The organism is Thermovenabulum sp., from assembly GCF_049701175.1.
Classification (GTDB): Bacteria; Bacillota; Thermosediminibacteria; order Thermosediminibacterales; family Thermosediminibacteraceae; genus Thermovenabulum.
Window position 1 is genome coordinate 1 of the sequence record NZ_JBNATW010000001.1, and the last position, 115,343, is coordinate 115,343.

103 protein-coding genes, 1 tRNA gene, 1 other RNA gene, 3 pseudogenes and 3 riboswitches (1 of these 111 running past the window's edge) are annotated in these 115,343 nt (G+C 37.7%); of the genes and pseudogenes, 20 read left to right on the plus strand and 88 right to left on the minus strand.

What is annotated here, in order from left to right; translation table 11 throughout:
• The first annotated feature begins 282 nt into the window (after positions 1-282).
• Genes ACPLVF_RS00005 through panD form a run of 4 tightly spaced genes read left to right on the plus strand, consistent with a single transcriptional unit; the run spans position 283 to position 3,157 of the window.
• Positions 283-1,125, plus strand: a complete 843-nt coding sequence (locus ACPLVF_RS00005; RefSeq protein WP_424905769.1) for a Rossmann-like and DUF2520 domain-containing protein — start codon at positions 283-285, stop codon at positions 1,123-1,125.
• Positions 1,126-1,920: a 3-methyl-2-oxobutanoate hydroxymethyltransferase gene (gene panB, locus ACPLVF_RS00010; RefSeq protein WP_424905770.1), complete on the plus strand. Its 795-nt coding sequence runs from the start codon at positions 1,126-1,128 to the stop codon at positions 1,918-1,920.
• Positions 1,920-2,765 (plus strand): pantoate--beta-alanine ligase, encoded by an 846-nt coding sequence (panC, locus tag ACPLVF_RS00015; RefSeq protein WP_424905771.1) that lies wholly within the window; start codon positions 1,920-1,922, stop codon positions 2,763-2,765. Before panB ends, panC begins: the two co-directional genes overlap by 1 nt.
• A gap of 5 nt (positions 2,766-2,770) precedes the next feature.
• Positions 2,771-3,157: an aspartate 1-decarboxylase gene (gene panD / locus ACPLVF_RS00020; protein ID WP_424905772.1), complete on the plus strand. Its 387-nt coding sequence runs from the start codon at positions 2,771-2,773 to the stop codon at positions 3,155-3,157.
• 812 nt (positions 3,158-3,969) lie between these two features.
• Here panD and ssrA read toward each other — a convergent pair.
• Positions 3,970-4,319, minus strand: a transfer-messenger RNA (tmRNA) gene (ssrA, locus tag ACPLVF_RS00025).
• Between the two features lie 105 nt (positions 4,320-4,424).
• Between ssrA and ACPLVF_RS00030 the strand changes: the two genes are divergently transcribed.
• Positions 4,425-5,243 (plus strand): sugar phosphate isomerase/epimerase family protein, encoded by an 819-nt coding sequence (locus ACPLVF_RS00030; protein ID WP_424905773.1) that lies wholly within the window; start codon positions 4,425-4,427, stop codon positions 5,241-5,243.
• A 12-nt stretch (positions 5,244-5,255) separates the two neighbouring features.
• Here the strand turns inward: ACPLVF_RS00030 and gltX are convergent, their stop codons facing one another.
• The 21 genes and pseudogenes from gltX to ACPLVF_RS00135 all read right to left on the minus strand — a co-directional run bounded on the left by gltX (position 5,256) and on the right by ACPLVF_RS00135 (position 27,550).
• Positions 5,256-6,731, minus strand: a complete 1,476-nt coding sequence (gene gltX, locus ACPLVF_RS00035; RefSeq protein WP_424905774.1) for a glutamate--tRNA ligase — start codon at positions 6,729-6,731, stop codon at positions 5,256-5,258.
• An 83-nt stretch (positions 6,732-6,814) separates the two neighbouring features.
• Positions 6,815-7,984, minus strand: a complete 1,170-nt coding sequence (larC, locus tag ACPLVF_RS00040; RefSeq protein ID WP_424905775.1) for a nickel pincer cofactor biosynthesis protein LarC — start codon at positions 7,982-7,984, stop codon at positions 6,815-6,817.
• Positions 7,965-8,735 (minus strand): nickel pincer cofactor biosynthesis protein LarB, encoded by a 771-nt coding sequence (gene larB, locus ACPLVF_RS00045; RefSeq protein ID WP_424905890.1) that lies wholly within the window; start codon positions 8,733-8,735, stop codon positions 7,965-7,967. Before larB ends, larC begins: the two co-directional genes overlap by 20 nt.
• Before the next feature lie 16 nt (positions 8,736-8,751).
• Complete coding sequence (gene larE / locus ACPLVF_RS00050) at positions 8,752-9,543, minus strand: ATP-dependent sacrificial sulfur transferase LarE (protein WP_424905776.1); 792 nt, start codon at positions 9,541-9,543, stop codon at positions 8,752-8,754.
• 12 nt (positions 9,544-9,555) lie between these two features.
• Positions 9,556-10,089, minus strand: coding sequence for an ATP-binding domain-containing protein (locus tag ACPLVF_RS00055; protein WP_424905891.1), 534 nt, complete (start codon positions 10,087-10,089; stop codon positions 9,556-9,558).
• A gap of 155 nt (positions 10,090-10,244) precedes the next feature.
• Positions 10,245-11,633: pseudogene (locus tag ACPLVF_RS00060) on the minus strand (AAA family ATPase); the annotation flags it as partial.
• A 114-nt stretch (positions 11,634-11,747) separates the two neighbouring features.
• Complete coding sequence (locus ACPLVF_RS00065; protein WP_424905777.1) at positions 11,748-12,218, minus strand: hypothetical protein; 471 nt, start codon at positions 12,216-12,218, stop codon at positions 11,748-11,750.
• Between the two features lie 83 nt (positions 12,219-12,301).
• Positions 12,302-13,495: a methionine adenosyltransferase gene (metK, locus tag ACPLVF_RS00070; protein WP_424905778.1), complete on the minus strand. Its 1,194-nt coding sequence runs from the start codon at positions 13,493-13,495 to the stop codon at positions 12,302-12,304.
• Positions 13,496-13,550: 55 nt separating this feature from the next.
• Positions 13,551-15,140 (minus strand): HEAT repeat domain-containing protein, encoded by a 1,590-nt coding sequence (locus ACPLVF_RS00075; RefSeq protein ID WP_424905779.1) that lies wholly within the window; start codon positions 15,138-15,140, stop codon positions 13,551-13,553.
• 61 nt (positions 15,141-15,201) lie between these two features.
• Positions 15,202-15,849, minus strand: a complete 648-nt coding sequence (locus ACPLVF_RS00080) for a class II aldolase/adducin family protein (RefSeq protein ID WP_424905780.1) — start codon at positions 15,847-15,849, stop codon at positions 15,202-15,204.
• 33 nt (positions 15,850-15,882) lie between these two features.
• On the minus strand, positions 15,883-16,686 hold the full coding sequence (locus tag ACPLVF_RS00085) for an S-methyl-5'-thioadenosine phosphorylase (protein WP_424905781.1): 804 nt from the start codon (positions 16,684-16,686) through the stop codon (positions 15,883-15,885).
• 43 nt (positions 16,687-16,729) lie between these two features.
• The gene (locus tag ACPLVF_RS00090) at positions 16,730-17,479 is read right to left on the minus strand and encodes an arginase family protein (protein ID WP_424905782.1); all 750 of its coding nucleotides are present in this window, start codon (positions 17,477-17,479) and stop codon (positions 16,730-16,732) included.
• Between the two features lie 244 nt (positions 17,480-17,723).
• Positions 17,724-19,226: a sodium-dependent transporter gene (locus ACPLVF_RS00095; protein WP_424905783.1), complete on the minus strand. Its 1,503-nt coding sequence runs from the start codon at positions 19,224-19,226 to the stop codon at positions 17,724-17,726.
• Positions 19,227-19,651: 425 nt separating this feature from the next.
• Positions 19,652-20,740, minus strand: a complete 1,089-nt coding sequence (fbp, locus tag ACPLVF_RS00100) for a fructose-1,6-bisphosphate aldolase/phosphatase (RefSeq protein ID WP_424905784.1) — start codon at positions 20,738-20,740, stop codon at positions 19,652-19,654.
• A 252-nt stretch (positions 20,741-20,992) separates the two neighbouring features.
• Positions 20,993-21,853, minus strand: coding sequence for a phosphate ABC transporter permease PstA (gene pstA, locus ACPLVF_RS00105; protein WP_424905785.1), 861 nt, complete (start codon positions 21,851-21,853; stop codon positions 20,993-20,995).
• Positions 21,850-22,725 (minus strand): phosphate ABC transporter permease subunit PstC, encoded by an 876-nt coding sequence (gene pstC / locus ACPLVF_RS00110; protein ID WP_424905786.1) that lies wholly within the window; start codon positions 22,723-22,725, stop codon positions 21,850-21,852. Before pstC ends, pstA begins: the two co-directional genes overlap by 4 nt.
• A gap of 149 nt (positions 22,726-22,874) precedes the next feature.
• Positions 22,875-23,765 carry a phosphate ABC transporter substrate-binding protein gene (locus ACPLVF_RS00115; RefSeq protein ID WP_424905787.1) on the minus strand — a complete coding sequence of 297 codons (891 nt, stop codon included), beginning with the start codon at positions 23,763-23,765 and terminating at the stop codon, positions 22,875-22,877.
• 118 nt (positions 23,766-23,883) lie between these two features.
• A complete protein-coding gene (gene guaA / locus ACPLVF_RS00120; RefSeq protein WP_424905788.1) occupies positions 23,884-25,416 on the minus strand; it encodes a glutamine-hydrolyzing GMP synthase in 1,533 nt (510 codons plus the stop codon).
• Between the two features lie 28 nt (positions 25,417-25,444).
• The gene (locus tag ACPLVF_RS00125; protein WP_424905789.1) at positions 25,445-26,005 is read right to left on the minus strand and encodes a 5-formyltetrahydrofolate cyclo-ligase; all 561 of its coding nucleotides are present in this window, start codon (positions 26,003-26,005) and stop codon (positions 25,445-25,447) included.
• A 70-nt stretch (positions 26,006-26,075) separates the two neighbouring features.
• Positions 26,076-26,819: a glucosamine-6-phosphate deaminase gene (gene nagB / locus ACPLVF_RS00130; RefSeq protein ID WP_424905790.1), complete on the minus strand. Its 744-nt coding sequence runs from the start codon at positions 26,817-26,819 to the stop codon at positions 26,076-26,078.
• A 17-nt stretch (positions 26,820-26,836) separates the two neighbouring features.
• Positions 26,837-27,550, minus strand: coding sequence for a GntR family transcriptional regulator (locus ACPLVF_RS00135; protein ID WP_424905792.1), 714 nt, complete (start codon positions 27,548-27,550; stop codon positions 26,837-26,839).
• Positions 27,551-27,777: 227 nt separating this feature from the next.
• Here ACPLVF_RS00135 and ACPLVF_RS00140 point away from each other — a divergent pair, with 227 nt between their 5' ends.
• Positions 27,778-28,122 carry an ArsR/SmtB family transcription factor gene (locus ACPLVF_RS00140; RefSeq protein ID WP_424905793.1) on the plus strand — a complete coding sequence of 115 codons (345 nt, stop codon included), beginning with the start codon at positions 27,778-27,780 and terminating at the stop codon, positions 28,120-28,122.
• Between the two features lie 52 nt (positions 28,123-28,174).
• Here ACPLVF_RS00140 and ACPLVF_RS00145 read toward each other — a convergent pair whose 3' ends face one another.
• The 9 genes from ACPLVF_RS00145 to glp form a co-directional block, all read right to left on the minus strand.
• Positions 28,175-28,657 carry a hypothetical protein gene (locus tag ACPLVF_RS00145; protein ID WP_424905794.1) on the minus strand — a complete coding sequence of 161 codons (483 nt, stop codon included), beginning with the start codon at positions 28,655-28,657 and terminating at the stop codon, positions 28,175-28,177.
• Positions 28,658-28,787: 130 nt separating this feature from the next.
• The gene (groL, locus tag ACPLVF_RS00150) at positions 28,788-30,398 is read right to left on the minus strand and encodes a chaperonin GroEL (protein WP_424905795.1); all 1,611 of its coding nucleotides are present in this window, start codon (positions 30,396-30,398) and stop codon (positions 28,788-28,790) included.
• A 21-nt stretch (positions 30,399-30,419) separates the two neighbouring features.
• Positions 30,420-30,704 (minus strand): co-chaperone GroES, encoded by a 285-nt coding sequence (gene groES / locus ACPLVF_RS00155; protein WP_424905796.1) that lies wholly within the window; start codon positions 30,702-30,704, stop codon positions 30,420-30,422.
• Between the two features lie 261 nt (positions 30,705-30,965).
• On the minus strand, positions 30,966-31,451 hold the full coding sequence (locus tag ACPLVF_RS00160; RefSeq protein ID WP_424905892.1) for a MogA/MoaB family molybdenum cofactor biosynthesis protein: 486 nt from the start codon (positions 31,449-31,451) through the stop codon (positions 30,966-30,968).
• Entirely contained in the window at positions 31,444-31,881 is a 438-nt protein-coding gene (locus ACPLVF_RS00165; protein WP_424905797.1) for an MOSC domain-containing protein, read from the minus strand. The genes ACPLVF_RS00160 and ACPLVF_RS00165 overlap by 8 nt, the downstream gene beginning before the upstream one ends.
• Positions 31,869-32,363 (minus strand): cyclic pyranopterin monophosphate synthase MoaC, encoded by a 495-nt coding sequence (gene moaC / locus ACPLVF_RS00170; protein WP_424905798.1) that lies wholly within the window; start codon positions 32,361-32,363, stop codon positions 31,869-31,871. Before moaC ends, ACPLVF_RS00165 begins: the two co-directional genes overlap by 13 nt.
• A 3-nt stretch (positions 32,364-32,366) precedes the next feature.
• On the minus strand, positions 32,367-33,347 hold the full coding sequence (moaA, locus tag ACPLVF_RS00175) for a GTP 3',8-cyclase MoaA (protein WP_424905799.1): 981 nt from the start codon (positions 33,345-33,347) through the stop codon (positions 32,367-32,369).
• Positions 33,348-35,270 carry a molybdopterin biosynthesis protein gene (locus tag ACPLVF_RS00180; protein ID WP_424905800.1) on the minus strand — a complete coding sequence of 641 codons (1,923 nt, stop codon included), beginning with the start codon at positions 35,268-35,270 and terminating at the stop codon, positions 33,348-33,350.
• Positions 35,271-35,318: 48 nt separating this feature from the next.
• Positions 35,319-36,551 (minus strand): gephyrin-like molybdotransferase Glp, encoded by a 1,233-nt coding sequence (gene glp / locus ACPLVF_RS00185; RefSeq protein WP_424905801.1) that lies wholly within the window; start codon positions 36,549-36,551, stop codon positions 35,319-35,321.
• A gap of 160 nt (positions 36,552-36,711) precedes the next feature.
• Here glp and ACPLVF_RS00190 point away from each other — a divergent pair, with 160 nt between their 5' ends.
• Positions 36,712-37,989 carry an MFS transporter gene (locus tag ACPLVF_RS00190; protein WP_424905803.1) on the plus strand — a complete coding sequence of 426 codons (1,278 nt, stop codon included), beginning with the start codon at positions 36,712-36,714 and terminating at the stop codon, positions 37,987-37,989.
• Here the strand turns inward: ACPLVF_RS00190 and ACPLVF_RS00195 are convergent.
• From ACPLVF_RS00195 to ACPLVF_RS00260, 14 genes are all read right to left on the minus strand, one after another.
• Positions 37,986-38,867 (minus strand): DMT family transporter, encoded by an 882-nt coding sequence (locus ACPLVF_RS00195; RefSeq protein ID WP_424905804.1) that lies wholly within the window; start codon positions 38,865-38,867, stop codon positions 37,986-37,988. The two genes, ACPLVF_RS00190 and ACPLVF_RS00195, sit on opposite strands and share 4 nt — an antisense overlap.
• Positions 38,868-38,887: 20 nt before the next feature.
• Positions 38,888-40,123 carry a peptidoglycan D,D-transpeptidase FtsI family protein gene (locus tag ACPLVF_RS00200; protein WP_424905805.1) on the minus strand — a complete coding sequence of 412 codons (1,236 nt, stop codon included), beginning with the start codon at positions 40,121-40,123 and terminating at the stop codon, positions 38,888-38,890.
• A gap of 176 nt (positions 40,124-40,299) precedes the next feature.
• Positions 40,300-41,526 carry an FtsW/RodA/SpoVE family cell cycle protein gene (locus tag ACPLVF_RS00205; protein WP_424905806.1) on the minus strand — a complete coding sequence of 409 codons (1,227 nt, stop codon included), beginning with the start codon at positions 41,524-41,526 and terminating at the stop codon, positions 40,300-40,302.
• Positions 41,510-41,926: an FHA domain-containing protein gene (locus ACPLVF_RS00210; RefSeq protein WP_424905807.1), complete on the minus strand. Its 417-nt coding sequence runs from the start codon at positions 41,924-41,926 to the stop codon at positions 41,510-41,512. Before ACPLVF_RS00210 ends, ACPLVF_RS00205 begins: the two co-directional genes overlap by 17 nt.
• 249 nt (positions 41,927-42,175) lie before the next feature.
• Entirely contained in the window at positions 42,176-43,138 is a 963-nt protein-coding gene (locus tag ACPLVF_RS00215; RefSeq protein WP_424905808.1) for an acyl-CoA dehydratase activase, read from the minus strand.
• A complete protein-coding gene (locus ACPLVF_RS00220; RefSeq protein ID WP_424905809.1) occupies positions 43,116-44,243 on the minus strand; it encodes a 2-hydroxyacyl-CoA dehydratase in 1,128 nt (375 codons plus the stop codon). The genes ACPLVF_RS00215 and ACPLVF_RS00220 overlap by 23 nt, the downstream gene beginning before the upstream one ends.
• Positions 44,240-45,199: an acyl-CoA dehydratase activase-related protein gene (locus ACPLVF_RS00225; protein ID WP_424905810.1), complete on the minus strand. Its 960-nt coding sequence runs from the start codon at positions 45,197-45,199 to the stop codon at positions 44,240-44,242. The genes ACPLVF_RS00220 and ACPLVF_RS00225 overlap by 4 nt, the downstream gene beginning before the upstream one ends.
• A gap of 154 nt (positions 45,200-45,353) precedes the next feature.
• Entirely contained in the window at positions 45,354-48,926 is a 3,573-nt protein-coding gene (locus ACPLVF_RS00230; RefSeq protein WP_424905811.1) for an NAD(P)-binding protein, read from the minus strand.
• Positions 48,927-48,942: 16 nt separating this feature from the next.
• Entirely contained in the window at positions 48,943-50,694 is a 1,752-nt protein-coding gene (nuoF, locus tag ACPLVF_RS00235; protein ID WP_424905812.1) for an NADH-quinone oxidoreductase subunit NuoF, read from the minus strand.
• A 21-nt stretch (positions 50,695-50,715) separates the two neighbouring features.
• Positions 50,716-51,240: an NADH-quinone oxidoreductase subunit NuoE gene (nuoE, locus tag ACPLVF_RS00240; RefSeq protein WP_424905813.1), complete on the minus strand. Its 525-nt coding sequence runs from the start codon at positions 51,238-51,240 to the stop codon at positions 50,716-50,718.
• Between the two features lie 138 nt (positions 51,241-51,378).
• A complete protein-coding gene (locus tag ACPLVF_RS00245) occupies positions 51,379-52,185 on the minus strand; it encodes an Asp23/Gls24 family envelope stress response protein (RefSeq protein ID WP_424905814.1) in 807 nt (268 codons plus the stop codon).
• A gap of 82 nt (positions 52,186-52,267) precedes the next feature.
• On the minus strand, positions 52,268-53,689 hold the full coding sequence (locus ACPLVF_RS00250) for a stalk domain-containing protein (RefSeq protein WP_424905815.1): 1,422 nt from the start codon (positions 53,687-53,689) through the stop codon (positions 52,268-52,270).
• A gap of 41 nt (positions 53,690-53,730) precedes the next feature.
• Positions 53,731-54,954: an S-layer homology domain-containing protein gene (locus ACPLVF_RS00255; RefSeq protein ID WP_424905816.1), complete on the minus strand. Its 1,224-nt coding sequence runs from the start codon at positions 54,952-54,954 to the stop codon at positions 53,731-53,733.
• 26 nt (positions 54,955-54,980) lie between these two features.
• Positions 54,981-55,057, minus strand: a tRNA-Arg gene (locus tag ACPLVF_RS00260).
• Positions 55,058-55,351: 294 nt separating this feature from the next.
• Between ACPLVF_RS00260 and ACPLVF_RS00265 the strand changes: the two are divergent.
• Positions 55,352-56,410: pseudogene (locus ACPLVF_RS00265) on the plus strand (NADP-dependent isopropanol dehydrogenase).
• 10 nt (positions 56,411-56,420) lie between these two features.
• On the opposite strand, the gene ACPLVF_RS00270 reads toward ACPLVF_RS00265, so the two are convergent.
• From ACPLVF_RS00270 to ACPLVF_RS00315, 10 genes are all read right to left on the minus strand, one after another.
• A complete protein-coding gene (locus tag ACPLVF_RS00270) occupies positions 56,421-57,185 on the minus strand; it encodes a prolipoprotein diacylglyceryl transferase (RefSeq protein ID WP_424905893.1) in 765 nt (254 codons plus the stop codon).
• Positions 57,186-57,204: 19 nt separating this feature from the next.
• Positions 57,205-57,627, minus strand: a complete 423-nt coding sequence (locus ACPLVF_RS00275; RefSeq protein WP_424905817.1) for a PaaI family thioesterase — start codon at positions 57,625-57,627, stop codon at positions 57,205-57,207.
• Between the two features lie 142 nt (positions 57,628-57,769).
• Complete coding sequence (locus ACPLVF_RS00280; RefSeq protein ID WP_424905818.1) at positions 57,770-59,401, minus strand: cobalamin B12-binding domain-containing protein; 1,632 nt, start codon at positions 59,399-59,401, stop codon at positions 57,770-57,772.
• Positions 59,401-60,528 carry an NAD/NADP octopine/nopaline dehydrogenase family protein gene (locus ACPLVF_RS00285; protein ID WP_424905819.1) on the minus strand — a complete coding sequence of 376 codons (1,128 nt, stop codon included), beginning with the start codon at positions 60,526-60,528 and terminating at the stop codon, positions 59,401-59,403. Before ACPLVF_RS00285 ends, ACPLVF_RS00280 begins: the two co-directional genes overlap by 1 nt.
• 93 nt (positions 60,529-60,621) lie before the next feature.
• A riboswitch (cyclic di-AMP (ydaO/yuaA leader) is annotated at positions 60,622-60,787 on the minus strand.
• A gap of 157 nt (positions 60,788-60,944) precedes the next feature.
• Positions 60,945-61,439 (minus strand): methylated-DNA--[protein]-cysteine S-methyltransferase, encoded by a 495-nt coding sequence (locus ACPLVF_RS00290; protein WP_424905820.1) that lies wholly within the window; start codon positions 61,437-61,439, stop codon positions 60,945-60,947.
• 46 nt (positions 61,440-61,485) lie between these two features.
• Positions 61,486-62,634, minus strand: a complete 1,149-nt coding sequence (locus ACPLVF_RS00295; protein WP_424905821.1) for an iron-containing alcohol dehydrogenase — start codon at positions 62,632-62,634, stop codon at positions 61,486-61,488.
• 3 nt (positions 62,635-62,637) lie between these two features.
• Complete coding sequence (locus tag ACPLVF_RS00300; protein WP_424905822.1) at positions 62,638-63,867, minus strand: MFS transporter; 1,230 nt, start codon at positions 63,865-63,867, stop codon at positions 62,638-62,640.
• Between the two features lie 102 nt (positions 63,868-63,969).
• Positions 63,970-64,695 carry an amino acid ABC transporter ATP-binding protein gene (locus ACPLVF_RS00305; protein ID WP_424905894.1) on the minus strand — a complete coding sequence of 242 codons (726 nt, stop codon included), beginning with the start codon at positions 64,693-64,695 and terminating at the stop codon, positions 63,970-63,972.
• Between the two features lie 4 nt (positions 64,696-64,699).
• Positions 64,700-65,350: an amino acid ABC transporter permease gene (locus ACPLVF_RS00310; protein WP_424905823.1), complete on the minus strand. Its 651-nt coding sequence runs from the start codon at positions 65,348-65,350 to the stop codon at positions 64,700-64,702.
• 49 nt (positions 65,351-65,399) lie between these two features.
• Positions 65,400-66,266 carry an amino acid ABC transporter substrate-binding protein gene (locus tag ACPLVF_RS00315; RefSeq protein ID WP_424905824.1) on the minus strand — a complete coding sequence of 289 codons (867 nt, stop codon included), beginning with the start codon at positions 66,264-66,266 and terminating at the stop codon, positions 65,400-65,402.
• 223 nt (positions 66,267-66,489) lie between these two features.
• Between ACPLVF_RS00315 and ACPLVF_RS00320 the strand changes: the two genes are divergently transcribed.
• Positions 66,490-67,581 (plus strand): D-alanine--D-alanine ligase family protein, encoded by a 1,092-nt coding sequence (locus tag ACPLVF_RS00320; RefSeq protein WP_424905825.1) that lies wholly within the window; start codon positions 66,490-66,492, stop codon positions 67,579-67,581.
• A 155-nt stretch (positions 67,582-67,736) separates the two neighbouring features.
• Here the strand turns inward: ACPLVF_RS00320 and ACPLVF_RS00325 are convergent, their stop codons facing one another.
• Positions 67,737-67,925 carry a ferredoxin gene (locus ACPLVF_RS00325; RefSeq protein ID WP_424905826.1) on the minus strand — a complete coding sequence of 63 codons (189 nt, stop codon included), beginning with the start codon at positions 67,923-67,925 and terminating at the stop codon, positions 67,737-67,739.
• A 162-nt stretch (positions 67,926-68,087) separates the two neighbouring features.
• Between ACPLVF_RS00325 and ACPLVF_RS00330 the strand changes: the two genes are divergently transcribed.
• From ACPLVF_RS00330 to ACPLVF_RS00340, 3 genes are read left to right on the plus strand one after another with little or no spacing between them, the layout of a single operon-like run.
• Positions 68,088-68,528 (plus strand): nucleoside recognition domain-containing protein, encoded by a 441-nt coding sequence (locus ACPLVF_RS00330; protein WP_424905827.1) that lies wholly within the window; start codon positions 68,088-68,090, stop codon positions 68,526-68,528.
• Between the two features lie 43 nt (positions 68,529-68,571).
• Positions 68,572-69,039, plus strand: coding sequence for a nucleoside recognition domain-containing protein (locus ACPLVF_RS00335; protein ID WP_424905828.1), 468 nt, complete (start codon positions 68,572-68,574; stop codon positions 69,037-69,039).
• On the plus strand, positions 69,036-69,362 hold the full coding sequence (locus tag ACPLVF_RS00340) for a MazG-like family protein (RefSeq protein WP_424905829.1): 327 nt from the start codon (positions 69,036-69,038) through the stop codon (positions 69,360-69,362). Before ACPLVF_RS00335 ends, ACPLVF_RS00340 begins: the two co-directional genes overlap by 4 nt.
• 8 nt (positions 69,363-69,370) lie before the next feature.
• Here ACPLVF_RS00340 and rho read toward each other — a convergent pair whose 3' ends face one another.
• The 7 genes from rho to ACPLVF_RS00375 form a co-directional block, all read right to left on the minus strand.
• Complete coding sequence (rho, locus tag ACPLVF_RS00345; RefSeq protein ID WP_424905830.1) at positions 69,371-70,696, minus strand: transcription termination factor Rho; 1,326 nt, start codon at positions 70,694-70,696, stop codon at positions 69,371-69,373.
• A gap of 146 nt (positions 70,697-70,842) precedes the next feature.
• Positions 70,843-71,646 carry a two-component system sensor histidine kinase NtrB gene (locus ACPLVF_RS00350; RefSeq protein WP_424905831.1) on the minus strand — a complete coding sequence of 268 codons (804 nt, stop codon included), beginning with the start codon at positions 71,644-71,646 and terminating at the stop codon, positions 70,843-70,845.
• A 24-nt stretch (positions 71,647-71,670) separates the two neighbouring features.
• A complete protein-coding gene (locus ACPLVF_RS00355; protein WP_424905832.1) occupies positions 71,671-72,054 on the minus strand; it encodes a response regulator in 384 nt (127 codons plus the stop codon).
• Positions 72,055-72,194: 140 nt separating this feature from the next.
• Positions 72,195-73,355: a TolC family protein gene (locus ACPLVF_RS00360; RefSeq protein WP_424905833.1), complete on the minus strand. Its 1,161-nt coding sequence runs from the start codon at positions 73,353-73,355 to the stop codon at positions 72,195-72,197.
• A 23-nt stretch (positions 73,356-73,378) separates the two neighbouring features.
• The gene (locus ACPLVF_RS00365; protein WP_424905834.1) at positions 73,379-76,468 is read right to left on the minus strand and encodes an efflux RND transporter permease subunit; all 3,090 of its coding nucleotides are present in this window, start codon (positions 76,466-76,468) and stop codon (positions 73,379-73,381) included.
• Entirely contained in the window at positions 76,465-77,730 is a 1,266-nt protein-coding gene (locus ACPLVF_RS00370; RefSeq protein WP_424905835.1) for an efflux RND transporter periplasmic adaptor subunit, read from the minus strand. The genes ACPLVF_RS00365 and ACPLVF_RS00370 overlap by 4 nt, the downstream gene beginning before the upstream one ends.
• A 3-nt stretch (positions 77,731-77,733) precedes the next feature.
• A complete protein-coding gene (locus ACPLVF_RS00375; RefSeq protein WP_424905836.1) occupies positions 77,734-79,008 on the minus strand; it encodes a VTT domain-containing protein in 1,275 nt (424 codons plus the stop codon).
• A gap of 306 nt (positions 79,009-79,314) precedes the next feature.
• On the opposite strand from ACPLVF_RS00375, the gene ACPLVF_RS00380 reads away from it, so the two are divergent.
• From ACPLVF_RS00380 to ACPLVF_RS00395, 4 genes are all read left to right on the plus strand, one after another.
• Positions 79,315-80,727, plus strand: coding sequence for a glycosyltransferase (locus ACPLVF_RS00380; protein WP_424905837.1), 1,413 nt, complete (start codon positions 79,315-79,317; stop codon positions 80,725-80,727).
• 213 nt (positions 80,728-80,940) lie between these two features.
• Positions 80,941-82,773, plus strand: a complete 1,833-nt coding sequence (locus ACPLVF_RS00385) for a phosphoenolpyruvate hydrolase family protein (protein ID WP_424905838.1) — start codon at positions 80,941-80,943, stop codon at positions 82,771-82,773.
• Between the two features lie 144 nt (positions 82,774-82,917).
• Positions 82,918-84,141, plus strand: a complete 1,224-nt coding sequence (locus tag ACPLVF_RS00390; protein WP_068747536.1) for a Tm-1-like ATP-binding domain-containing protein — start codon at positions 82,918-82,920, stop codon at positions 84,139-84,141.
• Positions 84,141-84,968 (plus strand): phosphoenolpyruvate hydrolase family protein, encoded by an 828-nt coding sequence (locus tag ACPLVF_RS00395; RefSeq protein WP_424905839.1) that lies wholly within the window; start codon positions 84,141-84,143, stop codon positions 84,966-84,968. The genes ACPLVF_RS00390 and ACPLVF_RS00395 overlap by 1 nt, the downstream gene beginning before the upstream one ends.
• Before the next feature lie 110 nt (positions 84,969-85,078).
• Here the strand turns inward: ACPLVF_RS00395 and argH are convergent, their stop codons facing one another.
• The 4 genes from argH to ACPLVF_RS00415 all read right to left on the minus strand — a co-directional run bounded on the left by argH (position 85,079) and on the right by ACPLVF_RS00415 (position 89,065).
• On the minus strand, positions 85,079-86,374 hold the full coding sequence (gene argH, locus ACPLVF_RS00400) for an argininosuccinate lyase (protein ID WP_424905840.1): 1,296 nt from the start codon (positions 86,372-86,374) through the stop codon (positions 85,079-85,081).
• 19 nt (positions 86,375-86,393) lie between these two features.
• On the minus strand, positions 86,394-87,587 hold the full coding sequence (locus ACPLVF_RS00405; protein WP_424905841.1) for an argininosuccinate synthase: 1,194 nt from the start codon (positions 87,585-87,587) through the stop codon (positions 86,394-86,396).
• A 35-nt stretch (positions 87,588-87,622) separates the two neighbouring features.
• The gene (gene argF / locus ACPLVF_RS00410; protein ID WP_424905842.1) at positions 87,623-88,588 is read right to left on the minus strand and encodes an ornithine carbamoyltransferase; all 966 of its coding nucleotides are present in this window, start codon (positions 88,586-88,588) and stop codon (positions 87,623-87,625) included.
• A gap of 201 nt (positions 88,589-88,789) precedes the next feature.
• Complete coding sequence (locus tag ACPLVF_RS00415) at positions 88,790-89,065, minus strand: hypothetical protein (RefSeq protein ID WP_424905843.1); 276 nt, start codon at positions 89,063-89,065, stop codon at positions 88,790-88,792.
• Between the two features lie 180 nt (positions 89,066-89,245).
• Positions 89,246-89,362, plus strand: a riboswitch (SAM riboswitch).
• Between the two features lie 73 nt (positions 89,363-89,435).
• On the opposite strand from ACPLVF_RS00415, the pseudogene ACPLVF_RS00420 reads away from it, so the two are divergent.
• The 4 genes and pseudogenes from ACPLVF_RS00420 to ACPLVF_RS00435 all read left to right on the plus strand — a co-directional run.
• A pseudogene (locus ACPLVF_RS00420) lies at positions 89,436-90,179 on the plus strand (methionine ABC transporter ATP-binding protein); the annotation flags it as partial.
• Between the two features lie 19 nt (positions 90,180-90,198).
• Positions 90,199-90,852 carry a methionine ABC transporter permease gene (locus ACPLVF_RS00425; protein ID WP_424905844.1) on the plus strand — a complete coding sequence of 218 codons (654 nt, stop codon included), beginning with the start codon at positions 90,199-90,201 and terminating at the stop codon, positions 90,850-90,852.
• A 29-nt stretch (positions 90,853-90,881) separates the two neighbouring features.
• On the plus strand, positions 90,882-91,718 hold the full coding sequence (locus tag ACPLVF_RS00430) for a MetQ/NlpA family ABC transporter substrate-binding protein (RefSeq protein WP_424905845.1): 837 nt from the start codon (positions 90,882-90,884) through the stop codon (positions 91,716-91,718).
• Between the two features lie 5 nt (positions 91,719-91,723).
• Entirely contained in the window at positions 91,724-92,377 is a 654-nt protein-coding gene (locus tag ACPLVF_RS00435; RefSeq protein WP_424905846.1) for an Asp/Glu racemase, read from the plus strand.
• Between the two features lie 38 nt (positions 92,378-92,415).
• On the opposite strand, the gene thiC is transcribed toward ACPLVF_RS00435, so the two are convergent.
• The 21 genes from thiC to ACPLVF_RS00540 all read right to left on the minus strand — a co-directional run.
• A complete protein-coding gene (gene thiC, locus ACPLVF_RS00440; protein ID WP_424905847.1) occupies positions 92,416-93,714 on the minus strand; it encodes a phosphomethylpyrimidine synthase ThiC in 1,299 nt (432 codons plus the stop codon).
• Between the two features lie 27 nt (positions 93,715-93,741).
• Entirely contained in the window at positions 93,742-94,371 is a 630-nt protein-coding gene (thiE, locus tag ACPLVF_RS00445) for a thiamine phosphate synthase (RefSeq protein WP_424905848.1), read from the minus strand.
• 23 nt (positions 94,372-94,394) lie between these two features.
• Positions 94,395-95,189, minus strand: coding sequence for a bifunctional hydroxymethylpyrimidine kinase/phosphomethylpyrimidine kinase (gene thiD, locus ACPLVF_RS00450; protein ID WP_424905849.1), 795 nt, complete (start codon positions 95,187-95,189; stop codon positions 94,395-94,397).
• 15 nt (positions 95,190-95,204) lie between these two features.
• On the minus strand, positions 95,205-95,990 hold the full coding sequence (locus ACPLVF_RS00455) for a sulfide-dependent adenosine diphosphate thiazole synthase (protein WP_424905850.1): 786 nt from the start codon (positions 95,988-95,990) through the stop codon (positions 95,205-95,207).
• Between the two features lie 75 nt (positions 95,991-96,065).
• Positions 96,066-96,170: riboswitch (TPP riboswitch) on the minus strand.
• Between the two features lie 102 nt (positions 96,171-96,272).
• On the minus strand, positions 96,273-97,352 hold the full coding sequence (gene leuB, locus ACPLVF_RS00460; protein WP_424905851.1) for a 3-isopropylmalate dehydrogenase: 1,080 nt from the start codon (positions 97,350-97,352) through the stop codon (positions 96,273-96,275).
• Positions 97,345-97,842, minus strand: a complete 498-nt coding sequence (gene leuD, locus ACPLVF_RS00465; RefSeq protein WP_424905852.1) for a 3-isopropylmalate dehydratase small subunit — start codon at positions 97,840-97,842, stop codon at positions 97,345-97,347. The genes leuB and leuD overlap by 8 nt, the downstream gene beginning before the upstream one ends.
• Positions 97,832-99,106 (minus strand): 3-isopropylmalate dehydratase large subunit, encoded by a 1,275-nt coding sequence (gene leuC / locus ACPLVF_RS00470; protein WP_424905853.1) that lies wholly within the window; start codon positions 99,104-99,106, stop codon positions 97,832-97,834. The genes leuD and leuC overlap by 11 nt, the downstream gene beginning before the upstream one ends.
• A gap of 54 nt (positions 99,107-99,160) precedes the next feature.
• Positions 99,161-100,702 (minus strand): 2-isopropylmalate synthase, encoded by a 1,542-nt coding sequence (locus tag ACPLVF_RS00475; RefSeq protein ID WP_424905854.1) that lies wholly within the window; start codon positions 100,700-100,702, stop codon positions 99,161-99,163.
• Positions 100,677-101,225: an acetolactate synthase small subunit gene (gene ilvN, locus ACPLVF_RS00480; RefSeq protein ID WP_424905855.1), complete on the minus strand. Its 549-nt coding sequence runs from the start codon at positions 101,223-101,225 to the stop codon at positions 100,677-100,679. The genes ACPLVF_RS00475 and ilvN overlap by 26 nt, the downstream gene beginning before the upstream one ends.
• A 4-nt stretch (positions 101,226-101,229) precedes the next feature.
• Complete coding sequence (gene ilvB, locus ACPLVF_RS00485) at positions 101,230-102,891, minus strand: biosynthetic-type acetolactate synthase large subunit (RefSeq protein WP_424905856.1); 1,662 nt, start codon at positions 102,889-102,891, stop codon at positions 101,230-101,232.
• A 410-nt stretch (positions 102,892-103,301) separates the two neighbouring features.
• Positions 103,302-105,395: a methyl-accepting chemotaxis protein gene (locus ACPLVF_RS00490; RefSeq protein ID WP_424905857.1), complete on the minus strand. Its 2,094-nt coding sequence runs from the start codon at positions 105,393-105,395 to the stop codon at positions 103,302-103,304.
• 161 nt (positions 105,396-105,556) lie between these two features.
• On the minus strand, positions 105,557-106,114 hold the full coding sequence (locus ACPLVF_RS00495) for a sugar phosphate isomerase/epimerase family protein (RefSeq protein ID WP_424905858.1): 558 nt from the start codon (positions 106,112-106,114) through the stop codon (positions 105,557-105,559).
• Positions 106,115-106,239: 125 nt separating this feature from the next.
• Entirely contained in the window at positions 106,240-106,869 is a 630-nt protein-coding gene (locus ACPLVF_RS00500) for a hypothetical protein (protein WP_424905859.1), read from the minus strand.
• 40 nt (positions 106,870-106,909) lie between these two features.
• Positions 106,910-107,581, minus strand: a complete 672-nt coding sequence (locus ACPLVF_RS00505; RefSeq protein ID WP_424905860.1) for an aspartate/glutamate racemase family protein — start codon at positions 107,579-107,581, stop codon at positions 106,910-106,912.
• Between the two features lie 40 nt (positions 107,582-107,621).
• A complete protein-coding gene (locus tag ACPLVF_RS00510; protein ID WP_424905861.1) occupies positions 107,622-108,701 on the minus strand; it encodes a Gfo/Idh/MocA family protein in 1,080 nt (359 codons plus the stop codon).
• Positions 108,702-108,734: 33 nt separating this feature from the next.
• The gene (locus ACPLVF_RS00515) at positions 108,735-109,925 is read right to left on the minus strand and encodes a Gfo/Idh/MocA family protein (RefSeq protein ID WP_424905862.1); all 1,191 of its coding nucleotides are present in this window, start codon (positions 109,923-109,925) and stop codon (positions 108,735-108,737) included.
• Between the two features lie 173 nt (positions 109,926-110,098).
• Positions 110,099-110,902, minus strand: a complete 804-nt coding sequence (locus tag ACPLVF_RS00520; protein WP_424905864.1) for a sugar phosphate isomerase/epimerase family protein — start codon at positions 110,900-110,902, stop codon at positions 110,099-110,101.
• Positions 110,903-110,947: 45 nt separating this feature from the next.
• Entirely contained in the window at positions 110,948-111,994 is a 1,047-nt protein-coding gene (locus tag ACPLVF_RS00525) for a zinc-dependent alcohol dehydrogenase (protein ID WP_424905865.1), read from the minus strand.
• An 85-nt stretch (positions 111,995-112,079) separates the two neighbouring features.
• Positions 112,080-113,042 (minus strand): 3-dehydro-scyllo-inosose hydrolase, encoded by a 963-nt coding sequence (iolN, locus tag ACPLVF_RS00530; protein WP_424905866.1) that lies wholly within the window; start codon positions 113,040-113,042, stop codon positions 112,080-112,082.
• A gap of 177 nt (positions 113,043-113,219) precedes the next feature.
• Positions 113,220-114,251 carry a zinc-dependent alcohol dehydrogenase gene (locus ACPLVF_RS00535; RefSeq protein WP_424905867.1) on the minus strand — a complete coding sequence of 344 codons (1,032 nt, stop codon included), beginning with the start codon at positions 114,249-114,251 and terminating at the stop codon, positions 113,220-113,222.
• 151 nt (positions 114,252-114,402) lie between these two features.
• A protein-coding gene (locus ACPLVF_RS00540; RefSeq protein ID WP_424905868.1) for a TRAP transporter substrate-binding protein crosses the window boundary here: on the minus strand, positions 114,403-115,343 show its 3' portion. 130 nt of this gene lie beyond the right edge of the window; 941 of the gene's 1,071 nt are visible here — the last part of the coding sequence; its start codon lies beyond the right edge, outside the window; its stop codon occupies positions 114,403-114,405.

Here is a 115,343-nt window from a genome sequence, read left to right on the forward strand (position 1 = left end):
ATCTTGTGGTGAGATGGTGAGTTTTAAAAAAACCTAAAAATACTTGACGCGATCCCAAAATTAAGGGGTTAAGTCATTTTTTAAAATATTGTGGTATAATTATTATAAGATGGCATCGATTTTGAGATCGAGCCATACTTAAGTGGATCTTTTTAAACAAACTAAAATTTCAAAAATACTGCCCTGATTGAAAAACAGGGACTGCCATAAGAATTTTAGAAAATTAGCAAATTAGGAAGGCAGACTCTGTTCTGCCTTTTTTAATTATGGGGGATATTTAAAATGAAAATAGGTTTTATTGGAGCATCTCGTGCGGGGATTTCACTGTCGTTATACTTTATCCAAAAAGGGCTAAATGTCGAAGGTTTTTTCAATAGAACATATGAAAATGCTTTAAAAGCAGCAAGACTTACAAATACCACGGCATATAAAACCCTTAGTGATATTATAAAAAATACTGATGTGATTATTCTAAGTGTAGCAGATTCAGCTATAGAAGAAGTTGCAAAGAACCTTCCACAAAATCTGATAAAAGAAAAGTGTATTGGCCATCTTTCAGGAGCTTTAAGTTCTGATGCAATAAAAACTAATTGTAAAGGTAAATTTTCATTACATCCAATTCAGACTCTAATTGGTCATCCAACTGATGTGGATAAACTGAATGCTGCAATCTTTTCTTACGAAGGCGATGAAGAGGGAGAAAAATGTGCTAAAAGAATACTTGATATAATGAAGAATAAATATATTAGACTAAAAAAAGAGGAAAAGGTGCAGTATCATCTTGCAGCTACATTAGCTTCAAATTATCTTATAGGCCTTCTTAATTTTTCATATAACTTGTATAAAAAGATTGGTTTTGAAGATGATGTGATATCTCAGATAATAAAATCCCTTTCTTTTGCATCCATAGAAAATTTTTTAAAAGATAGGTTAAACTCGCTTACAGGACCTGCATCAAGGGGTGATATTGAAACACTAAAAAAACACTACCAAGTTTTAGAAGGAGATAAAAAACAAGTTTTTTTGGAGCTTGTAAGGCTTGCGTCAGATATTATCTTTGAAAAAGGAGATTTTGACTTGCATGAAAAACTTAAAAAATTTATAGAGTCGAAAGGTGGGATTTAAATGAATAAAGTCACAACCAAAACCTTGCTTGAGAAAAAGCAAAAAGGCGAAAAGATTACAATGTTGACTGCCTATGATTACACCTTTGCAAAGATTTTTGACAGCTGTATGGTTGATATATTGTTAGTTGGCGATTCTTTAGGAATGGTTATTTTGGGTTATGATTCAACAATTCCTGTCACAATGGAGGATATGGTGCATCACATAAAGGCAGTAGCAAAAGCAACAAAATACTCAATGGTTGTTGGAGATATGCCATTTTTATCTTATCATACAACGCCTGAGGAGGCTGTCAAAAACGCAGGAAGACTTATAAGAGCAGGTGCTTATGCTGTGAAAATGGAAGGCTGTGATGATGTAATAGACAAGATTGAAGCAGTAATTAAAGCTCAAATTCCTGTAATGGGTCATTTAGGACTTACTCCACAGTCGGTGAATATCTTTGGTGGCTATGATTTAAGAGCAAAGGAGGAAAAACAGGCAAATAAACTTATTGAAGATGCAAAAAAGCTTGAGAGTATTGGTGTATTTGCGCTTGTTTTGGAAAAGGTACCTGCATGGGTAGCAAAAGAGGTGCGTAACAGTTTGAAAATTCCTGTAATAGGTATCGGGGCAGGGCCTTATTGTGATGGACAAGTATTAGTAAGCTATGATATGCTTGGGATGTATGAAGATTTCAAACCTAAATTTGTCAAGCGATTTGCTGAGGTGGGTAGTATAATAAAAGATGCGGTAAATAGATATATTGATGAGGTCAAAAAAGGAGAATTTCCAGGAAAGGAGCATAGCTACTGATGGTTGTAGTAGAGAAGATCTCAGAGATGAAAGAGATTGTGAATAATCTTAAAAAAGAAGGAAAGACTATTGGCTTTGTGCCAACAATGGGATATTTACATGAGGGACATTTGAGTTTGGTAAGGAAGGCAAAAAGTGAAAATGATATAACAGTAATGAGTATATTTGTAAATCCTATTCAGTTTGGGCCCAATGAAGATTTTGACAGATATCCTCGTGATTTTGAAAGAGACAAAAATTTGGCACAAAAAGAAGGGGTTGATTATATATTCTATCCTTCTGTAAAAGAGATGTATCCTGATGATTTCAACACAGTTGTATCTGTAAAAAAGATAACAGAAATTATGTGCGGAAAGTCACGCCCAGGACACTTTGATGGCGTTGCAACTGTTGTATTGAAATTTTTTAATATTGTAAAACCTGATAGGGCCTATTTTGGCCAAAAAGATGCTCAACAGCTTGCAGTGATAAAGCAAATGGTGAAGGACCTGAATCTTGATATTGAAATAGTACCTTGTGAGATTGTTCGTGAGAAAGATGGGCTTGCGATGAGTTCACGAAATACTTATTTAAGCCTTGAAGAGAGAAAGTCTGCAACAGTTTTATATAAGTCTTTGCTTTTAGCAAAAGAACTTATTGAGAAGGGCGAAAGAGATGTAGCCAAAATTAAGAAGTCTATGGAAGAGTTGATTTTGAGAGAAAAATCAGCAAGAATTGATTATATTGAGTTTGTTAATTCAGATAGTTTTGAAAGGATTGAAAAAATAGAGGGGAAAGTTTTAATAGCACTTGCTGTTTTTGTTGGAAACACAAGACTTATAGACAACGTAATCGTGGAGGTCTGATGAAGATGTTAATTGAGGTTCTTAAATCAAAGATTCATCGTGCTACTGTAACAGAAGCTAATTTAAACTATATTGGGAGCATCACTATTGATGAAGATTTGATGCAAGCATCGGGAATTTTGGAGAATGAAAAGGTCCAAGTCGTCAATCTAAACAATGGCGAGAGATTTGAGACTTATGTGATAAAAGGTGAAAAGGGAAGTGGAATAATATCATTAAATGGTGCTGCCGCTCGTTTGGTTCAGGTTGGAGACAAAGTCATAATAATGTCATATTGCTTACTTACAATGGATGAGTACAAAATTCAGACGCCAAAGATTATCTTTGTTGATGAGAAAAACAAAATAACAAAGTTTTCAGATAAAGAGGAACATTCAAAGTATATATGTTAAAAGGTGGGTTTGATAACACAATTATTTATTATCTTCCTTATCTTCTTATCTTTTACCCCCATTAACCCCTTTTGGCCTTGAACTCATCCTATCCGCCAATACAATGACTTACATGCTTTTTAATGACCCATATTTTGCGCCGTTTAGTTCAGCACTTACGGTTTTAGCGGTAAGATTAGCGGAAGCGTTTGTAATATAAGAATGACGTAAAAATATACATACATTTTAAATTAAATTAAATTCTAACAGCATTTCCCTCAATAAATCACATCAGTGAACTACCGACCACCTATAGATGTGGTGGCTTCGTGAGAAGTTTGGCAGCGTGTGAATGGTAAAATAAAAATACCCATTTATGGGAAAGAAAATTCCCCACCGGTGCCTGGGGAAAAATCTTTGCAATATTGGGGAATTTCCTCTTGCAAAAAACACTTGTAATTTATTGTTAATTGATTTTTATTTAATAGTAGATTCATTATTTCGTTTATATTCTCTAACCCATCTTGTAACTATATTGGAAGAAATATTATTTTTCTTCCAACAATTTTTTTACCTGGCATCAATTTAACCATTACCAAAAGTTATTAGAGGGCTAAATAGACATATTATAGTGAGTCTTTAAAAAAAGCCGACTATTATTCAAAACTTACATTAAATATTTAGATTTTTTTATTCACTTTTTGCTACTTCTTTCAATACCTAATATTTATGTTTATTTACTTTCCATATTTTTATTAAAATTTTCATAAAAAAGCAAAAAGCCTTGAAACTCTATGCTTCAAGGCTATTGTATCAAAATCATAGTATAGATTTGGTGGAGGCGAGGGGAATTGAACCCCTGTCCGAAGGCACATCGATAAAAGCCTCTACAGGTTTATCCCTTGTTTTGCTTCTCGCCGGTTTCACTCCCAAGGGCAGGATTGAAAACCGGCCAGCTTTGTTTTAGTTCTCCCTAAAGGCCAAAGCTAACCTTTAGAGAAAAGCCCGGTGTTTTGACACCCTTTTTTGAAAGCCGGGCACTTTCAAAAAGGGCGTGCTGCGTTAATTAAGCAGCAAGTGCTAATTCTTCGTTGGCACTTATTCAGTGCTTCCGGTTTAACGAGTCGGAAAGCTCGACCTGCAGCTTTTATCTCCGCTGCCCCCGTCGAAACCAAACGCCCCCGTATAAAATTTTTTATTTTATTGCATATATATTATATAATAATTACTGTCATTAAGCAATACAAAATACAAACACATGTGCGAACAATTTGAGAGGAGAATATTTTTGAGAAAGAATAATTTTTTAACGGGGATTTTCTCATGGTTTGGTTATATCATGCCCTTTAAAAAAAGGGTAGAACTTATAAAAAAAGCGGGATTTAATGCGATATCCTTATGGTGGGAAGATGAAGACGAAATTGGAAGAAGTGATATGCCTAAATTAACACGGGAAATGGGACTTATCATTGATAACATCCACTTTCCTTATGATGATTGTAACCTTTTATGGATTAACGAAAAAGAAGTCGAAAATGGCATAATTAGACAATATTTTTCATGGCTCGAGGAGTGTGCTGAAAATAATATTAATTTGGTAGTAATGCATGTAGAAAATAACCCTCCTTTTTCGCCAAACGAAAAGGGAATAAAAAACCTGTTAAAAATTGTTGATAAAGCTAAGGAGTTAAAAATAAAAATTGCTTTAGAAAATACAAGGAAAAATGAGTATTTAGATCATATATTTAAAAACATAAATCATGAGAATTTAGGGTTTTGCCATGATACATCCCACGATTGGCTTACCAGTAAGGGAAAATTCGCCGCATTGGAAAATTGGAAGGATAAACTTTTATGCACTCACATATCAGATAATAATGGGAAAGAAGATAATCATTTTATACCCTTGAAGGGAACTATAAATTGGGATAAATATATAGAATTATTCCCACAAAATTATAACGGTGCTTTATCTTTAGAAATATGCGCTACAAAAGATGATGTCAAATGCTTAAAACCCGAAGATTTTTTGAAAATTGCCAGGGAAAATCTGTCCATAGTTGAAGAAAAGTTAATAACGAAATTATACAAAAATAAGCAGGGGTAAAAACTCCCCCGCTTATTGTGCGCGATTTTTTATCCATAAAGCTGCTTTTCTAAGCCTTTCTACGGTTTTTTCCCTTCCTAAAAGGGCAAGGATTTCAAAAAGGCCGGGCCCTACGGTCCTTCCCGTTACGGCAAGTCTTGTGGGATGGATAATTTCTGCGGCTTTTATACCCATTTCTTCTGCCAATTCCCTGATTTTTGACTCAACATTTTCCTTTGTAAAGTCGTCTATTCCTTCTAATTTTTGCGCTGCTTTTTCCAAAAGCTGTGCAGTTTTTATATCTTCAAAATATTTTTTAACGCCTTTTTCCTCGTATTCATCAAAATCCTTTAGGAAAAATGCTATCATATCCGCAAGCTCATCCAAGGTTCTTGCCCTATCCCTTGAAAGCACTACCGTTTCTTTTATATATTCGTATTTTTGCTTTGCTTCCTTTTCATCTACTATTCCCTTTTTAATTAAAAAGGGTATTGTTTGATCGGTAATATAGCCGGCATCAAGTTCCCTCAGATAATGCCCGTTTATCCATGTAAGCTTTTTTACATCGTAAATGGCTGCGGTTTTATTTACCCTTTCCAATGTAAATTCTTTTATGGCTTTTTCCAAACCGAATATCTCCTCATTGCCTTCAGGAGACCAGCCAAGGAGTGCCAGGTAATTTACAATAGCTTCAGCAAGGTAACCTTGGTCGCGGAATTCTTCCACCGATGTTGCACCATGTCTCTTGCTCAATTTGCTTCTGTCAGGTGCCAGTATCATTGGCACATGGGCAAATTTAGGCATTTCATAACCCAAGGCTTCGTAAACCTTTATCTGCTTTGGCGTGTTAGAAAGATGCTCTTCTGCCCTGATTACATGAGTAATTTTCATAGCATGGTCGTCCACAACGCAGGCAAAATTGTAAGTCGGTATGCCGTTAGATTTCATTATGATGAAATCATCCAAAACAGAATTTTCAAAAACAACAGTTCCTCTAATTATATCTTCAACTACGGTCTGTCCCTCTTCTTCAATTTTTAATCTTATTACCGGCTTTCTCCCTTCCCTTTCAAAGGCCTCTATTTTTTCCCTCGTTAAATTCCTGCAGCAGCCATCGTATCTCGGGGCTTTCCCCATCTTTAGAGCTTTTTCCCTTTTAGCCTGAAGTTCTTCAGGGGTGCAGTAGCAGTAATAGGCTTTACCTTCATCAACAAGCCTTTGAGCTTCCCTTCTGTAAAGCTCAAGCCTCATGGATTGGAAGTACGGCCCATAATCCCCTCCCTTGTCCGGGCCTTCATCCCAATCAAGCCCCAGCCACTTAAGGGACCTTATAATTTGTTTCACGGATTCTTCTGTAGATCTTTCCGTATCCGTATCCTCTATACGAAGTATAAATGAACCGTTGTTATGCCTTGCAAACAATAGATTAAAGAGTGCAGTTCTTGCGCCGCCTATATGTAAACTACCCGTAGGACTTGGCGCAAATCTTACCCTAACCTTTCCCTCCATTTTACACACTCCCGCTTCTTTATTATCCTTGAAAATTATAACATACTTGATAGAACTATTGAACAAATATCGATCATTTTTCTTTAATTTCTATTTATTTCATAACAGATTTTTTCATATGCTAACCTAACAGGGATACCTTTTTCCTCAGCTATTTTTTTAACTTCTTCGTATTCGGGCATCTTTTTTGAAATATCTTTCCCGTTACCTGCAAACTTAACTGTTATTTCTCCCAGGGAGGTTTTAACTTTTTCAAAATGCCTTTTTAATTTTACCCTTCCAACCTTATAAAACCTTACACCAATGGTTGTTGTTTCATTAAATATAGTATTGATAATTTCATCTTTTTTATCCAAAGGTGAAAGGCATGAAAGTTTAACAGCAGGTCTTCCTTTTTTCATATTTATAGGTGTCAAGAAAACGTCCACCGCGCCTTTTTTAAAAATCTTTTCCATTACAGAATCGTAAAATTGGGGATTCATGTCATCTATATTGGTTTCTATAACATAAACTTCGTCCCTTTCTTCTTCGTCTTCATATTTTTCTTTTGTCTCTATTAACACAGCTCTGAGAGCATTTAAAGTTTCCCTTTCCTTTTTCCCAAAGCCGTATGCTGATTTTATTAAAATTCCTTGAGGTAATTCTGCATATCCTGAAGATAAAAAGCTTGCAAGCAGCGCACCGGTAGGGGTGGTCAATTCCCCGTCGCCTTTAGAATAAATGGGGACACCCTTTAAAAGTTCCAAAGTAGCAGGGGCAGGAACGGGCAAAATGCCATGAGCGCATTTTACGGTACCGCTTCCCACATTAATAGGTGAAAACAATATTTTATCAGGGCAAATCATATCCACCAAAACAAAGGCCCCGACTATGTCCACAATTGAATCAATAGCTCCTACTTCATGAAAGTGTATTTCGTCCTTTGAAACCCCGTGTATACTTGCTTCCACTTCAGCCAATTTTTCAAAGGCCTTTATCGCTTTTTCCTTTACATTTTCTTTAATTGCGCTTTCTTCTATTATCTCTACTACTTCCTTTAACCCTCGATGAGGATGGTGTTCATGGGTTCTGATATATACATCTTTACCCTTTATTCTATTTTTAAAAGAATTTTTTATCTCTATCTCAAACTCTAAAGGGATTTTTTTAATTTCTTTTAAAAACTCATCTTCATCTACCCCTAAATCAAGCAAGGCTCCTAAAAACATGTCCCCGCTAATCCCCGAAAAGCAATCAAGATAAAGTATCTTCATCTTCTATGCCTCCTAACCGATTTATTAAATGGGCAGCAAATCCGGCTCCGAACCCGTTATCAATGTTAACAACGGTTATACCTCCGGCACAGCTGTTGAGCATTGTAAGGAGGGCGGAAAGCCCGTTGAAATTTGCACCATAACCCACACTCGTTGGAACGGCTATCACGGGCTTATCAATAACTCCCGCTACCACGCTTGCTAAAGCCCCTTCCATACCGGCAACCACAATCACTACATTGGCTTCATTTAAAACATTCAAGTTCATAAAGAGCCTATGTATACCCGCAACACCCACATCGTAAAGCCTTTCAACCTTATTCCCGAAAATTTCTGCTGTAACCGCTGCTTCTTCAGCTACGGGAATATCTGACGTTCCTGCACATACTACTGCGATTTTCCCTTTATTTTTTAAAACTCTCTTATTTTCAATGTAAAATATCCTTGCCTCTTTAAAATACTGTACGTTTTCCGTAATAGTTTTTAACTCCAACACTACATCTTCAGAAGCCCTCGTGCCCATAATGTTTGATCCCTTTTTCATCATTGCATCAACTATTTTAACTATCTGCTCCTTTTTTTTGCCCTGGCAAAAGATTACCTCAGGCACACCCCTTCGCAAGCTTCTATGAAAATCAATTTTTGCAAAACCTAAATCCTCAAAGGGAAGATATTTTAAAATTTCTAAAGCCTCATCAATTTCTATTTGGCCCTTTCTGACCTTCAATAAAATATCCTTTAAATCCAAAATTCCCCCTCCTATGTTTTTAATTCATGCTTCCCATTCTGTAACCCTCTAAGTCAAGGGAAACATATTTAAAACCTATTTCTTTAAAAATTTTTACAACTTTTTCTCTTAACTCTTTGTCAAAAAATTTCTCTATATCCTTATCAAAAACTTCAATTCTTGCTAAATTATTATGCATTCTAACCCTGTATTGAGTAAAGCCTAAATCCTTTAAAAAATCCTCGGCCTTTTCAACCATTAAAAGCTTTTCTTTTGTTATCCTTTCTCCATAAGGAAACCTGGTAAAAAGGCAGGCAAAGGAAGGTTTTTCTGCAGTAGTAAGTCCCAATTTTTTCGAAAAAAATCTAATCTCTTCCTTTGTAAATTTTAATTCTCTTAAAGGACTTATTATCTTTAATTCTTGTAAGGCCTTCAGCCCCGGCCTATAGTCCTTTTCATCATCAGCATTGCTGGCATCCAAAACATTAAATATTCCTTTTGTCCTTCCCACTTCGATTAATTCCGAAAATAGATCCCTTTTGCATATATAACACCTATCGGGAGGATTTTCATAAATTTTTTCTTTGCTCGGCATTAAAGCATTAATCACCAAATGATTGGCTCCTAATACTTTCGCAATTTCCCGGGCTTCCTCCAATTCTCTACCTGGCACTGCAGGCATATTTACTGTTACCGCTAACACGTTTTCCCTTCCTAAGGTATCAATACAAACCTTTAATAAAAAACTGCTGTCAACTCCACCCGAAAAAGCAACTAAAACCTTTTTTAAGTTTTTTATATAGTTTTCTAACTCCTTAAATTTTCCTTCCATTAAAGTAACCCCCTATCTCATTTCTCCATATTCTTCTTTTAAAAAATCTCTTAGACCGGTATTTCTCTTTATTTTCTTTATGTTTTTTATGGCATAAAACAGAGCCTGCTTTGTCCCTACTAAAACCATTAGTTTTTTTGCCCTGGTTATAGCAGTATATAAAAGGTTTCTGTCAAGCATGGGATAGTGCGCAAAAGAAATGGGCATAACCACTACCGGATACTCGCTCCCCTGGCTTTTGTGCACCGAAAGGGCATAGGCCAAAGTAATTTCCTCTTTTTCCTCTTCCCTATACGTTACCTCTCTTAATCCATATACATCCTGATAGGCTACTACTATTTCGTTGTTATTTTTTATTTCCACAATCTTTCCTACATCTCCGTTAAAAACCTCTTTTTGATAATTATTTTTAATCTGCATCACTTTATCCTTTTCCCTGAAAACTACACCATTGTAAACCAATTCTTTTTTATCTTTAGTCCCTGGGTTTAATACCTCCTGAAGTTTTTTATTTAGGTTTTCGACACCTATTAAGGTTTTTTTCATAGGAGTTATTACCTGTATGTCTTCATTTGGGTCGAAATTTCCGTATTGGGGAATCCTAACCGTTACCAATTCTATTATTTTTTCTAAAATCTCTTCTGGAGTATCTGCCTGCAGCAGGAAAAAATCTTTATCTTTTTTATTCAAAAAGGGAATTAAACCCCTGTTTATTCTATGGGCATTAACAGTAATCAGGCTTTCTTTAGCTTGCCTGAAAATTTGGTCTAAAAATACCGTCTCAATTTTCTCGCTTGTTATAAGGTCTTTTAAAACACTTCCCGGACCTACAGGAGGAAGCTGGTCCTTATCTCCAACCAGGATTATCCTTGCTCCTTTTTTTAATGCGGAAAGTAAGTGATACATTAAACTTACATCGCCATCGATGTTTCATCAACAATTACTACATCTTCTTCAAGCGGATTTTCTTTACTTTTTCCGAAACCTTCAAAGGCCTCCGAATTATACTCTAACAACCGATGAATGGTCACGGCTTCAAAGGAAGTAGCTTCAGCCATTCTTTTTGAAGCCCTACCTGTAGGTGCGCAAAGTGCAACCTTCATTTTCTTGCTTTTAAAAAATTCGGTAAGGCATTTGATAAGGGTAGTTTTTCCTGTCCCCGGACCTCCGGTTATAATTAATATCTTGTTTTGAGCAGCTTTCACAAGGGCTTCTCTTTGCTTTTCTGCCAGCCTCACTCCTGCTTTTTTTTCAATGCTTTCAATATCCTGTGGGGATATTTCTATTGGATCTTTTTCTTGATTTAACTCGGATAGCATTTTTGCAATGCTTTTTTCCATAAAATAATAAGATTTCAAGTAAACCCTGCTTTCATCTCTTATTTTTACAAGTACTACATCTTCTATGAAGCCTTGATTTAACGCTTTATCCACTATGTAACATAACTTTTCTTTATCTACGGAAAGTAATCGGCTTAAAAGTAAAATAAGTTCATCCACGGGTAAAAAAACATGCCCTTCTTCTAAAGCCTTTCGCAAAATGTACTTTATACCAGCAGCAATTCTAATATCAGAATCAGCAGGAATCCCCATGTTTTTTGCAATCATGTCGGCAGTTATAAAATTAATGCCGGGTATATCTATTAATAAATAAGGATTATTTTTTATTAAGAGTACAGCATCATCTTTAAAAATATCGTAAATCCTTAGAATGCTTTCAATACTTATATCATATTTTTTTAAAAAAACGATAACCTTTATGGCCCCTTTATACTCGTCTAAGGATTTTTTAATAATTTCATATTTTTTCTTTTTTATACCATCAATCTCCATCAATTTTTCGGGTTTACTTTCTAAAACTTCCAAGGTTTTTTCTTTGAACCTGCCGATTATTTTTTTAGCTGTAGAGATTCCAATGCCTTTTATTAGTCCTGAAGAAAGAAATTTATAAATCGCCGTAAGCTCATCCTTGCTGTAAAAATCCATAGTATTTCTCCTTATAATCTCTTTTTCTTTTAATTTTTTATAACATTTTTTATGTTTTTTGGCAATAAAATCGAGATTTATCTTAAAAAAATAAAAAAGGCCCATAAATAAGACTTATTTTGGGCCTTTCTTCAGAAAGAAAGGGGGGCACTAAATTTTGGTTTAGGGTCCTCTTCTGGTTTCATATTTTAAAATAAAAATTTTGTAAAATAAACGCGACTAAGGTCCTAAAATTTCTGGGAAATTCGTCCTAATTTTACTTGTTTCCTTAAAATTTGATAAAAGACAACTCATAGCCTCACAAGGACTTAACCTTCTCAAATCAAGTATAATAATATAAGGGTAATTAAAAACTTCTGTTATAACCCCTTCTTTACTTAAGATTATATTTATACCGATTTCTTCGGACAAGCGATTTAATATTTCTACCGTTTCATCTTCAGACCCCAAGTCCATTACGTTAACCTCTTCCACCCTTTCTAACAAACCCATATTGACCAAATTTCTGATAATCCCTTCTATTTCATTCTGTGCATTTTTAACAAGTAATAATAATTTTGGTAAAATTTGAGCCTTATTTCTTTTCATCAAAAATAGACTCAGTAAATTAAAAATATACAGTATTCCTATGATAGCAAAAAAAATTATTACAAAAATTCCGTATTTATCTACAATCAACTCCATAGACATTTTTTATAGCCCCCCAAAATTTCTGTTTTATATATTATTTATATTCAACAATCATAAAAAAAGTGAAAAAAAATTGCAGCCCTTTACAGGCTGCTGGCTTCTTTTCTTAATATTTCAGCTTTATCGGTTTTCTCCCAAGGAACATCAAGATCTGTCCTGCCAAAATGACCGTATGCTGCAACTTGGCGATAAATCGGCCTTCTGAGGTCAAGATCCCTTATAATAGCACCGGGACGTAAATCAAAATGTTTTACTATTAGGTCTTTAATTTTTTCATCAGGAATAACTCCTGTTCCAAAGGTATCAACCATGATAGATACCGGATGGGCAACACCGATTGCATAGGCTACTTGAACCTCGCACTTTTTAGCAAGCCCTGCTGCAACCACATTCTTTGCAACATATCTTGCTGCATAAGACGCAGAACGGTCCACTTTTGTTGGATCCTTACCGGAGAATGCCCCTCCTCCATGTCTTGCATAACCTCCGTAAGTATCAACTATAATTTTTCTGCCAGTTAACCCGGAGTCTCCATGAGGTCCTCCTATTACAAACCTTCCCGTCGGGTTGATGTAAAACTTGGTATTCTTGTCCAAAAGTTCTTCAGGAATTACCTTTTTAATGACCTCTTCAATTATATCTTGCTTTAAAGTAGCAAGGTCTATTGTGGATTTATGCTGAGCAGAAACCACCACTTTATCCACTCTAATAGGCATTCCATCTTCATACTCTACAGTAACCTGGGTTTTGCCATCAGGCCTCAAATAGGGCAAAAGCTTTGTCTTTCTTACTTCTGCAAGCCTTCTTGCAAGCTTATGGGCAAGCATTATAGGCATCGGCATAAGCTCTGGAGTTTCATCGACAGCAAACCCGAACATCATTCCCTGGTCTCCTGCTCCGATTTTATCGAGTTCGTCTTGAAATTCTCCTTCCCTAATTTCTAAAGCTGTATTTACACCCATTGCTATATCGGGTGATTGTTCGTCAATAGCCGTTATCACAGCACAAGTATCACAGTCAAAACCATATTTTGCCCTGGTATAACCAATTTCCCTTATTGTTTCTCTTACTATTTTGGGAATATCCACATAGCATTCGCAGGTAATCTCACCCATTACCAAAACAAGACCGGTTGTAGCTGCGGTTTCACATGCAACCCTCGCCATAGGGTCTTTTTCCAATATGGCATCAAGTATTGCATCAGAAATCTGATCGCAAATTTTATCAGGATGCCCTTCTGTTACTGATTCTGATGTGAAAAGATATCTCTTTGACAAAATCCATACCTCCTTTTACTTCTTTCCCTAAAATATATTAGTAAATTGCTTAGAACTAATCAAAGACATCAGGGTTCGACCTCATATCGAATCCATTCTTCATATTAGTCAAAGCAACTTTTAGGCTCTCAATGATTATCCTCTGTACAAAAGGATGATAATAAAGGGGTTCCATATCAAGATTATACAGGGCTGAAAGCACTACTTTTACCAATTCTTTTTCATCCAAAAGCTTCAGAAAATCGGCTGAAAGCTCTAACATCCTTTTTAAAAGGTTTATCCTTGGAAGAACAACTTCTTCAGTAAATTTAGCAAATAATTTTTCTGTTTTATCCAATGTAAGCTTTTTTATAAAAAATCCCTTTTTAGATTTATACTCTTCAGCATAATCGTAAACTTGTGGTTCTGAAAAAAACCAGTCCTCGAAAATTGGGTAACTTAAAAGGTCAAAGGTCTTTATAAGATAATTGTGGTCGAATTTTATCTCATTTTTGTCATAATCGCTAAAGTCCGGCTCATAAGGAGTTGGTACAATCTCCGTTGATAAGCTTTCTTCTATAAGCCCTTGCCAAAAGTAAAACTGATAGGGTAAAGGATTATCCGATTTATAATTATTGTGCAAAGCATCTTGTAGAAGTTTTAAAGCGTATTCTCCAGAGGTCTCTACTATAACAGTTGTTTTTGCAAGATCCTTTACCGAATCTTTAAACTCTTTTAAACTTAGCCGAGAAACACTCCAACAATCTTTAATTCCCAAACCAGAATTCAATAAAAAACTGGCAGAACAGTATTTTCTTTTCATTAAGGGATGCTTCCAAACTATCCAGAGAGCTCTGCTCCCAAGACCGTCTATGGATGTTAGCAATATCTTAAACGGTTCTTTTATCTTGAAAGGGCGTTCGTAGGGTATCTCAGAAATACCGGAAAATTTTAACCTCAATATTTCCCTTTCAATTATTTTTTTTACCTTTTCATCCTTCACTTTTTTCAACAGCCTATTTAAAACAAATAAAGCCTTCCCTGACTTTATTTTGCTGATAGCTTTTACCGCCTCTTCTGCGACCAAAGTTTCATCTACTTTCGCAAGGACTTCTAAAATTGGAATAGCCTTTTCCATTCTATAACTGCCGATATCGTAAATATATGATAACCTCGCTTCTAACGGAAAATCCTGAAGGTCCTCAAGGACATAGGGAAGTAAAAAATAATCCTTGTTTATATCTTCAATCATCTCCATCATAGAGATTTTTGTGATCCTATTATAATCCCTTAAAATATATTCTAACGGCAATTCACTTGCATCAACCCCGTAATGAGCAAGCACCGATAATATCCTCGTCTTTACCCTATCAGAAACGTTGGGCATTATTAGTATGTCCATAAGGGGATTTATAAGTGAATAATCATTTGCATATTCAAGGGCATAACATACTATTGGTGCCAGTTCTTCATCGCTTTCTTTAAGTTTTGACAAACAAACTGGCACCACCATTTTCCCCCATTTAAACAACTTTTTCATCGAACGATTTAACTCTTTTATAGTGTAATCCTTCCCTTTTAATCCTTCAAGAAACTCTAAAATCTGTTTTTTTATTAAAAGGCTGTAGTCAACCTTGGGAGAAATTTCAAAGGTTTTTTTTGGCATTTCATACTCCTTCCTTAAAACCACTAAGGTAAATGCTTTTAAATTATTATATTATATTTTTCTATTTTTGCCCATAATATTTCAAATAAAATTCTCTTAAATACTTTACTTCCTCTTCATTTAAAGCTATGGGACCTCCAAGGATTTTGGATTTTAAGAATATTTCTGCCCCTTTTTCCACCAGCAAGCTTATTCTAAACGCCTCTTCTAAATTTCTGCCAACACTTACTACACCATGGTTTGCAAGAAGTACAGCATTTCTATCACCCAAAGCTTTGACAGCATTTTGAGCAAGCTCTTCAGTGCCAGTAAGGGCGTATTCTGCGACCTTGACAGGCCCTCCCACCATAGAAGCCAGGTCTTCCATTATACAAGGTATTTCAACTCGCGCTGCTGCACAAGCGCTTGCATTGGTGCTGTGAGTGTGGATAATTGCTCCCACATCAGGTCTTGCTCTATATATTGCGGCATGAAGAGGGGTCTCTACAGAAGGTTTTCTGCCCGGGCATACCTGGTTTCCATTAATATCTACGGTTACGATATCTTCCGGTTCCAGGGTCATGTAATTCATACCGGAGGGCGTAATCACAAAAATCTCTTCACCCTCTTCCCGTGCACTTATATTCCCCCACGTAGCTACAACCAATCCTTCCTTTACAATTTTTTCTCCGTATTCTACAACCATCTGTTTTATCTTTAAAAGCAGCATTTAAAGTTGCACCTACCTTAAATTTTATTTAATTTAGCCCATGCGGGCATGCTTTAATTCTTCCCCACATCTGCAGTTTCTTTCATCGGGAATCCTTTCTATTATTGAATAAATAAGGTCCTTAAGCTTTCCTATGTTTTCATTGAAAACTTTAAGCACCATCTCGTGGCTTACCGGTTCAATATCCGGATGGCCTTCAAGACCTACATCGTAATCTGTAACAAGGGTGATATTAGCATAACAAATTTCAAGTTCCCTTGCAAGCACTACTTCTGGATACTGCGTCATGTTTATTACTTCCCATCCATGGCTTGAAAACTCCCTGCTTTCAGCTTTAGTAGAAAACCGTGGGCCTTGAACAACTACCACAGTTCCCCTTTCGTGAACGGGAAGGCCCTTTTCTTTCGCCACTTCAATAGCAATTTTTCGAAGTTCTGGGCAATAAGGCTCCGCCCCACCTATATGGGTGGTAATTGGTCCATCGTAATATGTATCCTTTCTGCCCCATGTCCTGTTTACAAACTGGTCGCAAATCACAAAATCGCCTGGTTTTATATGGGGTTGAAGGCTTCCAGACGCGCAAGGCCCTAAAATCCTTTTAACACCGAGCTGCTTTAATGCATAGATATTAGCCCTATAATTTATCATATGAGGAGGAATCCTGTGGTCTTTTCCATGCCTCGGCAAAAAAGCAACGGTTTTATCTTTAATTTTGGCGATGGCAATCTTATCACTGGGAGGACCGTAAGGGGTTTCTACTGTAACTTCCTTTACATCATCCAAAAATGCATAAAACCCCGTTCCTCCAATAACAGCAACATCGGCGCGAATATCCATAAAACCTACCTCCTTGTTTATATTTTTCTTTATAATTATTTTTTTACCATACTTTTATAAGTTTGTCTAATATTCTTATATTGGTTTCTTCATTTTTTAGTGTTTTTTCTCTTTCCGCCCCATTCATTAGAGTGTATCCCGACCTCCACTCACCGCATACATCAACACCTATAAGCCTTTTTGTTTTTGCAACAACCTCCAAAATTTCCAAAAGCTCATCTAAAGTCATCGTGCCCTGGTCCCAATTTGTAACCGCATAATCTTTAGATAAAACATCCTTATCTATGCTTATATATATGGGTGCATTGTTTTTGGTCAATTCCTTCATCAAATAAAAAAGCCTTATTTCTTGGGGTAAGTCTTCAGGAATAAAAACTACATTCTTAAATTCATTAGTTTTTAAAAATTCAAAGTCCTTCCTGTTTAAACCTATAATAATGCACTTTTCTATATTTTTTTCCTTCAAAAGGTCTTTTACCCATGAACCGCAGGTTATTACTCCCTTTGGGCTTTCAAACATATCGGAGTGATGGTCTATTAAAACTAAAATAGGCTTTTGACGGGTCAATTCTATCATTAACTTGGTAAAATGGTGAAAATCACCGGGGCCCAAGTAGGTTATGCACGGCATCTTTATTTTTAACCTGTTTTTTATTTCTTCAATTTTGTATTTTTCCATTAGAAATCTTATACCTTCTAAATTCCCAAAGTCAAAAAGGTGCTGTGCCCTTTTTAGAAGCCTTTTTTGCCCATTTAACGTCTCATCAAAACATAAGACATTAACTTCGGGCAAGGCTTATTCCCCCTTTGGAAATTTAGTAAAAAATGCAAATTACTAATAAGCGTAATTTTATTATACAACAATATTCATTAATATTAAATAAAAGGGCCTTCCGTAAGGAAAGCCCTTTTTCTTGAGGATTCTTCAAAAATTATTTATTTCTTTCCGATTTTGAGGCGATATTTGCAAAATATGTGAAACCTCCGAAGTAAATAAGAAGCATTACAATCATCCAAAAGGCGGTTTGAGCGTTCATTTACTTCGCCTCCTTAGCAGCGGATTTTGTAACATCAACGGTTATATGCGGAGATTTTGCCTTGATCCAATCTGCGAGCCAGTTGTTGAGTGCAAACCAAATAATTGCCGAAATTACCCACTGCACCACCATGGTTCCTACGCTGAAGGTCTCAAAGGGGTTCCACCAGTTGTCGGGATACCAGCTGATTGCCTGGACAACCCACCAGCCGAAAAGTATTGCAAACATCACAGGGAAAAGGGCGATGCAGTAAGTCCACCAGCGGCCGATGTAAATATCGCTGGTCTTGTTGATGATTTCTGTCCTAATCCTCTCAATGCCGTATTTGTAAGCTGCAATTGCAAATAATAGACCGCTTATAAGGAGCCCTACGCCCCATACCCAGTCCTGATTGTCGCAGAAGTTTATACTGTATGCTGACGGTATACCAAGTATAAATCCTCCTATTGAAATAATCAATGTAGCTTTCTTCCTATCAAAACCTGCATCTATGAAGTTTTTAACACCTACTTCTATCATAGGAAGCAGAGAAGACAAAGCTGCAAGGGAAAGCGCAAGGAAGAATATAGCTGCAACAATCTGTCCTCCCGGCATCGTGGGGAAAAGTTTTGCAAGGTATATAAATGTAAGACCGGTATTGCCGGCTTTTAATGCATCCATAGCCGCCTGCGGTGTTGCCGAAAGTGCAAATACGGTAGGAAGCACCGCAAGAGCACCGAGCATCGCGCCGCAGGCATCTCCGAACACTATCATCAAGCTGTTAACACCTATATCGTCCTTTTCTTTCATGTAATTTGCATAAGTCAGCATCAGTGCCCAGCCTGCTCCTGTAGACCATGAGGATTGAGCGAAAGCATTAAGCCACACTTTTGGATTACCTAAAGCTGACCAATTAGGAACAAACAAATACTGAAGTCCTAAGCCTGAGCCCGGCTGCATTATAGCCCAAATTGCAGCAATCAAAAGAGAAACGAAAAGTGACGGAATCATTATTTTGTTAGCAAGTTCCAGTCCACCCTGTACCCCTCTGTATACTATAAAACCACCTATGAGCACAGCAATAAACTGGAATAAAATGGTTTGGGAAGGATTATGGATAAAACTATTCCATAAAGCCTCCGAATCCATCCCCACCTTAAAAGCACCCGTTAATGCATATACAAAATACCTTAATGCCCAACCCAAGACAACAGCATAATAAAACATTATTGCAAGACAGGTAAATCCTATCCATGCACCGATCCAGGTATTCTTTCTACCCATGAAGTCTCTGAAAGCACCAATAGTACCGAGCCTTGTAGTTTTACCAATAGATATTTCGAGCATAATTAAAGGTGCAGACCAGACAAGGTTTGCTATCAAATAGGCAATCAAAAAGGCTCCTCCGTCATTTGTACCTACCATTCGCGGGAAGCGCCAAATATTACCTGTGCCTACAGCCATACCTAATGAAGCCAATATAAATCCAATACGGCTTCCCCATTCTTCACGCTTTTCGGTCATTATTTTCCCTCCCTCTTAAAAATGATAATTTAGTAAATTAATATTAAATAAGATGAAGTGGTTGAAAAAACCTTCTCATCCCCCTTCTAATAATCTAATCAAACTGGACTACCCAGTTTATATTATTATATATTTTCTACACTTTATTGAATATTCCTGCTTATTTTTTATTATTTGATAAAATTTTTTATTTGATATTTTTGTAACAACTTGCATTTTCAGAATATTTTACTATTTATAATTCTATTTTTCAAATTTTATCATGTTAAATTTTTATTATTTTAATATCATATTTTATTATATTGTAATTATTTTACACTAAATTTCAATATTTTTTTATGTTATTTATAGAATTTTTAATTTATTCTTAATTGTTTCTTATAACATTGATTATACCGATATAAAAAAAGCCCCAAAGGGCTTTTTTATTTTTTTAGTTTACTTTTCATTTTTTCTATTACCAGCGGGAGGGTGGTGTATTCCATTTCATCAAGGGGGAGCCTATGCGGTTCAAAGGGGCCAAGGCTTCTTATATAGTCAGCAATTTCCAAAGCTTTCTGCCGTGCTCTGTCAAAACCTTTATCCTTAAATAAGTCTTGAGGACCTATCAATTTGCCGTTTGTAACCTGGAACCCTAAAGCTACTACTCGGGGCGGCCCGTCAAAACGTGTAGGTGTAGCATCCTCGCAGGATACAGGCATCAAAGGTCCAAAATGTGATCCCCTCATCCATCCTGCTACAAGGTGAGGATTAGCAAAGGGCTCTAACGCTTCACCTACAGCCGGGAAACCGTTTTGGCACCTAACTATTAATACAGGATCATCCTTACCCACATACCTTCCCGCCATTAAATTCATTCTCTGTGTTGAGGAAGCAGCTGCCTGCTCCCCTTTTTTATTGTAAACCGCCTTTACTGCATACCTGTTTGAAGCACCTAAGAAAACCAAAAGGTCATAAATTTCCTCCGGGCAGGAAAATACCATTTTTTTATTTTCAACGGTATCTAAAATTTCAAAAACAAAACCATCATGCATTTTAGGATCTATGATGAGTCCTATAGTATTAAAAGGATCTGCAAATATTTTATATAAGGGAAAATTCCACGCCCCGGGTTCCGTCTTATCCGCCATAAAAACGATAACCGGTTCGCTGGCACGCTCCTCAAATTCCATCTCAGCAACTCCCGGCCCCATTCCCTTTATATTACCGGAAAAAGAATCTGATAAAAGGTCTTGCCCAGCACCGTAAAGCTTATATTGCTTAGCTAATTGGGTACATGACAAAAATGTGTCCCATGCCAATTTATGTATTTCTTCGCAGTCAACACCCTTTTGGTGAGTCATTATAAGGTTTATATCATCACCCACATAAGCCACTTTAAAATCTACTAATACATCTCTTCCCTTTTCATCTAAAAAAGCTTCTGCGTGCTTTATAAGGTCGGGATGTACGCTGCTGTGCCCGATAAATCCACCTATATCAGCCTTTATGACGGTAAAAGTTATTCTCGACATTGAGATTTACCCCCTATTTTTTAATTAATATAAAATATTGCTCTAATATTTATATAGTATATAATATTTTTAATTATGGCAAATATGTTATAGCACTATTTTAAAATATAATATAGTATAATTGTTCAACTTTTGTAATAAATGCTTCATTTTTTATTATTTTAAGAAATTTATTGCTAAAATTAATATCTGTTAAAATAAAAATGACCCATTTCTTTGGGCCATTTTATATAAAATTAATTATTTTAATTATTAAGCTCCCGTCAACCTCTTGTACAACCTCTTTGTTATAAATCTTGCCAGAAAATTGAATACGATAACAATTAAAATTAATACAGCCGAAGAGCCGTCTGCAATTCGTCGAACATCAGGGGAGATGCCTTCAGAATTAACCTTCCAAATATGGACAGCCAAGGTTTCTGCAGGCCTGAAAATATTAAAGGCATTGCTAAAGCTAATTTTTGGAGAAGTCATACCCGCTGTAAAAATCAAAGCCGCAGCCTCTCCAAAAATCCTGCCAGAAGCGAGAATAATACCCGTAATAAGCCGCGGCACCGCTGCTACCAAGACCACGCGTGTAATAGTCTGCCATTTTGTAGCGCCTAAAGCAAAGCTTGCTTCCCTTAAATCCCTTTTCACATCCCTAAGTGCTTCTTCCGTAACCCTTGTCATAACAGGCAAATTTAAAACCGTCAGTGCCATAGCACCAGAAATCATTGAAAATCCCCAACCAAAGGTTGTTACAAATACCAATAGCCCAAACAATCCTATTATTATTGAAGGTAAGCTGGATAGGGTTTCGATACTTAACCTGATTACATTTGTAACAACATTTTCCCTCGTATATTCGGCAAGGTAAATACCTGCTCCGATTCCTAAAGGCACTGTCAAAATCAATGTCAAAAATAGTATTAAGAAGGAATTTATTATTTGAGGCCCTATTCCCCCACCGGCTTGAAAGGCTTTAGGAGAAGAAATTAAAAAATCCAAACTTATTGCTCTAAACCCTGAACCTATTATATAAAAAATAATAAAAGCTAAAAGCAATACCGCGAAAATTACAAAAAAATACAGCACATAGGTTACAATTTTATCTTCCAATTTTGGGTTCACCTAAAAACCCTCCTCTTGGCAAAAAGCCTAATAAATCCAATGAATATTAGAGAAATAATTAGAAGTAGCAAAGCTATGGACCATAAAGCGTCATTCCAAAGGGTCCCCGAAGTGGTGTTGCCCATTTCCATTGTCAAAACGCTCGTTAAAGTATGAATGGGATTTATCAGAGAATCGGGGATTCGCACGCTGTTTCCTATGACCATCTGTACTGCAAGGGCTTCTCCAAAAGCCCTTGCAAGCCCAAGGATAATCCCTGTTAGGATACCAGGAAGGGCTGCAGGCAATAAAACATATTTAATAGTCTGCCATCGGGTAGCCCCCAGAGCTAAGGAGGCTTCCCTTAAGTCCCGAGGTAGCGTTCTTAAGGAATCGGCAGAAATGCTCGCTATGGTAGGAAAAATCATTATACCAAGGACAATACCTCCCGTAAGCAAAGAAAATCCAGTTCCACCGAAAATTTTTCTAATCAAAGGCACAAGGACACTAAGGCCAACCCATCCGTATACTACTGACGGAATTCCGACAAATAATTCTATAACAGGTTGAAGAAAATTATCGCCAATTTTATTCGATATTTCAGACATAAAAATAGCAATACTTAGGCTCAACGGCAGGCTGAAAAGCAGTGCAAGCAAGGAAACAGAAATCGAACCGAGCAAAAAGGCAAGGGCTCCTACTTGTCCCTTCTGTTCCTCCATGTTCCAGTAAGCAGAAAAAAGAAAATTGCCAACAGGTACTTTGTCTATAACAAAGGTTTTACTGCCCTTATAAAAAATAAATACTATTATAAAAAGGGTTATCAAAACGGATATCAACGCACATAAAAAGGAAAAAATCCTGCCGAATTTGTCCATTACTTTAGGTTTCATATCGAAAAAATCTCCTTTTAAGGTGATAATTCCTTTGGGATTTACAATTTATATTTTTATTTTAACAGGCCTGCATTTATACTATGTTAAATCAATGTTAAGAAAATGTTAATAAAAAGCCGGGAACATTCTATTCCCGGCCTTTTTCGTTATCTTGAAACTTTCATTTCACTTATAGGTATATAACCTAATTTTTCTATTATATGCTTTACTTCATCGCTCTTCATATAATCGATAAAGGATTTTATTATTCCTGTGTGCTCACCTTTTGTGTACATATACTCATAGGACCATACGGGGTACTTGCCTTCTATGATGTTTTCTTTGGTAGGCTCTACACCGTCAAGTTTCATTACTTTAACCGAACCATCTAAATATGAAAGTGCAATGTAGCTTATGGCACCGGGGGTCTCCGAAACCGCTTTTTTGACAGTGCCTGAGGAATCCTGAGTCAAAGCTACTCCTTGGGTTTCTTCCTTTCCATCTAAGGCGTATTTTGTAAAAGTAGCTCTTGTCCCTGACCCTGCTGGCCTATTGATTACAACAATCTTTTGGTCATCCCCACCTACATCTTTCCAGTTGGTAATTTTGCCTGTAAAGATATCTATAAGCTGTGATTTTGTCAAATTGTCAACCTTCACATTGGGGTTTGCTATTACAGCAAATCCCACAACGCAGATTTTATGTGCCACAAGCTCATTAGCTTTTTCTTTATCCAACTTTTCCTCAGCAGGCACATCAGAATTTCCTATTTGCACTGTCCCATCGTATACCAATTTTAACCCTGTTCCGCTTCCTCCACCCTGGACCTGAACTTGAATACCCGGGTTTTTCGACATAAACTGGCTCGCTGCTTCTTCCACCAAGGGCTGCATTGCCGTTGAACCAGCTGCAATTATTGTACCCGTAGCTTTTTGCTGCTCTCCCTGTTGTCCCCTATTGGTGCAGGCAGTAAAAAGCAATGCAGCAATTAAAACTAATGATAAAATCGATAAAATTTTTCCTCTTAATAACACCTTTTCTTTTTTTCTTTTTAACACTTTACAATGCACCTCCAATTTTATTTTCCCACTTTCTTTTTTAAAATTACCCTACATTAAAAATTGTAAAGGTGCATTGTAAACTCTGTGCTATAAAAAAATTAATTTTATGTTAAATCTATTCCCATTCTATCGTTGCAGGGGGCTTTGACGTAATATCGTACACGACCCGGTTTACTCCCCAAACCTCGTTGACTATTCGGCTTGCAATCTTGTCAAGAACCTCATAAGGAATCCTTGCCCAATCCGCAGTCATTCCGTCCTCACTGCTTACAGCCCTTACAGCAACCGTATAGGAATATGTCCTCTCATCGCCCATAACTCCTACGCTTTTTATATCTGTCAAAACAGCAAAAGCCTGCCATAGCTGGTTATAAAGCCCGTTCTTTTTTGTTTCTTCTGTAACAATGGCATCCGCTTCCCTTAATATATTCAATTTTTCTTCTGTTACCTCACCAATTATCCTTATTGCAAGCCCCGGCCCAGGAAAAGGATGCCTAAATATAATCTCTTCAGGAAGCCCCAGCTTTAGTCCTACCTTTCTCACTTCATCTTTAAAAAGGTCCCTTAAAGGTTCAATAAGCTCAAACTTCAAATCCTTTGGAAGTCCCCCTACATTGTGGTGGCTTTTAATTACCGCTGCGGTTTCGGTACCGCTTTCTATCACATCGGGATAAAGGGTGCCCTGCACGAGAAAATCTATTTTGCCCAATTTTTTAGCCTCATCTTCAAATACTTTTATAAATTCCTCTCCAATTATCTTTCTTTTCTTTTCAGGATCCGTTACCCCTTTTAGCCTTTTTAAAAACCTTTCCTTTGCATCTACCGCAATTAGATTCATATTAAATTTTTCTTTAAAGGTTTTGACCACATTTTCAGCCTCATTTTTTCTTAACAGCCCGTGATCTACAAAAATACAAACTAGATTGTCGCCAATAGCCTTATGGGTAATTACAGCTGCAACAGAGGAGTCCACTCCCCCGCTTAAAGCACATATGGCTTTTTTATTCCCTACTTTTTCTCTAATTTTTTCTACCTGCTCATCTATGAAGGCCTTCATTGTCCATGTACCTTTACATCCAGCAATGCCGAACAAAAAATTATTTAAAATTTCTCTACCCCTTGTAGTATGTACCACTTCCGGATGAAACTGAACGCCAAAAAGATTTTTACCGTTGCTTATAGCTGCATGGGGGGTGTTTTTTGTACGGGCAAGGGTCTTAAACCCTGAAGGCAGTTCTTCTATGGAATCTCCGTGGCTCATCCATACATCAAAATTTTTTTCAAGGCCGTAAAAAATCCCATCTTCTTCCTCTACGAAAAGTTCTGCTCTTCCGTATTCCCTTACCCCTGCTCTTTTTACTCTACCTCCCAAAAGATGGCACATCAGCTGCATTCCATAGCAGATCCCTAAAATGGGTATACCCAGTTCAAATATCCTTTTATCACAAGTAGGAGCATTTTCCGAATATACACTGGCAGGACCGCCAGAAAAAATTATGGCTTTGGGGCTTTTCTTGATTATTTCTTCTATAGGAGTTTTATAGGGCAAAATTTCGCAGTATATTTGAGATTCCCTTACCCTTCTTGCAATTAGCTGACTGTACTGTCCACCAAAATCCAGGATAATAACATTTTCCCTTAAATCCATAAAAAACCTCCTTAAAGTATCAATATAATTATTTTATAAAATAAATCTGTTTTTCGCTTATTATAATATCCATAAGTATATCATGTTCTTCCTGAGGAAGGGTATCTAAAATTTGAAACTCAAAGGCAAAAGCAATTTTTACTGTCTTACTGCTCAATTTTTTCAAAAATCTATCGTAATAGCCCCCTCCATAACCAATCCTGTAACCCCTCCTATCAAAAGCAACCCCTGGCACGATGACTATATCTAAATCTTTGGGTTCTATTGCTTCATCCGAAATAGGTTCCAAAATGCCAAAATGCCCCTTTTGTAGTTCATTCAAACTCATTATTCTAACAGCAACCATTTCTCCTTTACTTACTATTTTGGGCACATATACATTCTTACCGAGGGAAATGCTTTTTAATATAGCTTCATCGGTTTTTACTTCATTCTTAGCATCAATATAAAACATTATATTTTGAGCATTTTTATAATGAGGTAACTCATAAAGCTTTGATTGGATAATCTTACTTAGGTTTTCTATAAGCTCCTTTTTTTGATTACATCTTAATTCTACCATTTGTTTCCTTATATCCCTTTTATCCATAAACTTACTCCTTAGTGGTTTATTTTCTTTATAAATTTTTATATCATTTTAATTAAAAAAGGGCAAGGACTTATTCGCCACGCCCTTTTATGAGACTGGCAGCTTCTTCATCAAAGATGCAAGTAACATCGGGATGTATCAGCAAAAAAGAGGCCGGCACTTTTGTTGATACAGATTCATCGCCCAATAACTCAGAAATAATTTTTGCCTTGCTTTTACCACTTGCAAGTAAAAGGATTTTTTTGGCTTTCATTATTGTCCCAAGCCCCATGGTGATGGCATATTGGGGAACCTTGTCTAAACTTTCGAAAAATCTTGCATTTGCTTTTCTGGTCTCTTCTGCAAGCTTTGTAACATGAGTGGTGGTGATTAATTCATCCCCCGGCTCATTAAAGCCAATATGACCGTTTGTACCAATTCCCAAAACCTGCATGTCTATCCTTTGGTGCTTCATAATTTTCTCATCGTACCTTCGACATTCTTCTTCTATGTTTTCAGCAGCACCATCAGGAATATGTATGTTTTGCTGGGGAATATTTATATGTTTAAAAAAATTTTCATACATATAATAATGGTAGCTATTTTTATCTGAAGGAGAAAGCCCCACGTATTCGTCCAAATTAAAGGTTATCACTTGAGAAAAATCTACTTCGCCTTTTTTATAAAGTTTTACAAGCTCCCTATACATTCCAAGAGGCGTGCTCCCCGTTGCAAGACCAAGAACAAGATTGGGCTTTTTCTTAATTTCATTGGCTACAATTTGTGCTGCCTTTTTGCTTAATTCATCATAATCCCTGACAATAATCACATTCATAATTTATTCCTCCGCATTTAAAAGTTTTTTATCAAATTAACGGTAACTTTAAAAAGATCCGATCTATAAAAAGATACTTCATAGTATATAGGTTCTTCCTGGTAATAGATGCTCTCAATTTTTAAAAGAGGGGTTTCTTCTCTTATTTCAAGTACCTTTATCAAATCCGGTGCAGGAAAAACGGCAGAAAAAGTAAGTTTTGATTTTATTATTCTAATTCCGTATTCCTCATTTAGCACCTTATGCAATGAGCCTGAGAGCTTTTGGATGTCGATACCGGGAACTATTTTTTCCCAAATATACACTGATTCAACAGCTACAGGCATATCACCGGCTATTCTTAGCCTAATGGCTTTTACAATACTATCATCCTCATTAATGTTTAAAAACTTCGCAATTTTCCCGGCTTTATCCTTTGAAAAGTCTAAAATTTTGGTTTTAGGCACCAGTCCCTCTTTTTCAGCCATCTCGGTAAAGCTCATTATTCCTACCTGTTCAATGGGATAAGCTGTAATAAAACTCCCCTTTCCCCTCTCCCTTTTTATTAACCCTTCTAATTCCAATTCCTTAAGTGCTTGTCTTACAGTCATCCTGCTTATATTGAATTTTTCACAATACTCCCTTTCGGAAGGCAAAAGATCCCCTGGTTTTAAATTGTTGTTTTTTATCTCTTCTTTAATGTAATTTTTTAATTGGTAATAAACAGGTATTGGGCTTTTTTTATCTATCATGTTACATCACCTGGAAATATTTTATCATTATGATGTATAGTTGTCTATACATTTTAATTATTTTTTTAAAATGACTTAATTCTGTCTTGTCCTCTGACTAAATAATATATATAATTATATTATGATTACAGTATAAAAATAATAATATATAAAAAATTATTCATTCTTAAGATTTTAAAAATATGCTATGCTAAAATTTTCATTACATTTAGTTGATGGAGGATATCATGGATAAGCAAGAATTTAAGAAAAAGATTGAAAAGACCGCTGAGATTTTTAAAGCCTTAGGACATCCTGCAAGATTATGCATTGTATGCAAATTAATGTGCAAAGACTGCAATGTTACCGAGCTTCAGGACTGTTTAGACCTACCTCAATCAACAGTTTCACAGCATTTATCCGCCTTAAAATCGAAGGGAATCATAAAGGGGAAAAGAGCTGGGGTAGAAGTGATTTACTCTGTAGTAAACGAAGACGTAAAAAAAATTGTAAAAATGCTTCTAAAATTAGATGAAAATCAACAGGTAATAAAATCCATTGACGAAATATTAAAAGAAAAAGTTGAAAATTAAAGCCTTTCGCTTTTACCGCTCCGGTAAAAGTTTTTTTATTTTTTTTTGCTATTTAATCTGCTATTATCTGAGATTTTAATATAACGTACTTGCATGTTTGCGGTATCATGTTTTGTATTTTATTACTTTCTTCTTTATTCCTTGAAAATGCTCTAACGCAAAGAACTTCCCTTCTGTTTCGATATCCTTTATATGTCATTACCGGAATATTTTTATCACGTAAGATATCTGCCAACTGCTTTCCTGTCTCGCTGTCAGGCGGCGTTATCTCAAATACAAATACCTTATCCTTTGAAGTTAAATCGAGCAGAAGACCGGGAATATATGTTCCAAAAAAGGATGCAATACAAATTGCAAAAATGGTGTATTTATTGTCAGACTTAACCATTTGTGAAATTGTAGAGAGGGCAAAAAATGTACTCCAAAAATTTAATAAACCTGATAAAAAGTACTTTCTATGGATCAAAAAGAGATTTTTTAAGGAAGCCATTATTGTGTCAAGCAATCTAAAGGTAAATACAATCATCAATTCCATATTGCCCCTCCTTTCTTTCGATAATCTTTTACTAAAAAATCATAAAACAGCATAAATTAAACCCTGCAGTATTTTAAAACTACAGGGTATTATAAACAATCGGAGCCCGCGTTTTGCGGGCTCTTTTTCATTAATACATATCAGGGTTTGGCATAGGTGGATTCTTTTCCTTCTCAGGAATTTCTGCAACAACAGCTTCAGTAGTGAGAACCATAGCAGCTACACTTGCTGCATTCTGGAGTGTCGAACGGGTTACCTTAGTTGGATCTACAATGCCTCTTTCAATCATGTTGCAGAATTCTTCACGGAGAGCATCAAAACCAATACCCTTTTCCATTGTCTTCAATTTTTCTACAATTACAGAACCGTCTTTACCGGCATTGTATGCTATTTGTCTTACAGGTGCTTCTAATGCTCTCCTTATAATATCTACACCAATCTTTTCATCGCCTTCAGCCTGAACTTTGTCAAGTGCAGGTAATGCATTTATAAACGCAGTTCCGCCACCGGGTACGATACCTTCTTCAACAGCTGCTTTTGTTGCGGAGAGTGCGTCTTCAATCCTGTGTTTCTTTTCCTTTAGTTCAGTTTCGGTTGCAGCACCAACTTTAATTACAGCTACGCCGCCAGCAAGTTTTGCAAGCCTTTCCTGCAATTTCTCTCTATCGAAGTCAGAGGTTGTCTCTTCAATCTGCGCTTTGATTGAATTGATCCTCTTCTTGATTTCTTCCTTATCGCCGTATCCGTCAACAATAATTGTGTTTTCCTTACCTACTTTAACCTGTCTTGCCCTTCCGAGCATATCAATTGTAGCGTTCTTTATGTCAAATCCGAGCTCTTCTGAAATTACCTGGCCACCGGTTAAAATTGCAATATCCTGCAGCATTGCCTTTCTCCTGTCGCCAAAGCCAGGAGCTTTGACAGCTACAGAAAGTAATGTTCCGCGGAGTTTATTGACAACTAAGGTTGCTAAAGCTTCACCTTCCACATCTTCAGCAATGATCAAAAGTTTTCCGCCGTTTTGGACAACCTTTTCTAAAATAGGTATCAAGTCCTGAACATTGGAAAGCTTTTTATCTGTTATTAAAATATAGGGTTCATCTAAAACGGCTTCCATTTTTTCTGTATCAGTTACCATATAGGGGGATATGTAACCCCTGTCGAATTCCATTCCTTCTACTACTTCCAAGGTGGTGCCCATCGTCTTGGACTCTTCTACGGTGATAACACCATCTTTTCCTACCTTTTCCATAGCTTCAGCAATGAGATTTCCGATTTCCTCATCTGCTGCGGAAATGGAAGCAACCTGAGCGATAGCTTCTTTTGTTTCTACGGGTTTGCTGAAGGTCTTCAACTCTTCTACAACAGCTTTTACTGCTTTTTCAATTCCCTTTTTGATAAGCATTGGATTTGCTCCAGCAACAACGTTTTTCATACCTTCATGAATGATTGCCTGAGCAAGCAGTGTTGCTGTTGTAGTACCGTCACCTGCTACATCCTGAGTCTTGGTAGCAACCTCTTTTATGAGCTGAGCTCCCATGTTTTCAAAGGGATCCTCTAATTCAATTTCTCTTGCAATGGTAACACCATCGTTAGTAATGGTGGGCGTTCCAAATTTCTTGTCAAGAACAACGTTGCGTCCTTTTGGTCCAAGAGTAACCTTAACGGTATTTGCTAATTTATCAATTCCTCTTAAAAGAGCCCTGCGAGCTTCTTCATCAAACAAAATCTGTTTTGCCATTTTTCATCCCCCCTGTAAAAATTATTCAATTACCGCAAGCACATCGCTTTGTCTTAAAATTAAGTACTCTTGATCGTCAATCTTTACTTCTGTACCTGCATATTTAGAGAAAATAACTTTGTCTCCAACCTTCACTTCCAAGGGCACCCTTTGCCCATCAATAATTTCACCAGTTCCTACAGCAATAACTTCACCCTTTTGAGGTTTTTCCTTAGCAGTATCGGGAAGAACGATGCCGCCCTTTGTTTTTTCCTCTTTGTCAATTACTTTAACAACTATTCTATCACCGAGAGGTCTTAATGCCATTTTAAACCCTCCTTTTTCTTGGTTTACTGTGATTTTATTAGCACTCAACATTAATGAGTGCTAATCACAATTCAAATAATAACCAAATTAGGTATAAAAATCAATCCCCCCTTCGAAATTTTTTTTACTTATTTTACCCTAATTACGCTTAAAATTTTCTTCTTTTACTTTTTTTCTTCTGTTATTTTTAATTTTCTTTTAAATTTTTTTCAAAAAAACTTTTCTGTATATATAATATCCATTTTTAGAAAAAAAATACAACTATTTTCCACAATCCTTTACTTCTCCCCTCAAAACCTCTACGGCATGAGGAATTGCAGGTAAAATTACCGACAAATTCTCCCTTACTCCCTTTGGACTCCCCGGAAGGTTTATTATGAGGGTCTTTCCCCTTATCCCCGCCACAGCTCTGGAAAGCATTGCATGGGGAGTCTTTGAAAGGCTTGCCATTCTCATAGCTTCCGGAATACCCGGGACGAGCTTTTCAACAACCGCAAGGGTAGCCTCAGGGGTATTATCTCTCGGGGATAAACCAGTTCCTCCTGTTGTCAATATTATATCAAGGCCCTTATCGGACATAAGAATAAGTTCTTTCTTTAATACCTCCAAATCATCGGGCAAAATTTTATAATCCTCTACTATTCCCCCTATTTTCCTGATCATTTCTTCTATTACTTTGCCGCTTAAATCTTCCCTTTCTCCTTTTGAACCCCTGTCGCTTGCCGTTATTATACCAACCCTAAGCATTTTCAATCACCTCAATGGAATCTCCCGGATAAACCATTCCTCCTTTTAGAACCTTTGCAAAAACCCCTTCTCTTGGCATAATACAATCACCGGTTTGGTAGTAAACAGCACACCTTTCATGGCAGACTTTGCCTTTTTGGCTTATTTCAAGGATGACTTCTCCCACTTTTATTTTAGTCCCAATATCAATTTTTGAAAAATCAATACCTTCTGTTGTGATATTCTCAGCAAAATCGCCGGGATTGACTCTAAGCCCCTTTTCCCTCATCTTGTTTATACTTTCAATAGCAAGAAGGCTTATTTGCCTGTGCCATCCACCTGCATGGGCATCTCCTTCAATACCATAATCCTCAAGGATTTTTACGAAATCCACATTACGCTTTTTTTCACCTTTTTTTTCACTTACTGAAACAGCCACTACTTTTCCCATGGTTTTTCTTCCTCCCTTATAAAATTTCCAGTTTTTCCTCCGCTTTTTTCCAAAAGCTGAATATTTTTTATAACCATACCTTTATCCACTGCTTTACACATATCATAAATTGTAAGGCACGCAATGGACACTGCTGTTAAAGCTTCCATTTCTGCACCGGTTCTCCCGATGCTTTTTGCCCTTGCCTCTACCCTAATGGCATTTTCTCTTTCAATTATTTCAAAATAAATATCTACCCCAGTGAGAGGAATATTGTGGCACATGGGTATCAACCTCGAAGTTTCTTTGGCACCCATAATACCTGCCACCTGTGCAACTGCAAGGACATCTCCTTTTTTCATTTTTCCCTCAACAACCATTTTCAAAGTTTCTTGCGACATATATACATAACCGCAGGCTTTTGCTTCCCTGAAACTTACATCCTTTTCGCTGACATCTACCATTTTAGCCCTACCCTGTTCGTTAAAATGGGTAAACTCCATTTCTTAACCTCCTATCTGCCACATTCTTCTTTTCGTTTCTTCATAATCAGTGCTCTCATCATATTTCATGTTGTGACTGTAAGGTTTTATGGACAGAGCTTCCCCAAAAGCCTTTTGAATTTGCTCCATATCAGCATTGTTTCTCAATACTTCCTTTACATCCAGCTCCTTTGAGGAAGCAAGGCAGGGTTTTAATTTACCATCTGCAGTCAGCCTTATCCTATTGCATTTTTCGCAAAAATGCCTGCTAATAGGTGTAATAAAACCAATAAACCCTTTCGCATTTTTTAATTTAAAGTATTCGGCAGGCCCGCTGCCTTCTATATTTTCCACCTTTATTAAATCACTTTTAATCTTAGATTTAATTTCCTGTGCAGAAATGAACCTTCCTTTTGCCCAGCCTCCTTCCCCTAAGGGCATCAATTCGATAAAACGTATAACAAGAGGATATTCAATGGTAAGTTTTGCAAAGTCGTCGATTTCATCATCGTTAAATCCTTTAGCAACGACCGTATTTATTTTTACAGGATTAAAACCCAAATTCAGTGCTTCTTTTATGCCCTCCAATACATCCCCTAATTTTCCCCTCCTTGTAATGTAAGAAAACTTTTCAGCTTTCAATGTATCCAAACTGAAATTAACCCTCTTTAGTCCGGCTTTTTTAAGTTCCTTTGACATTTCTTTAAACATCGAGCCATTTGTAGTCATTGAAATATCCTTAATCCCATTTATTTTTGAAAGGGCATTAATAAATTCTACAATGCCTTTCCTAACAAGAGGCTCCCCACCTGTAACCCTTACCCTTTCTATACCTAAAGGTGCTACGGCCTTTACAAATTGAAGGATCTCTTCAAAGCTCAAAATATCCTCATGTTTTAAAGCTCTTACCCCTTCTTCCGGCATGCAATATCTGCACCTAAAATTGCACCTGTCGGTTACAGAGATTCTAAGGTAATTTATTTTCCTCCCGTATTTATCAATCATCTAATCGCCCCCAATAATTTCACCTGTGAGTGAGGTATCATACCCCCCTAAGGCCTTTAATTTTTCCTTGAATTCTTCGCTTTTCATAACCTTCAATAATTTCTGCACAGCATCTAAATCAAAGTATTCGTATAAAATAACTAAATCAAACCTTTCAGGGGAAATAGGAATAAAATCAAGGTTCAGGGCCCTTGCCGCTGATAAAATACCAAGCCCACAGTCTGCTGTTCCGCCCACAACCTGTGCAGCAACCGCAAGGTGAGTAAACTCTTCCCTTTCATAACCCCTTACTTCTTCCGGTGAGATATTCAATTCCCTTAATTTCAGATCAAGCAACAGCCTCGTCCCCGCACCTTTCTGCCGATTTACAAAGGTTACATCCTTTCTTTTTAAATCCTCTATTCCTTTTATATTCTTGGGATTACCTTTTTTCACAATCAATCCCTGCTCTCTAAAAGCAAGGTTGACAAGTATTATTTTTTCTTCCCTTAGATAACGTTTTATATACGGAATATTATATTCCCCAGTATCAGGATCAAGAAGATGCATCCCTGCAGCATGAGCTTCTTTTCTTTTTAAAGCCATTATGCCACCCATACTCCCTACATTAGCAGAAGATAAATTAATATCAGGGTATTTCTTTTTCACTTCATTTGCGAGAATATCAATCGCTACATCATGACTTCCAATTATAACTATGGTATTTTCAATGTCCTCTTTTTTTCTTAATAGCTCCACTTCCACATATTCACCGGCTTCAATTCCCTCTTTATTTGCCGGAATTCTTATAATACCATCCGCCCTTACCAGAGATGTGATGGTGCCAGCTCCACGGTTTAAAGGAGATGCAACGAATTCGCTGCCGATTTTTCCTATTTTGACCCTTACAAATTCTTCACTTCCTATGTTTGAGACTATTCTCTTTGCACACCTTGCTTTTATTTTTTCTTTTCCATTTTCAGGCAATCCCTGCATTCTAAATATTAATGGCTTTGCAAAAAGTTCCATTGTTAAAAATGCCGAAACGGGATATCCAGGTATCCCTAACACTGGTTTATCCTCTATGATGCCTAAGATAACAGGTTTACCCGGTTTTATAGCAACCCCGTGAACTAAAAGCCTGCCCAACTCCCTTATTATACTTGCAGTAAAATCCTCCCTTCCAGCTGAAGAACCAGCGTTTATTATCACCCCATCAGCAACCTTTAAAGCTTTCTCTACTGTGTACTTTATTTTTTGGCAATCATCTGTTATTTTTTCAAATATTACCGCTTCCGCACCCCACTCTTTTAAAAGGCCCTCGAAAACCTTTGAATTATACTCTATTATATCCCCTGGTTTTAACTCATCTCCTGGATTTACAAGTTCAGTTCCGGTAGGAATAACCGCAAAAACCGGTTTTTTGTAAACCTTTATATTTACATGGCCACTCGCCAATATTGCCCCTATATCCTGAGGCCTAATGCGGTGGTTTTCGGGGACAATCAGTTCCGTTGCAACGATGTCTTCACCGATAAGCCTTACATTTTGCCATGGCAAAGCAGGAGAAATTAATTCAATTTTATCATCGGAAATAAAATTCACATCTTCCATCATTATTACACTGTCTGTATTGGGTGGAAGGGGATCACCGGTATCCACCACTATAAATTCATCTCTAAATAAAACCACCGGTGTTTTTTCCGATGCCCCGTAGGTTTTTTCCGATAACACAGCTACTCCATCAACTGCAGCGGCATTGTAATGGGGTGATGATATTTTCGCAAAAACCGGTTCAGCTGTAACCCTCCCTAAGGATTCTGAAACATTTATAACCTCAACCCTTTTATTTAAAAAAAACCCCGTTTTTTTTAACTCTCCAAAAAAAATGTTTACTGCTTCCTGCAAAGGAACTGTATCTAAGTATATATCTTTTCTTTTCATGGGAAATCACCTCTTTTAAAACTTTATAAAATTAAAGGCTATTTTTCGTTATCTATAAACAATTACTTCGGCAAGCTCCCCTCTTGAGAACCCAACCCTTTCGGCAGGAATTTTTAAAAGCCCATCGGACTGCGTCATTGTGCTTATCATACCTGACTTACCCAATATGGGTATCGCCCATAGTTCATTTTCCCTCTTTTCCAACTTAACCCTAATATAATCCTCCCTGCCTGCAGCAGAAGATATATCTTTATCACATCTCGCGTATAATTTAAATGCTCCGTAGTCCTCATCCCTGCCCATTAATAAATTCACCAAAGGCCTTGCTATGAGTTCAAAAATTATCATTGCAGAAACGGGATGCCCTGGAAGGCCAATTATAGGCACCTTTTCTACAACTGCAAAGATCGTAGGTTTGCCCGGTTTAACAGAAAGGCCGTGGAAAATAACACCGGGATTTCCTAAACTGTTTACAGCTTTTAACGTAAGATCCCTTGTGCCAACTGAACTTCCACCTGAAATAATTACAGCATCACAGGTTTTTAAAGCATCGCTTAAAGCCTTTTTAATAAGTTCGAAGTCGTCCTTTACTATTCCGAAAGGAACCCCAATGGCACCAAGGCTTTTCACTGCTGAAAATATGGTGTATGTGTTTATGTCCCTTATTTCTCCTTCCTTTGTCTCTTCTTCGGGTCTTTTAATTTCATCGCCTGAAGAAATAATCCCTATTCTGGGCCTTTTATAAACTTTTACTTTTGTAATTCCTAAAGCTGCCAAAGCTCCCACATCTTGTGCCCTTAAGGTATGGCCTCTTTTAAAAAGGGTTTCGCCTTTTGCTATGTCCTCGCCTTTTTTTATAACATTTTCAAAGGGTGCCACCGGTTTTTCTACAAGCAGGGTATTTTCATCAAGCGGTTGTGTATATTCAAGCATAACGACTGCATCAGAATTTTCCGGAAGCATTCCTCCCGTAGATATTTTTACCGCTTGCCCTGCAAATATTTTTACCTTTGCTTTTTCACCCATCCTTACCTCTCCTACAATTTCAAGAATGGATGGTATGGATTCGCTTGCTCCGAAAGTATCCTTAGCAATAACCGCATAGCCATCAACTGTAGAACGATTAAAAGCCGGTATATCCTCCATTGCAATCACATCTGAATAAATTACCCTGCCTAATGCATCGAATAAATCCACATCTTCAGAATCCCTTTGAAAATCCGAAATATTTTCCTTCACTATTTTAACCGCTTCCTCTACACTCTTTACTTCAAAAAGCATTTTATTCACCTCTATATGGGAAATCCTTAAGTTTATAATTCTACACAAAATCTTTTAATCCTTCAATAAAAAATAAAATTACTCACGATTTTGAAAAATTATTTACGATTTCGAAAAACCTTTTTTTATATGTTATACTAAGATTATGGGGGGATTAAAATTGGAACAGCAAAAAGAACACAACAATTATCAGGAAAAAAAGATAAAAAATAATTTCAACGCATTAAGCTATGATTCAATTTTTTTTAATATCTCGACATCCTTCATCGATGCGGGTACAATAATACCGTCCTTTGTCAGTATGCTTACCACTTCGCCGGTCTTGATCGGGCTTACAACTACTATTAGAAACTGCGGATGGTTTTTACCTCAATTGCTGGTAGCAAGAAAGGCGGAAAGCCTTCCTTATAAAAAACCCTTAGTATTAATAGGGGCAGTTATTTACAGAATTGCCCTTTTTTCAATAATCTTATCGGCTTTTTTGGCAGTTAAAAGTACAGCATTATCCCTTATTTTCTTTTATTTGTTTTTTACAATAATGTCCTTTGCTGACGGCATCACAGGTGTGCCATGGATTGACCTTTTTGCAAAATCTATCCCCGTTAATTTAAGGGGCAGGTATTATTCAAAAACACAGTTTCTAAGCGGTAGCCTTTCCTTTGTAACAGGGTTTATCATTAAAGGCATTTTAAACATTAAAACCTTAATTTTCCCTTACAATTATATATTAATTTTTTCACTGGCATTATTTTTTGCCTTCCTTTCTTTTCTTTCCTTTTTGCGGCTCATTGAAGATGAAAAAAGTAAAACAAATTCAGCTTTGAGCTTAATTGAGTATTTTAAAGGAATACCCTTAGTGTTTAAAAATGACAGAGATTTCTCTATGCTTATGATAGTTAACACCCTCTTCAGGTTTTTCTTTTTGCCGCTTCCCTTTTATATAACCTTTGCAAGAACAAAACTATCTCTTCCCGAAGATATAGTTGGGATTTTTGTATCTTCTCAGATGCTGGGCTTTATTTTTGCAGGGCTTATTTTTGGCAGAATTAATGATATTTACGGAAGCAAAAGAGTTATCAAAATAACCGGTTACCTTATTTCTTTACCCCCTGTATTAGCCTTATTATCTTTGTTGCTTTTTTCGAAAAATTTACCTTATGTTCCGATTTATATATTAATATTCATGCTAATAGGGGCTACTAACAGCGGAATTTGGGTTGGGATTTTTAACTATTTATTGAAAATCGCCCCTGAAGAAAAGAGACCTTTATATATAGGACTAATGAATACCCTTACAGCTCCAACTACCTTTCTTCCAATCCTCGGAGGTTTTATCGTGGAAAAGTTTTCATATATTCACATGTTTTTATTCGCAGAAATATTCTTAATATCAGGTCTTTTTGCTTCCTTTTCTTTAAGGCATATCGACGAGTGTTAACCAGACATGCTTGTTATTTTTGATAGATCTGAGGGTAATAGCTCGGTTATTAAAACACCGCTTAAAATCAAAGCAAACCCTAAAAGGGATTTTAAAGTAATGGGTTCATGCCAGAAAATAAAGGAAAAAAGACCGGCAAAAACGGATTCAAGGCACATAATAACAGCAGCATGAGTAGAAGTTGTATATTTTTGGGCTATGTTTTGCACCACAAAAGCTCCTGCTGTGCAAAAAATAGATGCATATAATATAGCCATCCAGCTATGAAGGTCGAGTTTAGCAGGCATTGGTTCATACAAAGCCCCCACAATTAGGGAGAGCATGCCGACTATACCCGTTTCCAATATTGCAAGATTAACCGAACCCGCTTTTTTTGCATAATATTCTATAGCTATAATCTGCATCGCAAAAAATACAGCGCAAAACACGGTTATTACATCCCCTCGGTTTATTTTAAAGTCGCCTTCTATCGAGATTACCGCAAGCCCAATAAACGCCAATAAAGCTCCTGCTATTTGAGACCACCCGGGAAATTTTTTTGTTAAAAAATAGGCAAAAAAAGGCACCATAACCACACTGCTGCCCGTTATAAATCCTGATTTTGCAGGGGTTGTATATAAAAGGCCTACTGCCTGGGTTGCAAAACCCAAAAATAAAAACAGCCCTGCCAAGCACCCTCCCTTTAACTCCTCCTTCGAAAAACTGCAAAGGTTATTATTGAAAATACCCGCAAGAATAAGGAAAGCAATTAAAAATCTCACTGCTAAATACATAAAAGGAGTTACTTTTGAAAACACATTTTTCATTACAACAAAATTTAACCCCCACCCCATTGTTATTAGTAAAAGAGCGCCATCTGCTAAAAGGCTTTTTTTCATTTTCCGACCACCTCTTAAATCTATTTTTTTCCCTTTAAATACTCTAATATTAGCTCCCTTGCCAAAGGAGCTGCGACCCTGCCTCCTGAACCACCATTCTCTACAATTACCGCAATGGCAATTTTGGGGGCTTCAACCGGAGCGAATCCTATAAACCATGCGTGTGGCTCCCCGTGAGGATTTTCAGCCGTCCCTGTTTTACCGGCAACTTTAATGCCTTTAATTTTTGCAGCCCTACCCGTGCCGCTTTCAACAACTTCAGTCATATACTCCTTTAATTTATATGCAGTATTTGGTGAAATTACCACTTTCCTTAAACCTCCAAAATTATTGGACTTTACTTCCCCAAAGGGCATTTCCACACTTTTTACAATATAAGGACTATAATAAACTCCGTCATTTGCAATAATCTGAGCAACGGAGGCCATCTGAAGAGGGGTTGCAAGGACTTTCCCCTGCCCTATGGAATCTTCCGCCAATTGAACGTCGCTGTCTAAAAAGGAAGGTGCAGGGAATTGACTTTTTTGAACATGTAATTCAAAAGGTATCTCAGAATTAAAACCAAAATTGTTAGCAACCTTTAAAAGTTTCTCTCTCCCTAACCGCAAACCCAATTCGGCAAATATGGCATTGCTGGAAACCGCAAAAGCTCTTTTAAGATCATACTGCCCCGGCTTTATAAAATCATCATCTTTGATAATCCTGCCCCCTATTTTTATATACCCCTTTGTTGTAAACCTTTCCTTCTCAATTCCGGCAAAATTCTCCAAAGCCCCGCATAAAGTCAGTACTTTAAAAGCAGAACCGGGAGGATAAAGCCCTTGTATAGCCCTATTTAATAATGGATGGTTGTCGTCGTTTTTAAGTTTTTCCCATTCCTCTTCAATTTTATTTGAATCAAAACCGGGTGAACTCACCATTGCAAGGACTGCACCCGTTTTCGGTTCTATGGCTACAATTGCGCCTTTTTTCCCCTGTAATAAGCTGTACGCCTTCTTTTGGAGCTCAGAATCTATAGTAAGGTATACATTGTTCCCCTGAGATAGCCCAAGTATTTTTTGCCTTAGAACCTTTAGCGGGTCCTGTTGGGAAATTCCCAAGAGTTCACCGTTTAAAGCACTTTCCAACCCTGAACGGCCTACCTTTGATGAAGAGTATCCTAAAAGAGGGCCAAAAGCTTCTCCGCTAATGTATATCCTCTTTTTTTCACTGCCTACTTCCACGGTTTCTGCAAGGGTTACACCGTTTCTATCCAAAATTGCCCCCCTTCTCATTTTTGCTTCCTGTTCCCAAAGCCTTTTGTTGAAGGAACTTTCTATAAGCCTTTGCCTTTCGTATAGCTGAAAAAATGTTAAATAGGACATTAAGGATAAAAACATTATACAAAATATAAAAAAAATTATCTTAATATTTTTTTGTAAATTGTTCATTTTTACCCTATCCCCTCCTCTTCCCTACTGCTTATCCAGACACCATTTAGTATACCGAGGGATGTAAAACTTATTATCATCGAACTCCCGCCATAACTCATGAAAGGAAGGGTAACTCCTGTTATAGGGATTAATTTAATAACCCCACCTATGATAGTAAACACCTGCAGGCCGAAAAATACCGTCAGCCCTATGGAAACCAAAGAAAGATATGAATCTATCGAACGAAGAGATATCCTTACACCTCTATAAACCAGTAAAAAATATAAAATAATCAGTGCTTGCCCCCCTAAAAAACCAAACTCCTCTGTAAAAGCAGAGAAAATAAAATCCGTTGCCACCGCCGGAATGTACTCCGGATGTCCCAGGCCAAGTCCCGTCCCGAAGAATCCACCTTGAGCAATGGCAAAAAGGGATTGAGCAATCTGATAACCCCTTCCGGGTACGTCCTGCCATGGGTCTAACCAAGCAAGCACCCTTGCTCTAATATACGGAAAGGAATGAAAACCTGCTAATCCTAAAAAGATCCCAAACAATATGCCCAAAAACGCATAGTCATACCTTGAGGTTGCTATGAATATTAACATCAACGCAGTGAGGTAAAATAGCATCGCACCGCCCAAATCCTTTGCTAATATTAATAAAACAATAATTAAAAATATTTCTAAAATAAATTTGGACATATTTTTTATTTTTCCTTCTTTTAAATTTGAAGATAGGTAAAAAACAAAAAATAACTTGGCAATTTCCGAAGGTTGGAAGGAAAAAAGACCTTTAATATATATCCAGTTTTTTGCTCCTCCCCTTTCTACCCCGAATAATATAGGTAAAAGCAAAAATACAAAAGTTATCAACCAAAAAAGCAGCGGATTTTTAACCCTTTTTATAAAGTAGTTTGTCATAATAGTAGAAAGTATAAAAAGAAATGCCCCTATGACGTAAAAAACAACCTGTTTTTTATAAAGCTCTGGATTTATCCTACATAACATAATAAGTCCCAATTCCACCAATAAGCTTGAGAGTAAAAAAAGATATACATCTGAATTTTCTATAAATTTATAGTTGATAATATAGCATAAAAAGAAGGTTGCTAAAAAAATCAGAGCACCGTAAAATATACCTATTCCTAAGGTTTTATTAAAATACGATAGCAATAAAAAGTTTATAATACCTATTAAAGCTAAAATACCTACAGATTTATTGTAAACATCTTCAATCTGAGGGTGCATCCGCTTCCCTCCTCTTTAAAACGTACTTTTTGCTTCCCAGGATCAGTTCATCGTTTTCCTTCAACTTTACCGGCCTTTTTATTCTAACGCCGTTTAAAAAAGTTCCGTTGGTGCTTTTCAAATCCTGAATATATAACGCATTCCCTTTTTTATAAATTATTGCATGCTTACTGGATAAATAAGGGTCATCAATCACTATGTCCGAGTCATTAGCCCTGCCGATAGTTGTAACCTTTAAAAGAGTATATACTTTTCCATCTTCGGTTTTTAAGACATATCCTAAATTTTCCTGCTTATCTTCTATTAAGTCCATCACCATTATTTTTAAAAAATTATACAAAAAATAATATAAAAGCCCAATAATTACATATTTTGCAATCTGGGCCAACAGTTCGTACACTAAAAACCACCTCTAATATTTCATATCAGCCAGTATTATTAGTATTTGACTCTTTTTTAGTATTTCCTTTTTTTAGCATATAATTTTTTTTATTAAATAAATAATTTACTCTTTTATCCCATTTTGATTAAAATTTTTCATTATAACTTCATATGATGCGTGGAAAAATATAAATGCCTGCTGATGATTAGCGAGGTACCGTAAATCAATGGGTATCGATAGTTAACCATCAGCAGGCTATAAACATTTTTATCCTTCTATCCCATTTTCCATTATCTTCCATTTGTTACACCTATCACCCCATCGAGCTATTATTTTTTCATCCATTTTAATGTTTACCACTTCACACCGGTTAGAACAACCTCTACATTCGAAACTGTCTGCCGTAAAATAGATTTCGCTTGCTCTAAAACCTCTAAATTTTGTTTTTTCTACCTTAGCATCTTTTGCAAGGAGCGCTGCCCCAATTGCGCCCATGACATGATGATATTTGGGCACATAAACCTCCATTTGAAGGGCCTCTTCGAAAGCTGCCTTCATTCCCGAATTCGCAGCTACACCTCCCTGAAATACTACTCTCGGAAGTATTTCCTTTCCTTTCCCCACATTGTTTAAATAATTCCTTACAAGAGCCTGACATAAACCCCTTATAATATCTTCGATCTTATGCCCGAGTTGCTGCTTATGTATCATATCGGACTCGGCAAAAACAGCACACCTTCCAGCAATCCTTACGGGGTTTTGGGATTTAAGGGCTAAGTTACCGAACTCTTCTATAGGGATGCCGAGCCTATTAGCCTGCTGGTCCAAAAAAGAACCTGTACCCGCAGCACATACGGTATTCATTGCAAAATCAGTAACAACTCCGTCCCTTAAAATTATTATTTTTGAATCCTGTCCGCCTATTTCTATAACGGTTTGAACATCGGGCACTTCCTTTTGGGCTGCAACTGCATGGGCTGTAATTTCATTTTTTATTACGTCTGCTCCAACTATTACCGCTGCAAGTTGTCTTCCGCTTCCGGTAGTGCCAACACCTCTTATATCGTATTTCCCTTCTTTATCTGCAAGCATTCTAAGGCCTTCCTGTACCGCTTTTATAGGCTGGCCTTGAGTTCTAATATATATAGCTTCCTTGACTTCACCATAATCATCAATTATCACGATGTTTGTGCTTACAGACCCTACATCAATCCCCAAAAAATGTGCCATTTTTCGCATCCCCTTTTATACAATTTTTCTTCCTTTTAGCTGCAAGAAGATCTACAAAGGCTTCTACTCTTGTTCGCAAGCCCTCTTTTCCCGTTTGCTCATCTAATGTAATGGGCAAAAAACCTATATTGTATTTACTGCATACCTTCGGCAAAATGCTCTTTGCAACAATTTCGGGTATGCAAGTAAAAGGTGAAAGTTGAATAACACCATCAAATCCCCTTTTTGCAAATATTATAGCATTCCCCACCGATTCTCTTCCATGCCCTCCGCACATTTCTTTAAAGTAGGGCATTGCCTCCTTTTTGACATCCCTTTCTCCCGGCCTGTGCAGTAAATCCATGATAGCATTATAAAAGGTATACCCAGCAAGGAACATAGACCTTTCTGCATAAACTCCTAAATCACCGAGCATTTCTTCTATTTCTAAATTTGCCGAAGGTTCTAAAAGCACATAGATTTCTCCCACAATTCCGATTTTAATAGGATCTACATCCTTTTTTTCTATTTTATCAAAGAGCTTTTCGATTTCCCTTTCCACTTCCAAAAGCTCTTTATAATCCCTTGCCTGTTTTACAAGCTCAATGGATTTTTTATAAGCCAAAGAAGCATCTCCCTTTTTTACCTCCACTGGTCTTACTTTATGGCTTAGCTTTTCAGCCTTATCAAGAAGCTGTAATTCCTTCCAAATGAATTTTGCTATATTAAAGTAATCTCTAAGCCTTAATTTCACGTTTATTAATTTTTTTATGTTTTGAATTAAATCCTTAAGATAACGACTCGGGGGTTCCAATGTGATCATTTCAAATTGATATCCGAGGCTTTTTAAAATTTTCTCCTGCAAAGTAGTGTAAAGCCCTGCTCTGCAAGGACCCACTCCCCCTGTTGAGACAAGGGTATCCGCACCTTTTTCCAAAACCTCTATATAAGTGCCGAGCACTATTTTAAAAGGAAGGCATGCAAACTCGGGTGCATATTTTGTCCCAAGGCTTAAGGTTTCCTTAGTAGGCCTTGTAGGTAAAATCACATCATTGCCCAAGGCCCTCATAAGATTTTCGAAAGGAATATTTGCCGTTCCGACAAAAGGAAAGGATACCTTTCTCATGATACCGCCGCCTCTTTTCTCGCCTTTTTTATTTTTATCATATCAACAAATGCTTCCAATCTGGTATTGACACCCTCCTGTCCGGTATGTTCATCCAAGGTAACCGTAAGAAAGGGGATATTTTTTTCTTTACATTCCAATTCCAGCAGCTTATCTACAATAAAATCCGGCCCACACCCGAATGCAGTAACATGAATTATTCCATCCACATTTCTATTGTTGATAAAATGGTAGGATGCCCTCAAAACATTATTGCTAAAAGTCCAAAAGAGCAACTTTTTTATATTTAAACTTTCTTCTTTTTTTACTCTCTCCGGAAGCATTTCCGGCGTTATTACATAGCATCCCAGAGAAATCAACTTTTTTATAATATCCAAACTAAGATAAGAATCATATAAGATATAAGGGTAACCCACTACACCAAGTTTAATATCTTTATTTTTATCCTGAGATTCAATGCCAAGAGGCAATAAAGCACCTTCCTGCATCCTTTGGCAGTATTCCTCATAGCTTTTAAGGGCTATATTGCACGCTTTCCATGCCTTTAAAAAACCCTTCCCCAGAATTTTTGCGGTTTTTAAACAGATTTTAAAAAGCTCCCTTTTTTTTCCTTTTGTATCAACCCTTATCTCCAACATATTGTTAAAATCAGGTATGGAATTTTCGAGCATATCGGGCAGACCTAAAAATTTAGGGCAAAAAGTAGCTTCTTTATTTACGCTGACAAGCCTCGGAACCAAAATCAGGTCAGCTTTTTTAAACAAATTTTTTACATGCCCGTGAAATAATTTTATTGGAACGCATGCGTCGGAAACCGCATCCTCCACTCCTTCATCTATTATCTCTTTAGAAGTTTGTTCTGAAACAACTACTTCAACCCCAAGTTCTTCTAAAAAGCTTAGAATAAACGGCGAATAGGCGTAATAAAAAAGCGTCCTCGGTATTCCAACTTTCATTTAAAGCATCCCTTCCTAATCTCTCGATTCGTAACATATTATTATTCAACGGCTTTTAGATAATTCCTTTTTTTTTATAAAAAATTAACAATAGGGCCCGTATTTTAAAGGAAAAATACGAGCCCTTTTACTATAACATTTTCTTTTAATTATACTATTTTAGAATTCCGCTTTCAATTAATTTATTCATAAATTTTCTCTCAACGGCATCAACCAATATTCTATCTTTGAACATCTCTGCTTTTTCTGTCGCCGAAAGCCTCAAGCCTTTTTTCATCTCTTCCCAATCATGCCTGCTAATAATACCACCTTTTTTATCCATAGCTAATTTTATATACCTGTAAGCCGGCACTTTATAAGAAATTTCATAAGTAATATCTTCTACATCGGCGTAATCTTTTTCGTAACCAAAAGATTTTAATAAGTTAAGTATGACTTTCCAATCTTTTAACTCTTTATTGTTTTCTACTCCTTCATACCACTGAATTCTTCCCTCAAAGCTGGTAAATGTTCCCTTTTTGGAAAGTATCGACTGAGCAGGCAGTACAATTTCAGCAAGTTTTGCAGTTTCCGTCAAAACCATATCCTGCACCATCAAAAATTCGAGTTTACTAAAAATATCCTTCAAAGAATTATTATCTGACACAGGGTCTTCGCCAAATACCAGTGCAGCTTTTATCTTGCCCTCTTCAATTAGTCTGAGTATATCCTTATAATCTTCACATAATCCTAAATCTGAAAGCCCTTGGGAATTATTTTTGCTCCTCAGCATCAATATTCCGTTTCTCGGCCTTCCTATATGTCCTGAAACAACTGCCATATGAGCGATAAGCCTTTCAGCTTCTTTTGTAAGCCTATCGTGGTCGAAAATTACCACAGCATTTTTTGCCTTGCCGTATAATTTTGCTATTTCTTTTACTTCATCGGAAACAACAACATTTTCAATGGATTTTCTCAAATCCTCAAAACCTTCGAGGGAAGAAATGCCGGGATTTACTCCTTCTTCTAACAAAGCCTTAATTATTGCTTTAATAAAATCAGTATCGTTTTCGGGCCTTATTACTACATCTGCCCAATCATCAGCTATGGTCTTTTTATTATTTACTACAATAAGTTTTGCACCGCGCCCTAAAGCTTGCCTTACTTTAACTCCAACTACCGCATAATCTTCCATCAAATGGCATCCCAATAACAATATTACATCCGCAGCAGAAACTTCTTCAAGGGTTACTGTTGAACCATCAAAACCCAAAACATCCTTTATTCCGCTGGGTAAACTACTGAAAGACGCCAAATACGGTGTGTCTATCTTTTTTGCAAGCTCTTTTACCAAATATAATTCTTCATTTGTCAACTTAGGAGATGCAAAGAGCGCAATGCTATCTCCTCCATACTGTGCTTTTATCCCCTGAATCTTTCTGTTGACGTAATTTATAGCATCATCATAAGAAATTTCTTTATAGGATTCCCCACTATTTATTAATGGTTTTTCAATTAATTCCTGTTTTAGCAATGTGCCCAAACCGAAACGCCCTTTGACACAGAGATGTCCGCCGTCTACTTTGCTTTCTTTATTTGGCAGTACCCTTATTACTTTGTCCCCCGACATATCCAAGACTACATTGCATCCTACTCCGCAGAAGGAACAGACTGTATCCCTTTTCTCCGTTTTAACAGGGACAGGTTTTTTAACGAAGAATCTTTCCTGAAGTGCTCCCGTCGGGCATACAGCAACGCACTGTCCGCAGGAAATACAGGATGTATCCTTTAAGGCCAGCTCAAATTCCGGTTTAATTACCGTCTCAAATCCCCTGTTTACAAATCCGAGGGCCGTAACTCCCATTACTTCTTCGCAAACTCTGACGCAAAGTCCACAAAGTATACACTTTTGAGGGTCTCTTATGATAAAAGGATGCTCGTCTTTATAAGCATGTTTCTTGGCCTCACCGCTAAATCTCTCCGGTTCGACTTGGTATTCATTGGCGTATTTAATTAATTTGCACTCAAAGTAATCCTTGCAGCCGCACTCCAAGCAGCGCATAGCTTCTTTTTGGGCTTCTTCTTCGGTATAACCTTTTACTATTTCAAAGAAGTTATGTTTTCTTTCCTCTGGTGACAAATGGGGCATTTCAACTCTATTTACAACTTCCCTGTCAGCAAAGTCTTCTCTTGTCAAACCTTCTCTTTTAACTACGTAGCTTTCTTTTATAGGGACTATCTCTCCTTCAAGATAGGTTTTTATCACTTCCGCTGCGTTTTTGCCGTCTGCAATGGCTTCAATGGCAATGCCGGGACCTTCGTTTACAGCATCTCCGCCAGCAAAAACACCCGGTATATTGGTGGCATAGGTTTTTTCATCTACACTTATGGTCTTTTTCCTTGTAATTGCAAGCCCTTCAAAACCTTCTATGTTTACTTCCTGCCCAATTGCCGCAATAACCGTTTCCACTTCAAGCGTCATTTCTTCACCAGGAATAGGTTCGGGTCTCCTTCTTCCGGACGCATCCGGTTCTCCCAACCTCATCTTTTGCAGCTTAATAGCAGAAACCTTACCGTTTTCACCTATTATTTCCTTGGGTGCAACCAAAAATACGAATTTAACCCCTTCTTCTTCAGCCTCAATAACCTCAATTTCATTTGCCGGCATTTCCTCTTTTGTACGCCTGTAAAGGACATAAACCTCTTTTGCCCCTAAACGCACAGCGGTTCTTGCAGCATCCATAGCTGTATTTCCGCCGCCTACTACTGCAACTTTGCTGCCCATTTCAATTTTTTCACCTTTTGTTACAGCCCTTAAAAATTCTATACCGCCAACCACACCTTTGAGTTCTTCTCCAGGGCAGCCGAGTTTTGAACTTTTCCAGGCACCTATGGCAATAAAAACAGCATCATAGTTTTTTCTTAAATAATCTAAAGAAATATCTTTCCCTACTCTACAGTTTGTAACAAACTCCACTCCCATGCGGGCGATGAGTTCAATTTCTTTGTCAAGAACCTCTTTGGGAAGCCTATACTGAGGAATGCCGTACCTCAACATACCTCCCAATTTTTCCATTGCCTCGTAAATCACAACTTTATGACCAGCTTTTGCAAGGTAATAAGCTGCACTAAGGCCTGCTGGGCCTCCTCCAACTACAGCAACTTTTTTGCCGGTGGGTGCATCCATTTCGGGCATATAGGGAGTATCTAAGGACAGGTCTATATCCGCTACAAACCGCTTTAGCCAGGCTATCGCAATAGGCTCTTCCACCAACTGTCTCCTGCAAGCATCCTCACAAGGGTGAGGGCAAACCCTGCCGATGCTCGCCGGTAAGGGCAGCTGTTCTTTTATTAGTTTTACAGCTTCCTTATATTGGCCGTTTGCAATCAACCCTACATAACCCTGACAGTCCGTATGAGCGGGACATGCCTGCTGGCAGGGAGGGCGGCAATCCCCTATATGGTTTGACAAAAGGAGTTCAAAGGCCACCTTTCTTGCCTTTCTTACCTTTTCTGTATTTGTCCTCACTACCATACCTTCAGTTATTTCAGTCGCACATGCCCTCAATAATTTTGGTGCTCCTTCGACCTCTACCAAACACACACCGCAGGAACCGTATATTTTTACCCTCTCATCGTAGCACATGGTGGGAATATCAATACCATTTTCCCTTGCTACTTCAACAATAGTTTGGCCTTTTCTACCCCTTACTTCCAATCCGTTTATATTAAGCCTTATTTCTTCCATTTTTCCCCCTCCAAACCTATTCAACTCTTATGGCGTTGAAACGGCAAACTTGTACGCAGGTGCCGCATTTTACGCATTTATCGGGAATTATGCTATAAGGTTTGCCCTTTTCTCCCTCTATAGCATTCGCAGGGCATTTGCGGGCACATAATCCGCACGACTTGCATTTCTCTTCATCAATCATGAAACTAATAAGGGCTTTACACTGCTTTGCAGGACATTTTTTGTCGTATATATGGGCCTCATACTCATCCCTAAAATATTTCAAGGTTGTAAGCACCGGGTTGGGAGCCGTCTGGCCCAATCCGCAAAGAGAACCTTCTTTAACATTTAAGGCTAACTCCTCTAATTTTTCAATATCTCCCTCTTTACCATTGCCGCTTGTTATTCTTTCAAGTATTTCCAGCATCCGTTTTGTACCTATACGGCAGTGAGTGCACTTTCCACAGGATTCCTTCTGGGTAAAAGCAAGGAAGTACCTTGCCATGTCCACCATACAGGTGGTTTCATCCATAACAATCATACCGCCGGAACCCATAATTGCACCTGTTTTTACTATGGACTCATAGTCAACAGGAGTATCCAAGAGAGATTCCGGTATGCATCCTCCTGAAGGGCCTCCTAACTGAACGGCTTTTATCTTTTTGTCTCCCTTTATTCCTCCGCCAATATTAAAAATTACTTCTCTTAAGGAAATTCCCATAGGAACTTCCACAAGTCCGCCCTTTTTAATTTTACCCGCAAGGGCAAATACCTTTGTACCTTTACTTTTTTCGGTACCGATTTGCGCGAAAGTGCTGCCGCCGTTTAAGATTATCCACGGTACATTAGCAAAAGTCTCCACGTTGTTTATGTTTGTGGGTTTTCCCAAATAACCCTTTTGAGCAGGGAAAGGCGGTTTTAACCTGGGCATTCCCCTTTCTCCTTCTAATGATGCTATAAGGGCAGTTTCTTCGCCGCATACAAAAGCTCCAGCTCCAGCTTTTATTTTTATATCAAAGGAGAAATTTGTACCAAATAGATTTTTACCTAAATAACCCTTTTCCTTAGCCTGTTTTAGTGCTATCTGCAGCCTTTTAATAGCAAGCGGGTATTCTGCCCTTACGTAAATAAAACCCTGTTCTGCCCCAATAGCGAAGCCAGCAATTGCCATACCTTCTATTACAGAATGGGGGTCACCCTCAAGAATGCTCCTGTCCATAAAGGCTCCAGGATCTCCCTCATCCGCATTACACACAATATATTTTGGGGATCCTGCTGCCTGCCTTGCAGCATTCCACTTAAACCATGTAGGGAAGCCCGCCCCTCCGCGTCCTCTTAAACCTGAAATTTTTATTTCGTCAATCACCCTTTCGGGAGTCATTTCTTTAAGGACTTTTTCTAAAGCCCTATAACCCCCATTTTTTATATATTCTTCAATAGATTCAGGGTTAATAACTCCACAGTTTCTTAAAGCTATTCTTTTTTGACCCCTTAAATACTCTACATCCTCTTTTGAAATTACATTTTTCTCGATCACATTGCCTTTTAATATATGTTCCTCGAAGATGTTTCTCATTATTTCCGGAGTCACCTTGACGTAAGTGGTTTTGTTACCGCTGTCATCTATAACATCAACAATGGGTTCCAAATAGCAAAGACCGATGCATCCAACTTTTTCAATTTCTAAATTAATTCCGCTTTTATTTACTTCCTCTTCGATTACCTGTAAAACTTTATTTCCCCCTGCAGCTATTCCGCAGCTGCCAAGGCCTACTAATACTTTCACCCCGCACACCTCCAAAATTTCTCAAACCTTCTCTTTATTGTAAATTTCCCTTATTATTTCCCTCGCCCTGTCCGGTGTCAATTTCCCGTAAGCCTCACCATCTATCATCATTACGGGTGCCAAACTGCAGCACCCAAGGCAGGCCACATTCTGGAGTGTAAACAACCCATCCTCGGTTGTTTCCCCTTCTTCAATCTTTAATTCATCGCATATAGCATTTTTAATCAGTTCCGAACCATTTACATGGCAAGCAGTTCCCTGACAGAGCATTATTAAGTGCTTTCCAATTGGCTTTAACCTGAATTGGGTATAAAAAGTTGCAACCCCAAATACCTTTGCAGGCTTAACCTTCATCTCCTCGGCTATATAGTAAAGTGCTTTTCTTGGTAGATAACCGTAAATTTCTTGTGCTATTTGAAGGGCAGTGATCAAATTGTTTTTTGATTCCTTATAATCCTTCAAAGCTTCCTGCAAAACCGTAAGATCGATGTCCGTATCTTTAAAATTTTTCTCCAGTCCCTGTTCTTCACAGTGATTGCATTTCATCCCTTTCACCCTTTCGTAAACAATAATAAATACTTTATACAAAATACAAAAAAATATTCTACATTTAAATTAAAGATTCCTTCTTAATTAATACTAAAAAATAATACTAAAAAATTCAATTTACCTTTATAGTATCAGCTATAATATCAGTTTTTTAGCAGTTACATTAACCCTTAGAACATTTAAAGCTGTATGGTATTCCACAATTTTCTTCACCTCCTCCTGAACCTTTGAAAGAAGTTCATCGATTTTAAAACCGTATTCGACGTTTAATTCTAAATTGATGACAATACCGCTCTCATAATTTTCTAATATGGCCCTTCCTCCTTTTGCCACACCTTTTACGCTGTTTGCTGCAAAAAGTGCAAGCTGCTCTAAGGCCACGTTGGAAATGGTGTACCTGCCAAGATAACTGTAAGTTGGCCTTACCACTGTGCTCTCCTTTTCAAACTCTATCTTCCCTCTTCTGAAAAATATTTTCATGGGGTCAAGCAAATAGCCGGAAAAATACTTTTTAACTTCAAGGGTAGGTGCAGGTATGGCGTGCTTTCCTTCCTTACTTCTATAATATTTAGCAATTTCAATTTCTTTATCCGAAGAAATTTCTTCAATATATACTATTTTATCGGGTAAACTCAAGGAAAGGGTATTGCATATTTCCTTTACCATATTAACGGAAGTACCGATTATGAGGATGTTTTTGTCATAACCTATTTCTGACAATTTTTCCCTTACCTCTTTTGCATGAGAGGGGTCTTTAAATAAAGCCCTTTTTATTGCCGCTATTTTCGTCTTTTCCTTCTTTGCCGAAATACCCGCCACTACGCTGTTATTATAAATTAAAAGGCCATCATCGATTATTATTTCAGCATTATTTAATGCCGCTATCATCAAAGCTTTATGACTTTTACCCGTTCCACTTTTCCCAATAAGAGCAATCACCATATGAATCACCCTTAATAAGTTAATAATATCACAAATAGACTATTATATAAAGAAAAAAATCCCGCAAGTTTGCGGGATTTTTTTATTTTTTCAAAGGCACTATTTTTTCCCCAACAGCATTCCAAAAACCTTCAGTAGTATATCCCAGCCTCCACACAGCAATACCCTTTAGACCTTTTGAAACTGCATAAATTACCTTGTTTTTTACAGCTAAATCGCTTTCCATCCAAATCTGATAAGTGACATTATTTTCATCGGTGAAAATTCCATTAGCCATCAGGGATTTCTCATCGATTTTGAATTTTAATCCGTACTTTTCCTGCAATTCATCTACATAAAGAATTCCAGTGTAATTAAAACCCGCTCTTGAAGGAAGCACCGTATATTTTTTGCCGTTTGCCCATGCATATCCGTAATATCCAATACCCAAAACCACTTTTTCAGGAGGAATTCTTTTTAGCGTATAATCCAGTATTTTCTCCACCCAATCCACCCCGGCCTGAGGCTCGGGATTTGCAGGGTTTTTATCGTAGGCCATGAGAACCACAAAATCAGAGTATTTTCCTAAGGTTTCATAATCATAACCCGGCCACCAATCCCTTTCTTCAGTTTTAACAGGTAGAGAAAGATTTAAGGTTTTATTTTTTTCTTTCAGAGCAAAATAAAGGGATTTTACAAATTCATTGAAATTATCCTTATCCGAAGGACTCAAATACTCAAAATCAAGATTTACCCCATCGTAGCCTTCTTTTTGCACCTCATAGACGATACTTTCAACAATTTCTTTTCTTTTATCGGGTGTTGCAAGAGCTTTTGTCAATTTTTGCCTATCGCTCTCAAACACAAGGGCATATACGTATATTCCCTTCTCCCTTGCTATCCTAAATACCTCTTTGTAGTCCTGAGGAGTCATTATAAACCTTTTTTTATCATAATTGGTGAGATTAACATTGTCATCTAAGGTATACCATTTAACAGCAACAGAAGTTAATTTGTCAGCATTGCTTACAAAATCCTGAAAGGAATACGAGTAGTAATACCCTAATACATGTTTTAAAACCTTTTGCTTGGAAATTATATTAACAGTTCTATTTTTTTCATCCCAATTTACCATAGCCCCAAAGGCCTCAGCATAAAACCTCAAAGGTACAAGCACCCTCCCTTGATATAATATGGGAGAAACATCCAGGTTATATGGCTTGTTATTAATCAAAGCGACCTTGCTGTTTAATTTCAATTCAACGGTTTTCTCGCTATTTACAGCTATTACTTTTCTTTCCTTGCCATCCCATTCCACATTGGTACCAATTTTTTCGCTTAAAACCCTAAAAGGAACAAAAATCCTGTTATTTTTGAATATAGGATTAACATCGAACTTGAGAAGGCTGCCATCAAAAATCACACTGGCAGTGGCCGCATAAGATGGAGTATAGGCTGAAAAAGTAATTGTCACTAAAACAAAGAATGCAATTATGTATTTCAACCTTTTTAGAATTTTTATCATTTATCTTCCCCTTTCGTTAATGCACTCTCTTGAGCATGGATTTAGATATCCATCAATGGAGCATTCCTCACTTCTTCTGGTATTTCAAATTCCCCATCTTCCCCTATTTCAAAATATTCACTAAGCCCATTAAGTGTAATACGGTTTAAAGGATTAATATAAATTTTTAATTCATATGCCTCTTTTAAAATCTTACCGGTCTTGTCAATATATACTTCTCCTCTAATTTTCTCTACTGTAAAATTAACATCCTGCTGGTTGGTGTTTTGCGAAACCACGCCTATTTTTTCTAAAATGGTTTTTATATCTTGGTTGCTGGAATCAGTAACATAGTATATTAATTTAGTTAAACCCTCTTGGGAATCTTCCTTTTCAAGCCTAAAAAGGCATTTACTATAATCAAAATGCTCAACAAACATCGGAAAATTTATTGAATTTGTAAATGTAGATTTTATTTTTATCCATTTTTGACAATTATCTTTATTTTTGCTACTCACAACATTTAAATAATTATAATTTTTGTCTGCATAAATTTCAATTTCACTAAAATCTTCTGTATCAAAAGATTTCATGGATATTATCTGATGAAAAATTTCTTTTAAAAATTTCGTGTAAATTTCCACAATACTTACATAGGCTTGTCCATCTTTTTCTAGGACGACCCTATAAATATCTTTCCTGCCATAACTTTTCAGCATATTTTTACTTTTTATTAAATCAATTACCAAATCCTGGGCATCACCCTGATTTGAAAAAATCTTGTTAAGCAGCTCTTCAGCTTCCCTGCGAGTTATTATTTTATTTTCATACTCGTTAAATCCTTTTTTTAAAAATCCCTCTTCTTTTAATACGTTAAAATAGGTTAATGCCCAATGGCCATTATTATCGTTATCGGAAATATCTACAACTCCTAAGGTCCTTGATATCAACGCAAAAGCTTCAAAATATGTAATTGACTTGTTGGATTTTGCCGTTTTGTCCGGGTATCCCCTTAATATACCTTTTTTATAAAGAAATAATATCGAATCCTTATTCAAAGAGGGTTCATCTAAATCTGTAAAAAAATTGTCACCCTCTTTTGGGCCGTCCCAATTTGGAAAAGCTAAATTAACTAAAATGTTCGCAAATTCGCCCCTTGAAATATAAAAATTTTTATTATTATCATCGGCTTTTACTCTAACTGAATTTGCCGTAGATACTGATACAAAAATTAAAAACATTATCGCTAAAAAGAGTTTCAGAATTTTTTTATTAACTGACGACATAAATCGCTCCTTTCTTAAAATAAAAATGGTGCGCCTAGGAGGATTCGAACCCCCGCAAACCCGGCTCCGGAGGCCGGTGCTCTGTCCCCTGAGCTATAGGCGCACTCAATTTTCCGGACAGATAATACACCCCTTGCCCGGCTTATTTTGTTTACTTTCGTAATATAAATATACCCGAGATTAACCCCTTAGTCAAGCAAGCCTTTTTATAAAACGGCATTTCCCTAAATGTTCTTATAACTTTCTTGATAACCAATAACAATTTTCGACAACATTTGATATTATTGTTAAATTTTTGACATTTATTGACAAACTTTTGATTTTTTGATATTCTGAAATTGTGAATGTTATTACAATCCTATTAATCTGCAAATAAAATATTATAGGAGGTTTTACAATGAAAGGTTTCGCAATGCTTGGAATCGGAAAAGTAGGATGGATAGAAAAGGAAAAACCCACTCCAGGACCTTTTGATGCTATAATCAGGCCTTTAGCTGTAGCTCCGTGTACATAAGATATTCACACCGTATTTGAAGGTGCTATAGGCGAAAGACATAACATGATCCTCGGACATGAAGCGGTAGGTGAAGTAGTTGAAGTCGGTAGCGAGGTTAAAGATTTTAAACCCGGGGACCGTGTAGTAGTTCCTGCTATTACCCCAGATTGGCGAACCCTGAAGGCCCAAAGAGGTTACCATCAGCACTCCGGCGGCATGCTTGCAGGATGGAAGTTTTCAAATATTAAAGATGGAGTTTTTGGAGAATTCTTCCACGTGAATGATGCAGATATGAATCTTGCACATCTACCGAAAGAAATTCCTCTAGAAGCTGCTGTTATGATTCCTGATATGATGACTACCGGTTTTCATGGGGCAGAAATGGCTGAAATAGCACTTGGTGCGTCAGTAGCAGTTTTCGGTATCGGTCCGGTAGGACTTATGGCTGTAGCCGGTGCAAAACTGCGCGGAGCGGGGAGAATTTTTGTTGTAGGCAGCAGACCTGTATGTGTCGAAGTTGCAAAGCAGTACGGAGCTACTGATGTTATAAACTACAAGAATGGCCCTATAGAAGAACAAATAATGAAACTCACTGATGGAAAAGGTGTTGATTGTGTAATTATCAGCGGCGGCAATGCCGACATCATGGCAACTGCAGTCAAGGTTGTCAAGCCAGGTGGCACAATTGCGAACATTAATTACTTTGGCGAGGGAGAAGTTTTACCAATTCCCAGATCAGAATGGGGATGCGGTATGGCTCATAAAACAATAAGAGGCGGTTTGTGCCCAGGCGGAAGACTGAGAATGGAAAGACTTATTGATCTTGTCATATATAATCGCATAGACCCAGGCAAATTAGTAACACACGTATTCCGCGGGCTTGAACATATTGAAGATGCTTTCTTCTTGATGAAAGATAAACCGCAAGACTTAATAAAACCTGTGGTTATATTAGAATAAAAATGGAGCTTTAAGCTCCATTTTTTTGTTCTGCTGTGGTTTTATACATATAAAAAGCAAAGCCTATTACAAAAGGTGTCATCAACTGGGTTAAGGTGAAAAATCCAATTCCCCAACGGGGGTTAACATAATGCACCAGATAAAGAGGATTATCTCTTACGGTTTCCTCAAATAATGCTCGTAAAAGTTGATGATACCAAATAAAAGACCAAAATTGATAGCCTTTTGGAGGGTTTTTCGTTTCTAAATATAAAAACCTTATAAGTAGAACAAGGCCGATAAAAGAACCTACCAGTTGAGCGGGCCACCTTCCGAAGGAAAAATCCGTCATTCTGCCCAGGACTTCTTGGTTGAATATATTACCTATCCTTACGATTATGTAGCCAAAAGATAAACCAAGCACCGTGAGGTCAGCCATTTCATTGGGATTGACATTATTTTTCTTGCAGTACCACCAACCGCTCAAAAAACCGCCAAGTAAAGCACCGTGCCAAGATAAACCACCTTCCCAAATCTTAACTACCTGTAAAGGCTCTTTAATAAACCACTGAGGATAGTTAGTCAAAACAAACATTAATCTTGCTCCAATTATTCCAGAAATAATCACTATCATCGCAAGATTTAATATAAAGTCTTCATCTATGCCTTTCCTTCTTCCTTTAATATATAAATAATAGGTACCCACAAGAAAAGAAATAGCCATAAAAATACCGTACCAATGCACCGATATAGGTCCGATTTTAAAGGCGTAGGGGCTTAAATTTAAAAGCATAATTTATAACCTCCAATAATCATTATTTTTTTAAGTTAAAATAGGTCCCAATTGATTTAACTGCTATTTTATTGTCTTTAATTATTTCGCACTCAGCCACACAAATATTTTCACCTTCTTTTATTACCCTTCCACGGGCGATAACCCTTTCATTCAAATTTATCGGAAGTAAATAATTAATTTTCATCTCTACGGTTGTGGGAATTTTCCCCAAACTCCTGACGGCAAATCCCATAGCAGTATCACATAACGCAGCCGTTGAACCACCGTGCACTATTCCAATTGCATTAAGCATTTCTTTTCCTGGATTGAATTCAATAGCTACTTCTCCCTTCCCAATCTCAATCATCTTATAACCCATTAACTCAATGAAAGGGGAATGAAAATTGTTATTTACTATTTCTTCAAAAAATTCTTGTTCTAACCCTTTGTTTACCGTTTCCACTATTTTCACCCCTTGTTTTTTTAATGCCTTAGCTTTAATTTTACCACAATATTTCAGAGTATTTAAGTTGCTATTCCGGCAAAAATAATATAAAAAAAAGTTAGCCCAAAAAATAAAGCCGGTTTTTACCGGCTTTATTTTTTTAAATTGTGCAAAGGAGTCTTTCTATCCTTTCTTTTTCCGTTAATATCCTCTTTTTAATAGGATCGTAAGGATATAAAGCTCCTTTATATAGCTTAGTAGTTAACATACCTTTTGCTGCTTTACTTCCCTTTAGGTGTGGTGCATCAAGTATGCCTATTTGTATGGCTTTTGCTATACAATCAGGGGAAGAAAGAGGGTCCTCTATTCCCTTTCCTAATTCCTTAATGGCATCTATTATTATCATTGCATCCTCTTTCAGTCTTTCTTTCCTTTCTATTACTTCTTTATCATTTACAAAATCGGGCATGCCTAAAAAGGAATTTTTAATTATCTGTCTTGCTATCTTACAGCTTTCAATTATCTCTTCTGCACCTGCAGCATGGTGTGCTTCGCAAAAGCCAACTACGTGGTATATATGAGGTTTTAATGCCATCGAAATGTAAGCAGAATACGCAAGCTGCCCCTTAGCCATATTCAGATCGGAGGGAAAACTTGCAAGACCCGCCCTAACCTGGCGGTATACTCTGAAGCTGTCGTCTTCCAATGTGCTTACAAGTTCAAGTTTTGCAAGCATTTTTGCGATGTCCATTTTAGGGGAAATAGAAGGCGGGACATTGAACATAAACTGTGCAATAAAATCCTTAACCTTCGCTTTTTTGGCATTATATGCTGCAAGATAAAAAGCCGCAACTCCAACAGCATCATGGGCATCTCTCAAGCTCCAATGATGTGCCTCATTTACTTCAACGGGTATTCCTCTTTCACCATGCCATTTCATAGCCTGTTGGTTCTCAAAAATGGCATCTCTTACGGTTCTTGGTCCTCTCCCGTCCAATTCGCTGTACCAACAAAGAGGTATAGCTGCCCATGCGTTATTAATGGTTTCTTTTAAGAGCTCGGCAAATTTCAATAAATTACTCGTCCCGCTGTAACAACGAAGCAGTGGGAAATTTCCCCTTTGGGCTGCTTCGTACATCCTTACAAAATCCTCTTTTTTCCTTACCGGTACGCCTCCCGCTCCGTCCAATCGCCTATCCATCTTTTCCGGTTCAAAGAAAAAGCTTTGAGCATTTTGATCCGGTGCAATTGAAATGACATCCAAAACCTTAGATTCTGCGATTTTTTTAATGGCTTCAATAGTATCTTCAACCTTAGGAAGCCCCAAATGATGCCTTATTATGGGATAAGGGTATTTTGATTCAATCCTTGAAATTAAATCCTTTGGGTAATGTTCAAATTCCTTTTTGTCAATTCCCCTTAAAAACCCAATAACTTCATCCACATCTTCTGTCCCGTCAAATACTTTGTAAAAAATTCCTGACTCTTTCGCTACAAGGGCTGCTGGCTCATTGCCGCCAAAGATCCACTTTATGCCCTTTAAATCTTCTTCATCAATTTTTTGCTTCAGTTCTTTTAATATATGTCTTAAAGGTTCAGGTGTTAAGCGAAAACTTATTCCTACATAATCTGGCTTTTTAGCTTTTACCTCACGAATCAGCTCATCCACCGTCAACGCTATTCCTGAAAACTCCGCATCATAACCTTCCTGCTCGGCAAGGGATAAAAAGTTCATTACACCTGCTACGTGTACGCAGTTACCTATGGTGCACGCTATTATCTTCCTATTCATTACGCTACCACCTCCTCTTCCAAGGATTTTCTTACGATATAGCCCTTTTGTGCAAAAAGATGTATTTCCGCTGGAGTAAGCCCTGCTAAGCCTAATTTTTCAGAGGTTCTACCAACTTCCCAAAAATTCACTCCGGTCATCATACAGGCAAGGCCGATTATAGTATCTATAGCAGGGGTTTCTACACCTACCTGTTTACCAAGGGAAGATATGGGAACCAAGCTGTAAGGCACATCCTCGTAAATATACCTTGTGTTCAATCCCTTTGGCGCAGTTAATCCCTTATAAGCTGTATTATTCTGAATAGCTTCATAGAGGGTTTCTCCTTTTGCGCCATAAGATTCGTAAAGCCATTCAATAGCTGATAAGGTTTTAACACCTAATGCCCTTGCCACATTCATTCTTTCCTCATCCAATTTTTCGAGCATTTTACCTATGGTAGGTGTAATGCCTTCCAAGTAATACTCAAAGGGCTGGCATCTCTCTATATGTCCGCTGTTTAAAAGAGTTGGCGCAGGGTGAAATATCGCACCAAAATTGTTTAAACTCGTTTCCAATACATCCGTCGCCTTTTTAAATTGAGGAAAGGCATGGGAAACTGCTTTAATCACTTTATCAGTCTGGTCTGACGGAATCGCAGCCAATTTAACCTCATTTTTTACGCTGAAAATCTTTACACTTGTGTTTGACATTGCCCTGCAGGCATAGATAAAAGTCTGAGCCTCGGCTACCACCACATCTTTTTCCGCTTCCCACTGTCTTAAAACTTCAAGCACTTCGAAAGCTCCGCAGGTTCTACCCGGGTTTAGAATTATTATCTGGCCCTTTTTTAAAAAAGGCGCCATGGCAGCTGCAAGCTCTTTATGAGCGGTTGCAGGGGTAGTCACCATAATAACATCTACCCCGTCTATTGCCTCCTTAATATCATTGGTAACTTTGCAAAGTCTTCCTTCCCCTTCGTAAGTTCCGCTCAAATGAATTACAGGATTTTTTACTAAATCGATTAATTTATCATAAGATCTATTGTAAAGGTTAACATTATAACCCATTAAGCCCAGATATCCTGCCATTGCAAGGCCGCCGTTTCCCGCTCCTATAACCGCAAAGGAAGTCGCTTTGACCTTCATCGATTACCCCCCTCTCTAATTTTTTTTTGCAAAATAAAAGAAGCTATGGAGGCCCATAGCTTGTTTTCAAAGACAAAAGTACTCACAAGCTATTACCTCCCTCTACCACGCTTACGAGGTTAGCTGACGGGTTCGGGTCGTGAGGTGACCCTACCCCTTCTTTAATAAAAACAATCAAAGAAGGGGATTCACCCCAAACAATTGGGTCCCCCGTTCCCTTCTGCTCCAAATAGCAGAAGGAATTCAGCGTTCTAAAGGATAATAGCCAAGAAATGATTAAATTGTAAGTTTAATTATACACTATGTATCTAATATTGTCAACGCCTATCTTTTTATAATTTTTATTTTTTTCTAATATATCTTAAACTTGTTAACATTTTTACGCAATGATGCGTGTTTTAGTATTAGAAAGCTTATTAATTTTTTTCTAAATCTATTAAATATTTTTTAATATTTAAGCCCCCGCCGTATCCCACCAAGTCACCGCTTTTACCTATAACCCTGTGGCAGGGCACTATTATAGGAATGGGATTTTTATTGTTAGCCTGCCCTACTGCTCTTGCACCTTTAGGAATACCCATTTTTTGCGAAATATCTTTGTATGTCTTTAACTCCCCGTAAGGTATTTTTAACAATTCATTCCAAACCTTTTTCTGAAATTCAGTGCCCAATAAAAGGAGCGGCACACTAAATTCCCGTAAATTTTTTTTAAAGTACAAGTCAAGTTCTTTCTCAGATTTTTTAATAACCCAATTGGCTTTTTTAATAAAAAAAGGATTTTTAAAATACCTATAAAAAAATACCTTATCAATTTTTTCATTTTCAAAGGATATTTTTATTAAATATTTATCTATCGAAAAAATGATCAACCTGCCTATAGGTGTGTAGATATCATCATAATATATTTCCATGACTATTCTCCTTTGGAACTTTCAATTTTCTTAATATTACATAATACTACATAGCCGATTCGTATATTTTATAAATATCCTCGTAATTAAGATTTCCTGGTGTCGTCGATAGATTATGGGTCAAAAATTCAACCACATGTTTGGTTAATATCCTCAAATCTTCCTTATTTACCCCGAAATACTCCAATCTTTGCGGCAGGTTTAATTTATAAATTATATTTGAAATCCATTCGATTACCCTCTCCGCTTTTTCATCTTCAGAAAGATTTTCATTTATTTTAAAAATTGTTGACAAAGAAGCTAACTTTTTTACAATATGGGGTTTAATATATTTTAAAAACGGCACCGCTATGGGACATAGCCCCTCACCATGATTTGCCCCAAAGAAACTGCTTAAAGGATGTTCCATTGCATGAAGGGCACTGACTCCTGAAAGCCCTATGGAAATCCCTGCAAGATTGCTCGCAAGGGCCATACAGCTCCTTTTTTCGATATCATCCCCGTTATTATAAGCATCCTCTAAGTTTTCTGCAATTAGACTCATAGCTTTTAAAGAATACATCTCTGTAAAAGGCTGGCATCGCAGACTTATGTAAGATTCTAACGCATGGAAGAAAGCATCCATTCCTGTAAATGCTGTAATTCTCTTAGGCATTGTTGTCATCAATTCGGGGTCTATGATAGATACCTTCGGATAAATTGAAGGATTTCTAAACCCTTTTTTTACATTAGTCTTAGGATTAGTCATAACGGCAATGTTGTTCCCTTCACTGCCTGTTCCCGAAGTTGTGGGTACTAATATAATCGGGACTGCATTCTGAGCCTTTTTGCCTTCAAAATATTCTGCCAAATCCCCCTCGTTTTTCATTTTAAAAGCTATTCCTTTGGCTGTATCCATAGCGCTTCCGCCACCCACTCCTATAATGACATCTGCTGAAACTTCCATTGCAAATCTTGCTCCGTTTTCTATTTCTTCAAAAGTAGGGTTAGGCAAAACTTTGTCGTAAATTTCCGGTTTAACTCCTTCTTTTTCCAAGCTCCATACTATTTTTTCTAATGCACCAGAGCGCTTGGAACTTGATTTTCCGGTTACTACAAGAGCCTTTGTGCCGTATTGTTTTGCGTAAATTCCTATTTGGTTTATCGTAGCTTTTCCAAATACCAATTTAGTAGGTAAAAAATACTGAAACTCCACTTGTTATCCCTCCAAATCCTTAAAACTTAGTTGTCTATATAAATAATAATTTAAAATAAGCATCATTATAGCTCCTACCAAACCAAGCCAAAAGGTACATGCCCATACCGCCTCTATTTTGTGATTTTTAAGAAAAACTCCCGTTATCATAGGGCTAACAGTAAACCCCGATCTCATAATAATATCCATTACGGAGTTAAACCTACCCCTATGAGAGATTGGGGAATTTTCCGCAATAAAAGTCCTGTTATTTACCGCATCAATGATTTCTCCCAAAGTCCAGATAAAAGTAGTAATAAAAAACATTAATGGTGTATTAGCAAAATAATTAAGTCCGAAGCCTACTGCAAACAATATTCCTGCAATTCCCACGCAAAAAAGGCTGGAATATTTCTTGGTAATAGAGTTTATAAAAGGGGTAAAAACAACCACTGTAATGGCATTTAGACCCATCACCATACCGTACAACTTAGCCCCATTGGAATTAAACAATTGGTTTAAGTGAAGAGGCAAGGAAAAGGAACACTGGCTGTAAACTAAGCTAAAAATGATATAAATAAAACCGAAAGCCAAAAGTATAGGCCTTTCCATTAAAGCCCTAACAGTGCTGCCTTCTTCATAAGTTTCATATGTCGAGATTTTCAATGATTTTAAATCTTCTTTTTTTGGTAAGGTTTCATCTACAAAAAAATATATTAAAGTCATAGCAATTATTGTCGTTAGAGCATTTCCTAAATACAATAATTTTGTGTAATTTTTGTATAAAAAACCGGCAACAATCGAACCTAAAGCAAAGCCCAAATTTACTCCTAAATAGCTCAAGGAAAATGCTGTTTTTCTTATACCTTCTTCTGAAATGTCGGTAATCATAGAATTAAAAGCAGGGCTCGCTATGGACAAAGATAGGCTTGAAGCTAAAAGAAGATATATAATTATTTCAGGGTATTCTATAAAAGAACATACAATCAAGCAAACCGCGGAAATAAGGTGAAAAATTATCATTATTTTTTTTCTTCCGATAGTATCAACGAGTTTACCTCCTATTAGTGAACCGGGAACAATAATAAAAGTAACTAATGCTACTATGTAACCCGTATAGTCCTTCGAGTAGCCATATTTATCGGTTAACAATAATGTCAAAAAAGGCCTTACAAAATTCCCAAATGAATTAATCATAAAGGCAAATATTATAACGTAAAGAGCTTGGGGCAAATTCATATACTCTTTTATCAAATTAACCCCCCTCCCCCGTATAAAACATTATAACATAATATAATCATATTTTTTAAAAAATTGCTTTTTAAAAAAAAAAGAATCCCTCTTTGGGGATTCTTTCTACGCTATTATTTTTTCCAAAAATACCTTAGTCCTTTCGTGGCGGGGGTTTTTGAAAACATCTTCTACTTTGCCCTGTTCCAAAATTACACCTTTATCCATAAAAACAATATTGTCAGCAATTTCCCTTGCAAAACCCATTTCGTGCGTTACCACAATCATGGTCATACCTTCTTTTGCAAGGTCCCTTATAACATTAAGCACTTCTCCTACCAATTCCGGATCTAACGCCGAAGTGGGTTCATCAAAAAGCATAAGCTTAGGTTCCATCGCAAGCGCTCTTGCTATAGCGACCCTTTGTTTTTGCCCTCCTGAAAGCCTCGCAGGATATTCATCCCTTTTATCTTCAAGCCCGACTTTTTTTAATAATTCCAATGCAATCTTTTCTGCCCTGTTTCTTTCCATCTTTTTTACCGTTACTAAACCCTCCATAACATTTTGTATTGCCGTCATGTGGGGAAATAAATTAAAATGCTGAAAAACCAAGCCTATATCCTGTTGCATTTTTCTAAAACTTCTATCCTTTTCGACCAATTTATTGCCGTTAAAAAATATCTCCCCTTTTTCGTACCTTTCAAGACCTTTAATGCACCTTAAAAGTGTGCTCTTCCCCGAACCACTGGGACCAATTATTACCACTACTTCACCCTTATTTACATTCAAATTTACATCATTTAATACCCTCAGCTTCCCGAAAGATTTATATAGGCCTTTTACCTCCAACACTGCATTATTCATATATAGACATTCTCCTCTCTACCCTGCCGAAAAGCATGGTGAAAACCGTCGTCAGCACAAGATAAAGTATTCCAGCAGTTAAAAAAACCTCTACTGGCCTAAAAGAATTAGAATACATCTGGAGTGCAGCCCTCATCAAATCGGTCATGGCAATGGATGAAACCAATGATGAATCTTTTAGCAGGGCGATAAATTCATTGCCCATAGGCGGTATTATCCTTTTGAAAGCTTGAGGAAGTATAATCCTTCTCATAGCCTGGTAGTAGCTCATCCCGAGGGCTTTAGCTGCCTCCATCTGCCCCTTGTCAATGGATTCTATACCTGCACGAATTATTTCGGCTATATAAGCAGCAGAATTCAGGCTCATACCCGAAACTGCAGATAAAAAAGGCGAAAGGTTAATGCCGAAAAAGGGCAGCCCGTAGTAAATTGCAAAAAGCTGCAGCAAAAGAGGTGTGCCTCTTATTACATAAATGTAAAAGGAGGAAAACTTTTTTAAAACCGAGCTATTTGATATTTTCATTAGGGATAAAAATAAACCAAAAATTGTCCCAAAAACTACGGAAATCACCGTAAGTTCAATAGTAACTACTGCGCCTTTCGAAAGTATGGGAATAAGCGAAACAATATACTTTATATCCATTTTCCCTGCTATTGCTCCTTTTTTATAGGTGTTTTATCAAAATATGGCATTATTCAAACTTTATCTCTTCAAATACCGATATGTCCTCTCCAAACCATTTTTGAGAAATCCTTGCCATGGTTCCATCATCTTTCATTTCTTTTAACACCTTTGTTAGAGCTTCCCTCAAAGCTTTATCCTGTTTTCTGAAAGCAATCCCCACAGGTTCCTTCACCAGAGGAAATAATACTTTAAATTGTCCAGGCCTTTTTGACATATAATACCTTCCTACCAATTCGTCCACTACAATCGCATCTAACCTTTTATTGGCAAGGTCTAAAAAAGCCTCGGTAAACTTAGAATATTTTTTTAATTCTTTTATGCCTTCTAAGGTCTTTGCAGCTTCTTCACTGGTGCTTCCTAGCTGAGTGCCCACAATTTTTCCCTTTAAATCTTCTTTTGTTTTAATAGATTCTTCATCTCCTCTTACGACTATAACCTGAGATTCATTCAAGTATGCTGGGCTAAAATCTACCTGCTGTGCCCTTTCTTTTGTCATGCTCATACCAGACCAGATTATATCAAATTTCCCCGAATTCAAAGCAAGGATTACCCCGTTCCAATCGGTTGGGATCCATTCTACTTGAACACCAAGCCTCTTGGCTGCTTCCCTTGCAAGATCAATGTCGTATCCTACAAGGTTATTCTGTTCATCTCTAAATTCGAGGGGAGGAAAAGCATCATCAATGCCTATGGTTATCTTCCCAGCCTTTTTAATCCTTTCCAAAGAATCATCCGTTTGCTGAGATGTATTTGCTGCTGTGTTTTCATTGGACTGATTGGCAGCTTTTTCTGATTTGCTTGAACACGCGCTTAGGGTTACAATAAAAACTAAAATCAATAAAAAAGATATAAACCTTTTTAAAATTCCTTTCATTTTATTGCCTCCTTATTTCCTCATAATTTTTTAGATTAAAGTTGTAATAAACATGTTTTGAATTTACAAGTATATTATACTTTAATTTATTAAATTAGTAAATAACGAAATCGTTAATTTTTTATGAAATACCCTTAAAAAATTACTATAAAGTATTATAATTTAGACATAAAGTATTGAATATTATATATTAATGAAGTATTAATGAAAGGGCGGATAAGCAATGGAAAAGATCCGGATAGGAATAATTTTTGGCGGGCAGTCGGCCGAACATGAAGTTTCTCTCATGTCTGCAAGCTCTATTATTAAAATAATAGATAAGTCTAAATTCGATGTTTTAAAAATAGGTATAACAAAAGATGGAAGATGGCACCTTTATTTTGGTGATGTAGAAAATATTGAAAACGGCCAGTGGATAAATCAAGCTGTACCTGCTTTTATCGTCCCAGACCCAAGCCGTAAATACATGATTACCCTGCAAAACGGCATTGAAACCCGTTACCCTGTAGACGTATTTTTCCCTGTACTCCATGGGCCGAGAGGGGAAGATGGTACATTGCAGGGCATTTTTGAACTCATGAATATACCTTATGTCAGCTGTGGAGTAACTTCGTCGGCCCTTTGTATGGATAAGGTCTATACAAAAAAAATATTAAAGAATGAAGGACTGCCGGTTGCTGATTTTAAGGTTTATTTTAAAAAGGACCTACTTTTAGAAATTAATGCAATTGTAAGGGAAATCGAGGAATCCTTAGGCTTCCCCTGCTTTGTCAAACCAGCCAACTTGGGCTCCAGTATAGGGATTACCAAAGCCCACAATAAAGAAGAATTAAAAGATGCCTTATTTTTAGCCAGCGAATACGATACGAAAATCATAGTCGAAAAGTTCATCCCTGCGCGAGAAATAGAGGTTTCAGTGCTTGGAAATGAAAACCCCATTGCTTCTTTACCGGGGGAGATTATACCGAGCAATGAATTTTATGACTATACTGCAAAATACTTTGATGGAGGAAAATCAAAGCTTCTAATTCCCGCTCCCTTAGCAAAGGAAGAAACTGAAAAAGTAAAGGATTTAGCCGTAAAAGCCTTCAAAGCCTTGGATTGTTCCGGTATGGCAAGAGTAGACTTTCTATTAAGCAAGGTTACGGGAATCTTTTATATAAATGAACTGAACACTATTCCCGGATTTACCAAAATAAGCATGTATCCCAAACTCTGGGAAGCATCGGGACTTTCCTATAAAGACCTAATCGAAAAATTAATAGAACTTGCCTTTGAAAAGTACCGCGAAAAACAGGCTCTAAAGCTTTATTGATTAAAAAAGCAGTAGCTTGTAAGCTACTGCTTTTTATTTATAAAACCTAACTTTTCTGAAATCCTTTCTGCACACCTTTTAACCACTTCCAAAAGCTTTTATATTATGAAAAGCAAAAAGCCAAGGCTTTTAACCTTGACTTTTTGCTTTTAAGGTTACTCTTCCTTTATAGCCTCTGATGGACAATTTTCTAATGCTTCTCTTGCTTCATCTTCTGCATCCGCCGGTACTTCAGTATCGATGGCCTGAGCTTTACCATCATCATTCCAGCTGAATACATCTGGGCAGGTGTCGATGCAAAGCCCACAGCTTATACATAAATCTTGATCAACATATACCTTCAAGGATAATACCTCCTTCTAAAATTTTCCTCGTATATTTTACCACAACTGGCTTACCTTATGCAAAGGTTTTTTTATTTGAGTCTTTTTAAAATAATTGGTGTACGTTATAATTTAAATGATTTTAATAATTTTTTAGCCATATTTTTATGGGAGGAACTTATCGTGCAAATATATAAAGGAAAAATTGACTCAGATACCTTCAAAAGGGGTTTTCTTTCAGGGTTAGAGGTAACTTGGCAGCTTGCCAAGATTGTAGTCCCAATTTATTTTATTGTTACTTTTTTAAAGTATACCCCGCTAATGAATTTTATTACCCGGGTTTTTTCACCAGTTATGGGTATTTTTGGACTTCCCGGTAGGGCTGCAATAGCACTTGTCCTCGGTAATCTCGTCAATTTATACGCTGCCATCGGTGCAATGGTGTCTCTCTCCTTAAACGCAAGGGAAATAACCATCCTCGGCATTATGCTTTCCTTCTGCCACAGCCTTCCTGTGGAAACCGCTCTTGCAAAAAAAATAGGGCTTTCAGCAGCAAATGTCGTCCTTGTTAGAGCAAGCCTTTCTATCATAGCAGGAATATTATTTAATTTGGTTTTAAATTAATCTTTGGCAATAAATTTTAATAAGTAGATTGTAAGGTGATAATATGTTTGAAACTGTATTAAAAATTCTAAAAGAAGCCTTTTTTGGTTCCCTTTCATCAGTAAAACAGATTACTGTAATTGTTATACCTATAATGATGGTTCTCGAAATATTAAAGGACATAGGCTTAATAGATAAAATAGCAGAACTTTTTTCACCAATTATGAAAATTTACGGGATGAAAAAAGAATCTGGATTTCCATTGGTGATTGGAGTAATTATAGGAATTTCATACGGCGCTGGGGTAATATTTAAAGCCTCTAAGGAGTTTGCCTTGCCTAAAAAAGACCTATACCTTGTAACCTATTTTTTAATATGCGCTCATGCCATTTTTGAGGATACCGCAATTATCGCTGCTATCGGTGCAAACGGTATTTTGATATTAACCGTAAGGCTATTAGTCGCTGCACTTTTTACCTATGCGGCATCAAAATTTCTCGACAGAAAAGCTGAAAATGAGGTGAAGTTATGAATGGAAATGAGAAAAATTCATACAAGGTAATTAGCCTTCCAAAACTAAACGGTTTAAAACCTACTTTAGAATCAACGGCCTTAAAATTAATGGAAGAGGCAGGAGAACTTGCTCAAGCTATAGGCAAATTCAGAGGACAAAGCGGAGAAAAAGTAACAATGGGAGAAAAAGAGGTTTTAGACAAGATAGCAAGAGAACTGCTTGATGTAGCTCAGGTTGCTGTTTCCATGATGTTTGTTTTAGAAGAAAATTATAATATTGACACCAATGAAAAAATAAGACAGCATATTGAAAAATTAAAGGCAAAGGGTTACATAGTGTAGCCCTTTTTTCATCTCTCCGAATTTAATTCATTAACAAAAGTGGCAATGTTTTGTAGAAATTCCAAATTTGTTTTTGTTCTTTTTAAGCGGTTAATCAAAATCGAAGTTGCTTCTACGGTGTCGTAATTTGCCAGGGCTTTTCTTAACACCCATATGGCTTCCAGCTCGTTTTTTGAAAACAGCAATTCTTCCCGGCGTGTGCCGGATTTTTTTATATCTATTGCAGGATATATCCTCCTTTCTGCAAGTTTCCTGTCAAGGTGCACTTCCATATTTCCAGTCCCTTTGAATTCCTCATAAATAACATCGTCCATCCTGCTTCCCGTTTCCACAAGGGCTGTGGCTATTATAGTAAGGCTCCCACCTTCCTCAATATTTCGCGCAGCTCCAAAGAACCTTTTCGGCTTGTGGAGTGCCGCCGTATCAAGCCCTCCCGAGAGGGTCCTTCCTGTAGGTGGAACCACTAAGTTGTTTGCCCTTGCAAGCCGAGTAATGCTGTCAAGGAGGATTACCACATCTTTTCCGCTTTCCACAAGCCTCTGAGCCCTTTCCAGCACCATATCAGCTACCCTGATGTGATTTTCGGGCAGTTCGTCAAAGGTAGAGCTTATAACCTCTCCTTTTACAGAGCGCTTCATATCAGTAACCTCTTCTGGCCGTTCATCAATGAGAAGCACTATAAGCTCTACTTCAGGATGGTTTATCGCTAAGCTGTTTGCAATTTTTTTCAACATCATAGTTTTTCCTGCTTTAGGCGGTGAAACTATAAGTGCCCTTTGTCCCTTGCCGATAGGTGCGATAATATCTATTATTCTTGTCGACATATCCGCTGGATCGTATTCCAATTTAAAACGCGGCTGGGGGAAAATAGGGGTAAGTAGGTCAAATTCTTTTCGTGTTACAGCGTGTTCAGGCGGTAAACCGTTTACGGCCCTGACCTGAAGGAGAGCCCTGTATTTTTCTCCTTCCTTTGGGAGTCGGACTTTACCGCTCACTAAATCCCCTGTCTTTAGATGAAACTTTCGTATCTGGGAAGGAGATATATAAATATCCTCTTCAGAAGGCAATAAATTTTTACCCCTTAAAAAACCGTAGCCGTCGGGCATTACTTCCAGCACACCTTCTCCATAATCTTCTTCTTCTTTTTCCTTTGGAAGAATTGTTGTGTTCATTTCATTTTCCTGTATTTTCACCTGTTCCCTCTTTTCAATTTCCTCGTAAATTCTTTCAATCAATTCCATTTTCCTGTATTTATAATATCCCGGAATTTTTAATTCTTTTGCTATATTTTGTAATTCTGCTAAGTTCTTGTTTTCTAATTTTTCATCCTGCAAAAATATCCCTCCAACCGTGCAAAGGATTTCCCTTTTTTGTATATTTATAGTATAAGATTTTTATCAATATACTTCAATTATAATTTAAAAACCGCCCTTATCCTCTTTTATTAAGGATTTTCGGCGGTTTTAATTTTTGTTCCCTTTTAAAAGTCATTCGTCCAGGGAAACTCTATATAAAATACAGTTCCTTTCCCTTTTTGAGATTTAAAGTATATAGCACCTCCATGGTTTTCTACTATTTTTTTTGAAAGATAAAGCCCCAACCCCGTCCCATTATCTTTTGTAGTAAAAAAAGGTGTAAACAACTGATTTTGTGTAAACTCATCCATCCCTTCACCGTTATCCTCAAATTCTATTAATACTCTTTCCTCTAAAAGTCCAGACCTTACAATTATAACTCCCTTTTCCTTTATAGCATCAATGGCGTTTAAAAGTAAATTAGCAAAAAGTACATTTAAAAGGTTCCTATCCGCCATAATATTTAAATTATCGTTTAAACACAGAGTATATTCTATTTTCTTCTTTTTCAACTCTGCTTCGTAGAAACCAAACACTTCCTCTAAAACATTTTTTAGATCTAATTTTTGAATATTACAATTTATAGATTTATAGATTAGAATTATTTCTTTTGCTAAGCTTTCAATTCTATCTAATTCCCGAATAGAATTGTAAATAAACTTCCTTCTGCCATCGGTTTTATCCATACTGAGTTCTAATAATTTTAGATAACCCTTTACAGCAGTTATTGGGTTTTTTACCTCATGCATGAGGGATGAAAAAAAGGTGCTTTCTGAAATTTCGTTATCTTCCTCTATATGAATCAGGTAATTCCTATCGTTTTTATTTGTTTCAATACAATAAGGAATGATGTTAAAAATGTGCATATCGTAATCAACTTCGTTAATTTTATTCTTAATAATAATTCTATGGGGCTTGTCCAGTTTCATAAAAACTTCTTCCTTTCAGTTTGTCTAAACTGCATAACTAATCACTTTATCTAAACAGTTTTTTAAATTATCAAGGTCGATAGGTTTTTCTAAAAAATGAATAATGCCTCCTAAACTCTTGGCACTTTTCTCAACCCTCTTACTCACAATGTCAGAAAAACCTGAAGTAATAAAAATAGGAATCTTAGAATTTATCTTCCTTATCTCCTCAATTAATTCCAATCCATCCATCCCCGGTAGGCAGTAATCCACAATTGAAAGATCCACCCTATTTTTTCGAAGCATTTGAAGAGCTTCATAAGGGGTTTTTGCTTCTAAAGGAGAATAGCCAAAAAAACTCAAGGCGTCCACCAGAAGAGCCCTGACATACTTTTGGTCTTCCACTACCAAAATATTCCCCTTTTTCATAATACCCCCCCATCTTGTAAAGATTAAAAAATTTTTTAATTTATTATCTGCTATATTTATTCTCCAAACATTGTAAAATTCCTTCTTTTTCACTAAAAAAAGCGGGATTTAAGCCCCGCTTTTTGTTATTTCTCTTTTATTTATTGACTTACTGAAGTAGATAAAGGTATATAAACCACATTCTCTAAATTTAGTTTTGATAGATAATACTGAAAAATTCCATAGGCCTTCTGAAGTTCAGCCTGCTTTAACGCCTCCTCTGCCTGTGCAAGGTCCACGCTTCTTATTATTCCCTCTTTGTAGTTCAATAGAGAAAGCCTGTAACTTTCCTTTGCAAATTCTACCATTTTATCAAACACACCTAAATTGTCTTTTGTAGCAATAAAATCTAAATAGACTTTTCGAACCTCATTTTCCGCCTTGTTTTTTGCATCTTCGTATTTTACTTGAGCTTCTTTAAGACTTAATTCTTTCTCCTTGTATTTAAAAGTATTCTCCGGATATACTTTCTTTATCATGTCAAAATCGTAACCTGCAATCTCCAAACCTTTTTTTGCTTGAACAACATCCATCCTATTTTCCATTGCTTTTTCAATCAACTGCTGAAGTCCTTCAATTTCTTCATTTGTCGGTAGGTTTAAATTGTCCTTTAATACAACACTCATATCAGGAGGAATATTTAATACCCTTTTAAGGTCTAAAAAAGCCTTTTCTTTCTCTACCTCTGCGGATTTTAGTTCGGTTTGAGCCTGTGATACCTTCAAGTCCGCGTCCATTAAATCTTTCTTAGCAATTAAACCTTGTTCGAAATTCTCTTGTGCAATCTTTAACATATCCTGCGCCCTTTTTAGGCTGCTCTTTTTAATTTCGTAATTTTGATCAGCCAACAGGGCCTTATAATACAAAGCTATACAACTATACCTTACCATTTTTTCAGCAGCTTCACGGGAAAGTTCCGCCATTGTTACTTGGAACTCCGCCTGTTTTTTCTGCAATTCAGTTTGGTACTTATAGTCAAAATCAGAGGTGGAAAGGGTGAGCATGCCAGCTTTTTCCTTTTCCTTTGCCTCCTTGTCGTTAAATTCTATCACATCTTTATATAGCTTAGCCTTTTCAATGGAAATTTGTGCAAGCTGTAACTGCTGACTATTACTTAAGGCCAACTTTAAGGCATCATTAAGCGTCAGCTCTAAAGGTTTCCCCTCCTCTTGACTTTTTATTGAAGGAGATAATACAAAGCCTGAGATTAAAAGCATAAAGGCCATTACAAGAAGCCTTATCTTAATTTTGCTTTTTTTCATCCTTATCACCCGCTTTTTTTAAATTAAGAAGCTTTTTTGAAAAATTTTATCCTCTGCCCGAGATCCTCAAATACGGTGTAAACAACTGGTATTACCACAAGGGTGAGCAGGGTTGATACAGTAAGCCCTCCTATTACGACCGTTGCCATAGGAGCTCTGAGTTCTCCCGATTCGCCTAAACCCAGTGCCAAAGGCAACAATCCTAATATTGTGGTAAGAGTAGTCATCAAAATAGGCCGTAATCTCAAAGGCCCTGCTTTTAATATAGCTTCCGTCCTCGTATAGCCTTTCATCCTCAACTGATTTATAAAATCGATTAATACAATTGCGTTGTTTACCACAATTCCTCCTAACATAATGACACCAATAAATGCAGGCACATTCAAATGTCTTCCCGTCAAAACTAAAGAAAATACAACTCCTATTACAGCCAAAGGTACAGAAAACATAATTATAAAAGGTTGAAATAGCGATTCAAATTGTGCTGCCATTACCATATACACAAGAAGTATTGCCAAAATTAGGGCAAAGGTAAGATCCTTGAAGGCTTCAATTAACTGTTCTTGTTCGCCGCCCATTTTTATCTCATAACCTTGAGGTAAAGGTATATTTTTAAGCTTTTCTTCTATCTCCTTGTTTACATCTCCAACAGGCCTTCCAGAAATTGTACCGGATATAGTAACAGCCCTTACCTGGTCTTCCCTGTTTATCGCAATAGGACCATTTTCTTTTTTAATCTCGGCAATTTCGGATAAAGTTACAAAACTGCCTGTAGGTGTTGGTATTATAAGGTTTTTCAATTTATCTATGCTAGAAACGGCGTCTTCTTCCGCTTTTACCACAACATTAATTTCTTCCCCTTCGTGCCTGTATTTCGTTGCTGTTAAACCTGAAATGCTGTTTTCTATCATCTTTGCTATTTGAGCCGAACTTACACCGTAAAAAGCCGCTTTCACCTTATCGACCTTTATTTGAATTTCGGGCCTGCCTTTCTCCAAGCTGCTTTCCACTTCTCGAGTGCCTTCAATCGATTTTACCACAGCAACTACCTGATCGGAAATATTTTTTAGCTTATTGAGGTCATCACCTTTGATTACAATAGAAACCGGCTTTAAAAGCCCTCCTCCAGAAAAGTCAAAGGTGCTGACAGCCCTAACCGTTATTTTTGCACCTGGAATATTCTTGCATATTCCTCGGATTTCATCGGCGATTTGCGCACTCTTTCGTTTTCTTTCCGATAAAGGTACCAGTTTTACACTTATGGTGGCCTCATTTTTACTGGCACTGTTCATGCTCATCATAGAGCTGCTGCCAGAAATCCCAACATTTGTAAGTATTCCTTCTATCTCCTTTATGTTTTTTATTTTGCCAACCAGCAAATTCACAGTTTCCTCAACCCGTTCAAGCCTTGTACCATAGGGCATTTCTACATTAATATTTATCATCCCCGAATCCGATTGGGGTAAAAACTCAGTCCCCACAAAGGGAATAAATAGAAGGCTTATTATGAATAATATTACAGCAGTTGCAATAACTTTTTTTCTATTTTTTAAAGCCCAGGCCAATAAATTCCTGTACCTTATTTCAATATTTTGATAAAAGGAGGAGAATTTTTCCATAATACCAAGCTTTTTCCCCTTATCTGCTACCATAAGCCTTGAAGACAAAAGAGGAACCAGTGTAATGGCTACTACCAAGGAGGCTAAGAGGGAAAAGGTAACAGTAAGTGCAAGTTCTTTGAAAAGCTGTGCAGTTATACCCTGTATAAAAACTATAGGCAAAAACACAGCGATTGTGGTCAAAGTTGAAGCAACAATAGCATTCGTGACCTCATTTGTGCCAAAAATCGCTGAAGATATGCTATCTTCTCCTCCTTCCCTGTGCCTGAATATATTTTCAAGAACAACTATAGAGTTATCTACGAGCATTCCTACACCTAAGGCAAGGCCTCCGAGGGACATAAGATTTAATGTTAGGTGATTAAAATAAACGAGGATGAAAGTGGAAATAATAGAAATAGGTATGGATATTCCAATTATCAAGGTTGAACGTAAATTGCCTAAAAATAGGTAAATAATCAATATTGCGAGCAGAGCACCGCTAATTGCGTTATCAACCACCCTGTTAATGGACTTTTTTATAAATTCAGATTGGTCAAAAATAGGAACAAAATGGACATCTTTACCTGCATCCCTTTTGATTAATTCAAGCTCTTTTAAAACCCTTTCTGCCACCCGTACGGTGTTGTAATCGCTTTGTTTTTGTATTATAAGTGTAATGCTGGGTTGGCCGTTGTATTTGGATATGGTCGTAATATCCTTATGGGTATCTTCAACCTTGGCAATATCTTTTAAAGGGATGGTTATCCCCGAGGGCAGCTGTACGGGTAAATTCTCTATCTCCGATACGCTGTTAAATTCGGCAAGAATCCTCACGAGGTAATCCTTCTGCCCGTAAGCAATAGAGCCTCCAGAAAAATTTAGATTTTCAAGTTGTAAAGCCCTTGCGATATTATCCATAGTTATACCGTAAAAAACCAATTTTTGAGGGTCAACCTTTATTTGTATTTCTCTTTCGGTGCCTCCCACAATGTCAACAGAAGCTACCCCTTCTGCCCTAAGTAGCTTTGGCTTTATTTCGTCCTCTGCATACTTTTTGAGCTGTGACACATCCTCCATTCCATATACTGCAACTTCCATCACAGGAAGCATTGAAGGGTCAAATTTATAAATCTGCGGGTTTTTTACCTCTGTTGGAAGGTATGCCTTCACCATATCTATTTTTTCTCGCAAGTCAAGGGAAGCAAAATCCATATTTGTGCCCCAGTTAAACTCTACAATAATAGTAGAATACCCCTCATTAGAAATTGAACTGATACTTTTTACATTTTTAACTGTTGCAATTATTTGTTCTAAAGGTTTTGTCACCACATTTTCTACTTCCTGGGGCCCAGCATCTTTATACTCTGTAACAACTACAGCTATAGGGAAAGAGAAATTGGGTAAAAGGTCGATACTGAGTCTTGTTAAGGATACAAATCCCAATACAATTACTACCAATATCATCATGAGCATGGTAACAGGGCGTTTAATTGAAAAGGAAGCAAGGCTCATTGTTTTTCACTCCCGCTAATTATTTCTACCTTATCTTTATCTTCAAGGTATTCTTGACCTTCTACCACAATGTTCTCTCCTTCTTTAAGCCCATCCAAAATAACTACGTTACCGGAGAGGACTTCTCCTACCTTTATTTTCCTCAAATGAGCGGTATTTTCTGAAACTACGAAAACTGCCTTGTCCTGGCCGAAGGTTAAAACTGCGTTTTCGGGTACAAAAAGGGCTTTTACTTCTTTCACTTTAACCTTTACCTTTGCCAGCATTCCAGGCTTTAAAAGCCCTTTTTCATTTTTAATTGCAATCTTTACAGGATAGCTTTGGGTTTTTGAATCCTTAAAAATGCCCACATCAACAACTTCACCTTCACCCGAGAAATCTACCGAATCCACTCTTATCAAGGCCTTATCCCCTACTTTTACTGCATTTATCCTATTCTCAGACAAAAATACTTTCATTTCCAAATCTTTTAAATTTCCCATTACCGCGACTACTGTACCTGCACTTATAAACTGTCCCTCTTTTACATTTATTGACCCTACTGTACCATCAATGGGTGCCGTTATATTTGTATTTTCCAAAGCACTCAAAGCTGTGTCTAAAGCGGCTTTAGCCTGATTTAATTGGGCTTTCGCCCCTTCTATCATGTCAGGTATGGCTTTCTCTTTTGTAAGGGTTAACTGAGTTTTTGCAGATTCCAGTTGTTCCTTTGCAATCTTATACTGCAATTCCACATTCTCAAATTGCTGCTTTGAAATAGCCCCCTGTTCAAACAGGTTTTTCATTTTTTCATAATTGCTGAGGGCATTATTATAATTTAACTCGGCCTGGTCGACAGCAGATTGTAATCTCTCTACCTCCTGGACCGATTGACTATTTTTGACTCGCGAATAATTTGATAAAGCAAGTTCATAAGCTGCTTTTGCCTGATTTACTTGATTTATCACATCCTTATCCTCTATTTTAATTAATACATCACCTTTTTTAACTTCTTCCCCTTCTTTTACCAGCACCTTTTCCACTTTGCCCGACATTTTCGACACTAAAACTATCTGGCCTTCAGCTTCCAAAATGGCTGGAAATTCTTGATATTCAGATATAATATCTTTTTTTAGCGTAAGAACCCTTACCGGCACTTTTTCCTCTTGGGCTTTAGGCTGATTTTTATTGATAGAACAACCAGTAAATAATAATGTTGAAACTAAAAACAGGACTGATATTTTTACTAAAGTCTCCTTTAAATACTTTGAAGAATAATACATTTTCTAAACCCTCCTATTCTTTGCATAATTCTCTAAAGCGAAGGAAATTATTATAAGAGCTGAAAGCCAAATCCCCCCTATCAGTAAGCCTGCAAATACATCAGAAGGATAATTTAACAAATTATAAACCCTACTAAAACCAATCAGGACAATTAGTATAAATGCAATAAAAATTATAGCATACTTTTTTATTTTTTTATCTAATTTTTTTATAATCAAAAAAATTGTATATCCAATAAAAGAAGTGATGACCAAAATTGAGCCGCTCGGGAAGCCGTACTTAAAAAATAAATTCATAGGCACATCAGGAATAGGCCTCAGTCTTTGTATCTCATTTTTTAGTAGTAACTGTATTACAAGCGCCCCCAAAAAAGATGCAGCTGTCATAATCAAATAAGAAAGTTTCTTATAAAAAATAAAAACAATAACTAAACTAAGAGCTAATATAAATATAATTATGTAAGGAGATTCTACAATTTCAATAAAAAATTGGGTAGCTTTATCCATAAGCGGCGATTTTAAATGAGTTAAAATAAATTTTACTATTATTCCATCTAAGTAATCCAATTCCTTTTCCCTCAATTCCGTAACCATTTTAATAAATATTAAACTTGCTACTGCGCTAAAGCTAAGCCCAGCTATAATATAAACGCCAAATTCTCCATAAGAATTAATAAAACCAGAAAATAATTTATTAATTTTCTCATAAACTGGCTTGAGCCTTTTCTTTGTCTTAGCAAATAACCCAATTCTTGTGCAAACATAATAAATTCCGAAGACAAGCATTATAGCGATAAAGGACCCGGGGCCTAAAACTTTATTTACAAAGTACTCCGCTTTTTCGCCAAAAGAAATCACAATAAACGCTTCTAAGAAAAATCGGGCACTCCTGCTCAATAAAGCAGCGATAAAAAAGGTGAAGATATCCATTCTGAATATTCCCGAAGCAATTGTAAATACTTTATAGGGAATAGGAGTAAATCCTGCAACCGCTACTGCCCAAGCCCCGTATTTCTTAAAATTTTCTTCAATTATTTCAATCTTTGAACTACTGATAAACCTCAACAAAAGTTTTCTCCCGGCCCTTGTTCCTAAAAAATATCCGAAAAGTCCTCCTAAGGCTGAAGCAAGGGAAGCAATTAAAGCGTAAAAAAAGGAATTTTCTATATGAGCAAAACAAAGGGGAATCAAAATCAAATCAGGTGGAACTGGAAAAAAGGAAGCCTCGGCAAAGGATAATACAAAAAGCCCCAAAACACTGTTTTGTATGTCCAACATTTTTTCCCTCACCCTTCATTTCATTTTTGAAAAATCATTTACTTAAATATCCTACCAAAAAATACACAAAATATAAATGTGTATAAGGAAAATGCCCATTATCTTACAATATTTTTTAATTCTTTATGAAAAAATTCCCTAAAAATAGTTTTTAGCCCTTATTTGAAAAAATAAAGAGTAAATCAGTCCAATTGCATACTTTAAATTGAAATAATGGAGGTATATAATTTTAAATAGTGTTTTAGTGTTTATAAATTTTCTTAATTTTATTTTTCAACCTATACTTCAATAAAAGAGGGGGATACAATGGAACTCCCACAAATTATATATACTATTGCGATATTTCTTTACCTATTCTTTTTTGTGTTATTCCTAAGGTATTTTTTCTGGATGAATTATTCCTATAAATATTACTGGTCAAAGAGAAGACCCCTCAGCCTTTTAGAATTAAAAAGGCTTGCAAAAGAAAAAAATAAAAAGCTACCCATGTTTTCTATTTTAGTTCCTGCAAGAGAAGAAGCCGAAGTAATAGGTCAAACCATTGAAAACCTCGCAAAATTAAATTATCCCCATAATTTATTAGAGATTATAGTTATTACCGATGAAAAAGAGTTGGAAAAGGGAGTGCCAATTACTACTCAGCAGGTGGTAGAGCAGAAAATTGATGAATTTAAAAAAAGAAAAAACGCTCCTATTTTAAAACACGTTACAGTACCTTACGACTTTGACGGTTTTTATCAAGGACTGCGGCTTGGAAAACCAGTCCCCTCTACAAAAGGTAGAGCTTTAAACTACGGTTTATCCTTCATAGATAAGAATTCAGATATATGCGGATTCTACGATGCTGAAAGCCATCCGGAAAAGGATGTCCTTTTGTATATAGCTTCCCAATGGCTTTCCTCTAATCGTAAAAATTTAATATGGCAAGGACCTGTATTTCAAGTAAGAAATTTCTTTTACCTCAGCCCTATAACAAAAATTGCCTCTCTATACCAAGCTCTTGCCCATGAATGGTATATGCCCGTCCTCATGAGGCAGCTGCCTTTTGTCGGCGGAACTAACCTTTTTATAGAGTCAAAACTTTTAAAAGAAATAGGAGGTTTTGATTACAACGCTCTTACAGAGGACTTAGAAATAGGCGTAAGGGCTTACTTAGAAAAAGACGCTTGGCCGGAATATTTCCCATATGTAAGCACCGAACAGACCCCGGAAACTTATAAGTCCTTTTTCAGGCAGCGATTAAGATGGGCTTCAGGTCACATTCAGGTTATTGAAAAATTTCGCAAAGCCGACTGCTATGATATAAAAAAGAAAAATACAATTATCAAGAATTTACTGCTAAAAGGCGAAATAGAATGGGCTCTGTATCAATTGGCCGTGTTAATCCCTGTTGCTGTTTTGATCTTAAGTTTAAAAGGCCTTGTTAAACCAATATTCCTTCCTACTCCGCTTGCTTGGACATTGAAATCCTTTGTATTTATATACTTTGGTTTTACCTATTATCTTTATTTAAAATACCTGCGGTTTATGAAAATTCGCAGTAAACCAAATGTTTTTTTAGCTTTATTTGAACTACTGTTCCTCCCAATAGCGGGATTTTTACTGCCACTACCTTATACCTCTGCATTGATTTTGAGGGCCATGAACAAACAGCCCAAGGTTTGGGTTAAAACCCCGAGAACGCAAGAAGTTGCTGATTTAAGTATAAAAAACATATAAATATATAAAAACCCTTCATGAGATTTAGTTCTCTTAGTCTTATGAAGGGTTTTTTGTTTCTTGGTAATTTTTCTTTTGATTCTCAGCCTCATGGTGTGTATAACGGAGAATATTATATAATCGCAAAAAATAAAAAAAAAGATAAAAAAGGACTTTTGCTCGATATAAAGAAATATATTAAAAATATAATAGTTTTTAAGAGGTGTCCTTAAATTGAACGATTTTTTAGATAGAAAAAAAATAAAACAAAAGTTACGGGATATTATAGAAAAGGAAAGACTTATCATAGGTGCTGGTGTTGGAAGCGGATTTGCCGCAAAATATGCCGAAGAAGGCGGGGCGGATATCCTTTTTTTGTTTAATTCCGGAAGATTTCGCATGGCAGGTGTCCCTTCCCTTGCAGGCTATCTACCGTATGCCAACGCAAACGACATGGTAATTAACTTTGGGGTAACTGAAATCATACCAAAAGTTAAAAATATCCCTGTTATTGCAGGACTATGTGCAACAGACCCAAAATTTTCCCATAGTGAACTTTTAGAGACAGTAAAAAACTACAACTTTAGCGGCGTTATAAATTACCCAACCATGTCCATAATAAACGGAAATTTCAGATTGATTGCCGAAGAACAGGGCTATGGTTTTGACAATGAGGTTAATTTAATAAAACTCGCCAACGAAATGGATATTTTTACGGTAGCATTTGTACAAAACGAGATGGAAGCGGAAAAAATGCTTGAAGCCAACGCCGATGTGATTTGTGTACATTTTGGGTTTACCAGTGGAGGAGAAGGAAACATCAAAACCTTTATGCCATTAAATGATGCAGTTAATTTGTATTGCAGCATTTACAAAAAAATAATCGCCAAAAAAAACGACCAAATCTTAATGGTTTACGGCGGCCCTTTAGGTTATCCTGAAAGCATAAGGAATTTTTTAAGAGAAATTAAAAAGCGGGGTGCCAAGGTACACGGCTATATCGGCGGTTCAGCAATAGATAGTAATTACGTAAGGGAAACCATTACAAGTCTAACCCACCTTCTAAAAGGAATTAGCCAGCAGGAGATATCAAAATTAGGAAATCTTGTAGGCAGTTCCCAGTCTATGCAAAATATTTACGAAATAATAATGAAGGTGGCGCCAAGCGATATAACAGTACTAGTTACGGGAGAAAGCGGTACAGGAAAAGAACTTGTAGCTGAAGCAATTCATGAATTGAGTTTGAGAAAGGAAAAACCCCTTATAAAAATTAACTGCGCCAACCTCCCTGAAAATCTGCTTGAAAGCGAGCTTTTTGGCCATGAAGCCGGTGCTTTTACAGGAGCAATTAAAAGGCACATAGGTAAATTTGAACTCGCAAACGGAGGAACCCTTGTTTTGGATGAGATAGGTGAAATTCCTTTAAGCCTTCAGGCAAAACTTTTAAGGGTCATTGAAAATCAAGAATTTTACCGTGTAGGCGGAGAAAAGTTAATCAAAGTAGATGTTAGGATAATAGCCTGTACCAATAAAGATCTATCTAAACTTGTAAAAGAAGGGAAATTCCGTGAAGACCTTTTCTGGCGATTAAATGTCATTAATATAAACATGCCTCCCCTAAGAATGCACTTAGAAGACCTACCCGAAATTGTCGAAGAAATTGTAAAGCGCTACTGTAAAAAGCATAACAAATCCATACCAAAAATTGACCCTAACTTGATTAAAAACCTTAAACTTTATAATTGGCCGGGTAATGTTCGAGAATTGGAAAACTTCATTCACACCCTTTTGGTATTTTCAAACGAAAAAATGCTCTCCTTTAACGATAAAGCAGCAAACCTTTTAAAGGAAAAATTATTGCAACAAAACGAATATGAAAAGGAAACCCAAAGCCATCTTTTTAAACCCCATTCTAAATATGAAATTGAAAATAAAATTTTAATTGAAGTCTTAGAACAATGTAATTTTAACAAAACAAAAGCAGCGGAAAAGTTGGGGATAAGCAGGCGCACCCTCTACAACAGGTTAAAAAAAATGGGATATGATAAAGCCCCCTTTAATTTGTAACATTAAAGTTTACAACTTGCACACTTTCCTGTGAATCTACCTTCACAAAAAGTGTGACTAATCCTTTAAAGATAAAATAAAAATCCATTGGCATAAAGTTTGCTACCTCCTGAATACAAAATTACTTTTCAGGAGGTGATTTTTTTGGGTAAAGTTGTAGCCATCTTAGGTACTCTTGATACAAAGGGAGCCGAATTTAAATACTTAAAGGAAAAGGTAGAAGAATTCGGATGCAAAACCATTGTTATCGATGCAGGAATTTTAGAACCCCCTTATTTTGAACCTGACATCAAAAGGGATGAAGTTGCAAAAGCAGCTGGAGTAGAACTTAACAAACTCCTTGAAAAAAAAGATAGAGGAGAATCAGTAACGGCTATGGCAAACGGAGCCTCAATAATTGTCAAAAAGTTATATGAAGAAGGAAAGATAGACGGCATTGTCTCATTAGGTGGCTCCGCAGGTACATCAATAGCAACAGCGGCAATGAAACAGCTCCCTGCTGGTTTTCCCAAAGTAATGGTATCAACCCTTGCATCTGGAGACACAAGGCCTTATGTAGGAACAAAGGATATTACAATGATGTATTCTATTGTAGATATTTCCGGATTAAACAGACTTTCAAAACAAATAATTGCAAATGCAGCTGGCGCAATTTGTGGAATGGTAAATGCAAAGGTGAATGCTGAAAATGAAAAACCTATTATAGGCGCTACTATGTTCGGCGTAACCACACCTTGCGTAACTAAGGTAAGAGAAATCTTAGAAAAAAACGGCTATGAAGTGTTGGTATTCCACGCTACAGGCACAGGTGGACAGGCAATGGAAAGTCTAATTGAAGACGGTATAATTACCGCAGTAGCAGATATTACCACTACCGAGTGGGTAGACGAGCTCTGTGGTGGGGTGCTCTCAGCAGGGCCTCATAGATTGGAGGCTGCCGCAAAGAAAGGGATACCTCAAGTTATATGTCCAGGAGCCCTCGATATGTGCAACTTCGGTCCTATAGACACAGTACCGGCACACTATAAAAATCGAAACCTTTACAAACATAATCCCACAGTAACTTTAATGAGGACCACTCCAGAAGAATCAAAAAAATTAGGAGAAATTATCGGTAAAAAAGTAAGTGAAGCAAAAGGCCCAACAGCAGTAATAATCCCTAAAAAAGGGGTCTCTGCCATTGATGCCGAAGGAAAACCCTTTTACGATCCTGAAGCTGATAAGGCCCTTTTTGAAGCATTAAAAGAAAATGTAAAACCGCCTGTAGAATTTATAGAACTTGATTTACATATTAACGACCCTGAATATGCAGAGTTTGTTGCAAATAAATTGTTAGAATTAATAAAAAAATGGGAGGGTAATAAATAATGACAAGACAGGAAGCTTTAGAAAGGTTAAAAAAACAAATAGCTGAAGGAAAACCTATAATCGGTGCAGGAGCTGGCACGGGAATATCCGCAAAATGTGCAGAAGCCGGTGGAGTCGATTTAATCATAATTTATAACTCCGGAAGGTACAGAATGGCGGGAAGGGGCTCATTAGCAGGACTCTTACCCTACGGCGATGCTAATGCTATTGTTATGGAAATGGGTAGGGAAGTGCTACCAATAGTAAAAAATACCCCTGTCCTTGCCGGTGTTTGTGGGACTGATCCCTTTAGGGTAATGAAGATTTTCTTAAAAGAAATCAAAGAAGCGGGCTTTACAGGAGTCCAAAACTTTCCGACAGTAGGGCTTTTTGACGGAAAGTTTAGGCAGAACCTGGAAGAGACAGGTATGGGATATGACTTGGAAGTAGAAATGATAGCCCTTGCTCATGAAATGGATTTATTGACATGCCCGTATGTATTCACACCAGAAGATGCTGAAAAAATGACAAAAGCAGGGGCAGATGTGATAGTCGCACATATGGGACTTACCACAAGCGGCACAATAGGAGCAAAAACTGCCATAACCCTTGATGAATCTGTTGAAAAAATACAAGAAATTTGTGATGCGGCAAAAGCTATTAACCCTGAAGTTATAGTTTTATGCCACGGCGGACCAATCGCAGAACCCGAAGATGCTCAGTATGTTCTTTCAAAAACCAAAAACGTAGTCGGCTTCTTCGGTGCTTCGTCAATGGAAAGACTGCCTGCAGAAAGGGCAATTACAGAACAGGTCAAGAAATTTAAATCTATTATTTGGAAACATTAAAATAAAATAACACGGGGGGGCACAGCTGAGGTGAGCCCCCTTTTTTCTATTTTCCTCTAACCTTGCGTAATTATTTTTTGTTTTTTGTTAAAAGACGTAATTTGGGCTATTCAATTGTAAAACACTTTATTTTCATCCTTCACGTCTTCTTCAAAGAGGGTTGAAAAATTTTTAAGTTCCATGAAACTTAAATCCCTCAATTTTTTATTCTTTTTAATACAATAGGACACCATTTTCCCTACCACCTCGTGGGCATGTCGAAAGGGCATCCCCTTTTTTACCAGGTATTCCGCATAATAGGTGGCATCTATAAAGCTATCTTCTACCGCTTTTTTCATGTTTTCCTTTTTTATTTTCATAGTTTCTAAAAGCCCTGGAAGTACCGCAAGGCAGGATATTACGGTATTTGCCGTATCAAAAAGGGGCTCCTTGTCTTCTTGCATATCCCTATTGTAAGAAAGAGGAAGGCCCTTCATTATGGTCAAAATTGAAATTAAATTGCCAAAAACCCGCCCCGTTTTCCCTCTAATGAGCTCCAATACATCGGGATTTTTCTTTTGGGGCATAATACTGCTTCCAGTAGAAAAGGCATCATCCAATTCTATAAAATCAAATTCCGAAGTGCTCCAAAGTATTAAATCCTCAGCCATTCTTGAAAGGTGTACCATTAATATAGCAGAAGCTGATATAAATTCTATAACAAAATCCCTATCACTTACCGCATCCAATGTGTTTTCATAAACCTTTGAAAAATCAAGCTGTTCCTTTACATACTCTCTGTCTATAGGAAGGGTAGTCCCGGCTAAGGCACAGGCGCCAAGGGGCATTATATCTGCATTTTCTTTTGCTTTTACGAACCTTTTTTTATCCCTTTTCAGCATGTAGTAGTAAGCCTTAAAATACTCCGAAAGGTAAATAGGCTGTGCCCTTTGAAGATGAGTGTAGCCCGGGAGTACGGTATTTTGGTGTTTTAAGGATAATTCCCATAAGGTGTTCATTAGCAAATCTATATTTTTTATTACCTCTTCTATCTTTTCTTTAACAAAAAGGTGCATATCAAGGGCTACTTGATCATTCCTGCTCCGCGCTGTATGAAGTTTTCCGGCAACTGCCCCCACTTTCTCAAAAAGCCGTTTTTCAATATGCATGTGTATGTCTTCCAATTCATAAGTAAATTCAAACTCATCCCTTTCAATTTCCATTTTTATTTCCAAGAGCCCTTTTATAATTTGAGCCGCCTCTTCCTTAGATATTATTCCGGTTTTTGCAAGCATGCGTGCATGAGCCATGCTGCCCAATATGTCTTGCTTATACAGATTTTTATCAAAATCAATAGAAGCCGTAAACTTTTCTACAAGGGAGTCCGTATCCTTTTCAAACCTTCCTCCCCAAAGTTTTTTATTCATAAAAATCACCTCAAGTAATCTATGCCTTTTTATTTACCTCGGCAAAAACCTTCGTAGGCAGCCCGAAAAGTTTTATAAAACCTACCGCAGCAGTATGGTCAAACAAATCTCCTTCGGCATAAGTCGCCAAATTAATATCATACATGGAATTGGCTGATTTTCTGCCTACAACAATTGCATTGCCTTTGTGAATTTTTACCTTAACAGCCCCGTTTACAAATTTTTGAGTTTCTTCAACAAAAGCATCCAAAGCCTTTTTCAACGGAGAAAACCAAAGTCCGTTGTAAATAAGCTCCGCGTATTTTTGTTCTATTATATATTTAAAGTGCAGTAGTTCCCGAGGCAGTGTAAGGTTTTCTAACTCTTTATGTGCTTTTATTAAAAGCAGTGATGCCGGACATTCGTAAACCTCTCTCGATTTTATACCGACAAGGCGGTTTTCTATGTGGTCTATTCTCCCAAAACCATTGGAACCGGCGATTTTATTAAGCTCCTCTACCAATTTCACGGGAGGCATCTCTTTCCCATTTAAAGCAGTTGGTTCACCCTTTTCAAAGACTATTTCCACATATGTAGGTTCATCCGGAGCATTTTTAATAGAAACAGTCCATTCAAAAGCTTCTTCTGGCGGTTCCACCCATGGATCCTCCAGAACTCCGCATTCTATACTCCTTCCCCAAAGGTTCTGATCTATGCTGAAGGGATTTTCTTTACCAACAGGAACTGGAATACCGTTTTTTGCAGCATAGTCTATTTCTTCCTCCCTTGACATACCCCATTCCCTAACGGGAGCTATCACCTTTAAGTCGGGAGCCAGTGCAGATACTGAAACGTCAAACCTGACCTGGTCATTTCCCTTCCCCGTACAGCCATGTGCTACGGCAAAGGCCTCCTCCTTTTTGGCCACTTCCACCAAAAGTTTAGCGATAAGGGGTCTCGAAAGAGCAGTACTTAAAGGATAAACCCCTTCGTAAAGGGCATTGGCTTTAAGGGCAGCAAAAGCGTAATTTTTTACAAATTCTTCTTTTGCATCGAAAACATAGCTTTTGACAGCACCTATTTTTAATGCTTTGTTTTTAATAAACTCCAAATCCTTTCCCTCTCCCAAATCTGCGCAGAGGGCTACAACTTCACAGTCGTATTTTTCCTTTAGCCATTTTATAGCAACGGAGGTATCAAGTCCTCCCGAATAGGCAAGAACTACCTTTTTCATTGAATTTTCCCCCTTACTTTTTTATTAATGTTTCTTTAATCCCCCATAATAGAAATTAATATGGCTTTCTGCACATGAAGACGATTTTCCGCCTGATCAAATACAACAGAATATGGGCCATCTATAACCTCATCCGTAATCTCCTCGCCCCTATGAGCTGGCAAGCAGTGCATAACTATGACATCTTTTTTTGCCATTTTCAATAATTTTTCGTTAACCTGATAACCGTAAAAAGCCTTCTTTCTTTCCTCAGCCTCACTTTCCTGCCCCATGCTGGTCCACACATCGGTGTAGATGACATCGGCATCCTCAGCAGCTTCTTTCACATCCTCTGTTACAATGATTTTCGAATTATTTAAAATAGAATCCCTCAAGGCAATATTTACAATCTCTTTTTTGGGTTGATAACCCTTAGGTGAAGCAACTGTAATATCCATACCCACCTTCGCACATCCGAATATTAGGGAAGTTGCCATATTGTTGTTTCCATCCCCAATAAACGCGAGTTTTAAGCCATTAAGCCTTTTCTTTTTTTCATAGATAGTAAAAAGATCCGCCAATGCCTGACAGGGATGCTCAAAATCCGTAAGGCCATTTATTACAGGGACATCCGCGTACTCTGCCAATTTTTTTACATCCTCATGGAAATAAGCCCTTATAACTATTCCATCCACATACCTTGAAAGTACCCTCGCTGTGTCTTCAATGGTTTCTCCACGCCCGAGCTGAAGGTCGTTTTTATTTAAAAAAAGCCCATAACCACCTAACTGCCAGATAGCAACTTCAAAGGAGACTCTCGTCCTTGTAGAATTTTTCTCAAAAATCATCCCCAGCGTTTTACCCTTCAACGGTTGGTAGTTTAAATCAGTTCCTCTTTTTTTAACTGATTCTGTAAGTGCTAAAATATCCAGTATTTCGTCTTTGCTTAATTCACTAAGGCCTAAAAGATCCTTGCCCTTAATCCCCGATACAGGTTTTTCTTTGTATATATTAATACCCATTGAATCACCCCCGATTTATTATTTATAATTATAAATATTTTTGTATATTTATGCAATAGCTTTTAAAAAAAATTTTTAAATAAAAAGAAACTGCCTTAGGTAATATTTTATAATGAACCTAAGGCAGTTAATAATATATGTCTTCTTAATTTTTTATTTTTGCTTTTAATATTTATTTTAGATTCTACTTTATTTTAGATTCTACTTATCCTCTATTACCTTTATCAAATCTGCGACTTTTTCCAACTTAAATTGAAGCAGCATCTCTTTTTTTATTACTGCCTGTAAAACATCTACAACACTTTCTTGTATTTTTATAATTTCCTCTGTATCACTTGCTATCTCTACTACTTTTTGTATCTTTTCTCCTTCTGCATTCAAAATATGTGCGAGAGCTGCTTCTTCTAATGCAATAGACTGTATTACATCAGAAAGGCTATCTTTTATATCCTTTGTGGTTATTGTAGGCATCGTCATATATAATTCACTCCTCCTATAGTCTTTCTCTTTATTTTTTCTATTACATAATATGATTTTTTATAAAATTGGTTCACATTACCTAAAAATTCATTAAGATTTCCAGTAAAAATAAAAACTATTATTGACAAATCATCTCATTGATATTACAATAAAAATCATCACGAATTGAATATATGCCTCTTATCAAGAGAAGGCTGAGGGACTGGCCCTATGACGCCCGGCAACCGGTAGCAGGAAGACTGCTACAGCGGTGCTAATTCCAGCAGAACGTTTTTACGTTCTGGCAGATAAGAGGGTTCGTAAGAAACCTCTTCGCTGTCAGAAGAGGTTTTTTTATTTTATTCTTTCGGGGAAGGAGGTGAAGAAAATGATAAAAATCACTAATTTAACAAAAATCTACAATTCTAATATGGGCAGAATTGTTGCTTTAGACAATATAAACCTTCACATAAAAAAAGGAGACATTTTTGGAATAATAGGACTAAGCGGCGCAGGAAAAACAACTTTATTAAGATGCGTGAATTTACTTGAAAAACCTACAAAAGGGGCAATAGAAATTGACGGAATTGACATTACAAAAATTTCACCTAAACAATTGAAGGAAATCCGTAGAAAGATTGGAATGATATTTCAGCACTTCAACCTGCTTTCTCATAGAACTGTATATGGGAATGTGGCTTTCCCATTAGAAATTGCAGGAGTTGATAAAAATAAAATAAAGGAAAAAGTAATAAACCTTTTAGAACTTGTCGGACTTTCAGATAAAATTAATTGCTATCCTTCTGAACTCTCCGGAGGTCAAAAGCAAAGAGTAGGTATTGCAAGAGCCCTTGCAAATGACCCGAAGGTTTTATTATGTGATGAGCCCACATCTGCCCTTGATCCTAAAACAACGATTTCAATACTTGATCTTTTAAAAGACATAAACAATAAATTCGGTATAACAATTGTATTGATATCCCACGACCTTAATGTTGTAAAAAAGATTTGCAGCAACGTTGCGGTTATAGAAAATGGCAGGATTATTGAGCAGGGATCTATATTTGAGATTTTTAACAATTCAAAATCAGATATTGTCAAAAACTTTATACAAAATGTAAGCAAATCAGAATTTTTCGAGGTGGTCAATATTGGCTGAAACCATAAATCTCCTTTTAAGTTCAACCCTCGAAACTTTATACATGGTATTCGCATCTGTTTTTATCGCATCTATTTTGGGTATACCTTTGGGAGTGCTCTTAATGGTTACTGATAAAGGGCAAATACTCCAAAATGAGATATTGAATAAAATTCTTAGCTCTATTGTAAACATTTTCCGTTCTATACCCTTTGTAATCCTATTAATAATTTTAATACCCTTTACCAGATTTTTGGTAGGAAAATCCATAGGCACAACAGCAGCAATAGTTCCCCTTTCAATTGCGGCTATACCTTTTCTCGGAAGGTTGGTAGAAACAGCTTTAAGGGAAGTTAATTCAGGAGTTATTGAAGCTGCCCAAGCTATGGGGGCTTCTTATATGCAAATCATATTAAAAGTATTAATACCCGAAGCCCTTCCTTCTATAATTTCAGGCATTACTATCACAGCCATTAATTTAATCGGATACTCAGCCATGGCAGGAGTAATAGGAGGTGGTGGGTTAGGAGACTTAGCTGTAAGATATGGATATCAGCGTTTCATGTTAGACATTATGCTTTACACAGTTGCCATTTTAGTTTTAATGGTACAACTTATTCAAATGATAGGCGATAGGATTGTTAAACAGATTTCAAAATATAGATAAAAAAACAAAGTTTAAAGGAGGAAAAAAGAATGAGGAAAATTTTGGCTGCTATATTATTATTAAGTTTAATAATAATTTCTCTTGCTGGATGTGCTTCTAAAGCCGATAAAAATTCACAATCCGTTAGCAGTCCTCAAGGAGAAAATCTTAAAATCATAAAAGTTGGTGCTTCACCCATTCCCCACGCAGAAATTTTAAATGTAGTAAAACCCATACTAGAAAAACAAGGAATAAAACTCGAAATTATAGAATTCACCGATTACGTACAGCCAAATATTAAACTCGCTGAAAAAGAGCTTGATGCCAACTATTTTCAGCATATACCTTATCTCGAAGACTTCTGCAAAAAACACAATCTAAACTTAACTTATATTGCTAAAGTCCATATTGAGCCCATGGGAATATATTCGTCAAAAATAAAGGATTTAAAAGAGCTTAAAAACGGAGCAGAAATTGCCATACCGAATGATGCCACAAACGGTGGAAGGGCTCTTTTACTCCTTCAATCGGCAGGGATTATAAAATTGAAGGATAGCGCTGGTATTACTGCAACAAAAAATGATATTATAGAGAATCCAAAAAACATAAAAATTACCGAACTTGAAGCGGCAACCCTACCGCGCGTCTTAAACGACGTGGATGCAGCGGTGATAAACACGAATTACGCTTTAGAGGCAAAATTAAATCCTAAAAAAGATGCCCTTTATATAGAATCAGCGGATTCTCCCTATGTAAATATTTTAGCAGTAAGAAAAGGGGACGAAGCAAGGCCCGAACTTAAAAAGCTCGCCGAAGCTTTAAATTCCCCTGAAGTTAAAAAGTTTATCGAAGAAAAATATAATGGTGCAGTGGTTCCTGCCTTTTAAAAGAGGTGATTTATTTGGCAAAACTAAAAATCGGCGTTATAGGTGGAACTCCTATAGATACAAAAATGGGAGTTGACTTTATTAAAAAAAACGGATTTGAAGCATTTGGCCTGCCCGCTGCTTCAAATCCGGAAGAACAAAATTATTTACAATACATGAATCCGCAGGTTTTAAATGAAAAGATAATAAGCTTCATCCAAAAATTTAATAAAAACGATATAAACAAGGTTATGATATACTGTAATTCCCTTTCATCTGCTATTGATTTAAATAATATAAAAAAAATATTTCCCGGTACCTTAATAATAACACCCCATGATGTATACCGCAAGTTAGCAAAAGAATTCAAATCTCTTATGATTTGGGCAGCAAACGGTCAAAGCCTTCACAACATAGAAAAAATATTTTATGAACACAATCCAAATATAAAATTGATTGGAATTTCTTTACTACCTGTAATTATCTCAATCGAAAAAGGTATAATAGCTGAAAATATTTTTGAGGAATATAAATTGCAGAACTTTGTAAACCAAATCGACTATATTGAAGGTATACTATTCGGCTGTACACACCTGCCCTATTTAAAAGATTTACTTGTTAAAAGTTGTAACCTGCCCATAATTGACCCTGCGGACGAAATGTTAAATTTACTAATTTAAGAAAAAGGCTTTCGGGCTAAATCCCGAAAGCCTTTTTCTTAACAATTGCTTTTCTCCTTATTAAGGTACTTTGCAATTATATCCATTGCACAAAACTTACCGCACATTGTACAAGTCTTAACATCTGAGGTATTCCTTTCTTCTCTATATTTTTTTGCTTTTTCAGGATCTATGGAAAGCTTTATTTGAGCCTCCCAATCAAGGTTTTTTCGAGCTTTCGCCATTTTCAAATCCCGCTCCCATGCACCCGGAATGCCTTTCACTATATCGGCCGCATGTGCCGCAATTTTAGATGCAATAACCCCAATCCTTACATCTTCCTCATCAGGAAGTCCTAAATGCTCCGCTGGAGTCACATAACACAGAAAATCCGCGCCATAAGAAGCAGCTAATGCTCCACCAATTGCAGCAGCGATGTGGTCATAACCGGCTGCAATATCGGTCACAAGAGGCCCCAATACATAAAAGGGTGCTTCATGGCACAGCCTCTTTTGAAGTTTAATATTAGCCTCAATCTGGTCCATAGGCACATGGCCCGGGCCTTCCACCATTACCTGCACCCCTTGTTTTACAGCTTCTTGCACCAGTTCTCCCAATATCAAAAGTTCCTGAATCTGTGCCCTATCCGTAGCATCAGCAAGACATCCTGGCCTTAAGCCATCACCCAAACTTAAAGTTACATCATATTTTCTGGCAATCTCAAGCAGCCTGTCAAAGTGCTCATAAAGGGGATTTTGCTTTTCATTTTTAAGCATCCAACCTGTAATAAAAGCCCCGCCCCTGCTTACTATGTCTGTTACCCTGCCCTCCCTGCGAAGTCTTTCCACCGCCTCCAAGGTAAGGCCGCAGTGGACGGTCATAAAATCCACACCCTCTTCGGCCTGCTGTTCTATAACCTCAAAAAGTTCCTCTTCTGTGAAGTCTATAACACTGCCGTTTTTATTTTGCGCCATAACCCCCACTTCATAAATTGGCACCGTCCCAACAGGGACATCGACTTCTGTAAGAATTCCCTTTCGTACAGCCCTGATATCCCCTCCAGTAGAAAGGTCCATTATCGCGTCAGCTCCAGCTTTTATTGCAACCTTTGCTTTTGCTAATTCGGATTCTAAATAAGGGTATTTATCGGATGTGCCGATATTAGCATTAACCTTTGTCGAAAGCCCTTTTCCTATGCCGCAAGGCTTTAATCCCTTGTGATTCGGATTAAAAGGAATTACTATCTTACCTTCTGCCACTCTCTCTCTTACCAATTCAGGACTTATTCCTTCTTTTTCCGCTACCTCCTTCATTGCTTCGGTTATAATACCCTTTTTGGCCGCTTCTAACTGGGTCATCTTTTCCCCTCCAATATTTTAAAATAATTAACCCATGTTTCTTTTTATTATATCTTTTAAAAACCTTACATTTTCAGAAATATCTCCTTTTAAAATAGCCGAAATGCAGCAGACACCTTTTATGTTGTATTTCAGAACTTCCTGAATATTTTCCTTAGTAATTCCACCTATCGCCAAAACGGGAATAGGTATTTTTTCTGTAATTTCCTTCAAGGTTTGCAAGCCAACGTATTTTGCGTCTTTTTTTGACGGTGTAGGAAATATTGCACCCACACCTATATAATCTGCCCCGCATTTATATGCCTCTTCAGCCTCTTTTAGACTTGATGCAGAAACACCTATTATTTTTTTATAACCGATTACTTCTCTCACAACTTTTGCAGGTAACTCCTCCTGTCCTAAATGCACACCATCAGCATCAACAGCAATTGCTATATCCACTCTATCGTTTATTATCAAAGGCACTCCGTATTTCTTCGTAACTTCCCTTAACTTTAGTCCCATCTCATAAAACTCCCTATCGGAGATATTTTTTTCTCTGAGCTGTACAACGGTAACCCCTGCCTTTATTGCTTCCTCTACTGCATCAAAAAGGCTTCTGTCTTTTAGATAAGTTCTGTCGGTTATGAGGTATAAAGAATAATCTATATTATTCATACCAAAACCCACCTCGATTGAAATTAATTATTAAACTTAATGCAAAAATGGTTTACAGGCCCCCATCCCCTTCCGATATTTTCCGAAGTTTCTATTGCGCGGGTAATATAAAGTTTCGCATACCTTACTGCTTTTACAATATCAAAACCTTTTGCTAAATTGGCACAAATTGCAGCCGAAAAAGTACAACCGGTACCGTGTGTATTCTTTGAATTAATTTTTTCTTCCTCAAAAAATACAAAATTATCGTCTCCCAAGTACAAAACATCAGTAGCTTTATGCCCCTCTAAATGCCCTCCTTTTATTAGAACTGCTCTGCACCCTAATTTAGCAATGTCTTCGGCTGCTTTTTTCATATCCTCTATATTCTTTATTTCTCTTCCGGAAATAACCTCCGCCTCTTCCCTATTGGGAGTAATAATCATAGCCTTAGGTACAAGCTTTTCAATCAAAGTTTTTATGGCATCTTTTTCCAAAAGCTTATGCCCGGATTTTGAAATCATTACGGGGTCCAAAACTATTTTCTCCGGTTTGTATTCTTCGAGGCCTTCAGAAATTGCTTCGATAATTTCTTTTGTCGCAACCATACCAATTTTCACTGCATCGGGAAATAAGTCTTCAAAAACCGCTTTCATTTGAAGATAAACCATTTCCTCCGATATATTCTGTACACCCAAAACGGATAAAGTATTTTGAGCTGTAACGGAAGTTATTACTGACATCCCGTAAACCCCATGACTAAAAAATGTCTTTAAGTCCGCCTGAATTCCTGCTCCTCCACCCGAATCAGACCCTGCAATAGTTAAAGCAAGTTTCATTTTTTGCACCTCTTTTTACTTTTCATGGGTATTTAAATAATCCGAAATCAATTTTGCCGCTTTCTTACCCGATAAAAGCATTCCTCCGAAAATTGGCCCCATTCTGTGTCCGCCGTAAACATTATTTGCAGCCATCCCCGCAACAAAAAGGCCCGGTGCTATCATTTTCGTATTGTTAATTACATCTTCTTCCCCTTTTTCTGCATTCATGAAAAATTCGTTTACCATATCGACTTTAGTTCTTTTATTATAAAGATTTACCAGAACTGCATCATGCCCTGTGGCATCCAAAACCGCTTTTGAAACAAGCACCATAGGATCTACATGAAGTTTTTGAAGTTCTATTGCTGAATTATTAACTACAACTCCTGAAATTTTTTCGTCAATATAATATAAATCTACTACTGAAATTAAATTAAAGAATTTAATATTGCCGAAAGAGGTTGCTTTTGCAATTAGATTGCTGGCAAAACTTATTGAAGATACTATTAACGCATTTTCCTCTTCCTTATACGGTATTTCTAACTCTTTTAATATTTCTTCAACATCTTTTTGCAAAATCACCCTGTTAAAGCTCATTGCCCCTCCCCATATACCTCCACCGGGCGAAAGTTTTTTATCCAAAACAGTTACCTTAAATCCACTTTTTGCAAGCAAAATAGCACAATAAAGACCTGATGGCCCAGCACCTGCAATAATTACATCCGATGAAACGGCATCATAAAGGTCCTCAAAATAACTTTTGAGAATCAATCTGCTAATTTTTTCATCTGAAACAGGATTTGTAATATTTTTCATCATAAAAGCCATCTCCTTTTCTTTAAATTTTTTTTAATTTTTTAAAATAAAAGTGCCTACCCGATAGGTAGGCACAAATCTTTCAATTTTGTGCTTCCCTACGCGGGCATTACCCCGGTCAGGTTCTAAGGGTCGAAGCTTTAAAAGCCTCCTCTCAGCCTTTCGGCTCCCCCAGCACACAGCAATTTAATATTTAGTTTTCATTGGGCTTTATGAAAATTATAACTCAGTTTTTTATAAAAATCTACTATTTCCAGTAAGATTTTTTCGTAAGTTTTTACTAATTTAGATGTTTAAGATTATATCCCTAATTATATCTCCCATCTCCTGGGTAGTTACAACCTTTTTTGCCCCATCTTTCATGTCATAGGTCCTATAACCCTTTTTAAGCGCTTCTTCCACTGCAGTCCTTATACAATACGCAGCTTCCCTTTCATCAAAGGAATATTCGAGCATCATGGCTGCGGATAAAATGCATGCCAAGGGGTTTGCAATGCCCTTACCCGCTATATCCGGTGCAGAACCGTGGCAGGGCTCGTAAAGGAAGGGCTTTTTATCCCCCAAGCTTGCGGAAGGGAGCATACCTATGGAGCCCGTTAAAACCGCCGATTCATCGCTTAAAATATCTCCAAAGGTATTTTCGGTTAATATAACGTCAAATTGTCCGGGATTTACTACAAGCTGCATGGCACAGTTGTCCACATACATATGTGAAAGTTCCACATCGGGATACTCTTTGCCTACCTCTTCAACCACTTCCCTCCATAGTCTTGATGTTTCAAGGACATTGGCCTTATCTACGGAAGTAACCTTTTTTCTTCGCTTTCGAGCTGCCTCAAAGGCAACGCGGGCAACCCTTCTTATCTCATCACTTGTATAAACCATAGTGTCAAAAGCCCTTACGGTTTGCCCTATATTTTCCCTCCCTCGAGGCGTTCCAAAATAAAGCCCTCCCGTTAATTCCCGGACAATAAGCAAATCCAAATTGCCGTTTATTATGCTATTTTTCAATGGTGAAGAATCTGCAATTGAAGGATAAAATATAGCAGGCCTTAGGTTGGCAAAAAGCCCTAATTCCTTTCTCAATTTAAGTATAGCCTGTTCTGGTCGAAGTTCCCTTTTTAAATTATCCCATTTTGGCCCACCTACGGCTCCAAAGAGCACCGCATCGGAATTTCTTACAAGGTTAAGGGTTTCATCAGAGAGAGGAACTCCAAAAATTTCTATTGATGCTCCTCCAACAAATCCTTGTTTGAAATTGAACTCAATATCGAACTTTTCCCCTATTGCAATAAGAATTTTTTTTGCTTCCTCCATAACCTCAGGGCCAATTCCGTCTCCCGGAAGAAGGGCTATATTATACATCTTTTTGCCCTCCTCTTGCAAAATTCAGTAGGCCTCCAGCTTTGATAATTTTATCGATAAATTCAGGGAAGGGCTTAGCTTTGAAAACCTCTCCGGATGTAATATTTTTTATTAATCCCGTTTCGGTATCTATTATAAGCTCATCTCCCCCTTTTATGCCATCTACCGCCTCGCAGGATTCCATAATAGGAAGGCCTATATTTATAGCATTCCTGTAAAAAATCCTTGCAAAGGACTTAGCAATAACACAGCTTATACCTGCTTCTTTTATAGCAATAGGTGCATGTTCCCTCGAGCTTCCGCACCCAAAATTTTTGCCTGCTACAATTATATCCCCGGCTTGAATTTTTTTAGAAAATCCCGGAAATACATCTTCCATACAGTGTTCTGCAAGCTCTTTGGCATCTGTTGTATTCAAAAACCTTGCAGGAATAATGACATCAGTATCGATATTATCAGGAAAAACCCATGCCCTTCCTTTATATATCATTTTTTACCACCTCCTCGGGATGAGCTATTCTTCCTTTTACTGCAGAAGCCGCAGCTACAGCTGGGTTTGCAAGATATACTTCGCTTTCTGGATGTCCCATACGCCCAATAAAGTTCCTATTTGTTGTAGCAATTGCTCTTTCACCCTTTGCTAATATACCCATATGTCCTCCTAAACACGGCCCGCAGGTAGGAGTGCTTACCGCAGCCCCTGCCTCTACAAAAATCTCCATTAATCCTTCCTTTATCATCTGAAGGTAAACTTCTTGGGTAGCAGGGATTACAATCATCCTGACATATGGATGCACCTTATTGCCCTTCATTACCTTAGCAGCCATCCTCATATCCTCTATCCGCCCGTTGGTGCAAGAACCTATAACCACCTGATCAATTGCAATTTCTCCTATTTCCGAAATGTTAACGGAGTTTTCCGGAAGGTGAGGCAGGGCAACCTGAGGTTCCATCCTTGAAACATCGTATTCTCTTGTTTCGCAGTATTTTGCATCCTCATCGCTTTTTATAACCTTATAGGGCTTTTGTGCCCTCCCCCTTACATACTCCAAAGTAACCTCATCCGCTTCCATAATTCCGTTTTTTGCCCCAGCTTCTATTGCCATGTTTGTTATAGTCAGTCTTTCATCTACAGTAAGGTATTTTAAGGCATCTCCTGTAAATTCCATAGCTTTATACAATGCTCCATCAACACCTATATCTTTGATAGTATAAAGTATTAAATCCTTGCCGGTTACCCAGGGTGCCGGTTTTCCTCTATAAATAAACTTCATACTTTCCGGAACCTTAAACCAGCATTTTCCTGTAATCATGGCAAAGGCTATATCGGTGCTCCCAACACCTGTGGAAAATGCACCTAAGGCTCCGTAGGTGCAGGTATGTGAATCCGCCCCTATGACAAGATCCCCGGGCCCTACCAACCCCTTTTCGGGAAGCAAAGCGTGTTCTATGCCCATCCTGCCCACTTCGTAATAATGTATAATTTCCTGCTCCCGTGCAAACTCCCTTAAAGCCTTGGAAAGCTCTGCAGATTTTATGTCCTTATTGGGAGTAAAGTGGTCTGGAATAAGAGCAATTTTCCCTTTATCAAATACCTTCTTTCCCCCTGCCTTTTTAAACTCCTGTATAGCAACAGGTCCCGTAATGTCATTAGCAAGCACCAGGTCAACATCAGCCATAATCAATTCTCCGGCTTCTACAAAATCCTTACCCGCATGCTCTGCCAATATTTTCTGGGTTATGGTCATACCCATTTTATAATTCCTCCTTTTAAATATCAAACATAGCTTCAAAGATTTAAAAGTAATTTACAATACCTCGTTTTCAATAGATTTATTTCCGTTGTTATTGTAAAGGGTTTTGTTAAGAGCATCCGTATAAGCCCTTGCACTGGCCTCTATGATATCGGTACTTAAGCCCCTTCCTGTAAAAATTTTGCCGTCCTTTTCTATCCTTACAACAACCTCACCAATTGCATCCTTGCCCGCCGATACCGATTTTATGGAATAGTCTATCAACCGGCAATTGATATTGCACGCCCTCTCTAAAGCCTTGTATGTGGCATCTACGGGGCCGTTCCCTGTTGCTGCCTCTTCCACGCTCTTCCCGTGGATTTTTACCCTTACCGTTGAGGTTGCTATGGCTTTGTTGCCACTTGATGTTTGGAAATATTCCAGCTCTATTAATTGAGGTATTTTTGTAACCTGCTCTTCTACAATTGCCTCGATATCGCTGTCTGTAATCTCTTTTTTCTTATCCGCCAAATCTTTAAATCTTTCAAAAGCCTTGTTTATATCCTCTTCGGGGAGCTCATAACCCAGCTCCTTCAACCTCTGTGCAAAAGCATGGCGTCCTGAAAGTTTCCCAAGTACTATCCTGTTAGAAGTGAGGCCTATAGACTCGGGTGTCATTATTTCATAGGTAGATTTTTCAGAAAGCACTCCGTGCTGGTGTATCCCAGAAGCATGGGCAAAAGCATTCGCTCCTACTATGGCTTTGTTGGGCTGGACGTATATTCCCGTCAAGGTGCTTACAACTTTGCTGGTCCTGTAAATTTGCTTTGTATCTATATTCACACCAACATTGTATACATCCTTCCTGGTCACAAGGGCCATAACCAATTCTTCTAAAGCTGCGTTTCCCGCTCTTTCCCCTAAACCATTAATCGTACACTCCACCTGAGTAGCACCGCTTGCAACCGCTGCAAGAGAGTTAGCCACAGCCATTCCGAGGTCGTCATGACAGTGGACGCTTATCTTCACCCTATCCATCTCTGGTACTCTTTCTCTTAAAGTCCTAATAAGGTTTGCAAATTCTTCAGGGGTAGTGTAGCCCACCGTATCGGGCACATTTATAACAGTAGCACCTGCCTTAATAGCAGCTGAAAAAAGTTTGCACAGAAATTCCACATCAGACCTTGTCGCATCTTCTGCGGAAAATTCCACATCTTCAAAATACGATTTTGCCCTCTTTACAGCCTCAACCGCAGCTTCAAGCACCTGTTCTGGGCTCATCTTCAGCTTATACTGCATGTGTATGGGAGAAGATGCAATAAAGGTGTGAATACGCGGCCTTTCAGCGTTTTTCAAGGCTTCAGCTGCTCTATCTATGTCTTTATAGTTTGCTCTTGCAAGGCCTGCTATTACCGGGCCTTTTACGTTTTCTGCAATGGTTTTAACAGCATTAAAATCTCCATTAGACGCAATAGGAAAACCCGCCTCAATCACATCAACCTTCAACTTTGCCAGCTGCCTTGCTATTTCCAATTTTTCGTATACATTAAGAGAGACACCAGGAGTCTGCTCCCCATCCCTCAAAGTAGTGTCAAAAATCTCTACTGTTCTCGACATCAGCCATCCCCCCATTGTTTTTTTCTTCATCTTCTACTTTTATGGTTTTAGGCCCTCGGTTCATCGCTATTAAGCCGGTTCTGACGAGTTCTTTTATGCCGAAAGGCCTTATCAGCTCCTCAAAAGCATTTATTTTATCCTTGTCTCCCGTAAGCTCTATAATCATGGACTTTCTGCTTACATCTACTATATTTGCCCTGAAAATCTCAGCTATCTGGATAATCTCAGACCTTGTTTTAGGTTCTGCATCCACCTTAATCAGAACAAGTTCCCTGCTTACTGAATCATCGGAACTTATTTTGCTCACCTTGATAACGTCAACTAACTTATTTAGCTGCTTTTTTACCTGTTCAACTACGTATTCATCTCCATCCACCACTATGGTCATGCGGGATATCTCTGGATTTTCTGTAGTACCTACAGCTAAGCTGTCGATATTAAAACCCCGCCTGCTGAAAAGTCCGGCTACCCTTGATAAAACCCCAGGATGGTTTTCAACTAACACAGATAATATAGTCTTCACTTTTTCATCCTCCAATCATTTTATTAATGGGTGAACCGCTTAATACCATAGGATAAACATTTTCATTAATATCCACAACGCATTCCAAAAGGAAACTACCCTCTTGTGAAAGCATTTGGTTTACGGCATCGGGCAATTCTTCCCTACTTTCTATCCTTTGAGCCTTAATACCGTAACTTTCTGCCAATTTTACAAAATCAGGGACAAATTTGAAATACACCTGATTGTATCTACCGCTGCAGTAAAACTCCTGCAACTGTCTCACCAATCCCAAACCGCCATTATTAAAAAGAACCATTTTTATATCAAGGTTGTTTTCAACTATCGTCGCCATTTCCGCTAAATTCATCTGAAAACTTCCGTCACCTGCAAAGTTAATGACGGTTTTGTCGGGGTTGGCAAACTTTGCCCCAATAGCAGCAGGAAGTCCGTAGCCCATTGTACCAAGCCCTCCGGAGGTTATAAAGCTTCGCGGATAAATAAATTCATAATACTGTGCTACCCACATTTGATGAGAACCCACTTCTGTAGTAATTATTGCATCACCTTGAGTTTTTCGAGATATTTCTTCAATCACTTCCTGAGGGCAGAGTTTACCTCTTTTGTCATAAGAAACCTTCTTTTTTATTTTTTCAATAAACTTATGCCATTCCGAAGACTCCTTATGGTTTACCTTTTTTGATATTTCCGAAAGCACTATTTTTATGTTCCCTACTATTGGAATATCCGCTCTTATATTTTTACCTATCTCAGCAGGATCTATATCAATGTGGATGATTTTTGCCTTTGGAGCAAACCCCGATACTTTACCGGTCGTTCTATCGCTGAACCTTACTCCTGCCGCAATTATCAAGTCGGATTCGGTTATTGCAATATTTGCGCAGGGATTTCCGTGCATGCCGGCCATCCCAAGGGATAAAGGATGATTCTGTGGAAAGCTCCCTATTCCCATAAGCGAAGTTGCAACAGGAATGCCAGCTTTTTCCGCCAACTCTTTTAATTCCTTTTCTGCCCTTGCAGAATTCACTCCACCACCAGCAATTATAACAGGACGCTGAGACCTATTTATTTCTTCGACTGCCCGCTCTATTTGAAGAGGATGGCCGTGAGTTTTTGGTTTATATCCACGAAGGTTAATTTTCCCAGGAAGTTTAAACTCTATCTTCATTTCCGCAACATCCTTAGGGAGGTCTATAAGCACTGGCCCCGGTCTTCCCGTCGAAGCGATATAAAAGGCTTCCTTTACAATCCGCGGAATATCCTCTGCCTTTTTTACAAGATAATTGTGTTTTGTAAAAGGAGCGGTAGCTCCAGTAATGTCCACTTCTTGAAATACATCCCGTCCTATTAGGCTTGTAGGAACCTGTCCCGTAATTGCAACGATAGGAACAGAATCCATATAAGCAGTCGCTATACCGGTCACAAGGTTTGTAGCACCGGGTCCTGAAGTTGCAACACATACCCCCACCTTCCCTGACACCCTTGCATAACCGCTTGCAGCATGGGCAGCAGCCTGTTCGGAGCGGGTCAAAATATGTTTCATTTTTTTTGAATTATAAAGTGAATCGTATACGGGAAGAATTGCTCCACCCGGATATCCAAACATCAGCTCAACGCCTTCCGCTTCAAGTGCCTTTATTAGAGCTTCCGCAGCAGTAATTTTCATACAGGCACCACCTCTTTCTATTTGCTAAAAATATATATAAAAAATAATCCCCCTCGCCCCAAGACATAAAGTCTCAGGGACGAGGGGGAGTTTACCCCGTGGTACCACCCTGATTCGCCCTGCCTCACGGCAAAAGGCCTCAGGAAGTAGATAACTACTTCTCTTTTAACGCATTATCGCGGCACCGGGCTACTTTTTTTCACCCGGGCAGTTCAGGAGCGAGAAAAGCGCAAACTCAGGACCGGCTTTCACCTAACCCGGCTCTCTTTTACCCGAGCTATAACGCTTTTTTCTCCATCATCACCTTTAACCTATTACCTTATACAAAAATCCAGCAGCCAAGCAAATCATCTTGACGCTGGAATTGTAAATATTTTGATAAGTATTTTATCATTTAAAATTTCAAAATGTCAAGAGGGTAAAATAAAAATTTCCGTTTTTTCTTCCATCCTTTTAGCTATCTCTACTATTTCCTGAGCATTTTTAGTTATTTCCTGAGTAGATGCGGCAAATTCTTCTACGGATGCAGAAATTTCCTGTGCAGAAACTGAAGCTTCCTCTGAAGCCTTATTTATCACCTCAATGCGTTCCCCAACAATATTCTTTAAATGCACCAGTTGCCCTATCTTGTGAAATACCTTTTCGATTAATGAATTCACTTCCGAGACCGTGCCCGATATCTTTTCAAATGCAGTTATGGTTTCTCCGGTGTTTTCATGCTGTTTTCCGATCTTGTCATTCATTAATTCCGAGGTGATTACTACTTCCTGCGTTTCAGAAACCATGTTGTTTAACAGCTTTCTGATTTTTTCCAAAGATTGTTTAGTCTGTTCCGACAACTTGCGTATTTCATTTGCCACTACCGAAAATCCAAGACCCTTTTCTCCGGCTCTTGCAGCCTCTATCGCCGCATTTAATGCCAGTAAATTGGTTTGTTCAGAAATGTCCTTTATTATCTCCACAACTTCTTCAACCTGATTCACGGACTTTTTGAACATTTCTAATTTAACCGATATCTTTTTAAAACCATCGGATATCTCTTCAATCGATTGTATTAAATTACCCAATTTTTCTTTTCCGTTTTGTGCCGATGAAAAACTTATTTCTCCCGATTTTTTTACCTCATTGATTTCATTAAATAAAATATCCAAACCATTCCTAAAATCTTCCATTAAATTATTTATTTCCCTTATTTTTATCATCTGTTCGTTAGCCCCATCGGCAATGCCCTCAACGGATTTTGCCACCTCTTCAGAAGAAAGGGCTATTTCTTCAGATATTTCATTTAATTTTACGGAATTATTAAATAGGGTTTTCGTTTCATCTTTAATTTCCATTATTAAGGGCAAAAAGTTTTCCTTAAGCCTCTTAACAGAAAATGCTAATTCCCCTATTTCATCCTTTCTTAAAAAATATTTTTCCCCCATCTCCTTCGTAAAATCACCTTTGGATATATATCCGATTTGTTCGATGATTGCCAGTATGGGTCTCGCAATGGTCTTTGCCACGGTAAAGGTCAGAATAATGGAGAGCAGTATAATTAATCCCGAAATGCTTATTATAGCACATCTCATTTCTCCTATTCCTTTAAGAACCTCATCCTTTGGCGCTACCACCCCTATTGCCCATCGGGTATTCCCTACGGGTGCAAATGCTATAAGCCAATCCCTGCCGTTTTCATCCACCTCGTCTATCCCTTTTTCTCCTTTTACCATTCTTTCAACAGCTCCGTACATCGACCCTCCGGTTTTCGAGCCATCCAGAAGGTTTTCCCGCTTCTTTACCCTTTCCAAATCTTTATGGGCTATAACATTACCCTTATCGTCCACCGCAAAGGAATAACCATCCCTGCAATACGCCACCGAAGAAATCAGCTGATTGAATTTATTCCCGTCCACTATGCCTATTACCGCACCTATGGGCTCGTTGGTCAAATAATGCCTTACGGGAGAATAATATATGTAGTCAAAAGAATTTTTATTTGCTTGAATCCTTAGTTCAAAACCGCTTTTCCCTTTTTGTGCAATGCTTTTAAAATAATTTGCATCCACCGCATCTATACTCGAACCGTCCTGGTAATAACCGCTACCGTCGTTGCCAATTATTGCGAATCTTTTAAAATCCAATTTTATCGATTTTCTTAACTGATCCCTTAAAAATTGAAGTTTTTCATCAATGGAGGCTTCCCTGTTGTCCCATTTTCCCCTTATCACGCTCGTATCAGAGATGCTTTCAATCACGTACAACCTTGCCTGAATCTTGTCTTCTATGTTTTCCGATGTCTTTTCCGCCACTTTCAGCATCGCATTTATCGCTTCTTCCTTTAAGGCATTCGAGGCGTAATTTTGACTTACGATTAAAAGTACAAGGCATCCCATCATTACAACTATACCGAATACCGCGGTCATATTCAAAAGCAGGCTCCGTTTAAATCTAAATTTTAATGGTTCCTTCCTCTTTTTTTTTACATTAATAACGTTTTCTGTCGTTATTATAGATAACACCTCCTAACCTTTTAAAATCCCATTACCCGAATTTCCAAATACGTCGTCAATTTTCGACAAAAAGACTAAGGACATCAATTGCAGCCTTCGCATCTTCTATATAATTTGACGAAAATGCTTCCACGCTAACCCTTTCGTTATAATGGATTGAATTTAAGTATTTAAATGTGAAAATAATCTACCAGCAATTTAATATTTTCCTTTTCTAAGTCCATTACGATTTTCAAAGCCTCCTCTACGGAGTTTATAATATTACTTTCTTTTTTGGTAAGATGCTCTATCGCTATCGTAATATCGTGTCTTTTGGCAATTTCGCTTATATCCTCTAAAAAATTAAATATTTGTTCCAAAGCTTTGTTATATGGAAAACCTTCCGCTACATTCCTTGCCCCCGCACTTCCGAATACTACCACCTTCGCTCCCAGTTCCTCCGCCCTTGATAGGGCCCTTTCCACATAATCCATCCCCTCATTATAGTTTACTTCTTCTCCCGTTAATTTTATATTTGCAGGAATAAAGTTGTTGCACGCTTTTATTTTTATACCCTTAGACCGCAGCATAATTTTTAAATCGTCAAATTTATCATCGGATAGCTCCATTATCTGAGCCAAGGGGAGCTCAATGTAATCAAAACCCAAAGGAAATATATTTTGAGCGGCTTCAATACCCACCCTTTCTATATCCGTAGCTAATAGGTTTGTACAGCATCCTAATTTCATATTTTTCTCCTCCCAACCTTTTAAAAACTTCAATTTATTATCCTCAATCCCACCATTATAAGCCATAGCCTCAAACCCATTTTTACCGGTTTGAGGCTATAGTATTATCCTTTTTAAAATAATTTTTAAAATAGTATTTCTGTAGCCATAAATATACCTTTTGTCACGGTCTCGTACTGGTGCCACGGATACTCGCAGTTTTCATCGTACATGGGGATGTGACTGGAACCCGGCGCCATATATTCCTCGCGATAAAGGGTATTCAGGTCCTGCTCGTAGTACTGCTGCATCTTTCCTATTCCGACGATTTGAGTGTGAACTTCCTTTATGGGAGGTCCTCCCCAATGTGTTCTGTGAAGCCCTACATTTAGCGGAACAGAGCCGGCAAAGCACATGTTTACCGCCAAATCTCCTATTTTTACCTTGGGAGAGCGCCAAAGCGCCACACCCTTATGCCTCTCCTCATGGGTTACATCGTAAGCAAGGGGCCATACTTTTTTAACCTCTTCAAAAAGGGCCTCCTCATCGGGATAATCCGCAAATTTTTCTATTATAAAGCATCGTTTAATTTGAAATATAGAAGTATTTAATACCACGACGGATTGAAAGAATTTGAGGGGTCTATTGTTTATCAATATGGGTTCTTCGGATAAGTTTAATACAATACACTTTCCATTTACGAAATATTCTTCCTCATCAACTATGTACTTAACGTAGAAAAAAGGTTTTGCAAAATCCAGCGATATAACGCTCATATTTTTTTCCTCCCCTTTTTTTAAAAATCCTCGGAAAAAGCTAATTTAAAAGCTCGGCAATATACTTAAAGGCGATCTCACCTGCAAAAAGCACCGGAACTTTAAAAGAGGCTTCCTTTATTTTTTCCTCCATCATCGCAAAGGGAATCTGCCCCATTAAAATACAATCCACACCTTTTTCTTCCAATTTTTTCATATCTTCCAGCACTATCCTGTCATAGGTTTCGAATTCTCCCTTATTAAATAGCTCCAATGCCGAAGTATTTTCCGAAAATACGATCTTTACCTTTTTCCCCAAAACCGCAGCTCTCGATTCCAAGCCTTCCTTAACATAGGGTATAACGTAATCGGTAGTCACTTCCACTCCGATTTTATCGTAATTTTCCACGGCTTTTTGAAGCACAATAGAGTCCAGCTGTATTACCGGTATATCCACTACCCTGCTTGCATACTCGGTTGCCCTTGGCATTAAGCTGCAGCAGGAAACTATTAAATTACAGCCCGCTCTTTGCAGTTCCAGTGCAAAATTTGCGTAACGCAAAAGGTTTATTTTGGGAGTGACTCCAATGGGAGACGAAAAGTTATCCCTTTTTACGAGCCCATTGTAAACATGAACGTAATCCGTCCCAGGCAAATATCTTTTCATAAAATTTTCTACCATTCCAATGGTTGCCGGCGTGGTGTGGATAAATCCTACCAATTTTGAAGACATATAATATCATCCCTTCTTTATTAAAAAGGATATTTATAATTTATACCGTAATCCATCTTTTTTCTTTTGCCGATTTTGCCAATTTATCCAGTACATTCTGTATATACGCTCCGTCTTCTAAAGAAGGTGCTGCTGTTTGATTTTCCCCAATAGCTTTGAGAAAACTATATATGCTGTGCAGGTGTCCCCCCAGCCATCCCGGAGAATGCCTTGGGGATGGGAAGCACCTTTCGGGGTACCTGTTGAAGCATTCTATCTTCTTGTATCCCCTATCCCCTCCGTAGGGCCCGGGTCTATCATTCGCATCGTAAAACAATAGCCAATCGAGGTTTTCTATGTCGAACTTCAATGCTCCTTTTTCACAGTAAATTTCCACGATGTATTCGTTATTCGCACCGTATGCTATCTTGCTCGCTTCTATAACACCTTCGGCCCCATTCTTCATCTTCACTATGGCGAAAAACGCATCTTCCGCCGATTTTTGAGTATTTTCATTCAGGTACTTAACATCCGCAAACAAACTGTCAAAATCCCCCATCAGATAACGCGCCATATCGGTAAGGTGGCATCCCAAATCTATTATCGCTCCCGTAGCAAGGGCATTGGGGCTCGCCGTTCCTTCCAATCGGTTCATGGTGTAATACCTTATATGAAAACCAATGGGGTTACCTATTCTTCCGCTGTCTATAATCTCTTTTGCCCTAATGGCACAGGGATAAAACCGGGAATGGAAACCTATCCTATTTACCACATTCTTCCCCTTTAAAGCCTCCAAAATTTCCATAGCATCTTCATATTTATCCGTAAGGGGCTTTTCACAGTATACGTGGATGTTTCTCTTCAAAGCTTCCAGAATAACTTCCTTGTGAGTATCGTTAGGACTGCATACGTGAACGATATCCAAATCATTTTCAAAAAATTCTTTTACATCCGTGGTCCAGGTTTCAAAGCCGAAATCCTCTGCGGCTTTTTGGGCAGCCTCTTTCGGCAACGTGCATACCGCCTTTAGCTTAACATCAATAGGGAGCCGACCGTAAAAAAAGGGTATGGCTTTATAGGCATAGGTATGAGCTTTACCCATGAATCCGAATCCCACTATCCCCACGTTATACGTCTTCATTTTGTTTTCACTCTCCTTATGTTCGGAATTTATTTATAGTTCGATGACCCTGCCCTCTTCGGCGGACCAATACGCGGCATATATTACCTTTATGGTTTCGTATGCCAGATTAAAATCGGACATGGGCTTTCTGTTATATTTTACGCATTCTAAGAAATCCTGCAGTTCTCCCGTGTAACCCCTCAAAATCTCATCGGTTATAAATACGTGCTGCCATCCTATGTAAGTAGGTAGCATTTCCGCTAAGTTTACATCTTCAAGCCCCTTATCGTCGAGAAAATAAGTATCCATATTGCCCGGTGGTGTTATCCTGCAAATCAGCGAGGAATCGTTGGTATATACCTCTACGTAATTAACGGTGCCGCCCAATACAGTGTCGGACGCTATTACGAGGGCTTTAGTTCCATCGGAAAAGGTCAGCGTAAGGGTGGCTACATCCTCCACATCGTAAGGATTTGCTCTAATGTAGGATATATCGGATTTGTCAATGGCTTTTGTAGCCGTTCCTACATCGCAGCAAACCTTCTTAACCTTAATCTCCTCGCCCCTCGCTTTCGCCTCGCGCTGCTTTAACCACAGTATTCCTGAAAGGGGATGGCATCCCGTCCTGATAAGAGGACCTCCCCCAATTTTATCCCAGTATCCGGCAACCGGGGAACTTGAACCGCTTAAACTTTCCTCTCCCTTCATAAAAAGAATCTTGCTCTTTTTCTTTTCTATTAATTCGGCGGCTTTCTGGACGGTGGGAGCGTATACGTAATTTTCCGCATACATAAATAACCTATCGCTACCCTCTACCACTTTTTTCAGGTCTTCGATTTCTTCCAATACATATTCGAACATTACCTTTTTGGGAACCATTTTACCGATGGGTTGTGGGTCTCCTTCCCTGCCGAAATATCCCGTCAGTGGCTTTTCGCATATTACATGCTTGCCAGCCTGTAAAGCCTCACGTGTAATTTGCGGATGTAAAAAGGGTGGGGTACAGATATCCACTATATCTATTTCTTCATCCTCCAGGATTTCGCGATAATCCTTACAGGTTCTTTCAATCCCGTAAGTTTGAGCGTATTTTTTTGCTTTTTCTTCATCTATATCCGAAAGAGTCTTTAACCTTATAGGTATACCGCTGACTTTTTTATAACCGTTGCAGTGCAATTGACAGGCATAACCGCTTCCGACTATCCCTATGGTAATGGGTTTATCCGAAAATTCATTTCTCATAATTTTTCACCCTTTTTTCGTAAAATTATATATTTTATCTTAGTTTTTGTTGTATTGTATATTTATAATAAACTTAATTATCTGATTTTATAGATGACTATATACCCCAAGATGGGGAGGGTGGCTTTACCCCCCCCTTCTAATCTTAAAAAATTTTATATTAACCTAATTTGTTAACTCCTGTATGGCTCTATTCCAAAGTGTCTAAAAAATTCAATCCCCTTTTTGATATCTTCTTTAAAATCTGTAAACACGCTTGCTTCAATGGATATTATCTCCTTATAGCATATTTTCTTTAAGACGTTTATAAAAGGAGTATAATCGTATCCATCATCCAGGCTGGGAACGAACCTTTCAGGAAAATTCGAAAGAGGATTGTCCACATGGATGTGTTTTACGTATTTCTCGTAGGCCGCAATATCCTCCACATCCCTATTCATAGCGGGAAGATACCTTAAATCGCACATAGTTTTTAAATTGTACCTTCCGAATTCCTCAATGAATTTTACCGCTTCGGGGATGGTATTTACGAAATTCGACAGGCTTTTCCCGAGGGGCTCCAGCAATACGGTGATATTGTATTCCGCGGTGATATCGCATAAGATGTTTAAAAAGGTCAATAGTTTTTCATATGCTCCCTTTACATCGCCTTCGGTCGGCAGGCTTCGGGCTTTTCCGTTGCCAAAAACGTAATAGCGGGCACCCATCTCAGCGGTTCTATACGCACCCTTTTTCAAATACTCGGTCCAATAATTCAAATCAAAGTCGGGGGAAGTAATCGATACGGTCAAAGGAACGGGATTATCGTATACCTCGCACGTGATTCCAGAGTCCCTTACCTTTTTTAAGGCCGCCTTATACTCATCCTCGCTTAATTCCATAATTTCTTTTATATGCAATTCCGCACAATCGTAACCAGCTCGAGCAATATCGTCGATGTCTTTAATATAGCCGAAGCAGGACAACCTCATTTTCATTTTTTATTTCCCCCTCACGGAATAATTCTTTTCTTCGATTTTATTTTAATCAGTTTTTATTAACACCTTTATGTCCTTACTATTTTCCGAGGCAAGCCTCCGGAATACGTCGGGAACCTCCGAAAGGGAATGCACAGAAGTGATTATATCGCCAACATTCAATTTTTTATTTATTAGATAATCCATGACTTCATGCATTTCATTCGTAAACATATAGCTTCCGTATACGGTTAGCTTTCGTCCCACTATGTCGATGGGATTTATTTCTACCACCTTTCTTATCATGGCTACCAGAACGATACTTCCGCCGTTCCTGACAAGTTTGATTGAATCATTTATAACATTGGGAGCTCCTGCCGTAACTATTATTCTGTCAAAGCCAACATTATCTGTTAATTCAAGGGCTTTTTCTACGGGCTCATTCTTTACGTTCAAAACGTAATCCGCTCCGCATTTCATTGCCGCTTCCAGTCTAAAATCCACTATATCCGTTACGGCAACTTTTCCCGACCCGAATATTTTTAAAAACTGGGTAATCATTAAACCTATAGGCCCTGAACCTATAACGAGAACATTCTCTCCTTTTTCAAAGTTTCCTTCCTTAGCAGCACAGTAGCATACTGCCAGGGGTTCTAATAGGGCGCCCTCTTCAAAGGTGACTCCTTCTTTAAGGGGAACGAGTGAAAATTCCGGCACGCAGACGTACTCAGCAAAACCACCATCGCATCTTTTCTTTTCTATCCCTAAGGTTCTCCCTACGCTCCTTCTGTAATTGCATAAATTTATCAATCCTTTTTTACAGTAATAGCATTTTCCGCAATAAAGAATTGGATTTACGCTTACCCGTTGCCCTATCCTTTCCTTAGAAACACCGGGCCCTACCTCCACCACTTCTCCCGAAAACTCATGTCCGAATATTAGAGGCGGTCTCGCCCTGTCGGACCCGATTTTATACTCCTCGATATCCGAACCGCAAATGGAAGCAAATCTTACCTTTATGCATACCTCCCCTTCCTTAGGTACGGGTTTTTCCACCTCTTCGTATCTCATATCCATGGGGCCGTGAAACACAACCGCTTTCATCCTATCCATTCCCTTCACCTCATTTCTCTTTTCATTTTTTAGAGAGTGGGGTAAGCTCACCCACACTCTCTAAAATAAATACAAGCTTTCATTTTTATGACGGCCATGCAATTGTGTAGAGGTGCTTTCCGCCCTTCGTGGGACCCTTTAAAAGGGCTTCGATTTCATCTGGATCCCTTTGAGAAATTAATTTAGCATCGGGAAGTTTTCCAGGTGGAAATACTGATAAAATGTCGTTGTGAAGTTTCAGCAAATAATCGCATGCCCTTTCAATACAGGCTTTTGCCTTATTGGGATCGGCCTTCGTAGCCTTACCCAGGACTCCTTCGGGAGCAGTCACGCATTCTATTCCCACGTTTCCCACCTGGCAGTGGCCGGGTATGGGATATCCGTAAATGTCTCCTCCCCTGTCCACGTGTCCCGGCGGGAGATAACCTTTAATCGTCGTATCTTCAGCATTTTCCATATCGCAGAATTCTGGGAAAAGAGCAAGTGAAATGGATGTTTCCGCCTCATCAGCATGCTGAAAGGGAGTATCAAAAGGCCCTCCGTGTTCCTTATCCATTAGTGTCTGTCCCATAACTCTTGGTAAATCTACAAATAATATCAGGGCAGGTACCTGATACTTTTTAGCCCATTCCTGAATTGCAGAAGGTATGATGTATTCCTGTCCGTGCATACTAATAAAAATTTGTTTCCTGAATCCGGTGTTCCAGTAACCCGAAATTATCGCTCTTATCATGGCAGCAAAAACATCATCGGGTAGTGGTACAGTCCCGGGTTGACCTATATGGTGGAAGGGATGGGAACCATACCATAATGGCGAAGCAATGGTGCATCCCGCCTTGGCGGCTACCATTTCGGCAATTCTCGTCACTATAAATGTATCTTCACCCATTGGACCTGCATTCCCGTGATTTTCTGTGGAACCAACAGGTATTATTATAATATCGTTGACCTTTAGCCTTTCCTCCACATCTTTTTTAGTCATGGTGTGATAGTACATTTTATTTGGTTTTTCAATACATCCTTCATTTGGAAATTTCCATTCTCCCATTATTAACTTCCTCCCTTGATATTTTGTTTTTTTATATAAAAAGCTGTGATTATTTTTTTCCCTGCCGCTTAATGCATTTTTTCATTCTTTTAAATTTCTAATTAGAACCAATCATCCAATTTCAAATGAACTTTTAAAAATACTATTGATGTTTTATTGATATATCACTAATAAAAATCAATCATTATAAAGTATTACTTTTATATCCTTCGATTTTCTCGAAGCGAGCTCTTCGAATATCCTCGGGCCCTCGCTCATAGGATAAATACCGGTAATTATCTGTTCCACATTCATCTTTCCCGTCTTAATCATTTCAAGGCCTTCTCTCATTTCGGTGGTATACATATAACTGCAGTAGAAAGTAATCTCTTTGCATACGGCGTGTTTGTAATCAAAGTTTACCTTTGCGGCGCCGAGTCCTATCCATACCACCTTCCCACCGTTCCTTACAATCTCCACACCGCCGTTTACGGTTTCCTCTGCCCCCACCGCATCGAATACCACATCTACCCCTACACCATCGGTGATTTTCCTGGTAAATCCCATCACATCATCTTTCGAATTGATTACCTCTGTGGCTCCGCATTTTTTAGCCATTTCCAACCGGTCTTCCATAATATCAATAGCGATTATCCTTTCAGCACCGAAAAATTTCGCGCACTGCATTGTAAGAAGTCCGATGGGGCCCGCGCCGTAAACCGCAACTATCTTACCCTTTAAGTCCCCCGCATGTTTGGTTGCCCTAAGGGAAATTGCCAGGGGCTCGGTAAGTGCAGCTGCATTGAATGATACGTTGTCGGGAAGCAGCATTATTTTTTCAGCAGGTACCACAACGAAATCTGCCATGGCACCGTTATAGGAACCTGCTTTCATAGTTGTTCCTATTATCTTCCTGTTATCGCAAACATTGCTGAATCCTGCTTTGCAGTCCGCACAGTAACCGCAGTAAAGATTTGTTTCCACGATTACCCTATCGCCCACTTTAAGCCCCTTTACATTTTCCCCTAACTTGGCTATTTCCCCGGAAAATTCATGCCCCATTATGAGTGGAGGGACACGCATCGCGGATTCACCCTTATATCCCGTAAGGTCCGAACCACATATGGATACTGCTTTTACCTTTATCAAAACCTCATCAGCTTTAGGTTCAGGGGTTTCCACTTCCATGTATTTTAGGTCCCTGGGCCCTAAATAAACCAAGGCTTTCATAATTTTCTCCCCACCTCTTTTTAATATCACCTCAGATTAAAATGTGCCGGATTTTATGGCCGTTACATTATTTTTTTTGATATTCTTTTTAACGGGCTTGATCCCCTTTTATTTCATGAGGAATCAAGCCCAATTATTTTTTATAAATTAATCATTGTTTCTTCGCATCTTCAATTGCCTTTAATAATTCATCCACGATTTCATTGCCCACATCCTTGCGGACCATATCCGCAACTTTGTTTGCTGCTTCCTTCATCTTGTCCTTTACATCCTGGGATAATTCGATAACCTGCATACCCTTTTCCTTGAGGACGGAAAGCATCTGATCGTTTTGTACTTTTGCCTGATTGAATAGGTACTCGCTCACTTCGTTCATGCTATCGTCTATTATCTTTTTGTAATCATCCGGCATGCTGTCGTACAGATTCTTGTTCATAACTACAGTATGAATAAATGCAATGTGGTGTGTGTGGTTTATGTATTTTTGTACTTCATAAAATTTGCTTGCCATTATTACATCATAGGGGTTTTCCTGGGCATCTACTGTACCCTGCTGCAGTGCTATATAAAGTTCGTTGAAGTTGAGTGGTGTAGGGTTGGCTCCGAGCGCTTTCCAGAATTCCATATGATACTTATTTTCCATTGTCCTAATTTTAATACCCTTAAAATCATTTATGTTATTTATAGCCTTATTAGCCGTCATCTCGCGGTAGCTGATAGGTACCATCAAAAGCAGCTTAAATCCGGCTTTTTCGTATTCTTGAGCCAATTTTTGCCTGAATTCTCCCGAAAGGACTTTTTTCGCTACATCAAGGTTGTCGAAAAGCATAGGTATATCGAAAATTGCGAGTTTGGGCACGAAATTTACCGCTGGAGCAGTGGTCAAGGATACCATCGCTATATTCCCTGCCTGGCAGCTTTCAAGGGTTTCCCTATCCCCGCCCAGCTGGCTGTCTAAGTATAGTTCAACCTTTATTTTCCCGTTGGACTTTTGTTCGATAAGGTCTTTCATCATCTTGGTAGCTTTTGCCCTCGGAGTATCTGCATTCAACGCATAGGCACCGGCTATTTGCAAGGTATATTCGGGTCCGC

Coding starts and splice junctions, on each gene's coding strand:
- ACPLVF_RS00005 (WP_424905769.1), top strand. CDS start 283: ATGAAAATAGGTTTTATTGGAGCATCTCGTGCGGGGATTTCACTGTCG.
- panB (WP_424905770.1), top strand. CDS start 1,126: ATGAATAAAGTCACAACCAAAACCTTGCTTGAGAAAAAGCAAAAAGGC.
- panC (WP_424905771.1), top strand. CDS start 1,920: ATGGTTGTAGTAGAGAAGATCTCAGAGATGAAAGAGATTGTGAATAAT.
- panD (WP_424905772.1), top strand. CDS start 2,771: ATGTTAATTGAGGTTCTTAAATCAAAGATTCATCGTGCTACTGTAACA.
- gltX (WP_424905774.1), bottom strand. CDS start 6,731: ATGGAGGGAAAGGTTAGGGTAAGATTTGCGCCAAGTCCTACGGGTAGT.
- larC (WP_424905775.1), bottom strand. CDS start 7,984: ATGAAGATACTTTATCTTGATTGCTTTTCGGGGATTAGCGGGGACATG.
- larE (WP_424905776.1), bottom strand. CDS start 9,543: ATGGAAGGAAAATTTAAGGAGTTAGAAAACTATATAAAAAACTTAAAA.
- ACPLVF_RS00055 (WP_424905891.1), bottom strand. CDS start 10,089: ATGAAAAAAACCTTAATAGGTGTCGAAAACCTAAATAAAAAACTTCAG.
- ACPLVF_RS00065 (WP_424905777.1), bottom strand. CDS start 12,218: ATGTCTATGGAGTTGATTGTAGATAAATACGGAATTTTTGTAATAATT.
- ACPLVF_RS00075 (WP_424905779.1), bottom strand. CDS start 15,140: ATGCCAAAAAAAACCTTTGAAATTTCTCCCAAGGTTGACTACAGCCTT.
- ACPLVF_RS00080 (WP_424905780.1), bottom strand. CDS start 15,849: ATGCTGCTTTTAAAGATAAAACAGATGGTTGTAGAATACGGAGAAAAA.
- ACPLVF_RS00085 (WP_424905781.1), bottom strand. CDS start 16,686: ATGGATATTCGCGCCGATGTTGCTGTTATTGGAGGAACGGGGTTTTAT.
- ACPLVF_RS00095 (WP_424905783.1), bottom strand. CDS start 19,226: ATGACCGAAAAGCGTGAAGAATGGGGAAGCCGTATTGGATTTATATTG.
- fbp (WP_424905784.1), bottom strand. CDS start 20,740: ATGTCGAGAATAACTTTTACCGTCATAAAGGCTGATATAGGTGGATTT.
- pstC (WP_424905786.1), bottom strand. CDS start 22,725: ATGAAACCTAAAGTAATGGACAAATTCGGCAGGATTTTTTCCTTTTTA.
- guaA (WP_424905788.1), bottom strand. CDS start 25,416: ATGGATTTAAGGGAAAATGTTATTATCCTGGATTTTGGTGGACAGTAC.
- ACPLVF_RS00125 (WP_424905789.1), bottom strand. CDS start 26,005: ATGGATAAAAGGGATATAAGGAAACAAATGGTAGAATTAAGATGTAAT.
- nagB (WP_424905790.1), bottom strand. CDS start 26,819: ATGAATGTGATTATTGTCAGGGATTATGATGAATTAAGCAAAAAGGCA.
- ACPLVF_RS00135 (WP_424905792.1), bottom strand. CDS start 27,550: ATGATAGATAAAAAAAGCCCAATACCTGTTTATTACCAATTAAAAAAT.
- ACPLVF_RS00140 (WP_424905793.1), top strand. CDS start 27,778: ATGGATAAGCAAGAATTTAAGAAAAAGATTGAAAAGACCGCTGAGATT.
- ACPLVF_RS00145 (WP_424905794.1), bottom strand. CDS start 28,657: ATGGAATTGATGATTGTATTTACCTTTAGATTGCTTGACACAATAATG.
- groL (WP_424905795.1), bottom strand. CDS start 30,398: ATGGCAAAACAGATTTTGTTTGATGAAGAAGCTCGCAGGGCTCTTTTA.
- groES (WP_424905796.1), bottom strand. CDS start 30,704: ATGGCATTAAGACCTCTCGGTGATAGAATAGTTGTTAAAGTAATTGAC.
- ACPLVF_RS00160 (WP_424905892.1), bottom strand. CDS start 31,451: ATGCTTAGGGTTGGTATAATAACGGCAAGCGACAGGGGTTCAAAAGGA.
- ACPLVF_RS00165 (WP_424905797.1), bottom strand. CDS start 31,881: ATGGGAAAAGTAGTGGCTGTTTCAGTAAGTGAAAAAAAAGGTGAAAAA.
- moaC (WP_424905798.1), bottom strand. CDS start 32,363: ATGGAGTTTACCCATTTTAACGAACAGGGTAGGGCTAAAATGGTAGAT.
- moaA (WP_424905799.1), bottom strand. CDS start 33,347: ATGATTGATAAATACGGGAGGAAAATAAATTACCTTAGAATCTCTGTA.
- ACPLVF_RS00180 (WP_424905800.1), bottom strand. CDS start 35,270: ATGAAAAGAAAAGATATATACTTAGATACAGTTCCTTTGCAGGAAGCA.
- glp (WP_424905801.1), bottom strand. CDS start 36,551: ATGCTTTTTGAAGTAAAGAGTGTAGAGGAAGCGGTTAAAATAGTGAAG.
- ACPLVF_RS00195 (WP_424905804.1), bottom strand. CDS start 38,867: ATGAAAAAAAGCCTTTTAGCAGATGGCGCTCTTTTACTAATAACAATG.
- ACPLVF_RS00205 (WP_424905806.1), bottom strand. CDS start 41,526: ATGCACCCTCAGATTGAAGATGTTTACAATAAATCTGTAGGTATTTTA.
- ACPLVF_RS00215 (WP_424905808.1), bottom strand. CDS start 43,138: ATGGCACATTTTTTGGGGATTGATGTAGGGTCTGTAAGCACAAACATC.
- ACPLVF_RS00220 (WP_424905809.1), bottom strand. CDS start 44,243: ATGAGAAAGGTATCCTTTCCTTTTGTCGGAACGGCAAATATTCCTTTC.
- ACPLVF_RS00225 (WP_424905810.1), bottom strand. CDS start 45,199: ATGAAAGTTGGAATACCGAGGACGCTTTTTTATTACGCCTATTCGCCG.
- ACPLVF_RS00230 (WP_424905811.1), bottom strand. CDS start 48,926: ATGGAAGAAATAAGGCTTAATATAAACGGATTGGAAGTAAGGGGTAGA.
- nuoE (WP_424905813.1), bottom strand. CDS start 51,240: ATGAAATGCAATCACTGTGAAGAACAGGGACTGGAGAAAAATTTTAAA.
- ACPLVF_RS00245 (WP_424905814.1), bottom strand. CDS start 52,185: ATGGTGATTGCTCTTATTGGGAAAAGTGGAACGGGTAAAAGTCATAAA.
- ACPLVF_RS00250 (WP_424905815.1), bottom strand. CDS start 53,689: ATGATAAAAATTCTAAAAAGGTTGAAATACATAATTGCATTCTTTGTT.
- ACPLVF_RS00255 (WP_424905816.1), bottom strand. CDS start 54,954: ATGTCGTCAGTTAATAAAAAAATTCTGAAACTCTTTTTAGCGATAATG.
- ACPLVF_RS00280 (WP_424905818.1), bottom strand. CDS start 59,401: ATGAATAGGAAGATAATAGCGTGCACCATAGGTAACTGCGTACACGTA.
- ACPLVF_RS00285 (WP_424905819.1), bottom strand. CDS start 60,528: ATGAAGGTCAAAGCGACTTCCTTTGCGGTTATAGGAGCGGGAAACGGC.
- ACPLVF_RS00290 (WP_424905820.1), bottom strand. CDS start 61,439: ATGGAAATATATTATGATGATATCTACACACCTATAGGCAGGTTGATC.
- ACPLVF_RS00310 (WP_424905823.1), bottom strand. CDS start 65,350: ATGGATATAAAGTATATTGTTTCGCTTATTCCCATACTTTCGAAAGGC.
- ACPLVF_RS00315 (WP_424905824.1), bottom strand. CDS start 66,266: ATGAAAGGAATTTTAAAAAGGTTTATATCTTTTTTATTGATTTTAGTT.
- ACPLVF_RS00320 (WP_424905825.1), top strand. CDS start 66,490: ATGGAAAAGATCCGGATAGGAATAATTTTTGGCGGGCAGTCGGCCGAA.
- ACPLVF_RS00335 (WP_424905828.1), top strand. CDS start 68,572: ATGTTTGAAACTGTATTAAAAATTCTAAAAGAAGCCTTTTTTGGTTCC.
- ACPLVF_RS00340 (WP_424905829.1), top strand. CDS start 69,036: ATGAATGGAAATGAGAAAAATTCATACAAGGTAATTAGCCTTCCAAAA.
- ACPLVF_RS00350 (WP_424905831.1), bottom strand. CDS start 71,646: ATGAAACTGGACAAGCCCCATAGAATTATTATTAAGAATAAAATTAAC.
- ACPLVF_RS00355 (WP_424905832.1), bottom strand. CDS start 72,054: ATGAAAAAGGGGAATATTTTGGTAGTGGAAGACCAAAAGTATGTCAGG.
- ACPLVF_RS00360 (WP_424905833.1), bottom strand. CDS start 73,355: ATGAAAAAAAGCAAAATTAAGATAAGGCTTCTTGTAATGGCCTTTATG.
- ACPLVF_RS00365 (WP_424905834.1), bottom strand. CDS start 76,468: ATGAGCCTTGCTTCCTTTTCAATTAAACGCCCTGTTACCATGCTCATG.
- ACPLVF_RS00370 (WP_424905835.1), bottom strand. CDS start 77,730: ATGTATTATTCTTCAAAGTATTTAAAGGAGACTTTAGTAAAAATATCA.
- ACPLVF_RS00375 (WP_424905836.1), bottom strand. CDS start 79,008: ATGTTGGACATACAAAACAGTGTTTTGGGGCTTTTTGTATTATCCTTT.
- ACPLVF_RS00380 (WP_424905837.1), top strand. CDS start 79,315: ATGGAACTCCCACAAATTATATATACTATTGCGATATTTCTTTACCTA.
- ACPLVF_RS00395 (WP_424905839.1), top strand. CDS start 84,141: ATGACAAGACAGGAAGCTTTAGAAAGGTTAAAAAAACAAATAGCTGAA.
- argH (WP_424905840.1), bottom strand. CDS start 86,374: ATGAATAAAAAACTTTGGGGAGGAAGGTTTGAAAAGGATACGGACTCC.
- ACPLVF_RS00405 (WP_424905841.1), bottom strand. CDS start 87,587: ATGAAAAAGGTAGTTCTTGCCTATTCGGGAGGACTTGATACCTCCGTT.
- argF (WP_424905842.1), bottom strand. CDS start 88,588: ATGGGTATTAATATATACAAAGAAAAACCTGTATCGGGGATTAAGGGC.
- ACPLVF_RS00415 (WP_424905843.1), bottom strand. CDS start 89,065: ATGACGATGCCTACAATAACCACAAAGGATATAAAAGATAGCCTTTCT.
- ACPLVF_RS00430 (WP_424905845.1), top strand. CDS start 90,882: ATGAGGAAAATTTTGGCTGCTATATTATTATTAAGTTTAATAATAATT.
- thiC (WP_424905847.1), bottom strand. CDS start 93,714: ATGACCCAGTTAGAAGCGGCCAAAAAGGGTATTATAACCGAAGCAATG.
- thiE (WP_424905848.1), bottom strand. CDS start 94,371: ATGAATAATATAGATTATTCTTTATACCTCATAACCGACAGAACTTAT.
- thiD (WP_424905849.1), bottom strand. CDS start 95,189: ATGAAACTTGCTTTAACTATTGCAGGGTCTGATTCGGGTGGAGGAGCA.
- ACPLVF_RS00455 (WP_424905850.1), bottom strand. CDS start 95,990: ATGATGAAAAATATTACAAATCCTGTTTCAGATGAAAAAATTAGCAGA.
- leuB (WP_424905851.1), bottom strand. CDS start 97,352: ATGTATAATATAGCCCTTCTTCCGGGAGACGGAATTGGCCCTGAGGTT.
- leuD (WP_424905852.1), bottom strand. CDS start 97,842: ATGATATATAAAGGAAGGGCATGGGTTTTTCCTGATAATATCGATACT.
- leuC (WP_424905853.1), bottom strand. CDS start 99,106: ATGGGTATGACCATAACCCAGAAAATATTGGCAGAGCATGCGGGTAAG.
- ACPLVF_RS00475 (WP_424905854.1), bottom strand. CDS start 100,702: ATGTCGAGAACAGTAGAGATTTTTGACACTACTTTGAGGGATGGGGAG.
- ilvB (WP_424905856.1), bottom strand. CDS start 102,891: ATGAAAATTACTGCTGCGGAAGCTCTAATAAAGGCACTTGAAGCGGAA.
- ACPLVF_RS00495 (WP_424905858.1), bottom strand. CDS start 106,114: ATGAAATTAGGATGCTGTACAAACCTATTAGCTACGGATATAGAAAGG.
- ACPLVF_RS00500 (WP_424905859.1), bottom strand. CDS start 106,869: ATGAGCGTTATATCGCTGGATTTTGCAAAACCTTTTTTCTACGTTAAG.
- ACPLVF_RS00505 (WP_424905860.1), bottom strand. CDS start 107,581: ATGTCTTCAAAATTGGTAGGATTTATCCACACCACGCCGGCAACCATT.
- ACPLVF_RS00510 (WP_424905861.1), bottom strand. CDS start 108,701: ATGAAGACGTATAACGTGGGGATAGTGGGATTCGGATTCATGGGTAAA.
- ACPLVF_RS00515 (WP_424905862.1), bottom strand. CDS start 109,925: ATGAGAAATGAATTTTCGGATAAACCCATTACCATAGGGATAGTCGGA.
- ACPLVF_RS00520 (WP_424905864.1), bottom strand. CDS start 110,902: ATGAAAATGAGGTTGTCCTGCTTCGGCTATATTAAAGACATCGACGAT.
- ACPLVF_RS00525 (WP_424905865.1), bottom strand. CDS start 111,994: ATGGATAGGATGAAAGCGGTTGTGTTTCACGGCCCCATGGATATGAGA.
- iolN (WP_424905866.1), bottom strand. CDS start 113,042: ATGGGAGAATGGAAATTTCCAAATGAAGGATGTATTGAAAAACCAAAT.
- ACPLVF_RS00535 (WP_424905867.1), bottom strand. CDS start 114,251: ATGAAAGCCTTGGTTTATTTAGGGCCCAGGGACCTAAAATACATGGAA.